The organism is Segeticoccus rhizosphaerae (assembly GCF_005222685.1).
GTDB classification, from domain to species: domain Bacteria; phylum Actinomycetota; class Actinomycetes; order Actinomycetales; family Dermatophilaceae; genus Segeticoccus; species Segeticoccus rhizosphaerae.
Genome location: NZ_SWMA01000003.1, coordinates 1 through 115343 on the forward strand (window position 1 = coordinate 1; position 115343 = coordinate 115343).

Sequence of the window (115343 nt, forward strand, 5' to 3'; positions counted from 1 at the left end):
CCTGCAATGCCGATGAAGTGGAGGCTGGTCCATGGGCACTCCTGATAGCGCCCCCTCGGCGCCACTCCTGCGGGGCCGTCCGCCGCCGCGCAGACCGGCCGCACCCGCGACCCGGCCGGGGTGGCCCCGCGCCGGGCGGGCTGGCTGGTCGCCCCCTACCTGTACCTGCTGGGGGTGGCACTCGCGGTCCTGCTGGTGCCCCCGTCCCGGGACTGGGTGGACCGTCACCTGGTGCTGGCTCTGGACTTTCCCGGCACGACCACCTCCGTGGGCTGGCACTCACCCGCGGTGGCCGACTACACCCCGCTGCGGCTGCTGTCCCACCCCGGCACCTACCTGCTGCTGGCCTGCGGACTGGGCTACCTGACCTACCGCGTGGTCGGGCTGTGGCATCGCCGGCCGGCCAGGGAACTGGCTCGCGCGTGGTTCGACTCGGTGCAGTCCTCCGCGGTCAGCATCGTGTCACTGGCCTGCGTGACCACCCTGCTGATCGAGGCGGGGATGGTCTCGGTCCTCGCCCGGGGCGTCGTCTCCGCGACCGGCTCGGCCTATCCCGGTCTGTCCGCCCTGATCGGTGGCCTCGGGTCCTTCCTGACCGGCTCCACCACCTCCTCCAACGCCCTGTTCTCGGCGCTGCAGGCCCAGTCGGCCGACCTGCTGCACCTGCCCCAACCCGTGCTCCTGGCCGCACAGACAGCCGGAGCCAACGTGGGCAACAGCGTGGCGCCGGTGATCGTGCTGATCGGCATCGGCGCCGTCGGCGGCGGGGTCCGACCCCCCGAAGTGGTCAAGACCGTCCTACTCGGCTCCTCCGTCCTCCTGGCCACCGTGACAGCCATGACCCTGCTGCTCATCGCCCTCGGCTGAACCGGGCGCCCTCAGACCCGAGCGGACGTGGGTACGAGGTCGCGCAGCAGCGGGGCCTGCAACCTGGCCCAGGGGGAGATGGCGCTGCCCGGGTCGGCGGCCTCGTCTAGGAAGCGGTCCCAGGGCCACCACTGGTGAGCCGCAACCTCGTCGGCGCGCGGACGAGGCTCTCCCGCCAATCGGCAGACGAAGACCGGGCACAGCTCGTTCTCCACGATCCCGGCGTATTCGGCCGTGTAGGAGAAGTCCGGCAGCACGAGGTGCAGGTCGGTCGGGACCAGCGCCAGCTCGTGGTCCAGCCGCCGCCTGACCGCCTCCGCGAGCTCCTCGCCGGGCGCGGGGTGCCCGCAGCACGTGTTGGTCCAGAATCCGGGAAAGGTTCGCTTGTCCAGGGCGCGCTGGGTGACGAGCAGTCGTCCGTCCGCGTCGAATCCGTAACAGGAGAAGGCGAGGTGGCGCGGTGTGTCTGCACCGTGCACGCCGATCTTGTCGGCGGTGCCGACCGGCTGCCCGGCGTCGTCGACCAGCACCACCTGCTCGGCACACTGATCCATGGCCCCACCATGCCACGCACCCGGCGGCCCCGCTCGTGATGCCTGTGGTCGCGCTCCTCGGCGGCGGGTCGCTCCGCTCCATCCTCGCCGCTCGTCGTCGCCGCTCGTGATGCCTGTGGTCGCGCCGCCTGCTCAGGCCGGGCGGAGCACCGCGACGAGGAAGCTGGAGTCGTCGGCCAGCGGCCGCAGGTCCCAGCTCGAGAGCAGGAGGTCGGGGACCAGTCCGGCTCGCTCCGCGTCGGCCAGGAACTCAGTGAAGTCGTAGCCGCGCCCTGCGCCGAACCCGATGACGGCCCGGCCGTCGGCACACAGGTGGGCTCGCATCCGCTCCAGCACGGCGCCGCGGGTGCTCGGTGCGAGGAACGTCATGACGTTGCCTGCCGACACGATCACGTCGAAGGGCTCGTCCACACCGGCCGACGGCAGGTCCAGCTCGGCCAGGTCCCCCACCATCCAGCGAGGCCCTGGGTGGTCCTCCTCCGCGGCAGCGACCAGCACGGGGTCGACGTCGACGCCCACCACGTGGTGACCCGCCCGGGCGAGTGCGCCCCCGACCCGCCCCGGCCCGCACCCCGCGTCCAGGATCCGCGAACCGCGCGTCGCCATCGCGTCCACCAGCCGGGCCTCGCCGTCCAGGTCCTGACCGGCGGCAGCCATGGCGCGGAACCGCTCGACATACCACTTCGAGTGGTTCGGGTCGGCCTCCACCTGCTGCATCCACGCGCTCTTGTCCACCATGGCGGCATTGTCACCCACGAGCCCCCCGCCGAGAGCTGCAGGGCGTGGCCACCACTGCCGCACGTGCCCCTTGCCATGCCGCCCAGGCACGTCAGGCGCGTATGCCGTGCGACGCCACGTTGTCCCCGCGGCGCCGTCACACGGCGTGGGCGACCATCAGCACCGGTGCAAGGAGTCCGGCGGAGGTGGCCTCGATGTTGTGGTGGATGCGGGCCATGAACGCGGCACCGAAGACGGCCTCCGGCCCGATCCGTGGGCCGTCGCCCGCTGGGGGAGGGCCGGAGGCCTGGGCGGTGCGGTCCTGCGTGTCGTCGATGGCGAACCCGGCAGCGGTGAGGTGCTCGGCATACTCCTGCGACGACTCCACGAAGGAGCTGTCCTCCGCGTCGGCCCACGGCATGGGAAACGGGAGCGGTCCGTCGGCCACCCGCATCTGGTCGTAGAGGGCGAACCGGCCGCCGTCCACCAGCACCCGCCTCACCTCCGCGAAGACCGCCCGCTTGTCAGGCACGTTCATGCCCACGTGGATCATCATGGCCCGGTCGAAGGAGCCGTCCGGGAAGGGCAGGCGGTCCGCGGTCGACGTCGTGAACCGCACCAACTCGGACAGCCCCACGAGCTTGGTCAGCTCCGTTGCGGTGCTGACGAACTCCGGGGTGAGGTCCGCGCCCGTGACCTGGCACGCACACGCCACGGCGGCCGCCCGGGCGGGGCCCCCGATGCCGCTGCCGACGTCCAGCAGACGCGACCCCGCGTCGAGGTCGAGCGCGTCGAGCAGGTGCTGGGTCGCGGGGAGGAAACCCGCGTGCAACTGGTCGACGGCCGCGAGGTCGGCGGTCGCGAGGGGATCGACGGTGACCCCCGCCTCCGACAGCGCGCGAAGGATGCTCGAGGTCAGCTCGGCCCGGCCGTAGTGTTCTCTGACGATGTCGCGGACGTCCATGGCGCGCCTCCTGATCCGAAGGTAGCGCCGGCGCGGCACCTGCGCTGCCGCCTTGAACGAAGTGCCTGACCCGATCTCGGGACCAGCCCTCACCGAGCGGAGGCCTCAGCGGCGCCGGCCCGCAGCCGTGGACACGTCAGGCGTGCCCGACGAGGTCGGTCTCCAGGGCCTCTGCATCGTCCGGAGTGGGCGCCGCACGCAGTGCCACTGCCACGAACCCGGCCACCACCATGACGATCCCGACCACCCACAGGCCCAGCTTCTCGCTGCCGGTCAGGTCGGTGAGCCAGCCGGTGATGTAGGGGCCGAGGAAGCCGGCCGTGTTGCCGATCGAGTTGATCAGCGCGATACCCGCGGCTGCCGCGGCGCCGGACAGGAACATCGTCGGCAGCGGCCAGAACGTCGGCAGCGCCGCACAGATACCCATGGTGCAGATCGTCACCGCGATCATGGCGGTGAACGGCGAGCTCAGGTAGAGCGCGACGGGGATCGCGATCCCCCCGACGATGGCGGGTATGGCGACGTGCCAGACGCGTTCGCGGGTGCGGTCACCATGCCGCGACCACAGGACCATCGCCACGCAGCCGAAGGCGTAGGGGATCGCGACGATCAGGCCCTGCTGGAAGACGCTGAAGTCCGTGTGGTAGGTCTCCTTGAACCCGGCGATGATCGTCGGGAGGAAGAAGCCCACGGCATACAGGCCGTAGACGATGCCGAAGTAGACGAAGGCGAGCGCCCAGATGCGTGGCTGGAGCAGCGCCTTCTTGATCGGGTAGTGGTAGCGCCGTGCGGTCGCTTCGTGCTCGGTGTCCATCTCGTGCTGCAGCCAGGCGCGTTCGTCGTGCGCGAGCCACTTCGCGTCCTTGGGACGGTCGGTGAGGTAGAACCAGCAGACGACACCGATGAGGATCGCCGGCACACCCTCGACGAGGAACATGAAGCGCCAGCCGTCGAGACCCCACAGGACCTGGTGTCCAGACGAGATCAGCCACGCGGACAGCGGGGACCCGATGACCGACGACAGCGGCACCGCGACCATGAACAGCGCAACAGCCTTGGCGCGCTGACGTTTCGGGAACCAGAAGGTCAGGTAGAGGATGATGCCGGGGAAGAACCCCGCCTCGGCGATGCCGAGCAGGAACCGCAGCGCATACATCGTGCCGGCGTTGGGCACGAAGGCCATCGCCGACGCCACGATGCCCCAGCTGACCATGATCCTCGCGATCCAGCGCCGAGCGCCGAACTTGTGCAGCGCCAGGTTGCTGGGGACCTCGAGGATCAGGTAGCCGATGAAGAACAGTCCGGACGCGAGACCGAACGCAGCCTTGCTGAAGCCGAGGGCCTCGTTCATGCCGTGCGGCGCAGCGAAGCTGATGTTGGTCCGGTCGAGGTAGTTGATGAAGTAGAGCAGCCCGAGGAACGGCGAGAGGCGCCACGCGACCTTGCGCATCACCCGCCCCCGCATCGCGTCGTCGTGGGCGGCGAGGTCTGGCACGAAAAGCTCCTCTGGTGGTGGCGGGTGGTTGCGGACCGGACGCGGTGGTCCGCTCAGGTGCGGGTGGTCCCCCTGGTGCGGCGACGTCCGGCGGCCGGCGCCCCACATCTCTACGCCCGCACCCTCGGGGATGTCCAGAGTGAGGTCGTCGATTCCTGACATCTGAGACGCCACGTACCATCGGGGCCGTGACGACACCAGAGACCGGCCTCGCCCTGCTGCCCTTCCGCGCCACCCGGTATGCCGGGTCCGACCACCTCGGTGACCGGCTGTCCCCTCCCTACGACGTCATCTCGGAGGCAGACCGGGAGGACCTCGTGGGAGCCAGCGACACCAGCGCCGTGCGGCTGATTCTGCCGGCGGAGGCGGAGGGTGAGCTCGCGGACGGCGACGCCTACGCCGGGGCTCGAGCGCTGATGGACGGGTGGGTCCACGACGGCGTGCTGGCGGTCGATGCCGAGCCGGCGCTCTACGTCTACGAGATGACCGCCGGCGACGCGGTCACCCGGGGTCTGCTCGGCGCGGTGGAGCTGCACGATCCCGAGGACGGGGTGATCCTTCCCCACGAGAACACCATGGCCGGCCCGGTGGCCGACCGGCTCGCGCTGATGGAGGCGACCGAGGCCAACCTCGAGCCGATCTACCTGGTCTACGACGGGGGTGGCGCGGCCTCCGAGCTGGTCGCGTCGGTCGGCGACCAGGTCCCGCTCGCCGAGGCCCAGACCCCCGACGGCACGATCCACCGGCTCTGGGCGGTCACCGACCCCAAGGCGCACGCAGCCGTCGCCGACGACCTGGCCGCCCGCCGGGCGGTCATCGCCGACGGGCACCACCGCTACGCGACCTACCGCAAGCTGCAGGCCGAGCACGACGGCGAGCCGGGCCCGTGGGACCTGGGGTTGACGCTGCTGGTGGACACCACGGCATACGGACCGCAGGTGCACCCCATCCACCGGGTGGTGGCGATCGGCTTCGACGCGGCGGTCGAGGCGGTGCGGGCGCACGCGAAGGTCGGCGAACCGGTGCAGGTCGGGGAGGCTGCGCGGCAGGTGGCCGAGGCCGGCGGCTTCGCCGTGGCGCTGGCGCAGGGCGACCGGGCCGTCGTGGTCTGCGACCTCGACCGGGAGCTCGTGTCGGACACACTCGGTGACGTGGCCGACTCCGCGCTCGGCCGGCTCGACGTGACGGTCGTCCACCGGGTTCTGGTCGAGCGGCTGTGGGGGCTGGCGGACACGGAGGAGTCGGTCGGCTACGCCCACGACGTCCAGGACGCGCTGGAGGCGGCGGGCAGCGACCGCACCGCCGTGCTGTTGCGGCCCACCCCCGTCGAGGACCTCGGCGAGGTTGCTCGCGCGGGGGAGCGGATGCCGCGCAAGTCCACCTTGTTCACGCCGAAACCTGCCTCGGGCATGGTGATCCGCCGCTTCGCCGACCAGGGCTGAGCCGCGACCACCCGCACCGTGTGAGGACTTGTGGTGCGGAACGGTGGCGGGGCCGCAGTCAGGGACCTTGCAGCAGAGGACGTTCGGCGGTAATCGCGTGTCGCTCGCCGGCGACGAAGACCGCTCCGGCAACGACGACGAACGCCACGGCCCACGCCACCGCTCCGGAGGCCATGCTGCGATCCTTCCCGGGGCGGCGATATCAGGCCAACGAATTGTTGCGGGAGGAGGGCGGGTGCCGCGCCGTCTTGGGACCCTTGTCCTCCAACGGTGGCAGGCCAACGGCTCAGCCGTGCGGGGCCGGGTGGGGCGTGCGGGGGAGCCGGACCTCCACGCGCAGGCCCGGGTGGTCCCCGCGTGGTGAGGCCGCGGAACCGGCGTCGGCCAGGGTGACGGTGCCGCCGAGCCGCGCCACGAGCTCCCGCACGATGGCCAGACCGAGCCCGCTACCTCCGGCGTCTCGATCGCGCGCATCGTCGAGCCGGGCGAACCGCTCGAAGACCCGTTCGCGCTGTGCAGGCGGGATGCCCGGCCCGTCGTCCGACACGATGAGGAGCACGCGCCCAGGCTTCGCACCGCATGCCAGCGACACCTGCGAATCGGCATGTCGCACGGCGTTGTCCACGAGGTTGGTGAGCACCCGTCGGAGGTGCTCGGGGTCGGCGGTGACGGTCAGCGGTTCGCCACCGCGCCAGGCCGTGCCGGGAGCACGCCCGGCGCGGTCACCGGCCGGTTCGTCGAACCCCTCCCGACAGGAGACCGCGACCCGGACCCGCGCACCGGCATAACGGCCGACCACCTCGTCCAGCAGCTCTCGCACGTCCACCGGCCAGAGGCGCGCAGGAGCTGCGGTGGGACGTTCGAGGCGGGCGAGCAGCAGCAGGTCCTCCACGAGCCCGGACAACCGACTCACGTCCGCGAGCAGGTCCTCGGGCAGGTCGCCGGCCTCACCGAGGTGCTGGGCGACCTCGAGCTGGGTCCGCATGCTGGCCAGCGGGCTGCGCAGCTCGTGCGCCGCATCCGCGACGAAGTCACGCTGGCGTTCCCGTGCGGCCGAGAGCCGGTCGAGCATGCGGTTGAGCGTGACTGCCAGTGCTGCGATCTCGTCGGTGGAGGCGCCCACCGGCAGACGCTCGTCCCGCCCCTCGCCGCTGATCGACTCGGCCCCGGCCCGCAGCTCCTCGACCGGCCGCAGCGTCCGGCCGATGACCCACCACGAGATGATCCCGAGCGCAGCCAGCAGCACCGGGTACGTCAGCAGCAGCGTCCCACCGAGCACGGCCTGTGCCCGCTCGTAGTCGGCCGCCTGCACGGCGACGATCACGGTCGACTGGTCGGGCGTGCGGTCCGACGGCGCGGTCACGGGCAGCGCCACGACCCGCAGGTGACCGGTGCTGCCGACCCGCCGGCCCGGCACCGTCAGATGACTCCCGTTCCGGGCCTGCGCGAGCTCGTCGGGACGCAACAGCGACGTGAGCCGGTCGGCGCTCGCCGACGCACCGAGCACCCGGTCCTGCCCGTCGACCACCTGCACCAGCTGTGCCCCGGAGACGGGGAGGGGGTCGGGGATGCTGCCACCTCGCACCAGCACCGCGACGTCGTTCGCGGTGTTCGAGGCCCGGTCGTCCAGGGCGCGCTGCCCCGCGAGGTTGAGCACGGCATACAGCGCCAGGCTGCCGATGGCGAGCGCCACCGCGACGCAGGCCACACTGATCAGCAGGAGCCGCCACCGCAGGCTGACCCCCCGCCGCACGGTCGAGGTCACCGTCCCAGCACGTAACCGGCGCCGCGGACCGTGGTGATGACCTGCTTGCCCAGCTTGCGCCGCAGGTAGCCGACGTAGACCTCGACGGTGTTCGGTGCGACGTCCTCCGAGGCCTCCCACCCGTGGTCGAGCAGCTCGGTCTTGCTCACGACCCGGCCCGGGTTGCGCAGGAGGTACTCGAGCAGGGAGTACTCGCGGGGCGTGAGCGCGACCGGTTCGTCGTTGACCCGCACCTCGCGCAGGGCGGGGTCGAGTCGCACGTCGCCGGCCGTGAGGACCGCGGGCCGCGCCGGAGTGCCGCGCCGCAGCAGCGCGCGCAGCCGAGCGAGCAGCACCACGAAGGAGAACGGCTTGGTCAGGTAGTCGTCGGCGCCGTAGTCGAGCCCGTCGGCCTGGTCGTACTCGCCGTCCTTGGCCGACAGCATCAGCACCGGCACCCACACCTCGCGCTCACGCAGCAGCCGGACGACGTCGTAGCCCGACCGTCCCGGCAGCATGATGTCGAGGATCACGGCGTCGTAGTCGCCGTAGAGGGCCTGGTTCAGTCCGGTGTTCCCGTCTCCCGCGACGTCCACCGTGAATCCCTCGGCCACCAGGCCCCGCCGAAGCGCAGCCGCGAGCCGTGCCTCGTCCTCGACCACCAGCACGCGCATGGGGTCAGCCTGCCACGGCGAGGGCTCACAGGTTCTCAGTGATCTCACAGGGCCCACCCGGCACCATGGGGTCATGACGATCTTCACCACGCACCCCACACTGCGTTGGTCCGCACCGGTGGCCGCCGCCGTCCTGCTCGGCGGCGGAGGTATGGCGCTGCGCAGCGCCTCCGCGACCGGCGCCGCGGACCTGCAGCCCCTCACGGCCAAGCAGCTGCTCGTCAAGGTGCAGCAGGCAAGGGTTGAAGGGCTCTCCGGCACGATCGTGGAGAACGCCGACCTGGGACTGCCGGCCCTGCCCATCTCCGGTGGTGGCAGCGGCAGCTCGAAGCTCTCGTCACTGCTCTCGGGCAGCCACACGATGCGGGTCTGGACGGACGGCTCGGAACGGATCCGGTTGTCGCTGCTCGGGACCCTGGGCGAGTCGGACGTCATCCGCAACGGCAACGACGTGTGGCTCTGGTCGAGCGCCGACCACTCGGCCACCCACCTCACCCTTCCCGACCGCGGCGGCGCGCCGGGCGGCGGGCACATGCGCATGCCCGCCCCCTCGGGGATGGCCATGACGCCGCAGCAGCTCGCCACCCACTTCCTGTCCGCGGTGAAGCCGTCGACCAAGGTCACCACCAACAACACCACCACGGTGGCCGGCCGATCGGCATACGAGCTGGTCCTCTCGCCGCGCAGCAGCGGATCGCTGATCAGCTCGGTGCGCATCGCGGTCGACGGCACGACGCACGTGCCGCTGCGGGTGCAGGTCCTCTCGACCAAGGCCACCAAGCCCGCGTTCGAGGTCGCCTTCAGCTCGGTCGACTTCGGCAAGCCGGATGCGGCGCAGTTCCGGTTCAACCCGCCTCCCGGCACCAAGGTCGAGCGACAGAGGTTGTCCGGCCTGACCATGCGCGGTATGCCGGGTGGTCACGCCGCTTCTCACCCCAACCCCATGGCGCAGCTCAAGAAGGGTGCCGTGGGCAAGCACGGCGCCGCGACCATGCCGGGAGCCCGGCCGCAGATCGTGGGGAGCGGCTGGACCTCGGTGGTCAAGGTGCCGATGTCGTCGCAGATGCTGAAGGGCCTCGGTGGCTCGCACGGCGCGAAGGGCCCCGGGCCCGGCGGTGAGTCGATCTCGGCCGCGCAGTTCCTGCGCAACCTGCCGCACGTCAACGGGGCGTGGGGCTCCGGTCGGCTGCTGCAGAGCAACGTCGTCAGCGCCCTGCTGACCGATTCCGGCACCCTCTACGTCGGGGCGGTCACCCCGAAGGTGCTCTACGCCGCGGCAGGGAAGTGACCGACGACCTCGCGGTCGCGACGGCGCGCCTGACCAAACGGTTCGGCTCGCAGACCGCGGTCGACGCGATCGACCTCGCCGTCCCGCGGGGCGCGGTCTACGGCTTCCTCGGACCGAACGGGTCCGGCAAGACGACAACGATCCGGATGCTGCTCGGCCTGGTCACCCCCGACAGCGGCGATCGCCGGCTGCTCGGGGGCAGCATGCCCGGGGCCGCCGGCGAGGTGTTGCCGCGGGTGGGGGCCCTCATCGAGGGCCCGGCGTTCCACCCCTACCTGTCCGGCCGGGCCAATCTGGCGCGCGTCGACGCCGCCGACCGGACCGCGCCGCCGCGGTCGGCCTCGAGCCGGATCGACGCGGCGCTGGACCGGGTCGGGCTGCTGAACGCCGCCGGCAAGCGCTTCCGTGCCTACTCCCTCGGCATGCGGCAACGCCTCGCCATCGCGGCCGCCCTGCTGATGCCCCGTGAGCTGCTGGTGCTGGACGAGCCCACCAACGGCCTGGACCCCCAGGGCACCCGCGAGGTGCGCCACCTGGTGGCGGGGCTCGCGGCCGAGGGGTCCACGGTCCTGGTCTCGAGCCACCTGCTGTCCGAGGTCGACCAGATGTGCACGCACGTCGGTGTCATGCACGTCGGCAAGCTGGTGGCCCAGGGCAGCGTCGACGAGCTGCGCGGCGGCGGGGCCGCCCGCGTGAGGGTGCGCACCTCCCGCCCGGGCCCTGCCGCAGAGGTGCTTGCCGAGCTCGGCCTCGAGGCGGTGCGCACGGAGCGAGACGGGGTCACGGCCGACCTGCTCGGAGTGGACGCCGAGAAGGTCGTGCCGGCGCTGGTCCACGCCGGTGTGCCGGTGCTCGGCTTCGCGGTGGAGACACCGAGCCTGGAGGACTTCTACGTGTCCCTCACGGGGGAGGGCTTCGATGTCAGCGGTTGACCTCCCGGTGCGGGACCGGCCAGGAGCCGCCGCGGCGGACTGGCGGTTCCTGCGCTCCGAGCTGCGCCTCATCTTCGGTCGTCGGCGCAACCAGGCCGGGCTGGTCCTGCTGGCGGCGGTGCCGATCCTGATCGCGATCGCCATCAAGGTGTCCTTCGCCAAGCCCGGACCGGACGCGCCGACCTTCTTCTCCTCGATCGTCTCGAACGGGCTCTTCGTCTCGCTCGCCGCCCTCACCATCGAGATGGGCCTGTTCCTGCCGCTGTCGGTGAGCGTGATCGCCGGCGACTCCGTGGCGGGCGAGGCCAACATCGGCACCCTGCGCTACCTGTTGGCCGTCCCGGTCCACCGGACCAGGCTGCTCGCCGTCAAGTACGTCGCCGTCGTGATCTTCTGTGTCGCCGCAACGGTGCTCGTGGCGGTCGTCGGCGCCTTGATCGGCCTGGTCCTGTTCGGCGGGGGAGACGTGACCCTGCTCAGCGGCACGCAGGTCGGCCTTGGGGCGGGCGTGGGGCGGATGCTGCTCGCAGCGCTCTACCTCGCCCTGTCCCTGGCCGGGCTGGCCGCCATCGGTCTGTTCCTGTCGACCCTCACCGAGCAGCCGATCGGCGCCGCGATCGCCACCTTGTTCACCAGTTTCAGCATGGTCATCCTCGACTCCATCCCGCAGGTGTCGTGGATCCACCCCTACCTGCTGACCCACTACGCCACCAACTTCGGCGACCTCTTCCGCGACCCGATCGGCTGGGGCAACCTGGGCGAGGGCGCATTCGTGGCCGTCGTCTACATCGCGGTGTTCTGGACGGCTGCGTGGGCGCGGTTTGCCGGCAAGGACGTCACCTCCTGACGAGCCCGCATATGCCTCCGCCGACGAGTTGGGATGCAGATCGCGCTTTTCCATTGCCACACTTGACGGGGCCTCCTACGGTGTTGCCATGTCCACGGGCAGACAGCTCGGGGACCACACGGCGCGCCGCGGGCGACGTGCTGGGACGGGTGAGGCGCGATGACCGAGATGGTGCGAACGCAGTCGGTGGAGATGCCCGACGGGCGCGTGGAGACCCAGCTTGGAGCTGACCTCGTCGAGGGCGGCTACCACAACGAGGACCTTGCGCCCGTCCAACTGCCGCAACGCACCTGGTCGACCTACAACTACATGGCGCTGTGGATCGGCATGTCGCACAACCTGGCGACGTGGGCCCTCGCCGCCGGCCTGATCGCGCTCGGCATGAGCTGGGTGCAGGCGATCCTGGTCATCGCGGTCGCCAACCTCGTGGTGCTGGTGCCGATGCTGCTCAACGCGCACGCCGGCACCAAGTACGGCATACCGTTCCCCGTGTTCCTGCGGTCGATCTACGGCGTGCGCGGCGCCAACTTCGGGGCCCTGCTGCGTGCGATCATCGCCTGCGGCTGGTTCGGCATCCAGACCTGGCTCGGCGGCTCGGGCGTCGCGGTGGTGCTGGGCAAGGTCTTCGGCGACTGGTGGAAGAACGCCGGCATGGTGGCCGGTGAGCCGTGGACCATGTGGGTGTCCTTCGCCATCTTCTGGATCCTGCAGATGCTGCTCATCTGGAAGGGCATGGACGCGATCCGCAGGTTCGAGAACTGGGCCGGGCCGGCCGTGCTCGTCGTCGCGGTGCTGATGCTCGTGTGGATGGCCTACAAGGTGGGCGGGTTCGGACCGCTGCTCGACCAGCCGTCCCAGCTCGGCTGGGGCGCCGACTTCTGGAAGGTCTTCTTCCCGAGCCTGATGGGGATGATCGCCTTCTGGGCCACCATGTCGCTGTCGATCCCCGACTTCACCCGCTTCGCCAAGTCGCAGAAGGGACAGATGATCGGCCAGGGCCTCGGGCTGCCGATCACGATGACCTTCTTCTCGGTCCTCGCGGTGCTCATCACCTCCGGAGGCATCGCCCTCTACGGCGAGGCGATCTGGGACCCCAACCAGCTGATCGGCAAGTTCGACAACATCGTCGTCGTCCTCTTCGGCGTCCTCACGGTGCTGGTGGCCACCCTCGCGGTCAACGTCGCGGCCAATGTCGTGTCGCCGTCATACGACTTCGCCAACGTCTTCCCCAAGGTGATCAACCGACGGGTCGGCGGCATCCTGACCGGCATCATCGGCATCGTCATCATGCCGTGGAAGCTGCTGGAGAGCGCCGACACCTACATCTTCGTCTGGCTCGACTTCTACGGCGGCCTGTTCGGCGCCGTCGCGGGCGTGATGATCGCCGACTACTGGGTGATCAAGCGGCGCCGGATCGACGTGTCCGAGCTCTACCGCCGCGGCGGGCGTTACTGGTACACGGGCGGCTGGAACTGGCGCGCCATGGTCGCCACCGTGGTCGGCATGATCATCGGGGTCGGCGGCGCCTACTCCACGGTCGACGCCAAGGGGGTTAAGGCCGGCCCTTTCCCGGCCGACGGCTACATCCCGTTCCTGAAGGTCTTCTGGCACTACAACTGGGTCGCCGGGTTCGCGGTGGCCTTCATCCTCTACCTCATCCTGTGCCGGCTCGCGCCGGACCCGGCGGCCGACGTCGTCGTGCAGCACGACCAGGATCCTGCTTTGCTGACCGACCCGGAGCCCGCGCTGGCCGCGGCCGGCGTCGCCCCCGGCGAGGGGGACACGCTGAGGCGCGACCCTTCCGACCCCGAGACCGAGACAGACATCGACGGACAACGACCAAGGAGCTCGAGATGACGGTGGTACGTGCAGCACTGGTGCAGGCGGAGTGGACCGGTGACAAGGAGTCCATGATCAAGGCGCACGAGCAGTATGCCCGGGACGCCGCCGCGGACGGCGCGCAGGTGATCTGCTTCCAGGAGCTCTTCTACGGGCCCTACTTCTGCCAGGTGCAGGACAAGAAGTTCTACGAGTATGCCGAGTCGATCCCCGGGCCGACCACCGAACGTTTCCAGGCGCTCGCCAAGGAGCTCGGCATGGTGATGGTCCTGCCGATGTACGAGCAGGAGCAGCCCGGGTTCCTCTACAACACGGCGGCCGTCCTCGACGCCGACGGCTCCTACCTCGGCAAGTTCCGCAAGCAGCACCTGCCCCACCTGCCCGGGTTCTGGGAGAAGTTCTACTTCCGTCCCGGCAACGGCGGCTACCCCGTGTTCGACACCGCGGTCGGCAAGGTCGGGGTCTACATCTGCTACGACCGGCACTTCCCGGAGGGGTGGCGAGCCCTGGGGCTCAACGGCGCGCAGATCGTCTTCAACCCGTCGGCCACCTCGCGGAGCCTGTCGCAGTACCTGTGGGAGATCGAGCAACCGGCCGCCGCGGTCGCCAACGAGTACTACGTCGGCGCGATCAACCGGGTCGGCGTGGAGGACCTCGGCGACAACGACTTCTACGGCGAGTCCTACTTCGTGGACCCGAAGGGCAAGTACGTGGGCGAGAAGGGCGACACCCACAAGCCGGAGGTCGTCGTGCGCGACCTCGACATGGACCTGCTCGAGGAGGTCCGCAACACCTGGGCGTTCTACCGCGACCGCCGCCCCGACGCCTACGACGACCTCGTCCGTCCCTGACCGAACCCCTCGCGAACCGCTCGACGGAAGGAGCCCACATGATGCACCCCACGAAGTTCTCCGCTCGCAGACTCGCTCCGATACTTCGCGGGGGCCCCACATGACCACCCTGATCCGGGGAGGCACCGTGGTCAGCACGACCGGACGGACAAAGGCCGACGTCCTCATCGACGGTGAGCGGATCGTCGCGCTGGTGGCGCCCGGCGACACCTCCCTGGGCGCGGACCTGGCCGGGTCCGCCGAGGTGGTGATCGAGGCGGAGGGCAAGTACGTCATCCCCGGCGGGGTGGACGGCCACACCCACATGGAGATGCCGTTCGGCGGCACCCAGGCCAGCGACACCTTCGAGACCGGCACGCGGGCGGCGGCGTGGGGTGGCACGACCACGATCGTGGACTTCGTCGTGCAGAAGACCGGTGAGCGGGTGCAGGACAGTCTGGCGACCTGGCACGACAAGGCCGCGGGCGACTGCGCAATCGACTACGGGTTCCACCAGATCCTCGGTGGGGTCGACGAGGACTCCCTCAAGGCGATGGACGAGCTGGTCGGCGAGGGCATCACCAGCTTCAAGCTGTTCATGGCCTACCCCGGCGTGTTCTACTCCGACGACGGGCAGATCCTGCGGGCCATGCAGCGTGCCTCGGACAACGGGTCGCTGATCATGATGCACGCCGAGAACGGCACCGCCATCGACGTGCTCGTCGCCCAGGCGCTCGCGAGGGGCGAGACCGACCCGATCGACCACGGGCGCACCCGCCCGTGGGAGACCGAGGAGGAGGCCACCCACCGGGCGATCATGTTGGCTCGCATCGCCGGGGCGCCGCTCTACATCGTGCACATGTCGGCCAAGCAGGCCGTGGCCACGTTGGCCGCAGCGCGGGGCGAGGGCCTCAACGTCTTCGGGGAGACCTGCCCGCAGTACCTCTACCTCTCCCTCGAGGAACAGCTCGGCGCACCAGGCTTCGAGGGCGCGAAGTGGGTCTGCTCGACGCCGCTGCGCTCACGGGCCGAGGGTCACCAGGACGAGATCTGGCGACACCTGCGCACCGGCGACCTGTCGGTGGTCAGCACCGACCACTGCCCGTTCTGCATGAAGGAGCAGAAGGAGCTCGGCCTCGGTGACTTCTCCAAGATCCCCAACGGGATCGGCAGCGTCGAGCACCGGCTCGACCTGCTCTACCAGGGTGTCGTCGACGGCAAGATCTCGCTCGAGCGGTGGGTCGAGCTGTGCTCCACCACGCCGGCGCGGATGTTCGGGCTCTACGGTCGCAAGGGGGTCATCGCGCCCGGCGCTGACGCCGACGTCGTGGTCTACGACCCGCACGGTCACACCAGCATCGGTGTGGGCAAGACCCACCACATGAACATGGACTACTCGGCGTGGGAGGGCTTCGAGATCGAGGGCAAGGTCGACACCGTGCTGTCGCGCGGTTCGGTGGTGATCAGCGACGGCGACTACCACGGCACCAAGGGCCACGGGAAGTTCCTGCGTCGCGAGCTCTGCCAGAACCTCATCTGAGCGAATCCGTCGTGTCAGGCGATCTCGCTGACTCCAAAAGGCAAGGGAGACAATGGACTTCGGAGTAGTGCTCCAATGCAACCCACCGGCGGCGCGGGTGGTCGAGCTGACCCGGCAGGCAGAGCTCTACGGCTTCAGCCACGCCTGGACCTTCGACTCACCGCTGTTGTGGGAGGAGCCCTACGTCATCTTCAGCGCGATGCTCGCTGCGACCCGGAGCATCACCGTCGGGCCCATGGTCACGAACCCGGTGACCCGTGACATCACGGTGACCGCGGCGAGCTACGCCACGCTCAACGAGATGTACGGCAACCGCACCGTCTGCGGCATCGGCAGGGGCGACTCCGCGGTGCGGGTCACTGGCGGCCGCCCGTCGACCGTCGCGGAGCTGAGCGCTGCGATCCCGGTCATCCGGGGCCTCGCCGGCGGGCAGGAGGTCGAGTATGGCGGCAGTCACCTCCGGCTGTCCTGGGCCCCGCGGTCGCGGACCCCGGTGTGGGTCGCGGCCTACGGCCCGAAGGTGCTCGCGGTGGCCGGCGAGACGGCGGACGGCTACATCCTCCAGCTCGCGGACCCCACGATCGCGCAGTGGAGCATCGAAGCGGTCCGCAAGGCCGCGGTCGACGCCGGACGTGACGCCGACGACGTGACCATCTGCGTGGCGGCGCCTGCCTACGTCACCGACGGCAGCCCCGAGCAGCAGGCGCACGCCTACGAGCAGTGCCGGTGGTTCGGCGGGATGGTCGGCAACCACGTCGCAGACATCGTGGCGCGCTACGGAGTCGACGGCGTCGCGGTGCCCCGCGCACTCACCGACTACATCAAGGGCCGGGAGGACTACGACTACAACGAGCACGGGCGGGCGGGCAACACGCACACGGCGTTCGTGCCGGACGAGGTGGTCGACCGCTTCTGCCTCATCGGCCCGGTGGAGGAGCAGGTTGCCAGACTGCGGCACCTGCAGGACCTCGGGGTGGACCAGTTTGCGATCTACCTGCAGCACGATGCCCAGGACGAGGTCCTGCGGGCCTACGGGCAGAAGGTCATTCCCGCCATGGCGGAGCGCCCGCTGTCGCGATCGTGACCGCCCGCCGCCCACATCCAGGTGCGGTGTCCCGCCAGGTCACCACTCGTTGACCACCAGGTCGGCCCGGGCCCGCGTGGCAGCGACCAGCCGGCTGTTGGCCTCGTCGGTCCGCTCCACCCAGGAGGCCGCCTCGCGGGGCGACTTGCCGAACGCGACATGCCGGTCGACGAGCCTGCGGACGCGCTCGCGCTCCCCGAGCTCGACGTACCAGACCGCATCGAGCAGCTCGCGGACCGCGGGCCAGTCCCCCTCGGGCAGCAGCAGGTAGTTGCCCTCCGTCAACAGCAGCCGGGTGGACGGCGGGATCGCGATGGCCGCGGCGAGGGGCTGCTCGAGCTCCCGCTCGAACCCGGGGGCGTAGAGCACGCGCGGCTCGTCGGAGACGAAGCGTTGCAGCAGCGACAGGTAGCCACCGGCATCGAAGGTCTCCGGCGCGCCCTTGCGGTCACGCAGCCCAAGTCGCTCCAGCTGGACGTCGGCGAGGTGGAAGCCGTCCATCGGCACGTGCGCCACCCAGTCGCCGCGCCCGTATGCCGTGCCGCCGGCACCCTGCCCGGGCGCCGGCGGCGTGCGCAGCCGGGCCAGCAGCGCCTCGACCAGCGTGGTCTTGCCGACGCCCGGAGGACCCGTGATGCCGAGGACGCGGCGACCCGGACCGGAGCACAGCCGCCGGGCGCGCTCTGTCAGCTCGTCAAGGTCCACCGTGTCCTCCTCACCGGATGGTCGGGTGCAGCGGATCGGCCCGCTGTCCCGCACGATTGCACCAGATGACTGACACCTCGTCCACAGGCCGGCCGCGGCGCGGCGCGTCATTCGCGCAGCAGGCAGGTCGCAGTCGCCTCCCGGACAGGCCAGCGGTGGCATCATCGGCGCCATGACTGTTGCAAACGACGAGAGCATCGCCTACCCGGCCCCGGGCTCGCGCCCGTACGGCAACGGCAAGGAGAAGGTGCCGCCACACGTGGTCGTGCTCTTCGGCGCGACAGGGGACCTGGCCCGCCGCAAGCTCATTCCGGGGCTGGCCCACCTGACTCTGTCGGCCCTGGCACCGGAGGTGCGGGTGATCGGCTCGTCCCTCGAGGAGCTCGACGACGACTCCTTCCGGCAGTTCGCGAAGGCCGCGGTCGGCGAGTTCGGCGGCGACAAGGTGAGCCCGCAGCAGTGGGAGGACTTCGCGGCCCGGTTGCACTACGTGCCGCAGACGGCGGGCCCGGAGGCGCTCGCCAAGGCCGTCCGGCAGTGCGAGGAGGAGCTCGGCGAGGAGGTCATGCGGCTGCACTACCTCAGCGTCCCACCGAAGGCCGCCGAGGCGGTGATCGGGATGATCCGCTCCGCGGACCTGGTGGAGCGGTCACGCGTCGTGATGGAGAAGCCGTTCGGGACCGACCTCCAGAGCGCGATCGCGCTGAACGCGAGGATCCACGAGACCTTCACCGAGTCGCAGATCTTCCGCATCGACCACTTCCTGGGCAAGGAGGCGGCGCAGAACATCCTGGCCTTCAGGTTCGCCAACGGTCTGTTCGAGCCGATCTGGAACCGCAACTTCATCGACCACGTGCAGATCGACATCCCCGAGACGCTGGGCATGGAGGATCGGGCTGAGTTCTACGAGGCCACAGGGGCCTTCAAGGACATGGTGGTCACCCACCTGATGCAGGTCCTCGCGTTCGTGGCGATGGAGCCACCCACCGCGCTGGAGCCCCGGGCCATCATCGAGGAGAAGAACAAGGTCTTCCGTTCGCTGCTGCCGTTCGAGCCGGGGAACGTGGTGCGCGGGCAGTTCGAGGGCTACCGCGACCTCGACGGCGTGGCACCGGACTCCGACACCGAGACCTTCATCGCGCTGCGGTGCGGGTTGGACAACTGGCGCTGGGCGGGGGTGCCGTTCTACCTGAGGACGGGCAAACGGATGGCGGAGGGGCAGCGCATCATCTCGATCGCCTTCCGTGAGGCGCCACGATCGATGTTCCCTGTGGGCTCGGGTGTCGGCGCACAGGGCCCGGACCACCTGACCTTCGACCTCGCCGACGCCTCGAAGATGTCGCTGTCGTTCTACGGGAAGCGCCCCGGCCCGGGGATGCGGCTGGACAAGCTGAGCATGCAGTTCGCGACCACCGAGACCGAGCGCGCCGAGGACGTGCTCGAGGCCTACGAGCGGTTGATCCTGGACGCCATGCGGGACGACCACACCCTGTTCACCATGGCCGAGGGCATCGAGAGCCTCTGGGCACGCTCGGCGCCGTTGCTGGAGAACCCGCCGATCGTCAAGCCCTATCCGCAGGGCAGCTGGGGGCCCAACGCGATCCACCAGCTGATCGCCCCCAACGCCTGGCGACTGCCCTTCGAACGCGGCTGGCGCGAGAAGAGGTAGGCGCCCACCGGCGGGCGCCGGCGACAACGGGTCGTCGATGCGGGACGATGGGTCCACGTCCCCGAAAGGTAGGTAGCCATGAGCTCAGAGGTCCAGATCGACAACCCCGAGGTGCGAGCCACGCGCTGGACGCTGGCCCAGGGGGAGGAGACCGGGCAGCACCGGCACGAGTACGACTACGTCGTCGTGCCTCTCGCCGTGGCCCGGATGCAGGTCCACCACGCGGACGGGACCAAGACCACGAGTGAGCTCGCCACGGGAGAGTCCTACTACAAGCCGGCCGGCGCGGAGCACAACGTCCGCAACGAGGATGCGGAGGTGCTCGACTTCGTCGAGGTGGAGATCGTGCGCCCTCGGCCGCAGGCCTGACCCGCGGCCTCAGTGGCCGAGCAGGCGCCAGAAGGAGGCGGCGGCACGTGAGGGGCGACCCAGCGCGCGTTCGCTCCGGTCGGCGTAGGCGAACAGCGCGGTGCCGGCGTTGACCCCGAGCCACCGCAGCGGCTCGGGCTCCCAGTTGCGGCTCGTGCGGCCCACCCAGGGGAGAGTCGTGAGCTCGTCGTCGTCCCGGTGGATGAGGTGGGCGAGGGTGCGTCCGGCCAACGCCGCGGTCGCGACACCGTCGCCCACGTAGCCGCCGGCGTGCGCGAGCCCTGTCGAGGGATCGTGCGCCACCGAGGGATACCAGTCGCGCGGTATGCCCAGGTTGCCGCCCCAGGCGTGGGTGAACGGGGTGTCGGCCAATGGCGGGAACAGATCGCGCAGGATGTCGCGGAGCATGGCGTGCACCCTCTGGTCGCGGTCGAAGGACGGGGCGATCCTCGAGCCGAAATGGTATGGCGCACCCCGCCCGCCGAACGCGAGCCGGCCGTCCGCCGTGCGCTGGCCGTAGATGCGCAGGTGCCGCTTGTCGGAGAAGGTCGGACGGTCCTCGAGCCCGATCTGGTCCCAGATCGCCTGCGGCAACGGCGCGGTCGCGACCATCAACGAGTACATCGGCACGATCGCCCGGTGCTGGCGGGGAAGGTTCGGGGTGTAACCCTCGGTCGCCCTGACGACGTGCTCGGCCCGGACCGTGCCCCGCTCGGTGACCACCTGTCGTGGCTGGATCCCGGTGGCGCGGGTGCGCTCGTGGATCTTGACGCCCCGGGACTCCACGACCCGGGCGAGGCCACGCACCAGTTTCGCGGGATGGAGCGCCGCGCAGTGCGGCGTGAAGGTGCCACCCCTCGCGTCGCTGATCGCGGCCATCGCGTGGACCTCGTCGGCGCCGAGCAGCCGCATGTGGTTCTCGCCGAATCCCCAGCTGCGCCAGCCGGCCACCTCGTCGCGCGCGCGGGCGAGCTGGGCCTGGTTGCGGGCGGCCGAGACGTAGCCACCGTGCGCGAAGTCGCAGTCGATGCCCTCCCTCGCGGCCACCTCACCGACCAGGGACACGGTGTCGTTCATCGCGCGCTGCATCCGGATCGCGGCCTCCCGGCCCGAGTCCTTCGCGATCCGGCGCAGCGTCGCGGGGAAGATGGCCGAGCACCAGCCGCCGTTGCGCCCGGACGCACCGAAACCGGCCACCTCGCTCTCGACCACCACGATGTCGAGCGACGGGTCGAGCTCGGTGAGCCAGTATGCCGTCCACAGTCCGGTGAACCCGGCGCCGACGATGGCGACGTCCGCCTCGACGTCACCCGGCAGCGGTGATCTCGGTGTCCAGGGGTCCGCGGCCGTGTCGTGCCAGAGGCTCAGGTCCTGGTAGGCCATGGTGCCCTCCATGCTCAGCGGCTCGTCACGTCATACCCGGGCACACGTCATACCAGCGCACCCGGGAAACCTGAGCACGGTCATACCGGCGCCGCGGTCACCTCTTCGCCCAGGATTTGAGCGGGTAGATCATCTTCGAGTTGCTCGCGTCCGGCGGGTCGACCGCGACGACCTTGCCGTCCTGGATCTGCACGAGGATCGGCGACAGCGCCGTGTTGTCGTGGAAGTGGTCGCCGTCCTGGGCGAACTTGACCTGTCCGTAGAAGGTCTTGATGTCGGTCTTGGCCAGGATCCCGTTGAGCTTGACCTTGGCGTCCTCGGACAACGACGGCGCCTCACCGAGCTGCTGGAGGGCCAGCTGCAGCACCTCTCCGGCGGTGCTGCACCCCGCCGCGGTGTAGTCGGGTTCGGAGCCGTAGGCCTTCTTGAACGCCGCGGCATACTCGCTCGCCTTGCCGAAGACCTTGTCCTCGAGCGGCGCGTCCGGCAGCCAGACGCTGATGCCCAGGACACCGTCGGCGTCCTTGCCGAGAGCCTTGGCGAACGAGGCATCGGTGATGCCGTAGTGCTCGATGATCGCCTTGGGCGTGAAGCGGGCTGCCTTGAGGGCCTTGACGACGTCGACCAGCATCACGTCGTGTCCGCCGACCGCGACGATGTCAGGGTTCTTGTCCGCGACCACGCTCGCGATCGGGGCCAGGTCGGCGTTGGCCGGAAAGAGGGAGTAGTGCACCTCCTGGAGCCCGGACTGCTTGACGCCCTGCTGGAAGCCCAAGGCGGTGTCGTCGGAGAAGGGTTCGTTGACGCCGATCACGGCCGCGGTGGTCGGTTTCGAGCTGGCGCTGTCGACGATCGCCTGGACCGCCTTGGCCGCCGTGAGGTCGACCGCCGGGATGATGCCGTAGGTGAACTGTGGCTGGTCCTTCCAGTTCGCCGGGGACTCGGCCGAGCCGGCGATGCAGGGCACCTTGTACTTCGCGCAGATCGGGTTCATCGCGATCTGCACTCCGCTGGTGTAGGACCCGAACATCGCGTCCACGCCCTCCTGGCTGGCGAGGCGCTCGGCGGCTTGGGCGCCGACCGACGGCTGGCTCTGGCAGTCCTGGATCTTGAGCTCGACCTTGTACTTCTTGCCGCCCACCTCGATCCCGCCCGCCTTGTTGACGGTGTCGGCCCACAGCTGGTAGCCGCGCTTGGCGACCTGTCCGCCGGTGGCCGACTCGCCCGACAGCTCGAGGACGGCACCGATCTTGAAGGTGTCGGAGCCACCCCCTCCACCGCTGCCTCCGCCGCAGGCCGAGAGGACGCTCGGTGCGAGCACCGCTCCTCCAGCCAGCGCACCGAATCGAACCATGAACTGTCGGCGAGTCACTGGAGTGCTCATGTCGTGCCTTCCTCTCGTTTGCCTATCCCCAAGTACAGGTGCATCAGCTCGCGGTCGTCGCTGATGTCGGCCGGCGTCCCCTCGAAGCGGTTGCGACCCGCCGCCAGCACGTACATCCGGTCGGCGACCTGCATCGCCTCCCGGATGTTCTGCTCGATCATGACCACCCCCACACCGCGCTCGGCCAGCGCTGCAGCACGCTTGAGGACGTCGCCGACGAGCTTGGGGGACAGGCCTGCCGACGGTTCGTCGAACAGCAGGAACTGGGGGCGCAGCAACAGGGCCCGGGCGATGGCGACCATCATCTGCTCGCCGCCGGACAGTGACCCCGCGTTGACCCCGCGCCGCTCCCGCAGCCGGGGGAACTCGTCCAGCAGCTCCTCGATCCGTTCGTTCAGGTCCTTGCGGGACTTGAGGATGTATCCGCCCATCCGCAGGTTCTCGATCACGGTCAGCTCGGGGAAGATCCCGCCGTTCTGCGGCATCAGGGCGACGCCGCGCCTGAGCGTCTCGTGCGAGGCCAGGCTGGTGATGTCCTCGCCGTCCAGGGTGACCGTGCCGCTCCACGGCCGGATCGCGCCGACCATCGCCTTCAGCAGGGTGGACTTGCCGCAGCCGTTCGGGCCGAAGACGCAGGTCACCTCGCCCGCGGCGGCGCGCAGGGACACGTCGTGCAGGATCTGCACCCGGCCGTAGCCCGCGGCCAGGTCGTGCGCCTCGATGGTGCTCACTCGGCCGGCACCCCCAGGTAGGCCTCCATGACGTGCGGATCGTGGGTGATCTCCTCGAAGCTGCCCTCCGCGACGATCTTGCCGGCGTCCATGACGATCATCCGGTCGCAGATGTCCTGGGTGAGCTCGAGGTCGTGCTCGATGATCAGGAAGGTGGCGTCCCTGGAGCGCAGCTCGCGGATCGCGCCGAGGATGGTCTGTCGCAGCCTCGGGTGGACTCCCGCGGCGACCTCGTCGAGCAGCACGACCCTGGGCTGTTGCATCAACACCCGACCCATCTCGAGCAATCGCTGCTGACCACCGGACAGCGACCCGGCCAGCTCGTCGGACACGTGCGCCAGGTCGAGCAGCTCGAGCACCTCATTGGCCAGCTCGGGCGCGCCGCGCCAGTCACCCTCGACCGCGGCGGTCCACAGGTTCTGCCGGACCGTCATGTTGACGAACAGCGCGGGCAGCTGGAAGGTCCGACTCAACCCGGCGCGGGCGATCTTGTGCGAGGGCGTGCGGGTGATGTCCTGACCGAAGAGCCGGACCTGTCCACGATCCGGCTTGTGCACGCTGGTGAGCAGGTTGAACAACGTGCTCTTGCCGCTGCCGTTGGGCCCGATGATGCCGACGATCTCGGCTTGCTGCACCTCGAAGCTCACCCCGTCGACGGCGGCGATCCCGCCGAACGAACGGCCGAGGTCGGTGACTTCCAGCACGGCGCTCATCGCCCACCTCCGGAGCCGGCAGCGTTCCCCGAGCGGAAGTCGTCAGCCGCACGCCCGAGCAGCTGCCGGACGAGTCTGGTTCTTCGACTTCGTCCCCAGATGCTCACGACACCATCGGGCAGGAACAGCACGACCAACATGACGATCACGCCGACCATCGCGATGTATGACGTGCTGGAGCCGAAGCTGGACAGGAACTGCTCGTTGACCAGGAAGAGCACGGCCGCCCCGAAGGCGGGGCCCCACGCGTGGCCCAGTCCGCCGACGAGCACCATGACGACGAGCTGGTCGGTGATGATCGTGTTGAGCACGCTCTGCGGGTTGATGAAGGTGATCCAGTAGGCGTTGATGCCGCCGAGCACCGCCGGGATGACGGCACTGAGCACGTAGGCCTGGATCTTGACCTTGGTGGCGTCGATGCCCTGGGCCCTTGCGGCCGGCTCGTTGTCGCGCACTGCCTTGACGCGGTAGCCGAAGCGAGACCGCTCGAGCAGCGCGTAGCACAGCACATAGGCGATGGCGGCAGCGATGAGCATGACGTAGTAGAAGTAGTTCGAGCCCGGGCCGACCGGGAGGGTCAGGCCCCCAGCGCCTCCGGTCCAGTCCGCGACCGTGGTGAACTCCCGCACCGCCTCCGCGATCGCCCATGTGGCGATGGCAAAGTAGGCCCCCTTGAGCCGCAGCGCCGGCCAGCCGGTGATCACCGCGAAGACGGCCGCGATGACGATGCCCACCGGCAGCGTCGCGAAGAACGGCCACCCGTGGTCCGGCTGCATCAGGATCGCCGTCGTGTAGGCACCGATGCCGAAGAACCCGACGTGGCCGAAGCTGATGTATCCCGCGTAGCCGCAGATGACGTTCCAGGAGAGCGCCAGCCCCGCCCAGAGCGCCACGCCCGTGGCGATCCGGATCCAGTAGGGCGTGCTCCACAGCGGCAGGGTGAGGGCGATGACCGCGAAGGCGATCAGACCCGCCATACGGATGGTGCGACCGCGCGGCCCCGTGGTGGGTGCCTCCGCTGTCTTGGTCGTCGTGGTGGCGCTGCTCATGCTCGTGGTCGCAGCTCCTCGGCGCTCCGGGCCTCGCTTCGCTCGTTTCCTCACGCTGTCGTCGCTGCTCATGCTCGTGGTCGCAGCTCCTCGGCGCTCCGGGCCTCGCTTCGCTCGTTTCCTCACGCTGTCGTCGCTGCTCATGCTCGTGGTCGCAGCTCCTCGGCGCTCCGGGCCTCGCTTCGCTCGTTTCCTCACGCTGTCGTCGCTGCTCATGTGCGCACCGCCTTGGCGAACTTCGACACGCCCTGTGGCAGGACGAGCAGGATGACGAACAGTACGACGAAGACGGTCATCAGCGTGTAGTCGGCTCCGACGTAGGTGGTGGTGAGGGCCTGCAAGATGCCCAGGAAGAGACCCGCGACCAGCACCCCCAGCACCGAGCCCAGGCCGGCCAGGACGACGACGAAGAAGGCGAAGAGCGTGTAGCGCAGGCCGAGCTCGGGGGTCATCGAGTAGACGGCCCCCATGAGCATCCCGGCCATCGCGGTGAGCCCGGTGTAGATGGCGTAGACCAGCGAGCTGATCCGCTTGACGTCCACGCCCATCAGGCCCGCGCTCTCCTTGTTCTGCGCCACCGCCCGCACCGCGAGGCCGGTCCGGGTGAAGTAGAGGAAGAACAGGAAGGCAGCCACCGCGATCACCGCGAAGAGGAACCCGACGACCCGGATGGCAGGCATCACGATGCCGAAGAGGCTCCAGCTGCCGCTGACGATGTCCGTCTGCACCGTCCGGGGTGTGTAGCCGAACACGGTGAGCATCCCACCGCGGATGAGGGTGGCGACCCCGAAGGTGAAGGCCAGACCCATCAGGGCGGGGAGCGCGTACCGGCTCGTGCGGACGCGGTAGATGAGCGGTCCGAGCAGCCAACCGAAGAGCCCGAACACCACGAACGTGACCGGGAGGAAGATGAACGGGTCGACGCCGAACCAGTCGTGGGCCTTGACGCCCGCGTAGGCCCCGAGCACGACCCACATCCCGACGGCGAGGTCAACCACGTCCAGGACACCGAAGGCCAGCGAGAACCCCACGCTGATCGCCACGTAGAGGCCGCCAATGAGGATGCCGGTGACGAGCGCCTGGGCCAAGCCTTCCATCCAGCCTCCAGTGTCGCGGTGATGTGGCACCGGAGCCTAACCGGCAACGTCGCGCCGGACAATGGTTTGTTCGCATGTTGACAATCTGCGCCCTTGGCAGACGGCGGTCAGAGCAGCTCGGCGAGCATGGCGGCCGCCCGAGCCGCGCCGTCGGACTCGACCGGCCGGTAGTCGACGGCGCGGCCGACCCCCTTGGCGACGACCTCTGCCAACAGGTCCGCGTCGCAGGCGTCCTCCCACGTGAGGTGTTGGCCCGCCCGGTAGCGCTCGAGTCGGTGGCGCACGTGGAAGTTCTGCTCGAAGTGGTGCTGCAGCGGCACGTAGGCGAACGGACGCTGACCGGCCGTCAGCTCCATGCAGGTGGTGAGTCCGCCCTGGACCACGGCGAAGTCGCAGGCCGCGAGGTGCTGGTAGAGGTTCGGCACGTAGCCGCGCAGGCTGACGCCGCGGCGTCTCGGCAGCGACCGGTGGTCGATCCGGGGACCGGCGACCACGACGAAGCGCAGTCCGTCGACGAGCCTGCGAGCGAGCGGTGCCGCGGCCAGGACCCGTCGCAGCAGGGGGCCGCCGACGCCCGAACCTCCGACCGCGACCACCACCAGCTGTTCGTCGGGGCGGTAGCCGAGACCGTCGCGCAGGCGGTCGCGGTCGTTGAGCGGAGTGGGATCGAACCCCGAGACGTAACCGGCGAAGTCGAAGTTGGCCTCGGTCCAGTCCCGGATGCGCGGCAACCCGTCGCCGAGGGAGTCGGGCACGATGTCGTCGGGGCTCCCGATGAAGATCGATCGGTCGCGCAGCCGGGGGAATCGGCGTCGCTGCTCGACCATCTCCGCGTTGTAGTCGGTGGTGAGAGCAGCTTCGCGGCCACCGCCGTCGGGCATCGGTAGCCAGCCGACGAAGTCGGTCATCCAGGCGTAGGAGAACTGCTTCAGCTCGGGGTTCTCGTGCAGGAAGTAGTCGACGTCCCAGGCCTCGTCGCCGATCACCAGGTCGTAGTGCTCGTCCCGGACCACGTCGCGGAACGCCATGAAGTTGGCCACGAGGACCTCATCCATCCGGCGGACGGCCTCGAAGGCGTGCAGGTCGTGGTCGGCGGACTCGTCCTCGAAGTGGCGTGACTCGCTGTAGAGCCAGGCCGAGGCCGGATGGATCCGTTCGTGGGCCGCCTCGAGGACCCGAGTGACCGGATGCTGCGCGAGCCACTCGATCTGCAGGTCGGGGTGCAGGAGACGCAGCTCGCGGGCGATCGCCAGGTCACGGACCGCATGACCCAGTCCGATGGGGGAGGAGAGGTAGAGAGCCCGCTTCGGCCGGCGCAGCGCATGGTGCCAAGCGCGGGGACGAGGGGTGCGATGGACCGTTTCGACGAACTCCCGCAGCAGGCTGTTGACCAGCACCGGTTCCCGGGTGGGCAGCCCGTGCCCACCTCCCTCGACCACCACCAGCGAGCCGTGCGTCAGCTCCGCGAACCGTTCGCCGATGGCGCTCGACCGGACCGCGTCCTCCGCTCCGTGGACCACGAGGACCGGGCAACGCAACTCGAGGCAGAGGGGTTCGAGGGCGGTGCACGTGGCACCGTCGCAGCCCAGTCGTCCGGCGGTCGTGTCGGCCAGGGTCTGCGGCGTGGTCTCGTGGGCCCACCGCGTGATGTCCTCGATCTGCTTGGTCGAGTGCGGTTCGGTGAACATCTTGCGTGCGAAGAAGTCCACGAAGTCGTCGTATCCGCCGCCCAACCAATAGTGCTTGTTGTACTTTGCCCAGCCTCGCGTGGTGTCGAGGAGTCGATCCCAGGGGACGTGGTCCCGCGCTGAGGCGGTCACGGACAGACCGCACGACGGTGCCAGGGCGACGAGTCCCTCGACGCGCTCGGGGTGCTGGGTCGCAAGGTGGACCGACCAGGCCACGCCGCACGAGAACCCGACGACGATCGCGCGGTCGGTTGCTGTTGCGTCCAGCACGGCCGCCGCGTCCGCGGCATACTGCTCGTCCGTGTAGGCGGCTGCTCCCTCGGGCCGGCTGGAGGAGCCGCTGCCGCGACCGTCGAAGGTCACCACCCGAAAGTGTCGCGACAGGTAGGGCACCTGGGCCTTCCAGAAGCGGGAGGGCACGAGGGCCCATGTGGGCAGCAGCAGGACCGTGGGTTCGCCGGTGCCGTGCACGGCATACGCGATGGTCACGCCGTCCCGGGTGACGATGCCTTCGTGATCGGGCTCGCGGGCGCGCCGCGGCTCGGGCGGCACAGTCTGGGCCGTCACGGACCCAGTGTCCTCCACGGCGCACCTCCGCGACGCGTTTTTGCAGGTATGCCGGTGCCGCACCAGGGGCTGGTGCGGCACCGACACGTCAGGCGGGGTCAGGGGCGGACCTCGTAGACGTTGTTGAAGGGCGTCTCGGCGACCTGCCGGAACCTGGTGAAGCCGGCGGTGGTGACCACGTCGCGGATGCGCGCGGGCCCGGCCTGGGTGCCGAGGGCCAACCCCACGTCCTGAGAGAGCGAGGCCGGTGTGCACAGCAGGGTGGAGAAGCCGTAGTAGGCGCGACCCACCGGGTTGAGGTTGTCCTCGACGTGGTCACCGGCGTGGGGTTCGACGATCATCCACGTGCCGTCGGGGGCGATGTGCTGGCGCAGGTACTTCGCCGCGCCGACCGGGTCGCCCATGTCGTGCAGGCAGTCGAACATCGTCACGAGGTCGAACCCCTCCCCGGAGAAGGACTGTGCCGGAGCCACCTCGAACGTGACGCGGTCGGCAAGGCCCGCGGCTTCGGCGCGTTGACGGGCGACCGAGATCGACGCGGGGTGGTAGTCGGAGCCCCTGACCCGTGACTGCGGGTAGGCATGGCCCATCACGATGGACGAAGCGCCGTGGCCGCAACCGATGTCGGCGATCGAGGCGCCGCGCTGCAGCTTCTCGGCCACGCCCTCGAGCGCCGGGATCCACTCCGTGGTCAGGTGCGCGTTGTAGCTGGGCCGGAAGAACCGCTCGCAGCCGACGTGGACGTTGGAGTTGTGCTGGTGCCAGCCGAAGCCGTCGTCCTGCCGGGCTGCTTCGAAGATGCGCGGGGAGTCGATGACCGTGCCGAGGGCGATCTGGAACATGCCGATGACGAAGGCGGGGCTCGACTCGTCGGCCAACGCCACCGCCTGCTCGGGCGGCAGGGTGTAGTGGCCGGACTCGGGGTCGTAGTCGACGTAGCCACCGGCCGCCTGGGCACTCAGCCACTCGCGGGCGTAGTGCTCGGAGGTGTCGGTGTCCTCGGCGAGCCGGGCCGGTGTCGTCGGCTCACCCGAGGCCATCGCGCGGTAGTAACCGAGGCGGTCGCCCATGACGACCAGTGCGGTGTTGAGGGTCGAGCCGACCTCGTCGACCGCCCGGAAGACGAAGCTCATCAGGGTGTCCATGTCCACCGGACGCGGTGTCGCCGGTGTCGCCGGTGTCACCGTGGTCGGCGCGGGGGAGTCGGTGGCGATCGGCCCGGCAGGGGCGGAGGCGCCGGGGTCGGCACCTGTCGTGGCGCCGGCGCTGGTCGTGGAGATGTCGGGGGCTGGTGTGCTCGTGGTCATGGTGCGCTCCTGGTCGTGTGTCGCGATGCGGTGAACGTAGGTCGCAGCGCAGCTGGATCGCACCGGGTGCCCCACCTAGTCCCGCGGGACCGTCTGCGGGCGTGCCTCGGTGCCCCGCCGGTGCCGGCGGGGCTGGGGCGGGGTCGTCAGGGATCGCCTGTGCCGTCGCCGTGGTCGTCGGGCGCGCTGTCGTGGGGGTAGCCGGTGGTGCTGGTGGGTGGGTGGGCGTGTGGGGTCAGGTCCCAGGTGACGGCGAAGGTGGTGACGGTGGCGGTCAGGTTGTCCCGGTGCACGATGGTGTGGTGCCGCGCACACAGCAGCGCGGCGTTCAGGAGGGCGGTCTTGCCGCCGTCGAGCCAGTGGATGACGTGGTGGGCCTGGCACCAGGTGGCGGGCCGGCCGCAGCCGGGGAAGGTGCAGTGCTGGTCGCGGGCGACGACCGCGGCGCGTAGCGGCCCGTCGAACAGGCGTTTGTCGCGCCCCCAGTCCAGGATCGCTGATTCGGTGCCCAGGACGGTGGGGACCAGGTCGGCGTCGCAGGCCAGCCGGCGGGCGGTGCCGGCGTCCAGCAGGTCACCTTCCCTGGTGGTGGCGGTCCCGGTGCCGGCGAGCAGATCGGCCAGGTCGATGGTCACGATCAGCGTGGTGGTGGCGGTCGGCGAGGTGTTCGCGGCTTCGGCGGCGGCGGCCCGCCGGACGATCTCGACCAGCGCGTCGGCGCGGCGGCGGGCCGCGGGCCGCTCATCGCGAACCTGCTCGCCGGTGTCCGGGTCCACGGTGGGCGCCGGGCCGGACAGGGCGGCCAGGGCGGCGTCCAGCACCGCGGCGTGCTCCGGGCACAGGTGCAGCAGGTAGCGGCGCACCCCGTCCGGCAGGGTAGAGGTGTCCAGCGCGTTCAGGCGGTGGGCTCTTTCCCCGTGCCGGTTAGCCTCCTTCGAGCCGAACCGACCGCGTAGCCACGCCGACAGGTCCCGCAGTTGCTTGCCTGTGGCGCCGGCTGCGGCGGCGGCAAGGAACCAGCCCAGCACCTCCTCGGTGTCGGCGTCGACCTCCAGGTCGGGGGCGACCTGCTCCGCCTGGCGCAGTGCGGTATCCGCGACCCGGTAGGTCACTGCTCCGGCGGCCACCAGCCGGGCCGCCAGCTCGTGCCGGGGTTGGTCACCACAGGCGGCCGCGACCCGGCCCAGGGCGGCCGCGGCCGGTGGGTCCAGGCTCTGGGCCTGGCGGGCGACCCACTGGCCGGCCCCGGCGGCCTGGGAGGCGGTCACGGTGCCCCGGTCGATCGCGTCGCGGGTGACCAACACCGACGCGATGTCGGCCCCGGCCCGGACCCGGTCCAGGTCCTGCATCAACCCGGCCAGGTCATCCGAGCCGACCGCCCAGGTCCCCGCCGCCAGGACCCGCAGCGCCTCACTGGCTCGCGCCAGCTCTGCACGGGCGGCGGTGACCTGCCACGCCGCCACCCGCGGCAACCCGCTCGCCGGGTCCACCACGACATCCGCGTCCGCAGCCTCGAGGTGGTCGTCGGCGTCCGCCTGGTCGCGGTCCCTGCGTTCCCTGGCGAGACGGTCGGTCCACGTCCCGACCGCGCGCGCCGCGTCCGAGGCATCCAACGGCCGGTCCGGCCCGGACGGCGGACGATCACTCGCCCACCGACTCCGGGCAGGGTCACCGGCGCCCGCGGACCGGGCGCACCCGGGGTCCTTCCCGAAGGGGAACGGTGGCGGCGACTGCTTCATGACTTCACGATAGGGGCGACCACCGACAACACCGTCAGTCCGAATGACCAGCAGCGGCAACAGGATCCGTTCTCGAGTTGTCCACAACCCCACCCGCGACACCTCACCATCCACAACCAGAGCCAACCCCTGACCGATGGGGAGTCGCACTCCCAGCGCCCGATGTGCTGAGTGGCTGCACCGATGGCGTGAATTGGCCTACGATCGACGGATGTTGACGGGCCGCGAGGCCGAGTGTGCGCTCCTCGAGCGGCTGATCGCCGGGGCGCGCGTCGGCACCAGCGGAGTTCTCGTGATCACGGGTGACGCGGGCATCGGCAAGAGCGCCCTGCTCGACCACGCCACCCAGCTGGCAGCGGGGATGTGCATCCTGAGAGCGGCCGGATCGGCTGTGGAGCACGCGATCTCCTTTGGTGGCCTCCAGCACCTCCTCCGTCCCGTGACCGGCCTGCTCGACCGGATCCCGCGGCGGCAGGCCGAAGCGCTCGGCGCGGCGCTGGCCCTCGGGCCCGGCCACGTCACAGACCGGTTCACCGTCGGAGCGGGCACGCTCAGCCTGATCTGTCGCTCCGCCGAGGAGCGACCCGTGGCGGTGATCGTCGACGACGCGCACTGGCTCGATGTGGCGTCCGCGGAGGCCCTCGCCTTCGCCGCACGGCGGTTGCTTGCCGATCCGGTCGTGGTGGTGGTCGCCGCGCGTGAGGTGCCGGCTACTCGGCCGATCCGCGAAGCGCTGCCGCAGCTGCACCTTTCCGGGCTCGACCGCGCCGCCACGGGAGAGCTGCTCAGTCAACGGCGGATGGCCCCCGTCGCGGAGGGGACGGTCGACCGCCTTCTGGAGGTGACGGCTGGCAACCCACTGGCCATCCTTGAACTCGCAGACCTTCCCGGGGTGGAATCCGACTCACTCACCGTCCCTCTACCCGTGTCCGACTCTCTGGCAGAGGGATTCGCAGGCCGGGCAGCAGAACTCGGCGCCGAGGCACAGTGGGCACTGCTGCTGGCGGCGACCGAGGGAGGTCGTGCCGCGACGGTGCTGCGGGCGCTCCGTGCAAGTGGTGGCGGGGCGTCGGACCTGGTCGAGGCGGAGGCCTCCGGCCTGATCTCCCTCACGCCCGACCGGGTCGTCTTCCGGCACCCCCTCGTGCGGTCCGCGGTCTATTCGCGGGCTGCTCCGGATCAGCGTCGGGCGGCCCACGCCGCGGTTGCTGGCGCGATTGCGTCGCGTGGCGGCGGCGCCGCTGGGGGCGTCGCCCGAGCTGATGGCGGCGAGACCAGGGGTGAGGACGAACGCCGGGTCTGGCACCTGGCGGAGGCAGCAGTGGGGCCTGACTCCAGTGTCGCGGCGATGCTCGAATCGGTCGCCAGGAGAGCGACGACGCTCGGTGCGTATGCCGCGGCCTCCGTTGCGCTCGAACGTGCTGCCCGGCTGAGCGACGCTGAGCCGGAAGCGAACGCGAGGTTCATCGAGGCGGCGGAGGCGGCGCTGCTCGCAGGACGGGAGGACCAGGCGGACAGGCTTCTCGCCGGGGCCGATGACGGTTCCCTTGACCGGCTTCACAAGGTGCGCGTGCTGGCGGTCCGCGGCGCTGTTGCCGCCCGGCAGGGCTCGCTGCTCGAGTCGCTGGATCTGCTGCTGGCGGCGGCGGACCTGGTGGACACCCCCGAGGGCTGTCTGGATCCCGAGCAGTCGATCTCGGTGCTGGTGGACGCGCTGGAGGCCACCTTGTACCTCGCGGACGGAGGCACGGCGGGTGTGCTCGCGCGCCGGCTGGAGCGACTGCTGCCGCTCGTTCGCGACCCGCACGTGCGTGACCTGTGCGTCCTGTCGGCAGGGATCGCCAGGGTGCTGTCGGGCGAGGGCGGCACCGAACAGATCGCCGCAGCGGTCCACTCCCTCACGGCCTCGGGACCGTCGGCTGTCGATCCGTCGCACCTCGGCTGGCTCCTGCTCGGACCGTTGTGGCTGCGCGAAGCAGGGGCGGGGCGAGAGCTGGTACAGCGAGTGGCCACTGAGGTGCGCGACCGCGGAGCCGTGGCCCGGCTGCCCTTCCTGTTGTTCCTGCTGGGCCGGGACGACGCCACGACGGACCGCTGGGACGAGGCGGAGGCCAGCTACACCGAGGGAATCCGGTTGGCCCGCGAAACAGGACGGGTCGTCGACATGGTGACCTCGTTGGCGGGACTGGCCTGGCTCGAGGCGCGCCAGGGTCGCGCCGACCTGTGTCGCGCCCACGCCGCGGAGGTCCTCGAACTCTTCCCACCGCGTCACCTCAACCTGTGTGGAGTGTGGACGCGCTTTGCCCTGGCGGACCTGGAGCTCGGGCTCGGCCGCCCGGCCCTCGCCCTCGAGCACCTGACCGAGCTGCGAGCCATTCTCCGTGCGGGTGGGTTGGCCGATGTGGACCTGTCACCGGTGCCCGAGCTGGCCGAATGTTCGCTGCGGGTGGGTCGTGCCGCAGATCCCGGTGCCGGTGGCGACGACAGCGACGTTGCGGGCCTCGCCGTCGACGCAGCGGAGATGCTGCGCGTCGCCGAGGCCAAGGGTCAGCCGTGGGCCCTGGCTCGTGCGCATCGGGCCGTCGCGCTGCTGGCGGAGGGGACCGCCGTCGAGCAGCACTTCATCCTGGCTGCGCACCACCACGCCCAGACCATGGACATCTTCGAGTCCGCCCGGACCGCTATGTTGTTCGGCTCCTGGCTGCGACGATCTCGTCAGCGGGTGCGGGCCCGACCGGTGCTCCGCGAGGCCCTGGTGGCGTTCGAACGGCTCGGCGCAGATCCTTGGGCCAACGCCGCCGCTGTCGAGTTGGCTGCAACGGGCGAGACCGTCCACCGTCGTGCTGCCGACAGTCTCGACGAGCTGACGCCGCAACAGCTCCAGATCGCAACGCTGCTCGCCTCCGGCCGCACGACCCGGGAAGCCGCCGCAGCCCTGTTCGTCAGCCGCAAGACGATCGAGTACCACCTGCGCAACGTCTACCTCAAGCTCGGCATCTCCTCGCGACAGGAGCTGGCGGAGGCGATGCGCCGCTGATCTCGCCCCACTCGTCCCACCCTGCTCCGAGGTGTCCACGTGCGGCAGCCCAGCACCGAGGTGCCGCGATGCACGTGAGCCATCTGTCAGAGTAGGTGGGTGCAGGTTGCGATCCTCGGCCCGATCGAGGTGCGGGACGGTGATCGGGTGGTGCCGGTCGCCGGCACGCGCCTCCGCAGACTGCTGCTGCGCCTGACGGTTGACGTTGGTCGGGTCGTGTCAGCCCAGGAGCTCGTCGACGCGATCTGGGGTGAAGAGCTCCCGAGCGACGTCACCGGCGCACTGCAGACCCTGGTCTCCCGGCTGCGCCGGACGCTGGGCGATCCCGCGCTGGTCGAGCAGGTCGTGGGTGGCTACCGCCTGACCCTCGACCGTTCCGCCGTGGACGTCCACCAGTTCTCCGCCCTGGCCGGCGAGGGGCAACGGGCCCTTTCGGGCAATGACGCCCAGGGTGCCGCCGCCAACCTCCGCGTCGCTCTGGGCCTGTGGCGCGGCGAGGCCCTGCTCGACGCCGGCGACGCCGAGTATGGCGCGGCCCTCGCCAGTCGTTATGAGGCACAACGGCTCGATGTGGTCTCCGGCCGCATCGAGGCCGATCTCCAGCTCGGAGACGCGACAGGCGTCGTCAGCGAGCTGAGGGAGCTCGTCGCGACCCACCCGTTGCACGAGCGGTCCACCGCCCAGCTCATGCGGGCTCTCGTGGCGACCGGGCGCGCGGCGGAGGCGCTCACGGCATACGAGCAGTTCCGTCGAACCCTCTCCGACCAGCTGGGTACCGACCCGTCCTCGAGCCTGCAGGAGCAGCATCTGCAGATCCTGCGCGGCGCGCAAGCGGCTGAGGCGCCGGTCCGAGCGCGTCGTCAGGCTCACCGGACCAACCTGCGCTCCGCCCTCACCAGCTTCATCGGACGCGACGACGACGCAAAGCGCGTGAGCGGTCTGATCGAGTCGGGGCGGCTGACGACGATCGTCGGGCCCGGTGGTGCGGGCAAGACCAGGCTTGCGGCCGAGGTCGGGAACACCTGGATCGAGCGCCTCGAGGGAGGCGTGTGGTTCGTGCCCCTCGCCCCGGTCACGGACGAGCACGACATCGCGCCGACCATCCTGGCAGCGTTGGGGATGCGCGAGAACAAGCTGCTCGAGCGCCAGCCGGAGCGGATGACACGTGATGCCATGGGACGCCTGCTCGAGGCCCTCGGCGATGCGACCTGCCTGCTGGTGGTCGACAACTGCGAGCACCTGGTCGACGGCGTCGCGGAGGTGGTGGACAAGGTCCTGACCACCTGCCCTCGCGTGCGGGTGCTGGCCACGAGCCGTGAGCCGCTCGGCATCGACGGCGAGTCCCTGTGTGGCCTCACGTCGCTGCCGCTGCCGCCGCAAGGTGTCAATGCGGTCCAGGCCCTCTCCTATCCTTCCGTGCAGCTGCTCGCCGAACGTGCGGCGGCCGCAGACGACGGCTTCGCCGTCGATGACACCATGGTGGGCGCCTGCATCGAGATCGTGCGCCGGCTCGACGGTCTGCCGTTGGCGATCGAGCTGGCCGCAGCGCGGTTGCGTGTGCTGCCGGTCGACGAGATCGCCGCCCGGCTCTCCGACCGGTTCGCACTCCTCACCGGCGGCAAGCGCACCGCACTGCCACGCCACCGCACACTCCGGGCGGTCGTCCAGTGGAGCTGGGACCTGTTGACCGATGAGGAACGCCTGCTGGCCGAACGGCTCTCGGTGTTTCCCGCAGGCGCGTCGGTCGAGAGCGCCCGGGTGGTCTGCGCCGGGGGAGGACTGCCCGCGCGTCGCATCCCCGACCTGCTCAGCGCCCTGGTGGACAAGTCGCTGCTCGAGGTCGCCATGGACGGGGAGCTGCGCTACCGGATGCTCGAGACGATCAGGGAGTTCGGCAGTGAGCAGCTGGTCGGGCGAGAGGAGATGGAGGCGGTGCGCCGCTCCCACGCGCGGCACTTCGCCGGCCTCGTGCACGAGGCCGACCCCCGGCTGCGCACCCGTGAGCAGCTACCGTGGCTCGCCCGGTTGCGGCGGGACCGGGACAACATCCTGGCCGCGCTGCGCTTCCTCGGCGAATGCGGCGATGCCCCTGCGACCTTGGCCATGGCCCTCGAGCTCACGTGGTACTGGACGCTGACCGGCAGCCAGGGCGAGGCAGTGACCTGGCTCGGCTACGCGCTGGCCGTCCCCGGTGACGTCGACCCCGACCAGCGAACCGCCGCCGAGGCGGTGCTGGCGATCAGCAACCTGGCCCACTGGGAGGAGGGCGACGACCCGCCGGCCTCCGCGGAGGACGTCGCCGCGGAGCTTGCGGGGTTGAACGCCCGCCTGGACAAGCTCGACCTCGAGCGGTTCCCCATGGTTGCGGTGATGCGCCCGATGCTCGCCTTCTTCTCCGGCGAGGAAGACCAGGTGCAGGCGTACTTCGACGAGGCCATCGCCGGTGGCGATGCCTGGATCAGGGCGATGGCCCGCATGTTCATGGCCAGTATCGCGGAGAACGAGGGCGACCCGGAGGGGATGCGGGCCAATCTGGCCGAGGCCCTGCACGGCTTTTCGAAGATCGGCGACCGGTGGGGTCTGGCCCAGGCGGTGGGTGTGCGGGCGCGGCTGCGGTTGATGGACGGGGACCTCGATGGCGCGCAGGCCGACTACCAGCGCACCCTGGACTACTCGACCGAGCTCGGGTCGTCGGACGACGTGGAGCTGGTGCGCATACGCATGCTCGACGTGCACGTGCGCAGAGGGGAACTCGACCTGGTGCGCCAGGAGGCGGCGGCCCTGCGGGAGGAGGCGCCGGACCTCGGCAGCGCCGAGCGGCTGCTGCTGTATGTCGTGCTGGCCGGCATAGCGCGCATAGCGGGAGACGACGCCGAGCTTCATCGGCTGCTGCGGGAGTCCGCCCGGTTGCTCGATGACCTCGGCCCGCGGAGCCCGATGAGGGGCCACGCGCACGCGCTCTTCCTGGCGGTGTGCGCAGGGGCGGAACTCGACGATGGCCGCTTGGAGGAGGCGGAGGTGCAGTTGGCGCGCGCCTACGACCTGGCCGTGGCGACTCGTGACAAGCCGATCATCTCCGTCGTCGGCGTGGGCATCGCCGAGCTCCTCATCACCCGGGAGCGACCTGCGGAGGCAGCTGAGGTGCTGGGCGCATCCGCCCAGTTGCGTGGGGGCGACGACCTGACCGACGTGGCGGTCAAGCGGGTGCGCAGGGTCCTGGGTGACGCACTGGGCGACCGGTTCGACCCGGCATACGCCAAGGGACGCATGCTGCCCCGGGACGCCGCACTCGCCCGGCTCGCGCCGGCCCGATGGGCCGACCCGGACCGGGCGAGCTGAGACCGTTGCAGGCTCAGGCCCGTCGGCGGTAGGCGCGCAGCGCCAGCGGGACGAACACGAGCAGCAGGACGGCCATCCACCCGAGCGTCCACAGCAGGTTGGACGCGACTGGTCCCCCGACCATCAGTCCGCGCACCGTGCCCACCAGGTGGGAGATCGGGTTGACGTCGGCCACCTGGGCCAGCCAGCTGGGCATCGTTGCCGTCGGCACGAACGCGTTGCTGACGAACGAGAGCGGCAGGACGAGCAGGAACATGATGCCCTGCACGGCGCCCGAGGTGCGGGCGATCATGCCGACCCAGACCGAGATCCAGCAGAAGCACAGCGCAAAGGCAACAGAGATGCCGAGTGCCGCGAGGACCGCGAGAGGGTTGGTGCCGACGTGGAACCCGACGATCAGGCCGGTGCCGAGGCACATGACGAACAGGATCAGGTAGCGCACCACGTCGGCGAGGACCGCGCCCACCAAGGGGGCCGAACGGGAGATGGGCAGCGACCGGAACCGGTCGAAGACGCCCTTCTCGATGTCGGTGTTGAGGTTGACGCCCAAGGCGATCCCGGCCATCGCGATGGTCTGGCCGAGGACGCCAGGCAACAGGAACTGCAGGTACTCATGCTGTGATCCGCCGGCGATCGCGCCGCCGAAGATGTAGGTGAACATCAGGATGAAGATCACCGGCTGCAGCGTGACGTCGACCAGCGCCTCCGGGGTGCGCCACGTTTTGATCAGGCTGCGCTTCGCCAGGGCGATGGCGTGCCGCAGGGTCGAGCCCTCGTCGGTGAGCTCGCCGGCTCGGCTGGTGGGTTGGGTCGATTCGGTCGGGTGGACGGCGGTGGCAGTCATGCGGCCTCCTTGGTGGTCTCGGTGGGGCGCCCGGTCAGGGACATGAAGACCTCGTCCAGGCTGGGCAGGTGAAACGAAAGCTCGGTGACGGAGATCCCTGACTCGGTCAGGCGGTCGACCGTCGCGGCCAGCGCGCTCTCGTCGTCGACCGGCACGGTCAGCTGGTGGCGGGCCGACTCCTCGGGGGAGGCACCCGCGATCTGGCCCAGGATGGCTCGGACCTCGTCCAGCCTCCCCAGGTCGCTGGGGCGCACCCGGATGCGCTGGCCGCCGATGACCCGCTTGAGGCCGTCCGGGGTGTCGTGGGCGATGACACGGCCGTGATCGATGACGCTGATCTCGTCAGCCAGCGCGTCTGCCTCGTCGAGGTACTGGGTGGTGAGCAACACCGTCGAACCGTCGTCGACGAGCTGACGCACGACGCCCCACATGTCCTCGCGCTTGGCCGGGTCGAGGCCGGTGGTGGGCTCGTCGAGAAACACCACCGCTGGGCGCCCGACCAGGCTGGCAGCGAGGTCGAGCCGGCGGCGCATGCCACCGGAGTAGGTCTTGGCCATCCGGCCGGCGGCGTCGGTCAGGTCGAACCACTCGAGCAGCTCGGCCGCGCGCGCCCTCGCAGCAGCCGAGCGCAGGTTGAGCAGCTGGCCGATGAGCACGAGGTTCTGGGTGCCAGTGAGGTCTTCGTCCACCGAGGCGTACTGCCCGGTGAGCCCGATGCTGCGGCGCACCTTCGCCGCGTCGCGGGTCACGTCATACCCGTTGACCTGCGCCCGGCCGGAGTCGGCCTGCAGCAGGGTGGCGAGGATGCGCACGGCGGTGGTCTTGCCGGCGCCGTTGGGTCCGAGCACGCCGAGGACGGTGCCGTGCTCGGCGGCGAGTTCGATGCTGTCGAGGGCCTGGGTGGTGCCGAAGCGCTTGGTGAGCCCCTCGGCCCGGAAGGCGTAGGTCATGGTTGCTCCTTCGATCACGGAAGTCGATGTCGCTTGCGATCCTGCCGGGCGGCACTGGCACGGCGCCGTCACGACGCTGGCACGGGCGAGCTCGTGCTGTCAGCGCGCTGGTACGTGCCGCACAGGGCGCAGCTGCCAGGTGTCCCACACCTGGCTCGTCCCCGCAGCCGCACGGCGCCTCGCTGACCGAAGGCGTAGAACGGGAGGGTGAAGACCAACGAGCGCCGCTACTTCTGGCTGATGGGCACGTGCATCACGCTCGTCGCGCTCGCGTGGTTCGTCGTGCGGCTCTGGTCGGTCACCGCGGCAATCGTGATGAGCGCCGTGGCCGCCGTGATCCCGCCCACGGCCGTCATCATCGCCAACCGGCCCTGGGAGACGCGGCACGATGACGACGACCGCTGACCTCGCTCGGTCCCGTCCGCGACCCGTGGTTACGCTTCCGGGGTGCTCCTGCCCCTGTCGATCGTGCTGCTGGTCCTGTGTGCCGTGCTCGCGCTTGGGGCGGCCTACTACCTGCTGCGGCACTCGTTGATCGATGACCGTCTGCTGGCCGTGGCCGGGCTGCTCGAGGTCGGGCTCCTGGTGCAGCTGGTCGTCGGCCTCGCGCACGCCGGCGACATCGGCGGCGCGGACGGGGCGACCTTCGTGGCCTACCTGTTCACGGTCGTCATCGTGCCGCCGTTCGTCGTGTTCCTGGCCATCAAGGAGAAGACCGGGTGGGCCATGGGCGTGATCCTCGTCGGTGCCTTCGTCTGCGCCGTGCTCATCGGCCGGCTCGAGCAGGTCTGGGGGATGGCACATGCCTGACCCGCGGGGCCCGGCCAGCCCTGAGGGACCGGAGGGACCCGTGGAGCCGCCGACCGTCGAGGGCGGGGGAGAGGGCGGTCCCACCGTCGGACAGGCCACTGGGTCCGGCCCGGGACGGATCCTGGTCGCCGTCTACGCCCTGCTCGCCCTCGCCGCGACCGGGCGCTCGATCCTGCAGATCTCCGAGTACTTCCACCGCGCGCCGGTCGCCTACCTGCTGTCCGCGCTCGCAGCCGTGATCTACCTCGTGGCGACCGTTGCGCTCGCGAGGGGAGGGCACACGGCCGTGCGCGTCGCCACGGTCTCGTGCTCCATCGAGCTGGTCGGCGTCCTGGTGGTCGGCGTGCTGTCCTATGTCGACACGGCGGCCTTCCCCGACAAGACGGTGTGGTCACACTTCGGCGCCGGTTACGGCTATGTGCCCCTCGTGCTGCCCGTGCTCGGGCTGCTCTGGTTGCGACGCCACCGACAGTCGCGCTGACGCTCGAGAGGACTGCTGGGCCAGCGCCCTCCTGAGCGCAAGCCGAGATCCGTTGCACTCCAACCGTTGACAGAGCGCGTCGGCTGTCTGTATACCTGTCCTGTACTCATCGATATATCGAAGGTATACGACATGACTCCGACGGGCACGACCAAGACCGAGCAGGCGTATGCCGTGCTGCGGCGGGCCATCGTCGAGGGCGAGCTCTCAGAGGACATGCCGCTCGAGGACGGAGTGCTCATCGAGCGCTACGGCTTCGGCCGGACCCCACTGCGCGAGGCGATCAAACGGCTCTCCGACGAGCAGTTCATTAACTACCCACCGCACCGCACGCCCTACGTGCGAGGCATTCGGGTGCTCGAGCTGGCGCGACTGTACGAGGCACGGCACCTGCTCGAAGAGCCGGTCGCCAGGCTGGCCGTGCAGCGTGCTCGCGATGAGCAGATCGAAGAGCTCGGTCGCATCTGCAACCAGATCGAGGAAGCGGTGGACCGCAACGACGTCTACGAGAGCGTCGAGCTGGACCACCGGTTCCACCTGGCGGTGGCCATGGCCACCGACAACAGGTTTCTCAGCGAGGCGGTGGACCGACTCAACTGTGGGTCGCTCCGACTGTGGTACCTCGCGCACGACCGGCTCGGCATGGAGAACGTCAACGACGACCACTGGGCCTTGCAGACAGCCATCAAGGACCGCGACCAGGACGAAGCCGTCCGCGTCGTAGCACGACACATCGACACGTCATACCAGCGACAGATCGAGCACCAACAGCTCGAGATGCGGCTGCTCACCCAGCATCGGCAACAGGAGAAGACCGACTCATGAACAAGAAGCTCTTTGGGACGACCTCGGTGCTCGCGCTCGTCGCGATCGCAGGCTGCGGTGGGGGGACCGACACACAGGACAGCGCGGACGCGGGATCCATCGTGATCCAGGGCTATTCCGGGGTCTTCCAGGACAACTTCCAAAAGGCGGTCATCGACCCCTTCACGAAGAAGTTCCCGGACATCAAGGTCACCTACAACGGCATGGGCAACTCGGCGGACAACCTCGCGTCCCTCCGCAGCGCCAAGAGCGCGCCGGAGGCGGACGTTGCGATCATGGACCTGTCGGTGTCCGACACCGCGAACAAGTCGGACCTCTTTCAACCGCTCGACCCGGCCAAGGTCCCGAACATGAAGGACATCGACAAGCGTGGCCAGGTCGACGGCAACTACGGGCCAGCGGTCACGTTCGACAGCCTGGTGCTCATCTACAACGACAAGGTGAACCCCGCTCCGACCAAGTGGGAGAGCCTGTGGGACCCGAAGTACAAGGGTCGGATCGTGGTGCCCTCTCACCCCGACATCCAGGGAACCGGTCTGATGCTGATCGAGAACGCCAAGGCAGGCGGGGACTACTCGAATTCGGTCGACCCGGGGGTCAAGCGGCTCCAGGACCTGGCTCCGAGCGTCCAGACCTGGGCGCCGCAGCCCGACCAGTACACCTTGGTCCAGTCCGGCACGGCCGATCTCGCGATCGCATGGAACGCGCGGGCCCAGTTCTACGCCGACGAGAGCAAGGGCAAGATGAAGGTCGCCATCCCTGACGACGAGACCATCTTCCAGATCAACACCATCAACCTGGTGAAGAACTCGCCGTCCCCAGAGGCAGCGCAGACCTTCATCAACTATGCGCTCGGCCCGGAGTCCCAGGCGACGTTCACCGACACGATGTACTACGCACCGACCAACACGAAGGCCAAGCCGAGCAACGCGGCCCTTGGCCGCACCGCAGCGGACCCGAAGAAGATCGACAAGGTCCTCGACGTGGACTGGACCGTGGTGGCGCAGAAGCGTGACGACTGGACGCAGATCTGGCGCAGGCAGATCCTCGCCGACTCCTGAGCGAAGGCAACCATGGCATACCTCGAACTGAGCGACATCAGCAAGCAGTACCCCGGCACCGATCGGCCCAGTGTCTCGGACTTCACCATGCAGATCGAGAAGGGTGAGTTCATCTCACTCCTCGGCCCCTCGGGATGTGGCAAGACCACGACGCTGAGGATGATCGCGGGGCTGATCGAGCCGACCGCCGGCCGAATCGACCTCGACGGGAAGGAGCTGACGCACACCCCGGTGCATCAGCGTGGGATGGGGTTGGTCTTCCAGAACTATGCCCTTTTCCCGCATCTCGATGTCGCTGAGAACGTCGCCTTCGGTCTCACCATGCGGGGCCTGTCCAAGAGCGAGGTGAGGACGAAGGTCGCGGGCGCCCTCGACCTGGTGCAGCTGGGACACCTGGGGGAGCGGCGGATCAAGCAGCTCTCCGGGGGCCAGCAGCAACGGGTGGCGTTGGCTCGTGCCCTGGTGATCGAGCCCAAGGTCCTGCTCCTCGATGAACCGCTGTCCAACCTGGACGCCAAGCTGCGGGACACGATGCGCGACGAGATCCGCTCGATCCAGCAGAAGATCGGCATCACCACGGTGTTCGTCACCCACGACCAGGACGAGGCGTTGGCGACTTCGGACCGCATCGTGGTGATGTCCGAGGGCCACATCGAGCAGGTCGGCACGCCCGAGCAGGTGTACGAGCATCCCGCCAACCGGTTCGTGGCCAACTTCATCGGCCGGGCCAACATCTTCGACGGCAAGATCCTGGACACCGCTCAGGGCGTTGCGACCGTCCAGATCGACGGGCTGGGGGCCATGACGGCGGTCGACGACCACCGGCAGCTCGGGCAGGGGAGCCTGATGGTGCGACCGCACCGCATGCGGATCACCGCGTGCCCGTCCGTGGACGCCCACGGCCGGGTGGGGTCGATGGTCTACGTGGGTGACTCGGTGGAGTATTCCGTCCAGGTTGCCGATCGCAGAGTCACCGTGCAGTCGGTGTCGAGCGGTGAGCCGCACCTTCCGCCGGGCACGCCGGTGCAGCTGTCCTGGGGGACCCGTGACGCCGTCGTCCTCAAGGAGGAGGCGACCGTATGACCACCGCCCTCCACGAGCGGCCGACGAAGACGATTCCACCTCCAGCCGAGCCTCCGCGCCGAAAGCTGCGTGGCACCGTCCTTGCGCTCACGGTGCCCGGGTTGCTCGGGATGGTGGTCTCGTTCGTCCTGCCCCTGGTCTACCTGCTGCGGATGAGCCTGAAGACCGGCGACTCCTCGGGGATGATCGAGGACACGGTCTCCTTCCACTCCTATGCCCAGTTCCTGACCGACGGCTACTACTGGAAGATGGCTTGGGACACCTTGCTCCTCGGCCTGGTGGTCACCTTCTTCGCGATCCTCGTCTCCTACCCGATCGCGTTGTTCCTGGTGCGCACCGAGTCGCGGTTCAAGGGTGTCCTCATCGCCCTGGCCATCGCCCCGCTGCTGACCAGCTCCGTGGTCCGCACCTACGGATGGATCGTCCTGCTCGGCAACCAGGGCGTGGTCAACAAGACTCTGCAGGCGACTGGTCTCACCGACCATCCGCTCGCTCTGGTGAACAACAAGGTGGGCGTCTACATCTCGTTGGTCGAGATCATGATGCCCTACATGATTCTTGCGCTGCTCGCTGGATTCGGTCGGTTCAGCACGGATCTCGAGCACGCGGCCGCAAGCCTGGGAGCAAACCGTTGGAAGGTGTTCTGGCGAGTGGTGTGGCCGCTCAGCATGCCGGGCGTCCTCACGGGTGCGCTGCTGGTCTTCGTCCTCACGATCAGCTCCTTCATCACGCCGCGGCTGGTGGGCGGTGGACGGGTGTTCCTGCTCGCGACCGAGATCTACGACCAGGCCACCGCGACGTTGAACTGGCCGTTCGCAGCTGCGATCTCCTTCATCCTGCTGGCTCTGTTCGGCTTCGTGATCGTCATCTACCAGCGCGCCCTGCGGCGCATCGAATCCCAGTAGGAGAAGAGTCCACATGCAGTCCCGTCTCAAGGGGTGGCCCAACCGCGTCCTCATGACCGTGCTCTACCTCTTCCTGCTGGCGCCGATCCTCGTGGTGGTCGGCATCTCCTTCGACAGCGAGTCGTCGATGGCCTTCCCGCCGCAAGGGTTCAGCCTCCAGTGGTACGAGAAGCTCACCCAGAACCAAGACTTCATCACCGGCTTCAAGGTCAGCCTGATCACCGCGGGTGGGGTGGCGCTGCTCGCGCTCCTCATCGGGGTCCCGGTCGCGCTCGCCATCGCACGGTTCGAGTTCCGCGGGAGGGAAGCGCTGTCGGCCTTCTTCCTCTCACCGCTGCTCGTGCCGGCGATCGTCCTCGGCCTCGCGCTCCTGCTGGTGCTCGCCCCGCTGCGCATCACGGGCACCTACGCGGGCCTGATCGTGGCGCACCTGTCGATCACGATTCCCTACGTCATCCGGACGGCGTCGATGAGTCTGCTCACGCTCAACCGTTCCTGCGAGGAGGCGGCGCGAACGCTGGGTGCCTCGGCATGGGTGACCTTCCGAAAGGTGACGTTGCCCCTGATCGCGCCCGGTGTGCTCGCCGGGGGAGTGATCGCGTTCCTCATCTCGTTCGACGAGGCGGTGATCTCGCTCTTCGTCGTCGGCCCGCGTGCGACGACTCTGCCGGTCGAGATCTTCCACTACGTCGAAACTCGCACAGATCCCCAAATTGCAGCGCTGTCGGTCGTGCTCATCGCCATCAGCATCCTCTTCGTCGTCATCATCGAGCGCGTGATGGGTCTCAAACGCGTCCTGCGCTGAGCCGGTCGGCGCTCCTTGCCATCTCGTCCGTCCCACGTCCAGCTCCATCCACTGTCCAACACCGAGCCCAAGAAGATCGGAACTCACATGTTCACCCGCAATCCATCCGCACCATCCATCGACGAGGAGATCGTCCAAGCCTTGTCCCAGGTGTGCACCTCCACTCTCGGTCACCTGCGCGACCACGGCTTCCCGCGGGGGCTGGTGCCGAACATGCGCCCGCTGAAGTTCGTCGGGACCGCCGTGACGGTGCGACTGCCGCACCTTGACTCGACCGCGTTGCACGTTGCTGCCGACGACCTGCGTCCCGGCGACGTCCTCGTGGTGGAACAGAGTGGCGACGAGCAGCGCTCGTGCTTCGGCGGTCTCGTGTCGTTCACGGCGAAGGCGAGGGGAGCTGTCGGCGCCGTGATCGACGGGCAGATCAACGACATCGAGGAGATGAGTGGCTATGGCTTCCCCGCCTATTCCCGGGGCATCGCTGCGCACACCACCCGGATCGCAGGGGTCGAGGGGAGCATCAACGTGCCGGTATCCGTCGGAGGAGTGGTGGTCTTCCCCGGCGACGTCGTGTTTGCCGACTCTGATGGCGTAGCGGTTCTCAAACGCGAGGAGGCGCTCGACGTCGCCCGCCTGCTCAAGGCGAAGGAGGAGGCCGAGGGGCCCTCACGTGAGAGCATCGCAGCAGGAGGCCGGATCTCGGACATCTCCGGCGCCGCCAAGTACTTCGCCGAGTCCGCCGTCGCGGGAAAGTGAGAACCGACATGTCTGTGAAGGTCGCTGTCGCCCAGTTCGGAGCCACCGTGGACAAGGTGGAGAACCGCGCCCAGGTGCAACGGCTCATCGCCGAGGCCTCCGGTCAAGGGGCCTCGCTGGTCGTCCTGCCGGAGAACGCGATGTACGCCAATCCCGACGTCACGGCGGACACCTCCGCCGAGTGGGAGTCGCTGGACGGGCCGTTCGTGTCAGCGGTGGCCGAATCGGCCAAGCAACACGACATCGCCGTCGTCGCGGGGATGACCGAGGTGCTCGAGGGCTCGTCCAAGGCCTCGAACACGGTGGTGGTCGTCCGCTCCGACGGAGAGCTGGAGGACGTCTACCGCAAGGTGCACCTCTACGACGCGTTCGGCTACAAGGAGTCCGACCGCGTCCAGGCTGCGTCGTACCAGCCCCTGGTCTTCAAGCTGGGCGGTCTGGCCTTCGGCGTCATGACGTGCTACGACATGCGCTTCCCGGAGATGGCCCGCGCGCTGGTGGACTCCGGGGCGAACGCGTTGGTCGTCCCGGCCGCATGGGCGGTTGGTCCAGCCAAGGAGGACCACTGGGTGACACTGGCCCGGGCGAGGGCGATCGAGAACACCGTCTACGCCCTGGTGTCGGGACAGTCGGGCCCGCTGTGCACCGGGCAGAGCATGGTGATCGACCCCATGGGGGTCGTCGTGGCCTCCGCCGGAGAGGCACCGGGGGTCGCGGGCACCACCATCTCGGCGGACCGCCTGGAGTCGGTTCGCGTCAAGAACCCGAGCCTCGCAAACCGTCGCTTTCGCATCGACACCTCCCAGGCGTGATCCCCGCGGCGGAGGTCCACCACGTGGTGGGCCTCCGCCGACGCGGCAGTGGGCCGTCCAAGCCACTCCGGTGGAGTCCTTGTCGCCGGAAAAGCCGCGAAGGGTTCCTCAGACCACGGGCTTGACGTCCAGGAGCAGGGCGAGCAGCGGTTCGCGTTCGCCCTTGGGCAGGTAGCCGGCGTAGTAGTCGTAGAGGTTGCGCCGGGAGATGCGTGCCGCTGCGGGCCCGTCGCCAGCGCGGATGGCCTCGAGCACCTCTTCGTGGTGGTGCAGCGACTGGCGCATCAGCGCCTTGCTGTTGCGCGAGCGTGAGATCTTGTCGGAGATCAGCGACAGGACGACGCCACGGACCACCTGGTTGCAGACCTGGATCAGCGAGTTGCGGCTGACCCGGGCGATGGCATCGTGAAAGGCCACGTCGGCCTCGCTGAACTCCTCGTAGCCGAGGTCGATCGTCTCGCGCATCACCTCGATGGTGGCTTCCATCGACGCCAGTTCGTCCTGTGTGCGCAGTCGGGCTGCGAGCATGTTGGCCGAGCCGTCGAGGATCATCCGGAAGGAGATCAGCTCCCCCAAGCCGACCTCGTCGACCTGGGTCAGCCGGGTGATCTGCTTGGTGAGCCCCTGGGTGGAGAAGGGCAGGATCTCCGGGCCGTTCGGGTCGCCGGGACGCGACCGGACGACGCCGTTGCTCTCCAGCACGCGCAGCGCCTCGCGCACCGTCGACCGGCTGGCGCCGAACTGGGTAACCAGCTCCCGTTCGCTCGGCAGCCGCTCCCCGGGCTTGAGCTCGCCCTGGGCAAGCGCGCCCTCGATCTGCTCGACGATCCGTTGGTAGAGGCGCACCGGTCGGACCTGCTCGAACTGCGCGCCCTCACCCATGCTGTTCCTCTCTCGACGTGCTGTTCATGCGAGCTGAGCCGGCTCCTGCAAGGAGGTGTGGTCGGGCCAGCGCGGGACGGCCGGCTCGGGCCGGTGCTGTTCGTACCAGGCGGCCGCGCGCAGCACGCCGAGGTCGTCGAACCGTCGCCCGGACAGCTGTATGCCGATGGGTCGCCCGTCGTGGGTGAAGCCGGCGTTGACGGTGGCGGCGGGCTGGCCGGACATGTTGTAGGGGACGGTGAACCCGATGTGTCGCATGCCCCTGCCGTTGTCGGGGTAGGGCATCGGCTGCTCGGCGGGGAACGCGGAGACGGGTGCGACGGGGGACAGGACCACGTCATACGGCTGCGTGGCGGCCACGGTGGCAGCCTGCATCCGCATGATCTGCTGGTAGCACTCCAGGATCCGAGGTCCGGTCGTGTCTGCGCCGACGCTGCACCAGGTCACGATGTAGGGCAGGATCCGGGCCTGCCGGTCCGCGGGCAGCGCCGCGTAGTCGTTCCAGGAGCGGACCCGCCAGAACAGGTCCAGGTCGTCGAGCAGGTCGGGGGTCATGAACGGCGCGATGGGTTCGACGTGGGCCCCGGCGGCCTCGAAGAGCGCGGCGGCGTCGGTGACCGCCCGGCTGATCTCGGGCTCCACGTCGCCGCCGCAGCCGGCGTCCAGGTGCAGACCGACTCGCAGCCCGCGCACCTGCAGGTCGAGCGCGGCCCAGTCGGTCTGTTCCGGTGGCAGGCTGGTCCAGTCGCGCGGGTCGGGCTGGCTGAGCACGCCCATGAACAGGGCCGCGTCGGCGACGGTGCGGGTCAGCGGGCCGGCGCAACGACCGAGGTAGGGCGCGTCCAGGGGTATGCGCCCGGCGCTGGGCTTGAGCGTGGCCAGCCCGAGCCAGGTGCCGGGCAGGCGGATCGAGCCCCCGATGTCGCTGCCGACGTGCAACGGTCCGTATCCGGCTGCTGCGGCGGCCCCGGCGCCGGAGCTGGAGCCACCGGTCGTCCACTGCGGGTTCCACGGGCTGCGGGTGATGCCGTGCAGGCTGGAGACCCCCGAGGAGAGCATGCCCCAGTCCGGCATCACGGTGGAGCCCAGCACGACACCGCCGGACTCCAGCACCCGGTCGGTGATCGGGGCGTTGGCGGTGGGCACCACCGGCTCGATGCCGGCATTGCCCGACGGCATCGGCACGCCAGCGCGGGCGAGGTTCTCCTTCAACGTGACCGGGACGCCGTCGATCGGCCCGAGGGGTTCGCCTGCAGTCCACCGCTTCTCACTGGCGCGGGCCGCTGCGAGGGACTGCTCGGGGTCGCGCACCCAGAACGCGTTGAGCACGGGCTCGCAGGCCCCGATCACCTCCTGCACCGCCTCATGGACCTCGACCGGGGACACCGAACGGTCCGCGAACGCCGCCACCATCCTCGCCGCCGTCATCGTGGCCAGGCCTGCTGCTTCGGACACATCTGCTCCCTTCGCACGGCCCCGCTCCGTCGTCCTCGACGGAATCCCTTGACAAGAACCGATCCAGTCGTCAGGGTAGCGTCAATCGTCACAAAGTCCACTGGTCAGACCAGTCACCTTCAGGAGGTCAGGATGACCCAGCCCGGGGCCGCCGTGCGCCTCGCAGTGATCCCCGGTGACGGGGTCGGACCGGAGGTCATCGGGGCCACCGTGCCGGTGCTGGCTGCAGCTGTGTCCGCGCAGGGCGGTGAGCTGCAGGTCACCGAGCTTGACTGGGGTGGCGAGCGATTCCTGCGTGAGGGTGCCGCGATGCCGGCCGACGCGGCGGACGTGGCCAAGGAGCACGACGCGGTGCTGTTCGGTGCGGTGGGCCGGCCCGACGTGCCCGACCACGAGCTGGTGTGGGGTCTGATCATCGGGCTGCGCCAGCAGCTGGACCTGGCGGTCAACATCCGGCCGGTGCAGGCCTTCGCGGGGGTGCCGACCAAGGTCCGTGACACCGACGGTGTCGACCTGGTCATCGTGCGGGAGAACACCGAGGGCGAGTACGTCGGAGCCGGGGGAGTGGCCCATGCCGGCAGCGGGCACGACCTGGGGATCGAGGTCGCGGTCCACTCCCGACGGGTCATCGAGCGCGCCGCCCACCACGCGTTCGCCCTGGCGGGCAAGCGGTCCGGGAAGCTGTCGCTGGTCACCAAGTCCAACGCCATGCGGCACGGCTACCCGCTGTGGGACCGGGTCGTGGCCGAGGTCGGTGAGCAGTACCCGGGGGTGGAGCTGGAGACCGTGCTGGTCGACGCGATGGCCGCCCGGATGATCCAGGCGCCGCGGTCGCTGGACGTGCTGCTGGCCGGCAACCTGTTCGGCGACATCCTGTCCGACCTGGCGGCCGTCCTGGCCGGGGGGATGGGGATGGCCCCGTCCGCCAACGTCCTTCCCGGCGGCGACGTCCCGGGTATCTACGAACCCGTGCACGGCTCGGCTCCCGACATCGCCGGCCGTGGCGTGGCCAACCCGGTCGCGTGCCTGCTCTCCGGCGCCCTCCTGCTGGAGGACCTCGGACACACCAAGGCGGCACACGGCATACGGCAGGCTGTTGCGGCGGCCCTGCTGGACCCCCAGAACCACACCCCCGACCTCGGCGGAAGCGCCACGACAGCGGACCTCGCGTCCGCGGTCCTGAACCGGATGGAGACCTAAGGTGAGGCACCACATCAAGAAGACGGCCCTCGTGGTCGCAGCGGCAGCCAGCCTCGTGCTCGCGTCGTGCTCCGCAGGTTCGTCCACCTCGGGTGGAGGCGACGAGAGTCCCGGCGGCGGGGCGACGGGCGGGGCCACCGGCGGCACTGCCGGCGGGCAGGAGGCCAGCAACGCCAGCCTGAGCATCGGACTGGTGGCTGAGCCCGCCAACCTCGACTTCACCAAGACGGACGGCGCCGCGATCCCACAGGTGCTGCTCTACAACGTCTACGAGGGCCTCGTTCAGCTCGACCAGAAGGGTGACATCGCACCGGGACTCGCGACCTCCTGGACGGTGTCGAAGGACCGCAAGACCTACACGTTCAATCTCACCAAGGACGCGAAGTTCACCAACGGCAAGCCGTTCACCGCGGCGGACGCGAAGTTCTCCATCGACCGGGTGAAGAAGGACTGGACGATCTCGCTCAAGTCGGCGATGGACGTGGTCGACCACGCCAAGGTGGTCTCCCCGACCAAGCTCCAGGTGGTCCTCTCCCATCCCAGCAACGACTGGCTCTACCGCATGACGACCCGGGTGGGCGCGATGTTCAGCCGTACCGGCGTCGACCACCTCGCGACCAAGCCGATCGGCACCGGACCCTACAAGCTGGGCAAGTGGACCCGTGGCGACTCGATCTCCTTGCTGCGCAACAACTCCTACTGGGGTGACAAGCCCTACTACAAGACGGTCACCTTCAAGTACTTCAAGGACCCGACCGCCCTCAACAACGCGCTCCTGACCGGCACGATCAATGTCATCGGGACGGTCCAGACGCCGGAGTCGCTGGGGCAGTTCGAGAACAACAACAAGTACCAGGTGATCGAGGGCACGACCAACGGCGAGGTCGTCCTGTCGTTCAACAACGGCAGCGGGCCGATGAAGAACAAGAAGATGCGCCAGGCGGTGCGCTACGCCATCGACCACAAGGCCCTGCTCGACACGTGCTGGGCCGGTCGCGGCACCCTGATCGGCAGCATGGTGCCGCCGACCGACCCGTGGTACGAGGACCTCACCGGGCTGTACCCGCACGACGTCGCCAAGGCCAAGACCCTGCTCAAGGAGTCCGGCGAGGCGAACGAGACGCTGCGGCTGCGGATCCCGACGCTCCCGTATGCCGTGTCGTGCGGGACCGTGGTCAAGAGCCAGCTCGAGCAGGCGGGCTTCAAGGTCAAGCTCGACCAGCTCGAGTTCCCGGCAGCGTGGCTGAGCACGGTCTTCACCAATGCCGACTACGACATGTCGATCATCGCGCACGTCGAGCCTCGCGACATGGGAGCGGTTTTCGGTGACCCGAAGTACTACACCCGCTACACCAACCCGGCCTTCAGCAACCTGCTCAAGCAGGCCGACGAGGGCACCGAGCAGGAGCAGGTCACGGACATGAAGAAGGCGGCGAAGATGCTGTCGCAGGACGCTGCTGCCGACTGGCTGTTCGTCCTGCCCAACATCATCGTGGCCGACAAGGGCATCACCGGGCTGCCCAAGAACGCGATCTCCGAGTCCTTCGACGTGACAGGGCTGGCCGGGTCCTAACGGGTCTGGTTCGATCAGATGGTCCTTCGACTGCTCCAACGCGCCGGGATCCTGCTGGGTAGCCTCGTCGTGAGCTCGGTCATCGTGTTCGCGTTCATGGCTGTGCTGCCCGGCAACCCGGCACGGGTCGCGCTGGGTGTCAATGCCTCCGACGCGGCCGTGCACGAGATGGAGCACGAGTTCGGCCTGGACCGGCCGTTGGTGGTGCAGTACCTCAGCTGGGTGAAGGGCCTGGTCACGTTCGACCCGGGTAACTCCTACGTGTCGGGTACGGCGATCGGTCCGCAGCTGGCGGATCGGCTGCAGGTGACCTTGTGGCTGGTGGTCACGGCGATGGCGTTGGCGGTGGTGGTGGCGATCCCGGTGGGGACGGTGATGGCGGTGCGGCACCGCAAGGTGTCCGGGCTGGCGTTGTCGGCGGTCTCGCAGGTGGGGATGGCGATCCCGGCGTTCCTGGCGGGCATCTTGTTGATTGCGGTGTTCGCGGTGAAGCTGGGCTGGTTGCCGGCCAACGGGTGGACTCCGCCGGCGCAGGATCCGGTGATGTTCGTCAAGCAGCTGGTGCTGCCGGTGTTGTCGTTGGGGTTGGTGCAGGCGGCGGTGTTGACGCGGTATGTGCGCAGCGCGGTGCTGGACGTGTTGCGGGAGGACTACCTGCGCACGGCGCGGGCCAAGGGGTTGCGGCCGATGCGGGCGCTGGTGCGGCACGGGCTGCGCAACGCGTCGGTGCCGGTGGTCACGGTGTTGGGGCTGCAGCTGGCGACGTTGTTGATCGGTGCGGTGGTGGTGGAGCGGGTGTTCGTCATCCCGGGGCTGGGCAGCTTGTTGCTGGACAGCGTCTCCCAGCGTGACCTGATCATGGTGCAGGACGTGGTGATGATCCTGGTGGTGGCGGTGCTGGTCGTGAACTTCGTGGTCGACCTGCTCTACCTGGTGATCGACCCCCGGCTGCGGGCGGGTGCCCGGTGAGCGCGCAGGACGCCCTGGCGGTCCAGCCACCCGGCCCGGACGACCTGGTGGGGTCGGCGCCCGCGCGCCGGCGGGTGAATCCGAGCCTGCTGGTGGGTGGTTTCCTGGTGTGCCTGATCGTGGGGATGGCGCTGGTGTCGTTCGTGTGGACGCCCCACGACCCGACGCTGGTGAATGCCTCGACCCGGTTGCAGAAGCCGTCGGGAGACTACTGGTTCGGCACCGACAAGTTCGGCCGTGACGTGTTCAGCCAGATCCTGGTGGGGTCGCGCACCACGTTGTTCGTCGGGTTCGTCGCGGTGGGGGTGGCCGCGGCGATCGGGGTGCCGCTGGGGATCGTGGCGGGGATGGTGCCACGGTGGTTGGGTGAGCTGGTGATGCGGGGCAATGACCTGTTGTTGGCGTTCCCGGCATTGTTGCTGGCGATCATGTTCGCCGCGGTCTACGGCGCGAGCACGTTGGTGGCGATGATCGCGATCGGGATCGCGACGATCCCCAGCTTTGCCCGGTTGATCCGTAGCGGCACGTTGCAGGTGCTGGGGACGGAGTACGTGCTGGCGGCCCGGGCGGCCGGGCGGGGCCCGTTCGCGATCGGGGTGCGGCACGTGCTGCCGAATGTCAGCAGCCTGGTCACGGTGCAGGCGTCGGTGTCGTTCGCGATCGCGGTGCTGGCCGAGGCGGCGCTGTCGTTCTTGGGGTTCGGCACCCCGCCGCCCACGCCGTCGTGGGGGCGGATGCTGCAGGAGAGCCAGGAGATGTTGTGGTCGGCGCCGCGGCTGGCGGTGTTCCCCGGGGTGGCGATCGCGGTGGCGGTGCTGGGGTTCAACCTGCTCGGCGACGGGTTGCGCGACCGGTTCGACCCGAAGCTGGAGGACCGCCGATGAACGCCACACCGGCCAGCCGCACCACTCCGGGCAGCGCGACCGGCACGGCGGGTCCCGTGGGCCGGACGGCCGGCGAGGACGTGCTGGTCGTGGATCGCCTGGACGTGACGGTGCGGGAGCAGAAGCTGGTCGAGGACGTGTCCTTCACCATCCGGCCCGGGGAGCGGGTCGGGCTGATCGGGGAGTCGGGGTCGGGCAAGTCGCTGACCGCGCTGGCCTTGATGGGTCTGCTGCCCGAGGGCCTGCAGGCGTCCGGGTCGGTGCGGGTGGCTGGGGTGGGGCACGACCTGGTCGGCGCGGACGAGAAGGCGATGTCGCGGGTGCGGGGCCGTGACCTGGCGATGGTGTTCCAGGAGCCGATGACCGCGCTCAACCCGACCATGCGGGTGGGTGACCAGGTCGCCGAGTCGATGCTGATCCACCGGACCCGCCCGAACCGCAAGGCGGCCCGGGCCGCGGCGGTCGAGCTGCTCGACCAGGTCGGCCTGCCCGACCCGGCCGGCACCGCACGCGCCTACCCGCACCAGCTGTCCGGCGGGCAGCGGCAGCGGGTGGTGCTGGCGCTGGCGCTGGCCAACGACCCCGCCCTGCTGGTCTGCGACGAGCCCACCACCGCGCTCGACGTCACCGTGCAGGCGCTGGTGCTCGACCTGATCGTGCGCGGGGTGCTGGACCGGGCCGCCGCGATGCTGTTCATCACCCACGACCTGGCCGTGGTCGCCACCGCCTGCGAGCGGGTCCTGGTGATGTATGGCGGGCGGATCGTCGAAGCAGGCCCGACCCGCCAGGTCTTCACCCGGCCGCGGCACCGCTACACCCAGGGACTGCTCGGTGCGTCCGACCTGGCCGTGGTGGACGAGCGCGGCCGGCTGGCCACCATCCCCGGGTCGGTCCCCGCCGCGGGCCGGTTCCCCGCCGGTTGCGTCTTCCGCAACCGCTGCGAGCACGCCACCGAGCAGTGCCGTGTCCGACCGGACTGGACCGTCACCGGCGAGGACTCCGGGTTCGCCTGCTACCACCCTGCACCCGCCACCACGGCTCGGGCGGAGGGTATCGATGACTGAGCACACCGGCGGCCCGCCCACCGGCACCACGGCGATCAGCGTCCGCGACGTGACCCGCGACTACCGCCGGTCGCGCACCTCGCTGCTGCACGCCAGCGAACCGGTCCGTGCCCTGCGCGGCGTCAGCTTCGACGTGGCGCCCGGCGAACGCTTCGGCATCGTGGGCGAGTCCGGCTGCGGCAAGTCCACCCTGCTGCGGATCCTGTCCGGGCTCGACCGCGCCACCAGCGGCTCGGTCCAGGTGGAGGGCCGCGACATCACCCGGCTGCGCGACCGCCAGCTGCGCTGGCTGCGCCAGCGGCTGCAGCTGGTCTTCCAGGACCCGATGAGCTCACTGGACCCCCGGATGCGGGTGCGCGACATCGTCGCCGAACCCCTGGTCGCCCAGGGCCGCGGCGCCTCCCGGGGCCGGGTCGAGCAGCTGCTGCAGGCCGTCGGGCTGCGGGCCGACGCCGCCGGCCGCTACCCGCACCAGTTCTCCGGCGGCCAAAGGCAACGCATCTCCATCGCCCGGGCCCTGGCCTCCACACCCGCGATCCTGGTCGCCGACGAACCGGTCAGCGCCCTGGACGTCTCGGTCCGCGCGCAGGTCCTCAACCTCATCGCCGACCTGGTCGACGAGCTCGACCTGACCCTGGTGTTCGTCTCCCACGACCTGTCGGTGGTGCGCCACGTCTGCGACCGGGTCGCGGTCATGCACAACGGCCAGATCGTCGAGATGGGCCCCGTCGCCGACGTCTACGACAACCCCCAACACCCGTACACCCGCAAGCTCATCGCCGCCATTCCCACCCTGACCAAGGCCCTGTCCGGGGTCACCGCCGCCGACCTCAACCAGGAGACCCCAGCATGACCCCCCACGAAGTTCTCCGCGGTGCTCCGATACTTCGCGGGGGCCCCGCGTGAATGTCCGGGCCGGCCGGACCAACAGCCTGACCGATGTGGCGGGGCTGCGCGTCGGGCACGCGAGCCGTCGCGGCGACGGCTGGCTCACCGGGACCACCGTGGTCCTGTGCCCGCCCGGTGGCGCGGTGGCCGGGGTGGACGTCCGCGGTGGCGGGCCGGGCACCCGTGACACCGACCTGCTCGACCCCCGCAACATGGTCGAGCGCGTCCACGCGGTCGTCCTGTCGGGCGGGAGCGCCTTCGGGCTCGGCGCGGTCGACGGCGTCATGGGCCGGCTCTTCGACGCCGGTGTCGGCCTGCCGATGGGGGCTCCCGGCGAGGTGGTGCCGATCGTGCCGGGCGCCGTGGTCTTCGACCTCGGTCGGGGCGGCGACTTCGCCACCCATCCGAGCCCCGAGTTCGGGGAGCAGGCCTACGACGCCGCGACTTCCGGCCCCGTCGAGAGTGGCGTCGTCGGGGCCGGGACCGGCAGCAAGGCGGGCGGACTCAAGGGTGCCGTCGGCTCGGGCAGTGTCGTGCTCGAGGACGGCACGACGGTCGCCGCACTGGCCGTGGTCAACGCCCTCGGCTCCTGCGTCGACCCCGCCACCGGTGAGCTGTATGCCGTCCGCTTCGGTCTGCCTGGAGAGTTCCCTCCGCTCTCCAACCCTCTGCCCTCCGAGCTGGCCGCGGCCCGTCAGGCCGCCGACGACCTGGCCAGCCCGGGAGGCGCCAGATATGCCCTGGCCACGACGATCGGCGTCGTGGCGACGGACGCCACCCTGACCAAGGCCCAGTGCGCCAAGGTCTCGGGCATCGCGCACGACGGGATGGCACGCGGCATACGCCCGGTACACACCATGTTCGACGGTGACACGGTCTTCACGCTGGCGACCGGCGACCGAACTCCGCCGGATCCGTTGGGCTTTCACGCGCTCCTCGATGCTGCCGGAGACTGCTTCACCAGGGCGATCGGACACGCGATGCTCAGCGCCGAGACCGTCCGGACCCCGGCCGGCACATGGCGGTCCTACCGGGAAGCCTTTCCCTCGGCCTTCACCACCCCGACGACAGAGAGCGACCACGAACATGACTGACCTGACGCTGGATTTCCCGGACGGCCTGCCGATCGGCGAGGGGTGGGTGTCCGCGCCGTCGAGTGAGGAGGTGTGTTTCCCGTTCGATGGTTCGGTGGTGGCACCCTCGCCGGTGGGGGATGCGGACCTGGCGCGGCGCGCGGTGGAGGCGGCGTTGGCGGTGCGGGAGGTGGTGGGGCGGTTGCCCTCGCACGTGCGGCGTGCCGCGTTGCAGGCGACCCATGACGAGATCGCACGGCGGCGTGAGGATTTCGAGCGGTTGTTGGTGGCTGAGACGGGCAAGCCGTTGGTGGACTGCCGGGTGGAGGTGGCGCGCACCCTGTTGACGTTGCAGACGGCGGCGGAGGAGGTGGCGCGGTTGCACGGGGAGACGGTGCCGTTGGACCTGTTGCCCTCGGGCGAGGGGCTGTTGGGCTTCTGGGTGCGCAAGCCGATCGGCGTGGTGGTGGGGATCGCGGGGTTCAACTACCCGTTGCTGCTGGCGGCGCACAAGATCGCGCCGTCGATCGCGGCGGGCTGCCCGGTGGTGGCCAAGCCGGCGCCGCAGACGCCGTTGGCGACGTTGTGGCTGGTGCACCTGGTGCGTGAGGCGTTGGTGGCTGCGGGTGGCCCGGCGGCCGCGGTGCAGCTGGTGACCGGTGGACCCGAGGTGGGGGTCGCGTTGACCACGGACCGCCGGGTGGGCGCGGTGTCGTTCACCGGTTCGGCGGCGGTCGGGCACCAGATCGCCCGGGACGCCGCGCCGACGAAGGTGTTGCTGGAGCTGGGGTCCAACGCGGCGCTGGTGGTGGCGGCGGATGCCGACCTGGACGCGGCCGCGGACGCGGTGGTGCGCGGGGGCTACTACGCGTCGGGGCAGGCGTGCATCAGTGTGCAGCGGGTGGTGGTGGTCGAGTCGGTGCGCGAGCAGTTCCTGACGCGGTTGTCCGAGCGGATGGGCCAGGTGCAGGTGGGTGACCCGCGCGAGGAGTCGACGCGGGTGTCGGCCCTGATCGACGAGCGGTCGGCCGACCGGGTCGTGGCGTGGGTGGAGGCCGCGGTGGCGGCCGGTGCCCGGTTGGTGGCCGGCGGCACGGCCAGCGGCGGGGTGGTCGAGCCCACCGTGTTGCTGGACGTGCCCGATGGCGTGTCGGCGTGGGACGAGGAGATCTTCGGGCCGGTGGTCGCGGTGCGGTCGGTGCCGGACCTGGACGCGGCGTTCGAGGTGGTCAACCACTCCCGCTACGGGTTGCACGCGAGTGTGTTCACCGCGTCGCTGGAGACGGCGTTCGAGGCGGTGGACCGGATCGAGGCGGGCGGGGTGATCGTCAACGAGGTGCCCGGGTTCCGTTCGGACGTGATGCCCTATGGCGGGGTGAAGGACTCCGGCGCGGGCCGGGAGGGACCGCGGTTCGCGATCGAGGAGCTGACGGTGACCCGGATGGCGGTCATCCGGCCATCCACCAGCACGACGAGCACGAGGAGGGGCTGAGGCGTGGACCAGCAGACGACGAATGAACAGGCGGGGCACCCGGCGACCGACGGCACGACGGTCGAGCAGGCTCCCGGCCGGGTGGACTACAGCAGGCTGTTCCGGCTCGACGGGCGGCGCGCGGTGGTGGTCGGCGCGGGGAGCGGCATCGGTCGGGAGAGCGCGTTGGCGCTTTCCGCGCACGGGGCGCAGGTGGTGTGCGCCGACCGGGACCTGACGGCCGCGAAGGAGACCGTCGCCGCCGGTGGCGGGGACACGGCATATGAGCTGGATGTCCTGGACTCCGAGGCGGTCTCGCGCGCGGCGGACGAGCTCGGCCCGGTCGACGTGCTCGTGTTCACCGCCGCGACCAACGTGCGCAAGCGGCTGCTGGACTACACGGCCGAGGAGTTCGACCGGGTGGTCTCGCTCAACCTGCGCGCGTCGTTCGATCTGGTGCGGGCCTTCGGTGCGGGCATGGCGCAGCGGGGCCGGGGCAGCATCATCGGGTTCAGCTCCATCCGCGCGGTCGCGGTCGAACCGGGTCAGGGCGTCTACGCCGCGACCAAGGCCGGTCTGGTGCAGCTGCTGCGCACCGCGGCCGCCGAGCTCGGCCCGGACGGCGTCCGCCTCAACGCGATCGCCCCGGGCATCGTGGACACGCCACTGACCGCCCAGATCCGGGCCGTGCCGGAGTGGTCCGAGGCCTACGCCAGCAAGAGCGCGCTCGGGCGCTGGTCACACGCCGAGGAACTCGCCGGCGCCGTGGTCTACCTCGCCTCCGACGCCTCGAGCTTCGTCACCGGCAGCCAACTGTTCGTCGACGGCGGCTGGACCGCCATCGACGGCCGCTACACCCCACCCAGCTGACCTCGCGCCGGCGCCGGGTTGGCTCCGGCTGCGCTCGGCGGGTCGGTGCGCGCGTTCCACGCGTGGTTGCGCGGGTCGCCCTCGGGGTAGAGCGGCATGCCCTCGCCGTGACGGTAGAACGGCACCTGCGCGGGCGGCAGCGGCGTCGTCCCGAGGATCAGGTCGGCGGCCTTCTCCGCGACCATCATGACCGGGGCGTAGATGTTGCCGTTGGGCACGTAGGGGAACACCGACGCGTCGACCACCCGCAGGCCCTCGACACCGTGCACGCGCATCGAGCGCGGGTCGACGACGCTGCGTTCATCGGTGCCCATCCGGGCGGTGCACGAGGGGTGCAAGGCGGTCTCGGCGTCCCGGGCGACCCAGTCCAGGATCTCCTGGTCGGTCCGCACCGCGGGGCCGGGTGAGATCTCACCGGCGCTGAAGGCGGAAAAGGCGGGCTGCTCCAGGATGTTGCGCGCTGCCCTGACCATCTCGACCCACTCGCGCCGGTCGTCCTCGGTCGACAGGTAGTTGAACCGCACGGCCGGATGGCTGAACGGGTCGGTGCTCGTGACCTTCACGCTTCCGCGGCAGTCGGAGTACATCGGTCCGATGTGCACCTGGTAGCCGTGCTCGGCGGCCGGCCGCGTCCCGTCATACCGGATGGCGATCGGCAGGAAGTGGAACATCTCGTTGGGGTAGCGGACCCGGTCGTTGCTGCGGATGAACCCTCCGGCCTCGAAGTGGTTGCTCGCACCCACCCCGCGGCGCAGGAGCATCCACTCGGCGCCGACCCGCGCCTTGTGCCGGTGCTTCAGCCACGGAGCGATCGAGACCGGCTGCTTGCTGGCGTGCTGGATGTAGACCTCGAGGTGGTCCTGCAGGCTCTCGCCGACTCCCGGCAGGTCTGCCACCGGCTCGATTCCGAGCGCTCGCAGCTCCTCCGCGTTGCCGATGCCGGCGAGCTGCAGCAGCTGCGGGGAGTTGAACGCGCCGCCGCAGAGGATCACCTCGGCGGCCCGCGCCGTCCGGCGCCACTTGCCGGCCCGGACGTAGTCGACTCCCGTCACCCGGTTGCCCCGGGTGCGTAGCCCCGAGACCTGCGCCAGCGTCTCTATGGAGAGGTTCTTGCGGCCCTGCACGGGGTGCAGGTAGGCGCGGGCCGCGCTGAGGCGACGCCCCCGGTGCACGTTGCGGTCGAACTTGGCGAAACCCTCCTGCCGGTAACCGTTGACGTCGTCGGTGAGGGGGTAGCCAGCCTCCTGGACCGCCTCGAAGAACGCGCCGAACAACGGCGAGTCGGCGGGGCCGCGTTCGAGCACCAGGGGACCGGAGCCGCCCCGCCAGTCGTCGGCACCGGCGAGGCACGTCTCCATGCGCTTGAAGTAGGGGAGACAGTGCGCGTAGTCCCACTGCTCCATGCCCGCGTCGCGTGACCAGCGCTCGAAGTCGAGCGGGTTGCCGCGCTGGAAGATCATCCCGTTGATGCTGCTCGAGCCGCCGAGGACCTTGCCCCGGGCGTGGTAGATCCGCCGACCGCCCATGAAGGGCTCCGGCTCCGACTCGTACCTCCAGTCGTAGAACCGGTTGCCGATCGGGTAGGACAACGCGGCCGGCATGTGGATGAACGGGTCGACGCGGAAGTCACTGCGCCCGGCCTCGAGCACCAGCACGGACGTGCTCGGGTCGGCGCTCAACCGGTTCGCCAGCGCGGACCCCGCCGAGCCGCCCCCGACGATCACGACGTCCCAGGCCCGCTCGGTCATGCGTCCCCCTCCTTCGTGGCTCGGTCCTCGAACCATCCGGCCGGGCCGGGTCTGGTGTTGTGCCAGATGTGCTTGGTCTCGCGATACTCCTCGAGCCCGGCCAGCCCGAGCTCTCGCCCCACCCCGGACTGCTTGAACCCGCCCCACTCGGCCTGGGGCACGTAGGGATGGAAGTCGTTGATCCAGATGGTGCCGTGGCGCAGGCGTCGGGCGACCCGTTCGGCCCGGCCCGCGTTCTCGGTCCAGACCGCGCCGGCGAGGCCGTAGATGGTGTCGTTGGCGATCGCCACCGCGGCGTCCTCGGCCGCGTCCGCGGTGCCGCCGGAGAAGGTCTCGACGGTCAGCACCGGGCCGAAGGACTCGTCCTGGACGCACCGCATCCCGGTGTGGCAGTGGTCGAGGACGGTGGGCAGGAAGTAGCTTCCCTGGGCCAGAGCGGGATCGGCAGGTGGTCCGCCGCCGACGAGCAGCTGCGCGCCCTCGGCCACGGCCGCCTCGACGTACGACTGCACCTTGTCGCGGTGCTCGGCGCTGATCAAAGGGCCGGCCTCGGCGTCCTCGTCGAACGGCCCACCCAGCCGGATGTCGTGCGCCCGCCGGACCAGCTCGGCTACGACCTGGTCGTGCACCGACTCCTCGACGACCAGCCGGGACCCGGCCGAGCACACCTGGCCGGAGTCGAGGAAGACCGCGGTCAGGGCGTTGTCGATCGCGGCGGGCAGGTCGGCGTCGGCGAAGACGATGTTGGGGTTCTTGCCACCGAGCTCGAGCGCCACACGCTTGACGGTGGCTGCCGCTGCCGCCATGATGCGTCGTCCCGTCGCGAGGCCACCGGTGAACGACACGAGGTCGACGCCCGGGTGCTCGGTGAGGGCCGCGCCGACCGTGGCACCCGATCCGAGGACGAGCCCCCCCACGCCCTCCGGCAGCCCGAGCTCCGCGAGGGTGCGCACCAGCCAGATGGCCGTGTGCGGGGTGAGCTCGCTGGGCTTGAGCACGAAGGTGTTGCCTGCGGCGAGGGCCGGGGCGACCTTCCACGACGTCTGCAACAACGGGTAGTTCCACGGTGTGATCAGGGCGCACACGCCGACCGGTTCGTGCACCACCCGGCTGGAGACGGCCGCGACCCCGGTGTCCACCACTCGCCCGGCGTCGACCTGCACCAGGCTCGCGAAGTGGCGGAACACCGCGATGACGTCGTCCATGTCGAGCTGGGCCTCGACGAATCGCTTTCCCGTGTCTAGCGCTTCGAGGCGCGCGACCTCGTCCTTCTCCTGTGCCAGGCGGTCTGCCAGGCGGTGCAGCAGGGCAGCCCGGTCAGGGCCGGGGGTGTCCACCCACGGCCCGGAGTCGAAGGCGGCGCGTGCGGCGGCGACCGCGGCACCTGCATCCTCCGCCGCGGCCTCGTCGACCGTGCCGACGGTGCTGCCGTCTGCAGGGCACACGATGGTGCGTGTGCCCTGGTCGGAGGCGTCACGCCATACCCCGTTGATGAACAGGTCGGACATCAGCACTCCCGTCGATCGTCTGCAGGTGCTGTCGCGTCACCAGTGCCGAGCTGGCGCGACAAGGTCACAATGACATGCCGAATCGGTGTGGAGAGACCTCCAGCCGGCGTCGGCACCCCTAAAGTGTGGCGTGGGCCGTCACGGGACGGCCCACCCGGAGGTCAAAAATGAAGACGTTGTGCACCAGAGCAGTGACGCTGACCGCAACCCTGGCGTTGGCCGCAGTTGCCGCGGCTGCTTGCTCGCCGCCGAGCAAGAACAGCAGCAGCCAGAGCTCCAGCGGCGGCACCGATGCGGCCACGGCCACCTCGGCCAAGGACTTCGGCGGTATGGACGCGCTGGTCAAGGCCGCGAAGGCGGAGGGCACCCTCAACGTCATCGCCCTGCCCCCCGACTGGGCCAACTACGGCAAGATCATCAAGGCCTTCGAGAAGAAGTACGGCATCACGATCAAGTCCGCCCAGCCCGACGGCGCCAGCCAGGACGAGATCAACGCGGCCAAACAGCTCAAGGGCACCGACCGGGCTCCCGACGTCTTCGACCTCGGTCAGTCGGTGGCACTGGTCAACACCGACATGTTCGCGCCCTACACGGTGGCGAACTTCGACACGGTGCCCCAGCAGTTCAAGGACCCGAAGGGCACCTGGGTCAACGACTACGGCGGCATCATCTCGATCGGCTACGACTCCTCCAAGGTGCCCGACGTCACGAGCCTGGCCGACCTGCTCAAGCCGGCCTACAAGGGCAGTGTCGCCCTCAACGGTGACCCCACCCAGGCCGGCGCCGCCTTCAGCGGTGTCGTGATGGCCGCGGTCGCGAACGGCGGCAGCCCCGACGACGTGGCGCCCGGCGTCGACTTCTTCGTCAAGCTCAAGAAGGCGGGCAACTTCCTGCCGCTCGACCCGACGCCCGCGACCATCGAGTCCGGCCAGACCCCGGTCGTCATCGACTGGGACTACACCAACGCCGCCGAGACCGCCAAGCTGCCCAGCTGGAAGGTCATGGTGCCAAAGAACGCCGTCGTCGGCGGCTACTACTACCAGGCCATCAACGCCGACGCGCCGCACCCGGCGGCGGCGCGGCTCTGGGAGGAGTTCCTCTACTCCGACGAGGGGCAGAACCTCTTCCTGGGCGGCGGCGCCCGCCCGGTGCGCGCCGATGACATGGTCAAGAAGGGCACGATCGACAAGGCCGCCTTCAAGAAGCTGCCGCCGGTCCAGGGCAGCCCCGTCGTACCGACCCAGGCCCAGACCGAGAAGGCGGCGAAGTACCTGTCCAAGAACTGGTCGAAGGTCACCAGTTGATCAAAGCCGCGAGGCGAGCCCTGCCGTCGCTGGGGATGGTGCCCTTCCTCGGCTACCTGACGGTGTTCCTGTTCATCCCGACGGTGATCGTCGTGGTCGGCGCGTTCCAGGACGACGGCAGGCCGACACTGGACAACGTCCGCGCCCTCGGGAGCGGCCCGGTCCTGCACGCCCTGCGGCAGAGCCTCGTGGTGTCCGCCAGCACCGCCGTCATCGGGGCCGTCGTCGGGGGCCTCCTGGCGTATGCCGTGGTGACCTGCAAACCGGACGGGGCCGTGCGGCGCGCAGTCACCAGCGCGTGCGGAGTGCTGGCCCAGTTCGGTGGCGTGATGCTCGCGTTCGCGTTCATCGCGACGCTCGGCTTCTCCGGTGCCGTCACCACCTTGGTCAAGGACTCGGTCGGCGTGAACCTCTACGGCAGCGGGTGGCTCTTCGACGTGCCGGGGATCATCCTGGTCTACTCCTACTTCCAGATCCCGCTCATGGTGATCGTGTTCCTGCCCGCGCTGGACGGCATCAAGGTGCAGTGGCGTGAGGCTGCCGAGAACCTCGGGGCCTCGACCTGGCAGTACTGGCGTCAGGTCGCCGGGCCGCTGCTGCTGCCGGCGTTCCTGGGCTCGACCCTGCTGCTGTTCGCCAACGCCTTCGCGTCCTACGCGACGGCGGCGGCCCTGGTCAGCCAGGGCAACCCGATCCTGCCGCTGTTCATCCGCTCGGCCCTGACCAGCGAGATCCTGCTCGGGAGAGCGAATCTCGGCTACGCCCTCGCGCTGGAGATGATCGTGGTCGTGGCGATCGTCATGACCGGCTATGCGCTGCTGGTCCGACGCACCTCGAGGTGGCTGCGGTGACCCTGCCACGCCAGCGCCGTGCCCGCCGGCAGCGCGCCTTCCGGATCGTGACGTTCGTCGTCCTGGGCGCCTTCTTCCTCATCCCCCTCGTCTCGATGGTCGACTTCAGCACGCGTGGGACAGCCGGCAGCGGTCGCACGGGAGAGGCCTGGGGTGCCCTGCTGCACGATCCGGAGCTGACCGCCGCGATCATCACCTCGCTCGAGCTGGCCGCGCTCACCGTCATCGGCATGGTCCTCCTGCTCGTCCCCACCATGGTCTGGGTCCGCTTGCGGGTGCAGTGGGCCGCCCGGATGGTCGAGTTCCTCTGCCTGCTGCCGCTCACCATCCCTGCGCTGGTCATCGTCGTGGGCATCGCGCCCGTCTACGCCTGGGTCACCTACTTCCTCGGCGGCTCCGCGCTCACGCTGACCTTCGCGTATGTCGTGCTGGTCCTGCCCTACGCCTTCCGGTCCCTCGACGCCGGCCTGTCCGCGATCGACCTCACGACGCTGTCGGAGGCGGCTCGAAGCCTTGGTGCCGGGTGGTTCACGGTCATCGCGCGCGTCGTCGTCCCCAACATCGTGTCGGCGCTGCTGTCGGCCGCGTTCATCTCCGTCGCCCTGGTGCTGGGTGAGTTCACCTTCGCCTCCCTGCTGCACTACGACAACCTGCAGGTCGTGATCGCGTTCTTCGGCAAGAGCAACGCGAAGGTCTCGGTGTCGGCGTCACTGGCCGCGCTGATCTTCGGGTTCGTGCTGCTGCTCCTGCTGTCCCTGCTCGGCCGCGGGCGCAAGGGCAGGCGCACCACCGCCATCGAGCCGCTGGCGGTCACCACGCCCGCCGGGAAGGAAGTGAAGGGATGAGCGCGTCCGCCCTCGAGACCCGGGAAGGGGTGGAGGTCCGGCTGGAGGGCCTGCACCGGGAGTTCTCCGGAGTGCGTGCCCTCGACGGGCTGGACCTGACCCTGCGCCCCGGTGAGCTGGTCGCCCTGCTCGGTCCGTCCGGTTGTGGCAAGACGACCGCCCTGCGTCTCGTCGCCGGACTGGACGACCCCGACAGCGGCCGCGTCGTCGTGGGCGACCGGGACGTCACCCATGTGCCTGCCAACCGGCGGGACATGGGCATGGTGTTCCAGGCCTACAGCCTCTTTCCGCACCTCACCGCGCAACAAAACGTCGAGTTCGGCCTGAAGCTGCGCCGCGTCGACCGGTCCAAACGGGCAGGCCGGGCCAGGCAGATGCTCGAGCTGGTGGGCCTCGCCTCGCAGGCCGACCGCTTCGCCAGCCAGCTGTCCGGAGGGCAGCAGCAACGGGTCGCCCTGGCGCGGGCGCTCGCGATCCAGCCGGCGGTGTTGCTGCTGGACGAGCCGTTGTCTGCGCTCGACGCGAAGGTGCGAGCCCAGCTGCGCGACGAGATCCGGCGCGTCCAGCTCGAGGTGGGCACGACCACCCTCTTCGTCACCCACGACCAGGAGGAGGCCCTGTCCATCTCCGACCGGGTCGGGGTGATGAACCAGGGCAGGCTCGAGCAGCTCGCCCCGCCCGAGGAGCTCTACACCGCACCCTCGACGGCATTCGTGGCCGCCTTCGTGGGGCTGATGAACCGGATCCCGTGCCGTGTCGAGGCAGGGCGCGCGTCGGTTCTCGGCGCCACGGTCCGCGTGACCGACCGCTCCGTGACCTCCGGTGAGGGAATCGCGATGGTGCGCCCCGAGCAGCTGGTCGTGGAGGCCTCCGACGCCGGGAGCGCGGAGGTGCTGCAGGTGAGCTTCCTGGGCTCGGTGACCCACGTGCGGGTCCGCACGGCCGACGGCCACGAGCTGCTCTCGCAGGCGAACGGGGCCGAGGCGGCCCGGCTGACCGTCCACACCCCGGTGCGGGTCCGCCTCGTCGCGGACCAGCTGCTCGTCTCGTCCGACTGAGCAACCGGGTTCACTCGGGCGCCGGGATGACCACGTTCCACTCGCGCAGCGTGGCGTCTGCCGAGACGCCCTCTCGCGTGTAGGGGTCGGCCGCGAGCACCTCGCGCGCCGCGGACTCGTCGGCCACGTCGAGCACCACCACGGCGCCCCGGGAATCCGCCGTCGGGCCCGCCAGCACGACGGCGCCAGCCTCGTGCAACGAGCCCATGTAGGCGAGGTGCTCGGGGCGCACCCGCGCGCGGGCCTCGGGGTCTGCGTAGCGGTACTCGAGCAGGTAGTAGGTCATGCCGCCATGCTCCCACCTCAGCCGCATCTCGGTGGGTCGAGGATAGGCTGACAAGAGCGAGAACCCATCAGCGAGAGGCCGCCCGAGCACATGCACACGAGCGACTGGATCTTCCTGGTCGTGGCGGTCGTCGCTCTTGCCGGTGCGATGCTCCTGATCAGGGTGATCAGCAGGACGATGATCGAGGCCCACTTCGAGCGCAAGGCCCGTGAGAGGGAGGCGCAGCAGGCCCGTCGCCAGGCGCTGCGCGACAGGCTCCGGGGCGACCAGGAGGGCCGATGACGCCGTCCACGTCGGCAGATCGCCGCGAGATGCGTGCGCACACCAGGCAGGGGCCGTCATCATGGAAGGCATGACGGAGCGCAACGTCCTCGGTGGCGAGCTGCAGGAATGCGGCACCGACCCGATGACCGGCTTCTACCGCGACGGGTGCTGCAGCTCCGGCCCGCAGGACCTGGGCAGCCACACGGTCTGCGCGGTCGTGACCACCGAGTTCCTGGTGCAGCAGATGCAGGTCGGCAACGACCTGTCGACGCCGCGGGTGGAGCTGGGCTTCCCCGGCCTGCAGCCGGGGGACCGGTGGTGCGTGGTCGCGGTGCGCTGGCTCGAAGCGTTCCAGGACGGGGTGGCTCCACCGGTGGTGCTGGCCTCGACGCACGAACGCGCCCTGGACGTCATACCACTGGAGGCCCTGCAGGCCAACGCGGTCGACGTGCCCGACGACCCGCGTTCGCTGATCTCGTGAGCGTCCGTGGGGACGGCTGTCTCTTCTGCGAGATCGTGGCCGGTGAGGTGGCGGCGCAGGTCGTGCTGGACAGCGAGCACGTCGTCGGCTTCCTCGACAAGCGGCCGGTCTTCAAGGGGCACACCCTGGTGGTGCCGCGCGACCACGTGGTGACGCTGCCGCAGCTGCCGGCGGAGCTGATGGCCCCGCTGATGCACGATGTGCAACGGGTGGCGGCCGCGATGGTCGGGACGCTCGGCGCCCAGGGGTCGTTCGTCGCCGTCAACAACGTGGTGAGCCAGAGCGTCCCGCACCTCCACGTCCACGTGGTGCCGCGCACCAAGGGTGACGGGCTGCGCGGGTTCTTCTGGCCTCGAACGAAGTACGCCGATGACGTGGAAGCCAAGGAGTATGGCGACCGGTTGCGGGCGGTGTTGGACTGAGGCCCGTGGGTATGGTGGCGAGAAGGGTTCCGATCACCGCTGCACCTTGGGAGGCACACCGTGTCGATGAACGTGGCTCAGAAGCTGATCTGCGACCACCTGGTCTCGGGGGAGATGAATCCTGGGGACGAGATCGGACTGCGGATCGACCAGACCCTCACCCAGGACGCCACCGGCACCATGGTGATGCTCGAGCTCGAGGCGATGGACCTGGTCCGCGCCCAGACCGACGTGTCGGTGCAGTACGTCGACCACAACCTGCTGCAGGCCGACGCACGCAACCCCGACGACCACCTGTTCCTCCGCTCGGCGGCGCAGCGCTTCGGCCTGTGGTACTCCAAGCCGGGCAACGGCGTCTCCCACCCGACGCACCAGCAACGGTTCGGCAGGCCGGGCGCCACGATGGCCGGGTCGGACTCACACACCTGCGCAGCCGGCGCCATCGGCATGCTGTCGATCGGGGTCGGTGGGCTCGAGGTCGCCATGGCGATCGCCGGTGAGCCGCTCTACCTGCGGATGCCCGAGATCTGGGGCGTGCGGCTGACCGGTGAGCTGCCGGCGTGGGTCTCGGCCAAGGACGTGATCCTCGAGATGCTGCGCCGGCACGGAGTCAAGGGCGGCGTCGGCCGGATCATCGAATACCACGGGCCGGGACTCGCAGGTCTGTCCGCGATGGACCGCCACGTCATCGCCAACATGGGCGCCGAGCTGGGCGCGACCACCTCCGTCTTCCCCTCGGACGACGCCGTGCGCACCTTCCTGCGTGGCGAGGGCCGCGAGGAGGACTGGACCGAGATCCTCGCCGACGAGGACGCGACCTACGACGTCGAGGACGAGATCGAGCTGTCCACGCTCGTGCCCCTCATCGCCAAGCCGTCCTCGCCGGGCAACGTGGTGCCGGTGAGCGAGGTTGCCGGAGAACCGGTTTCGCAGGTCGTGCTCGGCTCCTCGGCCAACCCGGGGCTGCGCGACTTCGCGATCGTCGCCGAGATCGTCCGCGACCACCAGTCCGAGGCCGAGCTCTCCTTCGACGTCAACCCGAGCTCGCGCCAGATCCTCGAGGACCTCACGAAGGGTGGGTGGCTGTTCGACCTGATCAAGGCTGGTGCGCGGATCCACCAGTCCGGGTGCATGGGCTGCATCGGCATGGGCCAGGCGCCGGCGACCGGCCGCAACAGCCTGCGCACCATGCCGCGCAACTTCCCGGGCCGGTCGGGCACCAGGGAGGACGCGGTGTGGCTGTGCTCACCCGAGACGCTTGCCGCGGCGGCCCTGACCGGCAAGATCACCGATCCGCGTGAGCTGCCCGACCTGCTCGACATCGACTACCCGAAGCTGCAGCTGCCCGACTCCTCGAGCGTCAACACGGCAATGCTCGAGTCGCCGCTGCCGGAGGACGAGGCGCAACGCGTCGAGCTCGTCAAGGGCCCGAACATCTCCGGCCTGCCCGAGCTCGACGAGCTGCCCGACCACATCGAGGCGCCGGTCGGCCTCAAGGTCGGCGACAACGTCTCGACCGACGAGATCCTGCCGGCCGGAGCACGAGTCCTGCCCTACCGCAGCAACATCGAGAAGATCTCGGAGTTCACCTTCGCTCAGGTGGACGAGGAGTATGCCGAGCGCGTCGCCGCGCTCAAGGACGGCACCGGCCACCTCGTGGTCGGGGGCGAGAACTACGGCCAGGGCTCGTCCCGTGAGCACGCGGTCATCGCGCCCCGCTACCTCGGCCTGCGCGTCGTGATCGCCAAGTCGTTCGCCCGCATCCACTGGCAGAACCTCGCCAACTTCGGCATCCTCGCGCTGGAGTTCACCGAGGCCGGCGACTACGACGACGTCGAGCAGGGTGACACCCTGGCGCTGGACGGGGTCCGCGACGCCGTGGCGCAGGGCGACCGGATGCAGGCCAAGAACGAACGCAGCGGCAAGACCTACGAGCTGCGGCACCGGCTGTCGCCTCGGCAGGTCGCGATGGTCCTGGCGGGAGGTCAGATCCCCCTGCTGCGGGACGCCTGACCCCCCGCTGGGCTGAGGGGTCCGGTGTCGGGGTTGGGGGGTGGGCGGTCAGCGCGCGGCGTAGAGCCAGTCGAGGTGCTGGTAGTCGTCCACCTCGCGCGACCGCAGGACCTCGTTGCGGGCCTCGCGCTCGGCGCCGTCACGGTGCCAGAAGCTGCCCCACCAGCGGGCGGTCGTCTGGACCTCGGCAGTGCGCGGCCGGCGCAGCTCGACGTAGGAGCCCAGTGCGGCGTCCCAGTCGGGACCGGAGCCGGGGCCGGAGCGTGCGTGCTCGCCGGAGACCAGCCCGGCCAGCACGCCGGCGTCCTCGATCGCCTGGCAGGCACCCTGTGCGAGGTACTGCAGCATCGGGTGCGCGGCGTCCCCGGTCAGCACCAGGCTGCCTCGGCGCCAGTTCGTGATCGGCTCCCGGTCGTACATCCGCCACCAGCGGTCCCGCCAGAGCCGGGGCAGCGCGGACAGCACTGCCGGGCAGGATCCGGCGAAGGCGGCGTCGAGCTCGTCCGGGGTGCCCCAGTCCTCCTCGCCGCGCAGGGCCTTGGGCGACTCGAAGACCGCCACCTGGTTGAAGATCTCGCCGTGCCGCAACGGGTACTGCACGAGGTGGCGGCGCGGTCCGATGTAGACCACGACGTCGGTCATCGCGATACCCTGCTGCTCGGCGACCTCCTCGACCGGCACGGCGCCGCGGTAGGCGACGTAGGCCGAGCTGACCTGCTCGTCGTTGCTGAGCTGGGAGCGCAGCAACGAGCCGAGACCGTCGGCGCCCAGCGCCACGCGAGCGTGGTCGGTGCGACCCGGGCTGTGCACCTCCACCCCGCCGTCGACGTCGACGACGTCCTTGACCCCGCAGCTGGTGACCAGGTCGACGCCGGCCGCCCGGCAGGCATCGAGCAGGATGCGGTGCAGGTCGCTGCGGTGGATGACCACGTAGGGCGCGCCGTAGCGCTCCTGGGTGCGCTGGAGGTCCAGCCGGGTCAGCTCGCTGCCGTCGAGGGCGTCACGCATGACCAGGTGCTTTGGCAGCACGCCCTCGGCGATCACCTGGTCGAGGACGCCCCAGTCCCGCAGGATGCGAGTGGCGTTGGGTGCCATCTGCAGGCCGGCACCCACCTCGCCGAACTCGTCGGCGCGCTCGAGCACGCGCACCCGTTGCCCGGCCCGGGTCAGTGCCAGGGCGTTGCCGAGTCCTCCGATTCCTCCTCCGACGACGACGACGTCGACGGCGGTGGGGGCGGTGTCATTGGTCATCTTTCGATCCGTTCGCAGAGTGGTTCGTGGTGGTGGTCACAGCCACGGGGGCAGTTGCGGCAGCCCTGTGGCCTTGATCGAGTGAGGTCGCCCCGACAGCCAGGCCGCCAGCTCGGGCAGCGGCGCTGTCACCTCGACCGGCTGACCACTGCCGCTCACGGTCCACTGCAGGGTGGCGCCGTCCGTCCGGAGGATCAGCGCGGGGCCGGTGCCGGCCTTCGAGCGCTTGGCCGTCACGTCGTCCAGCAGGGCGACGAGGAAGTCCTGCGGCAGGTCGGCGAAGGTCAGGCCCGCGCCCAGGTCGACGCCGTGCACCAGGACCTCGCGGGCCCGCATCCAGGGGATCTCGGTCGCCGGCACGGTGCGGCCCTGGGCGGTGACCACCTCGGCCTGCCAGGCCTCTTGGCCGAGCGAATCGAGGTCTGCAGCCAGGCCGTGCGCTGAGGACCGCACCCACTCGCGCAGGCTGGCCGCCGGACGCTGGCTGCCCGACTCGATGTCCTTGTTGCGCTGCTCGCTCGAGGCGTACATCCGTGACTCCACGCCGGTGGCGGCCCAGGATGCAAGGCGTTGCAACGCCTCGGCATTGGAGGCCAGGTGGGCCAACAGGTGTCGCCGGGTCCAGCCTGGCAGCGCTGTCGCGTCGTCGAGCTCGCTGTCGGAGAGCTCGTGGACGGCGGACAGCAGGTTCACGGTGCCCGAGCTGACCCAGGAGGAGGCAAGCCGCCGGTGGTGTTCGCTCGTCACGCCGCGCCCTCTGCCACGGCGGTGTTCTCCAACCGGCCGATCGACTCGATCTCGGTGACCAGGGACGCGCCCGGCGAGAGGTATCGGGCGGGCTTGCGCGCGTGACCGACGCCCCCGGGCGTGCCGGACGCGATGACGTCGCCAGGCTGCAGGGTGAGGATCGTGGAGACGTACTGCACGAGGGTGACCGGGTCGAAGACCAGGTCGGACGTGTTGGCGTGCTGGACCTTCTCGCCGTCCACGAGTCCGCTGATGTCCAGAGCGGGGCGTGTGCCCCCGGGCAGCTCGTCGGGGGTGACCAGCACCGGGCCGAAGGGAGTGCTGCCCTCGAACGTCTTGCCCTGCAGCCACATCTTGGTGCGGTACTGCCAGTCGCGCATCGTCACGTCGTTGAGCACGCTGAACCCGGCAATCGCCTCCTTTGCCTCGTCCTCCGACGCGCGCCGCACCGGGCGGCCGATGACGATCGCGAGTTCGGCCTCCCAGTCGACCTGGTCGGACTCGGGTGCAAGCTGGATGTCGTCGGCGGCCCCGATCAGCGCTTCGGGGTACTTCGCGAACAGCGTGGGGTGCTCGGGGAGCTCGCGACCCATCTCCAGGATGTGGTTGCGGTAGTTCAGGCCGACGCAGACGATCTTGCCCGGGCGAGGGACGACCGGCGCGAAGTCGGCGCCCTCGAGGGGGTGGCTCGTGCCGTCTCCGTCACCGGAAGCCAGCTGCTCCCAGTCGGGCCGGGCGAGCAGGGCGCCGACGTCGGGCACGCCGAGGCCGACGCAGCGGTCGTTGTCGACGCGGACCGCCAGGTTGCCGTCGGTGGTGCGGATCGTGGCGAGCTTCATCAGGATCGTCCTTCCACCTGCAGATTGTGCAGGGGTTTGTGGGTGGTGCGGGCGGGCTGGTTGCGGGGCCGCGGTCCGGTCGCCCGGCGCTGACCGATCCGGCCGGCCAGGTCACCTGGTGTGCGGGGGCTCATGGAGCACCACATTAGGCGCGGTTCTGTCTTGTGGGATATACAATTCTGTTGTGAGGAACAAGCCGCAGTATGCCGTCGCGTCCGTCGACCACGCCCTGCGCCTTGCAGTGCTGCTCCAGCAGGAAGGACCCCTGGGCGTCTCCGAGGTGGCGGCGCGGCTCGGCATCGCACGCTCGACCGCGCACCGGTTGCTCGCCATGCTGGTCTATCGCTCGTTCGCCGTGCAGCTCCCGGACAAGCGCTACGCGGTAGGGCCGGTCATGGGCGACGCGCCGTCGGCGAGCGTCGATGTCGGGCGGCTGCGCAACGTGGCACTGCCGCACCTGCGTGAGCTCGTCGAGCAGGCAAGGGAGACCGCGAACCTCATCGTGTTGGCCGGCGTCCAGGCGCGGTTCGCGGCGACCGTGGAGTGCTCCCAGATCCTTCGGGTGGGCGACCGGGAGGGGCGCTCCCTGCCGGCCCACCTGGTGTCCGGCGGCAAGGTCCTGCTCGCCACGCTGGGCGACGACGAGGTGCGCAGCCGGTTGGGGGAGGCCTCCGGGGACCACACGCAGGCACCGCTTCGCCCCGGTGAGGTCGAGGCCTTGCTCACCGAGCTCGCACACATCCGCCGCCAGTCCTTCGCGATCAACGACCAGCAGACCGAGCAGGGGGTCACCGCCGTGAGCAGGTTGGTGCGTGGTCCGGAGGGCGAGGCGCTCGCCTCTGTCGGGCTGGCCGTTCCCACAGCACGATTCGGGCCGGAGCAGCTGCCTCGGTGGGTCGGCGCACTCACCGTCGCCGCTGGCCGCATCGAACGGGACCTCGCGGCCGACTGACCGGCGTCCTGCCGGGCCGGGCAGGATCGTCGTATGACGCTCACGGCCGAGGCCACGGACACGACCCGTCGCCGCGGGCTCCGACGGATGCGACTGCTGGCGCTGTCGCTGCTCGTCATCGCCGCGGTGGTTTTCCTGCTCACACGCGGGCGCGGTGGAGGCTGGGGGTTCGTCGCCGCCGCCGCCGAGGCCGCGATGGTGGGCGCCATCGCGGACTGGTTCGCGGTGACCGCCCTCTTCCGGCACCCTCTGGGGCTGCCGGTCCCGCACACCGCGATCATCCCGGAGCGCAAGGCCGCGCTGGGAGCGAGTCTCGAGGCCTTCGTCACCGAGAACTTCCTCACCGAGGAGAACGCCAGGAGCCGACTGGGTTCGGCTGACGTGACCCGCCGGATCGGCCGCTGGCTCTCCAGGGAGCCGAATGCCCAGCGGGTGGTGGCCGAGGCAGCGCCCCCGCTGGGCCGGGCGCTGCGGTCGGTGCGCGACGAGGAGGTGCGCTCCTTCCTGGACGAGGCGCTCCTGCCGCGGCTGGGGGAGGAACAGCTCAGCCCGGTCGCCGGGCACCTGCTCGAGTCCGTGGTGGTGGACGGGGCCCACCACGGACTGGTCGACCTGGCTCTGGTCGAGGGTCACCAGTGGCTGCGCGCCAACTACGACACGGTGGCTGCCGTCGTTGCCGCCAGGGCACCGTGGTGGTCTCCGCAGTGGCTGGACGACAAGGTCGTCGAACGCGTCCACCACGAGGCAGTGGCGTGGGTCGCGGACGTGCGCGACGACCCCGCCCATCCGGCCCGGCACGCGCTGGACGCCCTGCTGGCCCAGCTGGGCGACGACCTGCAGCACGACGACGCGACGCGTCGGCGTGCGGAGCGGTTCAAGGAGCGGATGCTGGCCCACCCGGGAGTGGCGGACGGGCTCGTGGCCGTGTGGGACGCCATACGCACCGTCGTGGTGGACGCCCTGGACACGCCGGACAGCATCCTGCGGCGGCGCGCGTCCGGCGCGGTGGTGTCGCTGGGGGAGCGGCTCGTCTCCGACGACCGGCTGCGCACTCGCGTGGACGCGCACCTCGCCGACGCGGTCGGGCACCTCGTCACGACCTACGGCGGCGAGATCGCCACGGTGATCTCGCAGACCGTCGACCGCTGGGACGGCAAGGAGGCCGCCGAGCGGATCGAGCTGCACGTTGGCAAGGACCTGCAGTTCATCCGGATCAACGGCACCGTGGTCGGCGCGCTCGTGGGCCTGGCCATCCAGGCGGTGGACGTGCTGCTGTGACCCTGTGCCTGTCTACACTCACGCCATGAGCGCACCCGACGGGGCGGACGACCCGGTGCTGAAGGCCTTCGGTCAGTTCGTCAAGACGCAGCGGCAACTGGCCCGCGTCTCGCAACGGCACCTGGCCAGGCTGTCGGGCGTCTCCGACTCCTACCTCAGCCAGCTCGAGCGAGGACGCTACCGTCCTTCGGCACAGGTCGTCACGGCGCTCGCGGACGCGTTCGGGCTCGCGCCCAAGGCGCTCTACGCCAAGCTCGGGCTGCTGCCGGAGGACGACGACGCGACTCGGCCGGGGGTCGAGGAGGCGATCATCGACGACCCCCGTCTCGGGCAACCGCAGAAGGAGGCGCTGATCCGCGTCTACCGCTCCTACCTCGGGGACGACTGAGCTGGGCTCCATCGTCGCGGCGCGGTCCCTCGGGCAGACGACTCAGGCGGTCGTCTCGACGCGGTGCAGACCGAGCTTCTCGAAGACCGGGGCGTCGCTGAACCGGAACAGGTCGAGGGCGCCGGAGTCGGAGTCGGACCCTCCTGCCTCGGACTTCACCGACAGGCTGTGCCAGGACGGCACGACGAAGAGGTCACCGCGCGTGACGCTCCACGAGCTGTCTCCCACGGACACGACACCGGACCCGTCGAAGACCTGGTAGACCGACGAGCCGACCTCGCGCGTGGGCGTGGTCTGCGTGCCGCGCGCGACCCGGTGCATCTCGGTGCGGATCGTGGGCAGCACGTCACCGGCGTCGGACGGGTTCGTGTAGCGGACCGCGGCGTGGCCGGGCTCCACCACGCCGGGGAATCCCTCGTGGTCCAGCTCGAGCTGGTCGGTCAGCGCGGCGTCGGTGTCGGCCCACCGGTAGGCGAGCAGCGGACTGCCCTGTCGCGGACCGGGCTGTGACACCGGGCGCAGCCCCGGGTGTCCCCAGAGGCGTTGCGAGCGGGACCGCTGCGGCGTGGTCTTCTCCGCGTCGCTGATCGCGTCGCGGCCGAACTCGAAGAACTGGCTCTCGTTCGCGTACTGGAACGGGATGTCCAGTCCGTCGATCCACGCCATCGGCCGGTCGGTCGCGTTGTGGTGCGCGTGCCAGTTCCAGCCCGCCTGGGGCAGGAAGTCGCCGCGGTTCATGGGGACCGGGTCGCGCCCGACGACCGTCCAGACGCCCTCACCCTCGACGACGAACCGGAAGGCGTTCTGGGTGTGCCGGTGCTCGGGGGCGTCCTCCCCGGGCATGAGGTACTGGATGGCGGCCCAGAGGGTCGGCGTGGCGTAGGGCTTGCCGCCGAGGCCCGGGTTCGCCAGCGCGATCGCCCGACGCTCGCCTCCGCGTCCGACCGGCACGAGCTGTCCGGCCCGGTCCGCCAGCTCGAGCAGGTGCCGCCACCGCCACAGGTGCGGGCGTGCCTTGGACTGGGGGTGCAGCGGCATGAGGTCACCGATCTCGGTCCACAACGGCACGAGCAGCTCGCGCTCGAAACCGCGGTAGAGCTCCTCGAGCTCCGGTGTCGGCACCGGCTGGCCCGGGCCTTCCTCGGCGCGCAGCTGTACGGGCGAGGTGACGTTGCTGATGGACATGCCGGAGACCTCCTGGGTGGCGCCGACGCCGCCGACGGCAGCGGGGCGTGTCCCTCCACGGTAGGTCGGCCCCGAGAAATGGGATCGCAGTCTTCCGCAGAGAGGAAAGGACCGCGCTCAGTGGTACTTCGGGTCCGCCGCCTCGAGCATCTCGCCGAGCAGGGCGGCCAGCTCCTGACGCTGCTCGGCCCCGAGGTGGCGCAATAGGGTGTCCATCGTCGTGTCCGCCAACGGACGGGCCTGTCGCAACAGCCGGCGTCCCGCGGAGGTGATCGCGATGATCCGCGTGCGGCGATCGCCGGGATCCTGCACCCGCTCCACGAGGTCTCGCCGCTCGAGGTCGTCCACGAGCACGACGACGGCGCTCGGGTCCAGGCCGAGATCGTCCACGACCCTGCGCTGGGGCACTCCGTCCCCCTCGGCGGCGAGCTTGAGGAGGACGTAGTGCCGGGAGCGCAGGCCGGTGTCGCGGAGGGCGTCGTTGGTGGCCCTCAGCGCGGTCGCCGAGGCACGAGCGAGCAGGAATCCGAGGTCGTCGGCCAGTGCCGCCGGCACGACAGAGAGGGCGGGTGAGGACATCGGCGCTCCTAGGTTGTTGACTTCATCAATGATAGTGAATTATAACGAGTGCACCATTGCAAGAGCAGACATCGACGCGAGGAGAATCCGATGGACCTGACCGGCAAGGTGGCGATCGTCACCGGGAGCGGCCGTGGCCTGGGCCTGGCCTACGCCAGGAGGCTGGCCGGATCCGGCGCGGCCGTCGTGGTCAACGACGTCGACGCCGAGGTGGCAGAGGCGGCCGTGGAGGCCATCCGACGGGACGGCGGCAAGGCCTCGGCGGTCACTGCGGCGGTGGGGGACTCCGAGGTCGCGCAGGCCCTGGTGGACCACGCCGTGGATACGTTCGGCCGGCTGGACGTGCTGGTGTCGAACGCAGGGGTCCTGCGGGACAAGGTGCTCTGGAAGATGACCGACGAGGACTTCGACCTGGTGACCCGCGTGCACCTGCGCGGCACCTTCACCTGTGCCCGCGCCGCCGTCGTGCAGATGAAGGAGCAGGGGGAGGGCGGCCGGATCATCCTCATCGGCTCGCCGGCCGGGCAGTACGGCAACTTCGGTCAGACCAACTACTCGGCGGCCAAGGCCGGGATCGTCGGCTTCGCCCGCACCTGGGCCATGGAGCTCGCGCGTGACCGGATCACCGCCAACGCGGTCGTCCCGGTCGCCGCGACCGCCATGACGGCGACCGTTCCCTTCCTCAAGCCGTATGTCGAGGCGCTGGCAGCCGGCGAGCCGTTGCCACCGTTCGCGCGCCGGGAACTGGCCTTCGGCTCACCGGAGGACGTCGCCGGGCTGGTCGCCTTCCTGGCCTCCGACGACGCGGCGGACGTGACCGGGCAGGCCGTCGGCATCGGCGGCGACCGGTTGTCGCTCTACTCCCACCCCGAACAGATCGTGCAGGAGTACCACGCCGGCGGTTGGGACGCCGACGACATCGCGAAGGTGTGGCCGGGCGCGTTCGCCCCGCACCTGCAGACCGTCGGCGAGCAGCTGCCCGAAGACCCCGCGCAGAAGGAGGGCTGACCACATGAGCCTCGACCTGGAGAACCTCGTCGCGATCGACACGCACGTCCACGTCGAGATCGATGACCACGGGCACACGGCGCTGCCCCAGCCGTTCCTGGACGCCTCGGCCAAGTACTTCAAGGCGGGGGAGCGGACGCCGACGATCGACCAGATCGCCGAGAAGTACCGCGAGCGCCGGATCGCCGCGGTGATCTTCACGGTCGACGCCGAGAAGGCACTGGGACACGGCCGGATCTCCAACGAGGAGGTCGCCGCCGGCGCGGCCCGGCACCCCGACGTGCTGATCCCGTTCGGCAGCATCGACCCGGCCAAGGGCGCCGACGGCGTCGCCGAGCTGGAGCGGCTGGTGGCCGACCACGGTGTCCGCGGACTCAAGTTCCACCCGAGTCTGCAGGAGTTCGCGCCCAACGACGGCACGGCATACCCGCTGTTCGAGGCCCTGGCTGCCCGTGGACTGCCGGCCATCTTCCACACGGGCCAGACCGGCATCGGCGCCGGCATGCCCGGCGGCGGAGGCATCAAACTGCGCTTCTCCGACCCGATGCTGCTCGATGATGTCGCCGCCGACTTCCCGGAGCTGACCATCATCATGGCGCACCCGTCGGTGCCGTGGCAGAGCGAGGCGATCTCGGTCGCGACGCACAAGCCCAACGTGGCCATCGACCTGTCCGGGTGGTCGCCCAAGTACTTTCCCCAGGAGCTGGTCCGTGCCATCAACGGGCCGCTGCGCAGCAAGGTCCTCTTCGGCTCCGACTATCCCGTGATCGACCCCGACCGCTGGCTGGCCGACTTCGACAAGCTCGAGATCAAGCCCGAGGTCAAGCCGAAGGTCCTCAAGGAGAACGCGATCCGCGTCCTGCGCCTGTCCTGACGGCCTCCCCCCTGCTGCACCCACGATGAGAGGTACTGCCATGCCCACGAACACGCAGTTCGCCGACCTGACCGACCTCGTCGGATCGGATCTTGGCGTCACGGAGTGGATGGAGGTCACTCAGGACCGCGTCAACACCTTCGCCGACGCCACCGACGACCCGCAGTGGATCCACGTCGATCCCGAGCGGGCCCGGAGCGGCCCCTTCGGTACCACGATCGCGCACGGCTACCTCACGCTGGCCCTGGTGATCCCGCTGTTCACCGAGCTGCTCGAGGTCGAGGGCGTCGGCACGAAGCTCAACTACGGACTGAACAAGGTGCGCTTCCCGGCTCCGGTGAAGGTCGGGTCGAGGATCCGCCTGGGCGCAGTCGTGCGCGAGGTCACCGAGGTGGGCGGTGGCGGCCGGCAGCTGACCTTCGACGCCACCGTGGAGATCGAGGGCTCCGAGAAGCCGGCCTGTGTGGCACAGCCGGTCTTCCGCTTCTACGCCTGACGGCGCCGTGCCGGGCTGGAGCTCCCGCTCCAGCTCCCATGACCAACCGACCAGGAGTGATCGTGACGCACTATCGCACCGACCGGAACCACAGCGAGTTTCTCCTCTTCGACGTGCTGGGGGTTGCGGACGCCTACGGCCGGGCGCCCTTCGAGGACGTGGACGTCGACGCCGCCAGGGACGTCCTCGAGCAGGCCGAGCGCTTCGCGACCGAGCGGCTGGCGCCGAGCTTCGTCGTCGGCGATCGATGCCCACCGGTGCTCGACCCCGTCACCCATGAGATCGCGCTCCCGGGCGAGGTGGCGACTGCTCTGCGCGAGCACCTCGCGTCCGACTGGCTCGGGCTGGACCTTCCCCCGGGCAGGTGTGAGGTGCGGGTGCCCGCCTCCCTCCGCTGGGCCGCCACGGAGTTCGCGATGGGTGCCAACCCGGCCGTCGGCATGTGCACCCAGCTGGTCCCGCAGGTGGTCCGCCTCCTCGACACCGCTGGTACGCCAGCCCAGCGCCGGCTCGCCGAGCTGATCCTCAAACGGCAGTGGACGGTCACCATGGTCCTGACCGAACCGGACGCCGGTTCGGACGTGGGCGCGGCCCGGACCCGGGCGTTCCCACAACCCGACGGCACCTGGCACGTCGAGGGCACCAAGCACTTCATCACATGGGGCGAGCACGACGCGACCGACAACATCGTCCACCTCGTCCTGGCCCGGCCCGTCGGCGTCGAGGGCGCGGGCGGTCCGGGCAGCAGGGGCCTGTCGCTGTTTGTCGTGCCCTCGCACCACTACGACCCGGACACCGGTGAGGTCGGACGGCGCAATGGCGTCATGGCCACGGGGCTCGAGCACAAGATGGGGGTGCGGGCCACACCGACGGTCGAACTCACCTTCGGCGACGGGGAACCAGCGGTGGGCACGCTCCTCGGTGACGAGCACCGTGGGCTGCGGCAGATGTTCGAGATCATCACCTACGTCCGTCTCCTGGTCGGCCTCAAGTCCGCCGCCGCGCTGTCCACCGGTTACCTGGGCGCGCTCGAGCAGGCGCGCACGCGCGTGCAGGGCCGGCCGCTGATCACCTTCGATTCGGCGGGCCCGGAGCCGGTCCCGATCGTCGAGCATCCGGACGTGCGTCGATCGCTGATGTCCCAACGGGCCTTCGCGGAGGGCGCCCGCGCGCTGGTGCTGTACACCGCAACCCTCATCGACCGGATGGAGGTCGCCGAGGCGTCGGGTGTCCCGGACGATGTCGCCGTCGTGCGCCACCGCCTGCTGCTGCCCGTGGTCAAGACGTGGTGTGCGGAGACCGCCTGGCAGGTGCTCGGGTCGGAGTGCCTGCAAGTGTTCGGGGGCTCCGGGTTCCTCGAGGACCACCCGCTCGAGCAATACGTCCGTGACACGAAGATCGACAGCATCTACGAGGGGACGAGCGGCATCCAGTCCATGGACCTGCTGCAGCGGCGGGTGGCCGCCGACCGGGGCAAGGCGCTGGGCGAGCTGCTCGCCGAGGTCACCGCCCTCGCCGACTCGCTCGCCGACAGCGGGGCCCTCCAGGTGGAGGCCGGGTTGCTGCGGGACAGCGCCGACGACGTCACGCGGATGGCCGGGTTGAGCCTGGACCGTGCGCACTCGGATCCGCAGGTGGCCGCACTGGGCGCCCGGGCGCTGCTGCTGGCGGTGGGGGACGTCGTGGTGGGCTGGCTGTTGCTGCGCTCTGCCGTGGTCGCGGACGAAAGGTGCGCCGCCGCAGGAGAGCCCGCCGACGGGGATCTCGCGGGTCGCGCCGCCGCCGCCCGGTGGTATGCCCGTCAGGTGCTCCCGAGGACGTCCGCCGCGCTGCGCTCGCTGCGACTCCTGGACAGTGAGGTGATGGACCTCCCTGCCGGGAGGCGGTGAGACCACCTGCCTCGGCGCAGGCACGGTGCCGGTCCCGGATCGCCCTCCCACAACCGTTCTCGGTGTGTCATCATCCCGGAAGGTGAGTTCCCCAGAGCGGAACGGAGGCCCCGAGGTGGCATACCTGGAGTCGGTGGACAACGCCTTGCGGTTGCTGGTGCTCCTGGCCCGGCAGGGCGACGTCGGTGTCACGGCGGCCGCCTCCGAGCTGGGCGTCGCACCGTCGACCGCACACCGGTTGTTGTCCACCCTGCGCTACCGGGGTTTCGCGGTGCAGGCGAGCGGCCGTGGATACCAGCCTGGTCCTGCGTTCGCGTCGCTGTCGGTCGGTGAGTCACGAGGGGGAGGCCTCGAGGCCGTGGTCCTGCCCCACCTCGAGCGCATCCGGGAACAGCTGGACGAGACCTGTCACCTCATGGTCTGTTCCGGGCGGGAGGCGCGGATCCTCGCCACGGTCGAGGCCCGGCAACCCCTCCGCGTCGGGTCCCGCACCGGCGCCGTCTTTCCGGCGCACCTGGTCTCCGGTGGGGTTGTCGTGCTGGCGGGCTTGGGTGCGGCGGAGTTGGACGAGCTCTACCCGCCGGAAGGAGTGCCCGAGCTCGACCTCGATGCCGCCGGAGTCAAGCGACTGCACCGCGAGCTGCGGACGATCCAGCAGCGCGGCTACGGGCTGAATGTCGGCCGCACGGAGCGTGGGATCGCGGGGATCGCGACGGCCCTGCGGGGCGCAGACGGTCGGGTCGTTGCCGCGATGTCCGTCTCGGTCCCCACCATCCGCTACTCGGCGGCGCGGGTCCGGGAGATCGTGCGGGTGCTGCACCTCGCCAGAGACGCCGCCAACGCCGAGCTCCGGTGAGCACCTGTCGAAGTCAGGACTGGCTCGGGTGGGTGGCCCGCAGGCGCCCCTGCTCGACCAGTTCGTCGTGCGCGGCCACAAGGAGGTCGAGCACCTCCCAGGGGTCCGGGATCAGGGCCGGGCACGTCACGACTCCCACGTGCAGGCGTCCACGGTATCCCTGGATGGTGATGTTCAGGCCGAGCCCGTCGCTGAGGGCCGGAAGGGGGTAGAGGCCCTCGATGGGCTGTCCGTGCAGGTGCAGCACCTCGCGCGTGCCGGGCACGTTGGACACCAGGACGTTGAACGGTAGGCGCACCCGGTCGGCGAGGCGGGCCGCCGCGACGACGCGCACGGCTCGTGTCGCCAGGGCCGGTGGCGCGAAGGAAGCGACGTCCTGCAGGGTGTCGGCGCCGATCGCGCGGTGTGCCTTGGCCACCGCGGTGGTTTCGCGCACGCTGGTGAGCCGCACGAGCGGGTCGGCCACGTCGGTCGGCAGGGGGCAGGTCATCAGGTCGATCTTGTTGCCGGTGACCTTGTCCTCGTCCGTGCGCACCGAGATCGGCACGAGCGCCCGGAGCGGCTCCTCGGGCAGGGCTTCGGCCCGCAGGAGCCATTCGCGCAGGGCCCCTGCGACCGTGCTGAGCAGAACGTCGTTGACCGTGGCACCCGCGGCCGTGCGCACGGCCTTGGAGTCGTCCAGCGACAACTCACCGAAGGCCCACGCTCGTTCGCGCGTGATGGCCTTGTTGAACGGGGTCCTCGGTGCGCTGATGCGTGGACGAGTGCGCACCGGCACGGCATCGCCGGCGGTCCCTGTGAGCCACTCGACCGTGCCGCTGGAAACGCGTGCGGCCGAGGTGATCGCGAGGGTGGGCACCTGTGGCAGCCGACCCATCAGAGCGGCCTCGAGCCGCAGCGCCGTGCCTGCGAGGTCGGCGACCCCGAGCACCCCCCGGGCGAGCATCTCGCCGGTGCCGGGCAGGGACGCAGGATGCCATGCGCCGTCGGACGACGGGTCGGTCTCCGGCGGCCGGTCGTCGAGCAGGGTGGTGAGCAGGTCCCTCCCGGCAATGCCGTCCACTGCGGCGTGGTGGATCTTGGTGATCACGGCGGTCTGGTCCGATGCGGAGCCCTGCACGAGGTGGATCTCCCAGAGCGGGCGAGACCGGTCCAGCGGTTGCTCCGCGATCTGAGCCACCGTCCGGGCGAGCTCACGACGCCACTCGTCGCCGATGACGACCGACCCGAAGAGGTGCTGGGTGAGGTCGAAGTCCGGGTCGTCGACCCACCAGGGCCGGTCGATGCCGAGCGGGACGTTGCGCAGCCGACGCCGCAGGATGGGGGCGAAGGGCAGTCGCGCCTCGACCAGGTCACGCAGCTCGTCGAGATCGAGCCGTCCGGCGACGAGGGCGGTGAGGCAGATGTGCCCGGCACCGTGGGGGCCGTCGAGGGCGAGGAACGATGCGTCGAGGCTGCTCAGTCGTTGCATCCTCACCGCGAGCGAGCCCCCGTGGCCGGCCCCGGCGCGTGACACCACGATCGAGCAGGACTTCGGCCTCGAACAGGCGCACAGGAGCTCATGGGGCCCATCCTCCCAAGGCCGGGCCGGACATGCCACGACGCGGGCCCACCGATCGGGTGGACCCACGTCGTGGCTGGTGCCGCCCGCTGCCCGGGTGGGGCAGGACGCGTCGTGTCGCGGGGCTCAAGCCTTCGCGCTGCGGCTCCCCTTGGAGCTCGACTTCTGCGACTTCTGTGTCGTGTTCGACGTGGAGGCCGCTGGAGCGGGCGTGAAGAGATCGAGCAGACCGCTCTGGAAGGACTCGCGGGCCTGCGTCCAGTCCTTGCTGCTCGCGGTGGCGTAGCGCACGTAGTCGGACGGGCTGCCGACGAGCGAGGCAAGGGGCTTCAGGCCGGTCTGGACGCGCTCCGGCGGTCTGGGGGCCTTGTCCAGGATCTCCGAGGCGCGACCGAGCAGGCCGAGGACGGCGTGCTGGCCCTTGTTCGCGGCCTCGACCTGACGCTCGTGGACCTTGGTGACGAGAGCGATGACGGTGGACATGTTTCCTCCTGTGACGGTGATTCCGTGCCGTGCTGGCTTTGAATCGCTTGTCATCATTGAACATTCAAGATGCGTAGTTTGTCAAGCATTTGCGTAGTCAAGTGACGTGGTTCACGCTTCGGCGCAGCGCACACGGTGAATTCCGCAGACCGGAACGTTGAGAACATGAACGGTCTCGGTCGCGCGGGAATCAATACCATGGCTTCAGAAGTGCTGCTTCATCGGGTCCGCCACCGCGCTGTTCGACGAAGAGCTCTCGGAACTGCGCCCCACCGTGCGCCGCTCCACCCTTACGCACCCGCCCTCCGGCGCGGGCCGTCGCATCCCGACGCTCGTCACCGGCACGAACGACAGGACCACACATGCAGCAGCTCACCGCGATGGACGGGATGTTCTTCAGCGTCGACACCGCGACCTCGACCGGCGTGATGGGCGGGCTGATGATCTACGACGCCTTCGACGACCCGGCGGCGGGCCGAGCGGAGCGCATGATCGAGCGGATCACCGAACGGCTCGACCAGATCCCGCCGTTCCGCCGGGTGCGCGCCAAGGTGCCGCTCGGGCTCGACAAGGAGTACTGGGCCGAGACCGAGGTCGACGTCGCTGCGCACGTCCGGACGATCACCCTGGCCGAAGGCGGGACCGACCAGGACCTCGCGGCAGAGATCTCCCGCATCATGAGCATCCGCCTCGACCCCCACCGGCCCCTCTGGGAGCTGTGGATCATCGAGGGCCTGCACGGCGGCCGTCTCGCACACCTGCTGCGGGTGCACCATGGCGCGGTCGACGGCGGAACCATCCCCACGATCCTCGATCTCCTGTCGGACCACCCGACGACGCCCGCCGACCCGGCCAGCGCGGCCCCGGGCCGGCGCGAGCCCTGGGGAGGGCCGGTCGAGATGCTGGCGCGGGGGGTCGTGGGGAGGGCCCTCAAGCCCGTCCAGTTCGTCGGACTGCAGGCGCAGACGGTCAAGTACCTCGTGGGACGACGTTCCGAGGATGGCGTGATGGCCCTGCCAGCCTTCATCGCGCGGATGATCCCGGGCAAGGTGGGGGCACCGGTCCGGGGCGTCGTCAACCGGCGACAGCGTGCCAAGGGGCAGCCAGAGGTGCTCCCGGTGCTCCCGCAGGTCACGAAACCAGCCACCCCCTTCAACAGGACGATCACCGACGCCCGGACCTACGCCTTCTCGGACCTGTCGCTCGCCGACTTCAAGCGGGTCGGCAAGGCCTTCGACGGCACCATGAACGACGCCGTCGTCGCCGTCGTGGCGGGAGCTCTTCGGCGATGGATGGAGGAGCGGGGCGGCGCCCCTGAGGAGCCGCTGGTCGTGTGCATCCCCTACTCGTTGCGCACCGGGGAGGAGAAGGACCGGTGGGCCAACCACATCAGCATGTTCTTCGCGCCGCTCCCGACCCACCTCGCCGACCCGGTCGAGCGACTCAAGGCGGTCCACGGCGACCTCAAGGCGGCCAGGAGCAACTTCGACGCCCTGCCCACCGGACTGCTCCGTTCCGCAAGCCGTTTCATCCCGCAGTCGCTCTTCTGGGTCCACCAGCAGCTGCTGAGCCGCGCGCCCGACTGGGTGTCGGGCTCGATGTGGAACGTCGTGGTCTCCAACGTCCGCGGCCCGTCGCAGGTCGTGGAGGTCACCGGGGCCCGTATGGCGGGCTACTGGCCGGCCGCGTTCCTCACCACCGGCGTCGGACTCAACATCACGCTGCAGAGCTACCTCGACCGGGTGGACTTCGGTTTCATGGGAGCCGGCGACCTCACCGGTGACCTCTGGGAGCTGCCCGGGCACATGAAGGACGCGCTCGAGGAGCTGATGGAGGCCGCCGACCGCGCCGAGTCCGCGGCGAAGTCCCCGGCCCCGAGAAAGTTGGCCGCAAAGAAGTCGCCGGCCCCGAGAAAGTCGGCGGCAAAGAAGTCGCCGGCCCCGAGAAAGTCGGCGGCAAAGAAGTCCCCGGCCCCGGGAAAGTCGGCCGCCAGGAAGTCCCCGGCAGCGAAGAAGTCGGCTGCCAAACCCACCCCCACTGACGACTGACCCGTCAGGGGGTCGGTCCCAGCCAGAACGTAGGAGAACCCGTGTCGTTCAACCTCTCAGTCATCGTTCGCGAGTCGGCGCAGTCCGGCCCCGACCGCCCGGCCATCATCCACCGTGGTGGCACCATCTCCCACCGTCAGCTCGACGAGTGGAGCGACCGCGTCGCGAGGGGGCTCGTGCGACTGGGGGTCACGCCGGGAGACAGCGTCGGGGTCCAGCTGCCCAACGTTCCCGAGTTCGCGGCGGTCTTCTACGGCGTCCTCAAGGCCGGGGCTGTCGCCATCCCGATGAACGTCCTCAACAAGGGCCCGGAGATCGCCTACTTCCTGAAGAACTCTCAGGCAAATCTGTTGATCTCGGCGGCGGGTGTCGCGAGCGAGGCTGCCCGGGGCGTGAACGAAGCCGGCGCGGAACACCTGTTCATCGTCGGCGACGCCCAGCTGCCTGCCTGTGCGCGGCGCTTCGAGGAGCTCACCGCCGGTGGTCAGGAGATCCCCGCGCCATTCGTCCAGCGACAGCCCTCTGACACGGCCGTCCTGCTCTACACGTCGGGCACCACCGGTCACCCCAAGGGGGTCCAGCTGACCCACTTCCAGCTCCTGATGAACGCCCAGGCACACGTCGAGGCCTTCGAGATGGACCGCGACAGCGTCACCATCGCGGTCATGCCGCTGTTCCACGCTCTCGGCCTGTCGGGCCTGCTCAACGCCACTCTGCGCGCTGGCGGCGCAGTGGTGCTCCTGGAGAAGTTCAAGCCGCTCGACGTCCTGCAGGCGATCCAGGACCACCACGCCACGATCTTGCACGGCGTCCCGACGATGTACCACGCGATCGAGCACCAGCCGGAGCGGTCCGACTACGACGTCTCCTCGCTGCGCTACTGCGGTTCCGCGGGCGCGCCCATCGCCGCAGAGCTGCTGGACACCTTCGAGCGCGAGATGGGTGTGCAGATCCTCGAGATGTACGGACTGACCGAGAGCGGCCCACTGGCCAGCTACAACCGACCGGACCACCGCAAGCCGTACAGCATCGGCACGCCCATCTGGGGCACCGAGATGCAGGTTTGGGACGACGAGAACACCGAGCTGCCGGCGGGCCGCGACCACGTCGGCGAGCTGGTGATCCGCGGACACAACACCATGGGCGGCTACCTGGACAACCCGGAGGCGACCGACCAGGCCTTCGCCGGCGGCTGGCTGCACAGTGGCGACCTGGGTTACCGCGACGAGGACGGCTTCTTCTTCATCGTGGACCGCAAGAAGGAGATGATCATCCGGGGCGGCTACAACGTCTACCCGCGGGAGGTCGAGGAGGTGCTCTACCAGCACCCCGCGATCTTCGAGGCGGCGGTCGTCGGCCTGCCCGACGACCGGCTCGGCGAGGAGGTCGGAGCCTTCGTGTCGCTCAAGATCGGCGCCTCGGCCGAGACCGAGGAGATCATCGACTTCGTCAAGGACCGCGTGGCCGCCTACAAGTACCCGAGGACGGTCGAGATCCTTACCGACCTGCCCAAGAGCCCCACCGGCAAGATCCTCAAGCGCCAGCTGGTGCCTGGGCACAAGGCCTGAAGGGCGGCCCGAACCGCCGCAAAAGCCTCATCGGCACTCGACAACCCTCTGCCACAACAGAACACGCGTCACTTCACCACAGCTCGACACCCCCCACCCACGCCAACGGACGGCACCGCGCCGATCCGGCAGCACCCTCACCCTTTGGAGTCCTCATGTCACAGGTCATCTCTGCCGAGCGTCGGCGCAAGGAGGTGCGCAAGGTCATCCTCTCGAGCTACTTCGGGACGACCATCGAGTACTACGACTTCCTTCTCTACACCTCGGCCGCCAGCCTGGTCTTCGCCCACGTCTTCTTCAGCAACCTCTCTGCGGCGACAGGCACCATCCTGTCGTTCGTGACCCTGTTGGCCGGCTACCTGGCGCGGCCGATCGGCGGCATCATCTTCGGCCACTTCGGCGACCGGCTCGGCCGTCGCAAGATGCTGCTCATCACGATGGGGCTCATGGGGGCGGCCAGCTTCCTGATCGGGTGCGTCCCGTCATACGGCACCTGGGGCGAGTGGGCACCCGCCACCCTCGTGCTGCTGCGCATCGTGCAGGGGATCGCGGTCGGCGGTGACTGGGGCGGCTCCGCCACCATCAGCGTCGAGGCGGCCGAGGACGGCAAACGTGGCCTGACGGCCGCGTTCGTCAACATGGGGGCGCCGAGCGGTGCCGTGCTCGGCTCCCTGGTGCTCGCTCTGTTCGCCATGATGGACAACTCCGCCTTCCTGCACTGGGGCTGGCGGATTCCCTTCCTGCTCAGCGGTGTCCTGGTCCTCATCGGTCTGTGGATCCGGTGGAGGATGAGCGAGTCCCCGCTCTTCGAGGAGATGCAGGCCAAGGCGGATGAGCAGGAGAAGAAGGAGACTCCGCTCGTCGCCGTCGTCAAGAACCAGGGGAAAGCGATCATCCTCGCCGCACTCGGCACGGTGAGCTGCTTTGCGCTGCAGGGGCTCCTTGCCTCTTACGCTCTCACCCTCGGCACCACCGAGGGCGGCCACAGCCGCACCGCGGTGCTCGTGGCCTTCTCGGTCGCCTCCGTGCTGCAAGTGGGTGCCCTGGCCTTCTACGCCAACCTGTCCGACCGGTTCGGCCGGCGTCCGGTGATGATCTTCGGCTCTGTCGCCGGCATCGTCCTGGCCTACCCCATCTTCTGGATGATCCAGGATGGCTCGACGTTCCTGCTCTACCTCGGCATGATCCTCGGTATGCCGGTCGTGCAGGCCGCCGTGTACGGCCCGTCGGCAGCCTTCATCTCCGAGATGTTCCACACCCAGTACCGTTACACCGGAGCGTCACTCGGCTACCAGATCGCATCCACTCTCGGTGGCGGCGTGTCCCCGCTGGTCGCGGCCAGCCTCGCCGCAGTCGGTGGATTCACCCCGGTCGCTCTCTACGTCGCGGCACTGTTCCTCGTGGGTGTGTTCATCGTCAAGATCACCCAGGAGGGCACCAAGCTCGACCTGGGCGCCGCAGAGCAGTCGCCGGCGACCAAGACGTCGGACGGGAAGCCCGACCTGCAGACCGCCTGAGTGCTGCACACACCGGGTCAGGCGCTCCTGGCCGGGTCGGGGTGCTGCCCCCGCTCCGGCCGGGAGAACGGTTGCCGATAGGCGTGCCAGATGTGGGGTGCCTGCCCCAGCCGGTCGGCGACCACGTGCAGTGCGGCCGGGTGGACTCCCATGCCGAGGTGGCTCGAGATGATCTCGACGTTCTCGGCGCGGGGGCCTCGGGGCTGCAGGCAGCGGTGCCAGTCGAAGACCCCGTCGCTGCGCGAGTAGACGGCGGTGACGGGGACGGGCAACGGTCTCATCGCGGCGGCCCACCGGGTGGCGTACCACGCGCCGTCGAGCGGGGCGCCGAGCGTGACCAGCAGGCGCACCCGGTCGGGGCGGGCCAGAGCGACCTGGCGGGCGAACGCACCGCCCACGCTCCAGCCGACGAGCCCCACCGGGCCCTCCTCGTGGGAGATCTGGTCGACGCGGTCGATGAGGGTCTGGACCACCGTCGCGGGCTTTCCCAGCATCGTGCCCCGGTGCATGCGGTGCGGGGAGTGGCCCAGGGCCCGCAGGTGCGAGCGCATGGCCAGCGTCCACCCGTTGCCGCCGCACAGGCCGGGAACGGCCAGAACCGGCTGGCCATGGGCCCGCGTGGCCCCCAGGAGGAAGGGAGCCATGAACGGCACCGACGCCAGCTCGATGCTCGCCCGGTAAGGCTCGAACGGAGCCAGCAGCCACGGGTGCGAGAGCACGCGCTGCATCGAGGGGGCGGTGGGCACGGCGGCCCTCCCATCTGCGGAGAGGGTCCTCAACCTACCTGCATCGTGGGCTCGGCCGGCGGACGCCCTGCAGCCGATCTGCCGGACATGAGACAGGACAGCACGAGATCGACGGCACGAACTCGACAACACGGCCGCCCGGCGGCGGAGGACAAGGAGACACAACCATGGGTGAGGACGGCGTCAACTTCCCCGGCGGCCGGCACGGTCGGAGCAGCACGGAGACCGGGAAGCGGGTCCTGCGGGCGGCGGTGACCCCGGTCGACGACTCGCTCGCCGACCGATTCGCGAGCGAGGAGAACTGGCGCCGCGGGTACCCCCGCCACTTCGAGGCCCTCACCGTCCTCGAGGCGGGCTCCGCGGAGACGGCGATGACCGTGGCGCGGGCCGGTCTCGCCGAGGCCGCGCAGAGCTTCGTCCACGTGACCGGCGAGCAGGAGCACCCACTCGGCCACGCGGTGTCGGTCCGCGAGCCGCGCCTGTCCACGGTGGAGGTGGCGGGAGAGGGAACCCGACGTCCCGTCCTCGAGGTGCCCTATCGCGGCGAGCTGCTCACCGGCCACAGGTTGCTCCGCCAGCTGGACGACTGGGTCGGGCGCGGCATCACCGAGCCGTCCTTCCGAGAGGCGGTGGGATCGGTCGTGCGCCACCCGGAGTGGCTTGATCTGTCCGATCGCACCTTCGCTCTGGTGGGCGCCGGATCCGCCATGGGGCCGTTGTCCGACCTGCTGGCGTGGGGTGCGCACGTCGCCGCGATCGACCTGCCTCGTCCGCGGGTCTGGGAGCGGATCGTCCGCACCGCACGCGCCTCGGCCGGGCGGCTGTCGGTTCCGGTGCGCGGGGGCGGCGCCCCGTCAGGCGACGCCCTCGTCGAGCGTGCGGGAGCCGACCTGCTGACCGAGGCCGGGGCGGTGGTCGACTGGCTGACGGGGTTGCCGGGCCCGTTGACGGTGGGCAACTACGGGTATGCCGACGGGGCGCTCTTCGTGCGCCTCACCATGGCCTTCGACACGGTCCTGACGGAGTTGGCGGCGCGGCGCGACGATCTGTCGCTCGCCTACCTCGCGACCCCGTCGGACGTCTTTCTCGTGCCGTTGGCCGCGGTGCAGGAGTCGCAGCGCCGCCACCGGGCGCTGCGGCCGTCCCCCTTGGCGGCGCGGGCGGTGCACAGGGCTTCCGGGGGACGGGTGCTGCGACCCAACTTCACCAGCGAAGCCGTCCTGGAGACCGCGGCCGGCCGATACGGGCTGGTCAACGCCATGATCACCGACCAGGGACAGAACTACGCGCTGGCCAAGCGGTTGCAGCGCTGGCGGCTGATGCTGGCTCGGGCCGACGGGATGCTGACGTCGGTGCACGTGGCCCCGCCGACCCGCACGGCGTCCGTGCACTCGAACCCTGTCATGGAGCAGCGCCAGCGGCTGACCGCTCGGCTCGGCATCGAGACCTTCGACGCCGACACCTCCCGCGCACTGGCCGCAGCCGTCCTCGTGCACGACCTGCGCAACCCCGCCTCAGCGGCCAACCCCGCCGTCCCGCTCGCGCACCCGCACGAGAGCTTCATGGCTGCGGCGAACCCGGGCGGCCGCTGGCGGGTCCCGCTCGAGCCCGGCAGCGCGCTGCCCGTCCTGGAGTGGCTCTCCAGGATTCCCGGGATGCATCGGTAGGCTGCCTCCTTCGAGGACCAGACCGAGCAAGGTGGCGCCATGACCGACGTGCCGAACCGACCCCCCGACCCGCCGGATGAGCCGGCAGCGGGTGACCCGTACTCCCAGGGCTACCCGCCGGCCCAGGGCCACCCGCCCGGTCCGGCCTACCCAACGGCCCAGGGCTACCCGCCCCCGCCGCCCGGCTACGGCGCGGCGCCGGTCATGCCCTCGGGCTACGCGGCGCCGTCCGGCCAGGTGGGACACGTGCGAGGCACCGGCCTGTGCATCCTGCTGTGCTTCGTCACCCTCGGCATCTACAGCCTCTACTGGTTCTACGTCACCCACGAGGAGATGAAGCGGCACAGCGGCCAGGGCCTCGGCGGCCCGCTCGCCCTCGTCATTGCGTTCTTCATCGGCATCGTGATGCCCTACCTCACCTCCAACCAGGTCGGCGAGCTCTACACCCGCCGCGGGCAGCACCCGCCGGTGAGCGGTTTGACCGGCCTCTGGTATTTCCCCGGTGTGTTCCTCGTGATCGGTCCGATCGTCTGGTTCGTCAAGACCAACAAGGCCCTCAACGGCTACTGGCGATCGCTGGGGGCCGTCGGCTGAGCCCCGGCCCGACGTTCCGCCGCACTGTGACGCGCCGACACCCCCGTATGATCGGCGCAGCCCCCGGTAGCGCCTCGTGTTGTTTGTCGGTGGGTGACGCCGCGAATCCGACGCCGCTCGGCCACGACGAACACGAGGAGTCGAGATGATCACGCTCCTCGTCGCCCACGTCGTCCTCGCCGCGGCGGCACCGGCTCTCGTCCGCTGGTGGGGGAGCCGGGCGTTCATCGTCCTGGCGGCGCCGCCTGCCGCAGCCGCAGTATGGGTGCTCACCCAGACGTCGACCGTGCTGGCCGGACGCCCACCGACCTTCCGTGCCGACTGGGTGCCATCGCTCGGCATGCAGCTGTCCTTCCGGCTGGACACCCTCTCCTGGCTGCTCACCCTCGTGGTCGGCGCGATCGGGGCGCTCGTCCTGCTCTACTGCGCGCACTACTTCGAGGACGACGAGCCGGGCCTCGGCGGCTTCGCGGCATCGCTGACCGGTTTCGCCGGGGCCATGCTCGGGCTGGTGACCAGCGACGACCTGCTGGTGCTGTACCTGTTCTGGGAGCTGACCACGGTCCTGTCCTACCTGCTGATCGGGCACCGGGCCGGCAGCTCGGTCAGCAGGTCGGCGGCCACCCAGGCCCTCGTCGTCACGACCGCCGGTGGGCTCGCCATGCTCGTCGGCATCGTGCTGCTCGGCCAGGATGCCGGCACCTACCGGATCTCCGAGCTGGTCGCCGACCCGCCCACCGGACCGCTGGCGACCGCCGCGGTGGTCCTGCTGCTCCTCGGCGCGGTGAGCAAGTCCGCGCTGGTGCCGTTCCACTTCTGGCTGCCCGGTGCGATGGCCGCACCGACTCCCGTGAGCGCCTACCTGCACGCCGCCGCGATGGTCAAGGCCGGGGTCTACCTCGTGGCACGCCTGGCCCCGGCCTTCAGCGACCTGCCGCTCTGGCGACTGGTGGTGCTCGTGCTCGGCGGTGCCACCATGCTGGTCGGCGGCTGGCGGTCGCTGCGCCAGCACGACCTCAAGCTGCTGCTCGCCTACGGCACCGTCAGCCAGCTGGGCTACCTGACCATCCTGGCCGGCTACGGCACCCGGGCGGCCGCGCTGGCGGCGCTGACCGTCCTGGTGGGCCACGCGCTGTTCAAGTCATGCCTGTTCCTGGTCGTCGGCACGATCGACCACAGTGCGCACACCCGCGACGTGCGGGAGCTGTCGGGGCTCGGGCGCCGTATGCCGTGGCTCGCCGGGACCGCGGTGGTCGCTGCCGCGTCCATGGTCGGGTTGCCCCCGATGATCGGCTTCGTGGGCAAGGAGACCGCGTACACCTCCTTGCTGCCCGGGCACGGCGCCGGACCGGATGGCGACTGGCCGGTCCTCGTGGTCCTGGTGGCGGGGTCCGTGCTCACCTTCGCCTACGGCGCGCGATTTTGCTGGGGCGCCTTCCGGTCGGTGCGCGGCCGGGCGCCGACGCCGCTGCACCGGCCGGCCGGGCTCCTGGTGGGAGTGCCGGTGCTGCTCGCGGCCGCCGGTGTGGTGGCCGGCGCCCTGTCCGGGCTCGGCGAACGCTACCTGCACGCCTACACCGAGGCGTGGCCGCAGGCCCGGCACACGGTGCACCTGGGCCTGTGGCACGGTCTGTCGACGCAGCTGCTGCTGTCCGCCGCCACCGTCGCGCTCGGGGCTGCGCTGTTCTGGCAGCGGTCGCGCGTCGAGGTGCTGCAACGGACCGCGCCTGCGGTTCCCAGCGCGGACGCCGCCTACCGCGGTCTGATGCGTGGACTCGACCGGGCCTCACTCGAGGTCACCGGGGCGTTCCAGCGCGGCTCGCTCCCGCTCTCTCTCGGCCTGATCCTGCTGGTGCTGGTCGTCCTTCCGGCCGTGGGCCTGGCCGGCGCCGCCTGGCCCGACCAGGTCCGCTGGGCGGACAGCCCGGTGCAGGTGGCTGTGGCGGTCGTCATCGCGGCGGCCGCCTTCTTCACCACCCGGGCCCGGCGCCGGCTGCGCGCGGTCTTCCTCGTGAGCGTGACCGGCTACGGCACCGCGATGCTGTTCCTGCTGCACGGCGCCCCGGACCTCGCGCTCACCCAGGTGCTCGTCGAGACCGTGTCCATCGTGGTCTTCGTCCTGGTGCTCCGGCGACTGTCGGGCAAGTTCAACGACGACCCCAGCCTGCGGACCCGGCGGCTGCGGGGCCTGCTCGGGATCGGCGTCGGCGTGGTCACGACCTGCATGGCTCTCGTCGCAGTGGCGGCGCGCACCGCCGAGCCCATGACGGCCGAGTTTGCCAAGGGCGCAGTGGAGTTCGGCGGTGGCAACAACATCGTCAACGTGACCCTCGTGGACATCCGGGCCTGGGACACCATGGGTGAGCTGTCCGTGGTCCTGGTCGCCGCGACCGGGGTGGCAAGCCTGATCTTCCTGCGCGAGGACGCCCTCTCGGTGAGCCGTCGCCTCGTTGCCAACGCCCGGTCCCTGCGTCGCACGCACGCCTCGCTCGGCGGCAACGAGGGCAGCCCCTGGCTGGCCGAGGGTTCGGCGATGCCTCCGGAACGGCGCTCGGTGCTCTTCGAGGTGGTCACCCGGCTGATCTTCCACACCATCATCCTGTGGTCCCTCTACCTGCTCTTCTCCGGCCACAACCACCCCGGCGGCGGTTTCGCGGCCGGGCTGGTCGCCGGTCTCGCGCTCGCCGTCCGCTACCTGGCCGGCGAGCGCGACGAGCTGCGTGCCGCCGCGCCGATCATGCCCGGCCTGCTGCTGGGGGCAGGGTTGTTCCTGTCCGCCGGCACCGGCCTGGCCTCGCTCGCGTTCGGGGGCGACGTCCTGCAGAGCTGGATCTTCGACCTCCACCTGCCGCCCATCGGTGACGTCCACCTGGTGACCTCGGTCTTCTTCGACATCGGCGTCTACCTCGTCGTCATCGGGCTCATCCTGGACATCCTGCGCAGTCTCGGGTCGGGCCTCGACCAGCTCATCGAGGCCGGCGACGACCCCTCCGTGCCACCGCCCTCCGCCCATCTGCTGAGGGGGCCGCGATGATGGTGCCCAACCTCGTGCTCTGCCTTCTGGTCGGCGTGCTGTTCGCCTCGGGTGTCTACCTGCTGCTGGCCCGAAGCATCGTCCGGGCGCTGATGGGCCTGCTGCTGTTGGGCAACGGGGCCAACATCCTCTTCCTGGTCGCGAGCGGGCCGGCGGGAAGGGCACCGATCGTCGGTGCGTCCGACGTGACCGACATGAGTGACCCGCTGCCGCAGGCCATGGTGCTGACCGCCATCGTGATCAGTCTGGGCATGACGGCGTTCATGCTCGCCCTGGCACACCGTTCGTGGCAGCTGACGCACCACGACGTGATGGAGGACGACCCGGAGGACTACCGGATCACCGTCAAGGCCGAGCGCAACGACATGTCCGACAGCGACTTCTCGCAGGCCGAACCACGGTCGGAGCCGACCGACTTCGAGGGCGACCCCGGGAGCACCGGGTGAACGCGCCGCACGACGGGCTGCTGAGCGCCCTGGTGCCGCTGCCGGTGGTCCTGCCTCTCATCGGCGCGGGGATCACCATCGCCGTGGCCCGTCGCACGCACATCCAACGCGTCGTCACCGTCACCGTGCTGTCCGCTGTCCTGGTGGTCTCCGGGGTCCTGCTGTGGGCCGCCGACACCCACGGGACCCAGGTGGTCGAGGTCGGGGGCTGGGCGCCACCACTCGGCATCGTGCTGGTCGTCGACCGGCTCGCGGCGCTGATGCTCGTCGTGTCGTCGCTCGTCTCCCTGGCCGTGCTGCTCTACTCGATCGGCCAGGGCCGTTCCTCGTTCGACGACGAGAGCGACGGCGAGGCACCCCTGCCGATCTTCCACCCGACGATGCTCGTGCTGTCGGCCGGCGTCTCGACGACGTTCATCTCCGGCGACCTCTTCCACATCTACGTCGGCTTCGAGATGCTGCTGGCCGCCAGCTTCGTGCTGCTCACCCTGGGCGGGACCCCGCCACGGGTCCGGGCGGGCATCACCTACGTGATCGTCAGCATGCTCTCCTCGCTGGTGTTCCTCGTGGCCATCGCCCTGATCTACGCCGCGACCGGCACGGTCAACCTGGCCCAGCTCGCCGGCCGTCTCGACGAGCTCCCGGACGGCACCAGGCTGCTGCTGCAGATCATGCTGCTGCTGGGGTTCTGCATCAAGGCCGCGGTGTTCCCGATGTCGGGGTGGCTGCCCGATTCCTATCCCACGGCTCCGGCCCCGGTCACGGCGGTCTTCGCGGGACTGCTCACCAAGGTCGGTGTCTACGCGATCATCCGCACCCAGACCCTGCTGTTCCCGGATGGGCGGCTCACCGACGTCCTGCTCTGGGCCTCGCTGCTCACCATGCTCGTGGGCATCCTCGGGGCGGTGGCCCAGGACGACATCAAACGGCTGTTGTCCTTCACGCTGGTCAGCCACATCGGCTACATGACCTTCGGCATCGCGCTCGGCTCGGTCGCGGGCTTCTCCTCAGCCGTGTTCTACGTCGCCCACCACATCACCATCCAGACCACCCTGTTCCTGGTCGCCGGTCTGATCGAACGCCGCGGCGGCAGCACCTCGCTGAAGGAGCTCGGTGGGCTGGCCCGGTCCGCGCCGCTGCTCGGCGTGCTCTTCTTCATCCCGGCGATGAACCTCGCAGGCATCCCGCCGTTCTCCGGGTTCCTCGGCAAGGTGGGACTGATGGAGGCCGGCGCCGACGCCGGCACCCCACTGGCCTACGTGCTCATCGCCGGTTCGGTGGTCACCAGCCTGCTGACGCTGTATGCCGTGAGCCGGGTCTGGGGCCGTGCCTTCTGGCGCGCGCCCCCGGTGCCGGAGACGACCGTCACGGCGCGGGTGCGCACCGACGCCCTGGGCGCCGGCGTCGTCGCGCCGACCGCTGCGCTGGTCGTCGTCGGCGTCGCGATCAGCGTGGTGGCCGGCCCGCTGTTCGGCATCACGGACCGGGCGGCAAGCGATCTCGTCGCGCGCACGCCATACATCCAGTCGGTCTATCCGGGAGGTGCGCCGTGAGGCCCCGACGGATCCAGCCGGTCCCGCTGGTCTGGCTCACCGTGATCTGGGTGGCGCTGCAGGGCAGCATCACCTGGGGCAACGTGCTGGCCGGGGTGGCGCTGGGCGGGTTGGTGCTGCTGGTCTTCCCGTTGCCCCGGCTGATCACCGGGGTGCGGTTGCGGCCCTGGGCCTTCCTGGTGCTCATGGTGCGCTTCCAGGTCGACCTGATCTTCTCCAGCTGCCGGGTGGCGTGGCAGGCGGTGCGGCCCGGTCCGGTCGTCGACGGCGTCGTGATGGACGTGTGGCTGCGAGGGCGGGCGACCCTGTTCCAGACCATCGTGGCCGAGATGACGGCCCTGGTGCCCGGCACGGTGGTCATCGACCTGGTGTCGGAGACCGGACAGCTCACCCTGCACGCGCTCGACGTGCACACCCCGGACGAGATCGCCCAGATCCGGCGCGACGTGTTGGCCCTGGAGCGGCGGGTGGTGCGCGCCCTCGCCGCAGACACCCGGCTGCCCGGAGCGCCGGCGGAGGTGGCCTCATGACCCTGGTCGCGGTGATCGCCGGAGCGCTGCTCGCGGTCTCGTCCGCGATCGCCCTGGTCCGTATCGTGCGCGGTCCGAGCGTGCTGGACCGGGCGGTTGCCTCGGAGGTGATCGTGTCCATCGTGGTGTGTGCGATCGGGCTGGAGGCGGCGACCACCCGGCACGCGGCCGTCCTGCCCATCCTGGTATCGCTGTCGTTGGTGGGATTCATCGGCTCGGTGAGCGTGGCCCGGTTCGTCGCCCGGGACCGGGACGACCCGCCACCGCAGGATCCCGGCCGGCCGCCCGGCGGAAGGGGGCAGCGGTGACCTGGGCCGGGCTCGCCGACGTGGCCGGTGCGGTCGCGCTCGTGTCCGGCGCCCTGCTGTGCCTCGCTGCCGCGATCGGGCTGCTGCGCTTCCGCGACATCCTCAGCCGGATGCACGCGGCCACCAAGCCGCAGGTGCTGGGCGTCCTGCTGGTGCTGCTCGGTGTGGGTCTCCGGCTGCGGGACCCCGTGGACATCGGCATGCTGGTGCTCATCGGCCTGTTCCAGCTGCTCACCGTGCCGGTCTCCGGGCACATGCTCAGCCGGGCCTCCCACCGCACCGGGCTGGTGGACCATGTCGACGGTGTCACCAGCCCCGCCCCCGGCGACCTCGAGGCGATCGAGGCGCTCGAGCGGGACGACGGCCGCCCGGACGGCGGCACGCCCCCCGAGAGTTGACCGCGCAGCCACCTCGGCACCGGTGAAGGCAGGCCGGATCGAGCAGCCGCTCAGCGAGTGACTGCGAAGATCCCGTGGGCGCCGCGCTCGGCATCGATCATGGCGTGCGAGACGAACGGGTAGTGGCCGGGCTGCGGGAAGGTCAGCTCGACGAAGCCGCCCTGCGCCGGACCGAGGTCGAGCACCTGGCTGCCCCCACGGGTCGCGTTGCCCGGCTGCAGCAGGTAGGCGCCCTCCTTGAAGACCGTGTCGAACTGGCCGCCGACGACGTGGAAGGCAGTGCCCCGGTCGGGGCCGGCCGCCAGCACCCAGATCCGGACGCGCTCACCGACCCTGGCTCGCAACGGCCGGAAGTCGTACTGGTCGGCGTAGCCGTTCCAGGTGACGAGGTCGGGGTTGCCGGTCGCGAGCCGTGTCAGGTCGACGGTGCCGTGCTGCGGTCCGAGGTAGTACTCCGACTGGACGAGCACGTAGCTGCGGTCGACCTTGGGCAGCCCCGGCGGGTCGATGATGACCGCACCGAACATGCCGTTCGCGATGTGCGCCGACATCGGCATGGTGCTGCAGTGGTAGAGCCAGATGCCGGAGCGGGTGGCGGTGAACCGGTAGGTGAGCGACTGCCCGGGCGCGATGGTGCGCATCGGCCGGTCCGGCGCCAGGGTGCCGGCATGGAAGTCGATCGAGTGCCCCATGGTGCCCTCGTTGTGCAGCGTCACCACGAACCGGTCGCCCACCCTGCCGTGCAGGACCGGGCCGGGCGCCCGCCCGTCGTAGGGCCACAGGGTCTGCCACACGCCCGGCGCGACCTCCATGTCGCGGTCGCGCACCGTCAGCGACACCCGGTGCACGCGGCCGTCCGGCACCGGCGGGAGCGCCGCGTCCCGCGCCCGGAAGTCCTTGCCCGGCTTTCGAGTGAAGTCGAGGTCTGCCGCCGCACTCGGGCCCGAGGCATCTGACGGCGCGCTCGAGCCCGACATGTCGTGACCGGCCATGCCACCCTGGTCGGAGGAGGCAGGAGCGGTCGCCTGGGCCTCCCGGGCCGACTGCCCACCGACCACGTCGACCCGGAACACCATGCCCATCTGCCGGTGCCCGATCACGGTGCACCACCCGTCGAGACTACGACCGACGACGCCGGCGTCGAGCACCGCGCTGCCGCCGGGCGCCAGCCGCCGCGTGTGCTGTCCGGTCTCCAAGGCGAGGTCGTGCACCTGGCTCTGGTCGGTGTTCGTCAGCCTGATGACCAGCCGGTTGCCCGCGGGCACCTGCACCGACGCCGGGTGGAAGCGCATGTCCTTGGCGGTCACGTGCACCGTCGTCGTGCGTCCCGTGGGGGCCACACCAGCGGCGGTGCTCGCGCCGTCGCCGGCGCTGACCGCGAGGGGGGACACCGCGACGGAACCGGCCACCGCCAGGGCGAGGACCGCGAGCCCGGCCACGAGCATCCCGGTGTGCGGGCTGCTGACCCGGCGGCCGCCGGCGGCGATCCGGGCTGCCTCGGCCTCGCGTTCGGCCTTGACCGGGCCGGGCTCCTGCGTGTCTCCCCGCCGAGCCGACCTCCTGGCCAGCCAGAGCAGCACGAGGAACGAGCCGAGGCCGGCGAGGACGAGCACCGACATGAGCACCCGGACGACGCTCGGCGTCGGGAGGCAGGCGATGAGCAGCGCGCCGTTGACGACGACCAGCCGGAACGTCCCGAACCGCTCGATCACCACGCCCGTTCGACGGACCACTGCCGGCCGGCCGCCGAGGACCACCGGGGCGAGGTAGGTCAGTGCGCCGATCACGACCTGCGCGGCGAACCCCGCCACCAGGGGAGCGGTCACGACGTCGATGCCCTCGCCGACCGCGCGCCAGGTGGGGCCCCGACCCACGAGGACGGCCAGGGTGACCAGGGACCCCGTCAACCAGAGGGCGGCGAGCAGCACCGAGAGGGTGGCAAACGTCCGCGGTGGCCGCTGCCGGGCCTCGGCGACCAGCGGCACGGCCGCCATGCCGAGGCCGCCGAGGTAGACGAGCACGCCCAGCAGGGCCAGCAGCCGCAGGTCCGCCACGCACCCGGCGACCGCCACGACGATGCCCGCCACGAGCACCACGAGGGCGAGCCGGGCGGTGCGCTCCGCGCCGTCGACGATCCGGGTGCGCAGCATGGTCGCCCACAGCGTGACCAGCGTCCCGGTGACGGTGAGGCCGACGAAGCCGAGCAGGTTGAGCGCGGCGTGCGCCAGCACCAGTCGCTCGTGCCAGGAGCCGGGCAGCCCGTGCGCGAGCGCAGCACCGAGGGCGGCGCCGAACGGCAGCATCAGCGCACCGGCGACGTAGTAGTGGACCGTCCCGCCGAACCGGGAGGGCAGGGCCTGCCGCAGCTGCAGCACGAGCACGATCGCGTGCGCCGCCACCGCCGCGGCCACCACGACCGCACCGGCGAGGGTCAGCGGCCAGACCGACGCCACCATGCCCGCGACCACGATCGCGACGCCCGCGTTGAGGGTGACCAGACGGCATACCTGCCCTCGGTGGGAGTCGGCCTGGCGGCGCAGCAGCGCGTCGGTGAAGTGCGCGCTCCAGACGAGGATCGCGTTGGTGACGGCGCCGAGCAGCACGAGGTGCACGAGCAGCCACCCGGACGCGGGGACCCAGCGGTGTGCCACCCCCACCGCGAGGAGGGCCAGCAGCCAGAAGACGACCCCAGACCCTGCGCGCACGTGCCAGCGGCTGCGGTCGGTGAACGGATTGTTGACCCCGCGGTCCCGCGAGGCCGGCGGCGTCGGGATCACGAGGACACCACGCGTGACTCGAGCCGCGACGCCGACCGGGCATGGTCGCGCCGGGAGGCCGCCACGACCGCCCAGGCCGAGACAACCACGAAGCCGAGCAGCGCGACCACACCCAGCACACCGCCGACCTGCGCGGCGACGGTGACACCCCACCCGTCGCCGACGAGCAGCCGCAGCAGCAGCCCGGCGTGCAGCAGCGCCGGGGGAGCGATCATCACGGGGTGGTAGGGGAGCCGGACGCGCAGCACGGCCGGCAGGATCACGGGCGCGTGCGCCATGATCATCGAGATGGTGAACCCGAGGAAGAAGGCATGGACGACGGCGTCGTATGCCGGTCCCTCGCCGACGTGCCCGTGGACCAGCCAGATCAGGGCCGCCACGACGAGCCAGGCATACCCGAGAAGCAGGCAGCCAGCCATGAACCTGGTGAGCCCCGTGGCCCGGATGGTGCGGGTGGCGACGTCGTGCACCAGTAGCCAGGCGACGAGGGCGAGGTAGGCCAGCGCCGTGAGCGGATAGCCGGCCACCGGCCAGAGCAGGCTTGCGACGGTGCCCGCGACGATGGCGCCCGAGACGGCGACCAGCCGCCCGGTGGCGGTGGCGTCGAGGACCACGACGCGGGCCAGCTCGAGCCGTTCACCGGCGATGGTGAGCACCACGAAGCCGGCCAGCCACGGGATGAGGTCGGAGGCGGGCACGCCGCGCAGCCACAACAACGCGGCCCCCGTGGCGAGGACCGCGCCGAGCAGCTGCACCAGCACCGAGTCGTCGCGCTGGCGCTGCCACAACGGCACGTAGAGGGCGACCATGGCCGCACACCCGAGGGTCAGGGACAGCTGGCCGGCCCAGATCGGCGCGGGCGAGAAGAGCAGGACACCGCCGATGCCCAGCAGCACCGGGGACGCGAATCCGCCGGGTCGGCGCAGCGCCACTGCCCGCTCGAGGGCGATGACCGTGCCAACGAACCCCAGGACCAGCAGGAACCCGTGGGCGTCCGGCAGCCGGTCGGTGGTGACCGGGGCCCTCACCCCGAGCAGGAGGAGTGCGGCGTCGAGGCCGGCCAGTAGGGAGAGGCCGGCCGGGACCAGGAACGCCAGCCGGCGCGTCATCGACGCGAGCGGCCGGACCGGTCGGTGAGCTCCAGGCGGCACGCGCCCGGTTCGGCGAAGGGCAGCAGCGCCGTGCCCTCCGGGGGTCCGCCGATCTGCTCGAGCACCCCCTGCACGATGCCCAGGTGCACACCGCACACGATGTCGGGGTGCCGGTAGGCCGCCTCCAGCAGCGGGCAGCGCCGCAGCTTGACGACCATGGCGCGGGGGTCGGGGTCGGGGGAGAAGCCGAGCTCGTCGAGGACTGCCACGACCTCGCGCCTGGCCTCGGTGGGGTTCCGCGCGGGCTCGTGGGCACGGGCGAGCTCGCGCCCCCAGGTCCGGCCCGCCTCGACCGCGTCGCCGGCCGGGTCGTCACTGGTGCGGGCGAGCTGGGCCGCGAGGGCCGACGCCAGCCCGGCATACTCCCGCGCGCCGGGGTTGTCCTCGCCCTCGACGGCGGCGTAGAGCCACGCGGGCCGTCCGCGGCCGGTGCTGCGGGACCTGGTGCGTTCGACCAGGCCGGACTCGACCAGACCGTCCAGGTGCTCGCGAACCGTGTTGGGGTGCTGGTGGATCAGGCGTGCGAGGGCCGCGACGGTGCACGGCTCGGGCTGGGCCACGAGCAGGTCGAAGACGGCCGCTCGCGGGGCCGACAACAACGAGGCCGGCGAGCGGTGGTGCACCGCCGGACGGGGTCCGTAGTCCGACTCGGGGGAGACGACGCCAGGTCCATTTTTTTTCACGGGACACAGTGTAATAAACTTTGCGCAGCCCCGCCAGCCGGGGACCTGGCATGGCTGCGTCCGTGCCCCCGCAACCGAAGGACCTGACATGGACACCCTCGTCGTCGCAACGACAGCCGCCGACTCGGCCGCGGTGGAGGCCGTCAAGAACCACCACACCGAGCTGGCCGCCGCCCTGCGTGCCCATGTGGCCGCCGTCGTCTCGGCGGCGACGGACGGCAACGCCGACGCGGCCGGCGCCTCCCGGCACGGGCTGGTGACCTGGTGCGAGCGTGAGCTGTTGCCCCATGCCATGGCAGAGGAGAAGACGTTGTATGCCGCGGCCCACGACGACCCCCGGGCGCGGCTGCTCGTGGACGCGATGCTGATCGAGCACCAGGTGCTCGGCGCGCAGGTGGAGGCGGTCCGCGGAGCGGATTCACCGGTGCGGGCCGCCACCGAGGCGGTGGCGCTGCGCGTCCTGTTCGACAGCCACCTGGGCAAGGAGAACGAGCAGATCCTGCCGCTGCTCGCCTCGTCGTCGACGGTCTCGCTGCACGAGATCCTCGGCGGGATGCACGAGCTGCTCGGGGGACACGAGGCCCACGAGCACGGCGCTCCGGCCGCCGGCAGCCACGACGGCCACGCCTGTGGCTGCGGCGAGAGCGACCCGGTCGGCGAGCTGCCCGAGCTGGACGCGCGGGTGGTGCCGCACAAGATCCGGCACGCGACCGTGTTCGGCGCGCTGGCTGCGGTCCAGCCCGGAGGTGGGCTGGTGCTGGTCGCCCCGCACGACCCGCTGCCGCTGCTGCAGCAGATCGAGGGTCGCTACCCCGGGGTGTTCTCCGTCGACTACCTCGAACGGGGACCGGAGGCCTGGCGTCTCCGTTTCCTGCGCGACTGACCGACGGGCCGACGGGCCGAGGGGATCGGTCCGGCATGCGGACGGACGGTTCACAGGCTGGAAGGGCGCCCGTAGTCTCGGGGCATGGACCTGGACCGCAGCGCCTTCCTCGTGACTCGTCGTCACGTGGACCTGCTGCGCACCAGCAGCAACCTCATGTGTCGGGCCGCCTGAGCCGCGCCTGACCCTGCGGGACCTGCGTCCCGCCCCCCTCCGGGCGCGCGTCGCCCGGTTCCGCGTCCCCTTGGCCCTGCCCGGGGTCTTCCTGCCGTCGGCGGCTCGCGTCCTCCCCCTTCCGTGAGGACCCACCATGACCACTTTGTCAGCCTCCGTGCAGGACCGCGCGGACCCGCCGGACCAGCAGCCCGCACGACCCTCCCGACCTCGTCGCTGCCACGGCCAGTGGGCCGTCGACGGCACCGAGCCGCTCAACGCAGGCGAGGTGTTCAAGGCCGAGGGCAACGTGCTCGACGTCCGAGGCCGCGTCGAGAACGTCTACGCCACAGAGGGATTCGACTCGATCGACCCGGATGACCTGCGTGGTCGGTTCCGGTGGCTCGGCCTCTACACCCAGCGCAAGCCGGGCATCGACGGTGGCCGCACCGCGCAGCTGGAGCCGCACGAGCTCGAGGACCGTCACTTCATGATGCGGATCCGCATCGACGGGGGAGCGCTGTCCACCGAGCAGCTGCGGGTGGTCGCCGGCATCTCCACCGAGTTCGCCCGCGACACGGCCGACATCACCGACCGGCAGAACATCCAGCTGCACTGGGTGCGGATCGAGGACGTGCCCGAGATCTGGCGCCGGCTCGAGGCGGTCGGGCTGCAGACCACCGAGGCCTGCGGCGACTGCACCCGTGTGATCCTGGGCAGTCCCGTGGCGGGGATCGCCCGGGACGAGATCATCGACCCCACGCCGGTCATCGACGAGATCAGCCGGCGCTACGTCGGCGACCCCGAGCTGGCCAACCTGCCCCGCAAGTTCAAGAGCGCCATCACCGGCCACCCCAGCCAGGACGTCGTGCACGAGATCAACGACATCTCCCTGGTCGGTGTGGTGCACCCGCAGCTCGGTCCGGGGTACGACCTCTGGGTCGGTGGCGGGTTGTCCACCAACGCGCGGCTGGCCGAGCGGCTCGGGACGTTCGTGCGCCCCGAGGACGCCGTCGAGGTCTGGGTGTCGGTGGTGCGGCTCTTCCGGGACTACGGCTACCGCCGGCTCCGCAACAAGGCCCGGATGAAGTTCCTCCTCGCCGACTGGGGAGCCCCGCGGTTCCGCGAGGTGCTCGAGACCGAATACCTCGGCCGGCCACTGCCCGACGGCCCGGCGCCCGCCCGCGCGACCCGCCCCGGAGACCACGTCGGCGTGCACGAGCAACGCGACGGGCGGCACTACGTCGGCGCCACCCCACTGGTCGGCCGGGTCAACGGGACGCTGCTGCGGCGGCTCGCCGATCTCGTGGAGCGCGTGGGGAGCCGGCGGGTGCGGCTCACACCGCACCAGAAGGTGCTCGTGCTCGACGTCGGCGCGGACCGGCTCGCCGAGCTCACCACGGGCCTCGAGCAGCTCGGCCTCTCGGTGCGGCCGAGCCCCTTCCGGCGTTCGACCATCGCCTGCACGGGCATCGAGTACTGCAAGCTCGCGATCGTCGACACGAAGGGCACCGCGGCCGACACGGTCGCCGAGCTCGAGCGCCGGCTCGCCGGCGTCACCGTGGAGCCGCCGATCAGCCTGCACGTCAACGGCTGCCCCAACTCCTGCGCGCGGATCCAGACGGCCGACATCGGACTCAAGGGCCAGCTGGTCACCTCGCAGGACGGCACCCAGGAGGCGGGCTTCCAGGTGCACCTCGGCGGTGGACTGGCCTCCACGGACCGGGACGAGGCCGGGCTGGGTCGCACCGTGCGCGGCCTCAAGGTCACGGCGGCGCAGCTCCCGGACTACGTGGAGCGGCTGGTCCGCCGGTTCGTGGGGGAGCAGCGCGGTGACGAGACGTTCGCGCAGTGGGCCCACCGGGTCTCCGAGGAGACCCTGCGATGACCGACCTGGGCACGCGGGAGCGGACCGCGCGTCGGCCGGCCACCCAGCTCGAGGAGCTGGCCCGGGCGGGTTCCCGGCTGCTTCGCACCTCGCCCGCGGAGGACGTGGTGGCCTGGGCTGCGGGCCAGTTCGGGGAGTCGCTCGCGGTCGCGAGCAGCATGTCCAACGGTGTGCTCGCACACCTGGTCTCGCGGTTCGTGCCCGGCGTCGACGTACTGTTCCTGGACACCGGCTACCACTTCGTCGAGACCCTCGGCACGAGGGACGTCGCCGAGGCACTGCTGCCGATCACGGTGGTCGACGTGCGGGCCGAGCTCTCCGTGGCCGAGCAGGACGTCGTCCACGGCGCGCGGCTGTATGACCACGACCCCGAGGCATGCTGCCGGATGCGCAAGGTCGAGCCGCTCGCCCGGGAGCTTGCGGGTTACGAGGCGTGGGTCAGCGGCATTCGCCGCGACGAGGCCCCGACCCGGCTGGGCAGCCCGAAGGTGGCCTGGGACGCCCGGCACGGCCTGGTCAAGGTCAACCCGCTCGCGGCGTGGACGTTCGACGACCTCCTCGACTACGCCGACGAGCACGGCGTGCCGATGAACCCCCTGCTGGCAGAGGGCTACCCGTCGATCGGCTGCGCGCCGTGCACCATCCGCGTGGAGCCCGGCGAGGACCCGCGGTCGGGCCGCTGGGCCGGTCTGGCCAAGACCGAGTGCGGGATCCACCGGTGAACGCCGACGACGCACGGGGTGCCCGCCCGACCGGCGGCTGGGTGGCGCTCGTGGGCGGCGGCCCCGGTGACGACGGATTGATCACGGCCCGTGGTGTCGAGCTGCTGCAGCGTGCCGACGTCGTCGTGGTCGACCGGCTCGCGCCCCGTGGCGTGCTGGACGGCCTCGGTGCCGACGTCGAGATCGTCGACGTGGGCAAGACGCCCGGGCACCACCCCTTCTCGCAGGAGGCGATCAACGCGGTGCTGCTCGACCGGGCGTCGGCCGGCAGGGGAGTCGTCCGCCTCAAGGGCGGCGACCCCTACGTGCTCGGCCGTGGCGTCGAGGAGCGTATGGCGTGTGAGCAGGAGGGCGTCCCCGTCGAGGTCGTCCCAGGGATCACCAGTGCCCTGGCCGTTCCCGCCTCCGTCGGCATCCCGGTCACCCATCGCGGCCTGGCGCGGGCCTTCACCGTCGTGACCGGGCACGAGGACGTCCCCGACCTGCCGACGGGGCGTGACCACACGATTCTCGTGCTCATGGGGGTGTCGACCCTGCGGCGCAACGCGGCCCTGATGATGGCTGCCGGCCGCGACCCGGCCTGCCCGGTCGCGGTGGTCGAGGACGCCTTCGGCCCGCGCCACCGGGTCACGACGGGCACGCTGGACTCGATCGCCGACGTGGCGGCGCTCGCCCGGGTGCGCTCGCCCGCCGTCGTGGTGGTGGGGGATGTCGTGACGCTCAGCCCGCACTGGTCCGGGGCCGCCGTGCAAGCGGGCGTCACCTCATGAACACCATTGCTCGGCACAGTCGACACGGACCGGCGGCACGGGAGCTGCTCCTGGTGGCGCACGGCACCCGGGACGCGCAGGGGCAGGAGGTCCTCGAGCGGGTGCGGCAGCGGGTGGGCCACCGGCTGCCCGGCGTCGCCGTCCGGCTGTCCTACATCGACGTGATTCGTCCCCACCTCTCCGACGCGCTGGCGAAGACGCCGGAGTGCGTCGTGGTGCCGATCTTCCTCAGTGCGGGTCACCACGTGCGGGTGGACGTGCCCCGCGCGGTGGCGGCGACCGGCGGCCTGGCCACGGTGACGCCCTGCCTGGGACCGGCCGACGCGGTGCTGCAGGCCGTGGCCGATCGGCTCGCGGCTGCGGGGCCGGTGCCCCGAGCGACGGTGCTCGCGGCGGCCGGCTCGACCGATCCCCGGGCCCGCGACGAGGTGCACCACGCGGCCGACCGCCTGCGCCGCCTCCTCGGCACGCCCGTGGCGGTCGGTTTCGCCGCCTCCGCCGCGCCGACCGTGGCCGACGCCGTCACGGCCCTGCGGGGCCGGGGAGCGGCGACGGTGGGCGTCGCGTCATACCTGCTCGCACCCGGGGTGTTCCAAGCGCGACTGGACGGCAGCGGCGCCGACCTGATCGGCGAGCCGATCGGCGCCCACCCGCTGCTGGTGGACCTGGTGGTGCGCCGCTTCCGGTCGGCCGCGCCGCCAGCACTCACCCGCCGGCCGGCCCACGCCGGCGACCGGGCGGCATACCTCGCAGGTGTCCGATGAGTGAGACGCGCCATCCAGCCCGTGGACGCGCCGCTATCCTGACGACAGGTCATGAGTGTCAGCGCAACGGCCCCGGCTCGCTGACCGGCAACCCTCCACCGCGGTGGGGTGCCCCGGGTGAGGACCTGGCACGGCGTCGCCCGACGTCGTGCAAGCGCGGGAGACCAGTTCGCTGCCACCCCGCACCGCACGTGGCGCGCCACCGGCGCGGGCGCGTGCGTTCCCTGGACGACAACGCACGAAAGGCAAGGCCACAGCGATGACTGACACCACCCCCAACTGGTCCTTCGAGACGCGCCAGATCCACGCCGGCCAGGAGATCGACGAGGACACCCGGTCACGGGCCCTCCCGATCTACCAGACCACCTCCTACGTCTTCCGGGACACCCAGGAGGCAGCCGACCTGTTCGCCCTGAAGGAGCTCGGCAACATCTACACCCGGCTGCAGAACCCGACGAGCGACGTCGTCGAGAAGCGCATCGCCAGCCTCGAGGGCGGCGTGGGTGCCCTGCTGCTGTCGTCCGGCCAGGCCGCCTCCACCTTCGCGGTACTCAACATCGCCGAGGCGGGCGACCACGTGGTGGCCAGCCCCAACCTCTACGGCGGGACCTACAACCTGCTGAAGTACAGCCTGGCCAAGCTTGGTGTGGAGACCACCTTCGTGGAGGACTCCACCGACCCGGAGTCGTGGCGCGCGGCGGTGCGGCCCAACACCAAGCTCTTCTTCGGCGAGACCATCGCCAACCCCAAGGGCGAGGTCCTCGACATCGAGAACATCGCAGCGGTCGCCCACGAGGTCGGCGTGCCGCTGGTGGTCGACAACACGATCGCCACCCCCTACCTGCTGCGACCGCTGGAGTGGGGTGCCGACATCGTCGTCCACTCCGTGACGAAGTACCTGTCCGGGCACGGGACGGTGATCGCCGGCGCCATCGTGGACGGCGGCACCTTCGACTTCGCCCAGGACCCGGAGCGGTTCCCGAACTACAACCAGCCGGACGAGAGCTACCACGGCCTCGTCTACGCCCGCGACCTCGGTGTCGGCAGCCAGTTCGGCGCCAACCTCGCCTTCATCCTCAAGGCCCGCGTGCAGCTGCTGCGCGACCTCGGCTCGGCGCCGGCCCCGTTCAACGCGTTCCTCATCGCCCAGGGGCTGGAGACGTTGAGCCTGCGGATCGAGCGGCACGTCGAGAACGCCCAGAAGGTCGCGCAGTTCCTCGCCCAGCACCCGCAGGTGGAGTCGGTGCGCTACGCGTCGCTGCCGGACAACGAGTTCCACGCGGCGGCGCAGAAGTACACGCCGAAGGGCGCCGGCGCGGTGCTCGCCTTCGAGATCGCGGGTGGCCTGGAGGCCGGCCGGGCGTTCGTCGAGGGGCTGACCCTGCACAGCCACGTCGCCAACCTGGGGGATGTGCGCTCGCTGGTCATCCACCCCGCCTCGACCACCCACTCCCAGGGCGATGACAAGGACCGTCTCGCGGCAGGCGTGACGCCGGGCCTGGTGCGCCTCGCCGTGGGCATCGAGCACATCGACGACATCCTGGCCGACCTCGAGCAGGGCTTCGCCGCGGCCAAGACCTCCTGACCGCACCTTGCCCTCCCGCTCGTTGCGGCGAGAGCGCGACGTCGAGTGCGCGCTCTCGCCGCAACAACGGCGGTGACTCCACCGGACCGCGCGCATATCGGGGTGAGCGCAGCGGGACGGGGCACCTATCCTTGCCACCATGTCCTCCGAGCGCACGCGGTCGTCCTCGCGTGCCCGGAACCCCGGGCGGCGCCGCTCGCACGGCGGTCGTGCGCAGCACGATGGAGGCGGTCGCCGACCGCGGGAGACCTCAGACCAGCGAGCGGCCCGGATCGAGCGGCGCGCGGCTGCGCTGGCGGCCCTTGCCCCCCTGCGCTACCCCGAGGACCTGCCGGTCGTCGCCCGCAAGGACGACATCGCGACGGCCATCCGTGACCACCAGGTGGTGGTCATCGCCGGCGAGACGGGGTCGGGCAAGACGACGCAGATCCCCAAGATCTGCCTCGAGCTCGGCCGCGGGGTCGAGGGCCTGATCGGCCACACCCAGCCGCGCCGGATCGCCGCCCGGTCGGTGGCGGAGCGGATCGCCGAGGAGACCCGCACCGACCTCGGCACGGCGGTGGGCTACCAGGTCCGCTTCACCGACCACTCCCAGCGCGACACCCTGGTCAAGGTGATGACCGACGGCATCCTGCTGTCGGAGATGCAGCGCGACCGCGAGCTGCGCCGCTACGACACGATCATCATCGACGAGGCGCACGAACGCAGCCTCAACATCGACTTCATCCTCGGCTACCTCCGGCAGCTGCTGCCGCGCCGGCCGGACCTCAAGGTGATCATCACCTCGGCCACCATCGACCCGCAGCGCTTCGCCGAGCACTTCGCAGTCGACGGCAGACCTGCACCGATCATCGAGGTCTCCGGGCGCACCTACCCGGTCGAGGTCCGCTACCGACCCCTCGTCCGTGAACAGGGCGACACCCTCGTCGACGTCGACCAGGTCACCGGCATCTGCGAGGCGGTCGAGGAGCTGTGGACCGAGGGCACCGGAGACATCCTGGTCTTCCTGTCGGGGGAGCGAGAGATCCGTGACGCCGCCGACGCGCTCACCGGGATGTCGCTGCCGCAGACCGAGATCCTGCCGCTCTACGGGCGGCTCTCGGCCGCCGAGCAGCACCGGGTCTTCAGCTCGCACAGCGGCCGTCGCGTCGTGCTGGCCACCAACGTGGCGGAGACCTCGCTCACGGTGCCCGGCATCCGGTATGTCGTCGACGCCGGCACCGCGCGGATCTCGCGCTACAGCCAGCGCACCAAGGTTCAACGCCTGCCGATCGAGCCGATCTCGCAGGCGAGCGCCGCCCAGCGCTCGGGCCGGTGCGGCCGCGTCGCCGACGGCATCGCGATCCGGCTCTACTCCCGCGAGGACTTCGACGCCCGACCGGCCTACACCGACCCCGAGATCCTGCGCACCAACCTCGCGTCGGTCATCCTGCAGATGACCGCCCTGGGCCTCGGTGACATCGTCAGGTTTCCCTTCGTCGACCCGCCGGACTCGAGGCAGGTCGCCGACGGCGTCCGGTTGCTGGAGGAGCTCGGCTGCATCGACGGGTCGGTGAGCGACCCACGCAAGCGGCTCACGGCATACGGCAGGAAGGTGGCCCGGCTGCCGGTCGACCCACGACTGGCCCGGATGCTGCTCGAGGCCGAGACCAACGGAGCCCTGCGCGAGGTGCTCGTCATCGTCGCGGCCCTGTCCATCCAGGATCCGCGCGAGCGGCCCGCCGACAAGAAGGCGCAGGCCGACCAGAGCCACGCCCGCTTCAAGGACGAGCACAGCGACTTCATGGCGCTGCTCAACCTCTGGCGCTACCTGAAGGAGCAGCGTCGGGAGCTGTCGGGCAGTGCGTTCCGGCGGATGTGCAAGCGGGAATACCTGCACTACCTGCGAATTCGTGAGTGGCAGGACCTGCACAGCCAGCTCAAGCAGGCCTGCAAACAGCTCGAGCTGACGCTCAACTCCGACGAGGCCGACGCCGACCGGATCCACCAGGCGCTCCTGGCCGGGCTGCTGTCGCACATCGGCCTGCGCGACCCCGACAAGCGTGACTACCTCGGGGCCCGTGGGGCACGGTTCGGCATCTCGCCCGGCTCCGCGCTCTTCCGCAAGCAGCCGCAGTGGGTCATGTCGGCCGAGCTCGTCGAGACGTCGCGGCTGTGGGCGCGGGTCAACGCCCGCACCGACCCCGCGTGGATCGAGAAGCAGGCGCAGCACCTGGTCAAGCGCAGCTACTCCGAGCCGCACTGGTCCAAGAAGCGCGCCAGCGCCGTCGCGAAGGAACGGGTGACGCTGTATGGCGTGCCGCTGGTCGTCGGGCGCACCGTCGGCTATGCGCGGGTGAACCCCGAGGAGTCGCGCGACCTCTTCATCCGGCAGGGGCTCGTCGAGGGGGAGTGGGACACCCACCACGAGTTCTTCCACGCCAACCGCGAACTGGTTCGCCGGCTGGGCGAACTCGAGGAGCGCGCCCGCCGTCGCGACCTGCTCGTCGACGACGAGACGCTGGTCGACTTCTACGACGAGCGGCTGCCGGCAGACGTCGTCTCGGGACGGCACTTCGACTCGTGGTGGAAGAAGGCTCGGCGCGAGAACCCCGATCTGCTGACGTTCACCGAGGACCTGCTCGTCAGCGACGAAGCCGACGAGATCGATGCCGACGCCTACCCGCAGGAGTGGCATCAGGGCGACCTCACCTTTGCGGTCTCCTACCAGTTCGAGCCCGGCACCCAGGCCGACGGCGTCACCGTGCACATCCCGGTCGAGGTGCTCAACCAGGTCCAGGACGCCGGGTTCGACTGGCAGGTGCCGGGACTGCGCGAGGACCTCGCCATCGCCCTGCTCAAGTCGCTGCCCAAGGCGCTCCGGCGCAACTTCGTCCCCACTCCCGACCACGCGAGGGCGGCGCTCGCCGCTGCCGACCCCCGGGCCGGCTCGATCACCGAGGAGCTCGGCCGAGCGCTGCGCGAGCGCACCGGCGTCGCCGTCGCCCCGGACGCGTGGGACTGGGACCGCGTGCCCGACCACCTGCGCGTCACCTTCCGGATCGAGGGCGACCGCGGTCGCCCGCTCGGTGAGGGCAAGGACCTCGAGGCGCTCCAGTCCCGCCTCCGGCCGGAGGTGCGCCGCACGATGCAGCGGATCGGCCGGGCGGTCGAACGGGAAGGCTTGCAGCAGTGGGACTTCGGCCGGCTGCAGGAGCGCTTCGAACGGCGCCAGGGCGACCGCGTGGTGCACGGCTTCCCCGCGGTCGTCGACCAGGGCGGCAGCGTGGCCGTCCGCGTGCTGCCGACGGAGGCCGAGCGCGATGCCGCGACGCGGCTCGGCGTGCGCCGGCTCCTGCTGCTCAACACCACGGCCCCGTGGAAGCGCGTCCTCGGGCTGCTCACCAACGCGCAGAAGCTGGCCCTGGGTCACAACCCGCACGGGAGCGTGCCGGCCCTGCTCGACGACTGCCTCGCCGCCGCGGTCGACTCGATCGTCGCGGAGCGACCCGGTGCGACCGTGCGCGACGAGGCCGAGTTCGACGAGGCGCTCGCGACGGTCAAGCGCGAGGTCGTGCCGCGCGTCATCGCCGTCGTCGAGGCGGTCGGCCCGGTCCTCGACCGGGCGCGAGAGGTGGAGCTCGCCCTCGCCGCCTTCGGCAGCCCCCGCGTCGCGGCGGTGCGGACCGATCTCCAGAAGCAGCTGGCGGGCCTCGTCTTCCCCGGCTTCGTGGCCGCGACGGGCTACCCGCAGGTCAAACAGCTCGAGCGCTACCTGCGCGGCATGCTCCTGCGCGCGGAACACGCACCCACCGATCTGGCACGGGACGCCGACCGGATGACGGTGGTGCAGCAGTGCACGCACGAGTACGACGAGCTCCTGGCCTGGCTGCCGCCGGCCCGCCGGCAGGCAGCCGATGTGCGCCACCTGCGCTGGATGCTGGAGGAGCTGCGGGTCAGCCTGTTCGCGCAGAGCCTCGGCACGGCATACCCGGTCTCGGAGAAGCGGATCTACAAGGCCATGGACGCGCTCCCGGACTGACCGGGCACGATCCGCGGAACCGTGGAAAACGCACGCTCCGGGCCCCCTCGAGCGGGCACCATTCGCGGAACCGTGGAAAAGGCACGCCGTGGCGTCGCCTCGACCCGGGTGAGGGCGGAATCCTCCCGGTGGATCCGGTGTTGAGACCATAGAGTGCCACCTACGACCACGAGAGGCTTACGGTGCGAGACCCACACGAGCTCTATCAGCTCGAGACCGATACTGACCCGACCGAGCTGCGTGCGTCGGTGCTGGTCGTGTCCCTGGGCGGCTTCATCGACGCCGGACACACCCAGCGGCTGCTCACCAGCCACCTCCTGGAGAGCCTGGAGCACACGGTCGTGGCGTCCTTCGACGTCGACCAGCTGCTCGACTACCGCGGCCGACGTCCCGCGATGACCTTCGACAAGGACCGCTGGAGCACGTATGCCGATCCGTCGCTGCTGCTCTACCGCGTCACCGACGCCGACGGTGACCCCTTCTTCCTGCTGACCGGACCCGAGCCCGACTACCAGTGGGAGCGCGTCATCGAGGCGATCCACCAGCTGATCCGGCTGCTCGGCATCAAGCTGACGGTGAGCGCGAACGGCATCCCGATGGCCGTCCCGCACACCCGACCGGTGGGGCTGACGGCGCACGCCACCGACCCGCGGCTCATCGCCGACCACTCGGCCGTCTTCGGCACGGTCCAGGTGCCCGGCAGCATCGACGCCCTGCTGCACCTGCGGCTCGGCGAGTCGGGCGAGGACGCCGTCGGTTTCGCGGTGCACGTGCCGCACTACCTCGCCCAGGCCGAGTACCCGGATGCGGCCCTGACCGGACTCGAGGCGATCGGTGGTGTCAGCGGACTGCAGCTGCCGACGACCGGCCTGGCCGCGATGGCAGGGTTGAACCGTCAGGAGATCGCACGCGAGGTCGCGTCGTCCAGTGAGGTGGCCGAGGTCGTGGCCGATCTGGAGCGGCAGTACGACACCTTCATGGAGGGGCGTCAGCACCCGAGCCTGCTGGCCACCGATGTCAGCGAGTTGCCGTCGGCGGACGAGATCGGGGCCGAGTTCGAGCAGTTCCTGCGCGAGAACAGCCGTCCGGACGACGGTGGAGAGTCCGGCCCGCAGG

General features: G+C 70.4%; 101 protein-coding genes, 1 pseudogene and 1 riboswitch (2 of these 103 only partly in view). Of the genes and pseudogenes, 67 read left to right on the forward strand and 35 right to left on the reverse strand.

What is annotated here, in order from left to right; all coding sequences use genetic code 11:
* Positions 1-120 precede the first annotated feature (120 nt).
* Positions 121-867, forward strand: a complete 747-nt coding sequence (locus tag FCN22_RS02890) for an L-lactate permease (protein WP_137120045.1) — start codon at positions 121-123, stop codon at positions 865-867.
* Between the two features lie 11 nt (positions 868-878).
* Here FCN22_RS02890 and idi read toward each other — a convergent pair whose 3' ends face one another.
* From idi to FCN22_RS02910, 4 genes are all read right to left on the reverse strand, one after another.
* Positions 879-1421, reverse strand: coding sequence for an isopentenyl-diphosphate Delta-isomerase (gene idi, locus FCN22_RS02895; protein WP_137120046.1), 543 nt, complete (start codon positions 1419-1421; stop codon positions 879-881).
* A 132-nt stretch (positions 1422-1553) separates the two neighbouring features.
* A complete protein-coding gene (locus FCN22_RS02900; RefSeq protein WP_137120047.1) occupies positions 1554-2159 on the reverse strand; it encodes a class I SAM-dependent methyltransferase in 606 nt (201 codons plus the stop codon).
* Between the two features lie 136 nt (positions 2160-2295).
* Positions 2296-3102 (reverse strand): class I SAM-dependent methyltransferase, encoded by an 807-nt coding sequence (locus FCN22_RS02905; RefSeq protein WP_137120048.1) that lies wholly within the window; start codon positions 3100-3102, stop codon positions 2296-2298.
* A 136-nt stretch (positions 3103-3238) separates the two neighbouring features.
* Positions 3239-4597, reverse strand: a complete 1359-nt coding sequence (locus FCN22_RS02910; protein WP_238384478.1) for an MFS transporter — start codon at positions 4595-4597, stop codon at positions 3239-3241.
* Positions 4598-4785: 188 nt separating this feature from the next.
* On the opposite strand from FCN22_RS02910, the gene FCN22_RS02915 reads away from it, so the two are divergent.
* Positions 4786-6039, forward strand: a complete 1254-nt coding sequence (locus tag FCN22_RS02915; protein ID WP_202911363.1) for a DUF1015 family protein — start codon at positions 4786-4788, stop codon at positions 6037-6039.
* Positions 6040-6325: 286 nt separating this feature from the next.
* On the opposite strand, the gene FCN22_RS02920 is transcribed toward FCN22_RS02915, so the two are convergent.
* The gene (locus FCN22_RS02920) at positions 6326-7804 is read right to left on the reverse strand and encodes a sensor histidine kinase (protein WP_202911364.1); all 1479 of its coding nucleotides are present in this window, start codon (positions 7802-7804) and stop codon (positions 6326-6328) included.
* Positions 7801-8457 (reverse strand): response regulator transcription factor, encoded by a 657-nt coding sequence (locus tag FCN22_RS02925; RefSeq protein ID WP_137120050.1) that lies wholly within the window; start codon positions 8455-8457, stop codon positions 7801-7803. The genes FCN22_RS02920 and FCN22_RS02925 overlap by 4 nt, the downstream gene beginning before the upstream one ends.
* A 73-nt stretch (positions 8458-8530) precedes the next feature.
* Here FCN22_RS02925 and FCN22_RS02930 point away from each other — a divergent pair, with 73 nt between their 5' ends.
* The 7 genes from FCN22_RS02930 (at position 8531) to FCN22_RS02960 (ending at position 16817) form a co-directional block, all read left to right on the forward strand.
* Positions 8531-9745, forward strand: coding sequence for a LolA family protein (locus tag FCN22_RS02930; protein ID WP_137120051.1), 1215 nt, complete (start codon positions 8531-8533; stop codon positions 9743-9745).
* Positions 9742-10677: an ABC transporter ATP-binding protein gene (locus FCN22_RS02935; RefSeq protein WP_137120052.1), complete on the forward strand. Its 936-nt coding sequence runs from the start codon at positions 9742-9744 to the stop codon at positions 10675-10677. The genes FCN22_RS02930 and FCN22_RS02935 overlap by 4 nt, the downstream gene beginning before the upstream one ends.
* Positions 10664-11524: an ABC transporter permease gene (locus FCN22_RS02940; protein WP_137120053.1), complete on the forward strand. Its 861-nt coding sequence runs from the start codon at positions 10664-10666 to the stop codon at positions 11522-11524. Before FCN22_RS02935 ends, FCN22_RS02940 begins: the two co-directional genes overlap by 14 nt.
* Before the next feature lie 159 nt (positions 11525-11683).
* On the forward strand, positions 11684-13381 hold the full coding sequence (locus FCN22_RS02945; protein ID WP_202911365.1) for an NCS1 family nucleobase:cation symporter-1: 1698 nt from the start codon (positions 11684-11686) through the stop codon (positions 13379-13381).
* Positions 13378-14214: a nitrilase-related carbon-nitrogen hydrolase gene (locus FCN22_RS02950; protein WP_137120054.1), complete on the forward strand. Its 837-nt coding sequence runs from the start codon at positions 13378-13380 to the stop codon at positions 14212-14214. Before FCN22_RS02945 ends, FCN22_RS02950 begins: the two co-directional genes overlap by 4 nt.
* A gap of 100 nt (positions 14215-14314) precedes the next feature.
* The gene (gene hydA, locus FCN22_RS02955) at positions 14315-15733 is read left to right on the forward strand and encodes a dihydropyrimidinase (RefSeq protein ID WP_137120055.1); all 1419 of its coding nucleotides are present in this window, start codon (positions 14315-14317) and stop codon (positions 15731-15733) included.
* Between the two features lie 52 nt (positions 15734-15785).
* Positions 15786-16817, forward strand: a complete 1032-nt coding sequence (locus FCN22_RS02960; RefSeq protein ID WP_137120056.1) for a TIGR03842 family LLM class F420-dependent oxidoreductase — start codon at positions 15786-15788, stop codon at positions 16815-16817.
* A gap of 39 nt (positions 16818-16856) precedes the next feature.
* On the opposite strand, the gene FCN22_RS02965 is transcribed toward FCN22_RS02960, so the two are convergent.
* Positions 16857-17522, reverse strand: a complete 666-nt coding sequence (locus FCN22_RS02965; RefSeq protein ID WP_137120057.1) for a nucleoside/nucleotide kinase family protein — start codon at positions 17520-17522, stop codon at positions 16857-16859.
* Between the two features lie 172 nt (positions 17523-17694).
* On the opposite strand from FCN22_RS02965, the gene zwf reads away from it, so the two are divergent.
* Together zwf and FCN22_RS02975 are read left to right on the forward strand one after the other, a co-directional pair.
* Positions 17695-19191, forward strand: coding sequence for a glucose-6-phosphate dehydrogenase (gene zwf, locus FCN22_RS02970; protein WP_137120058.1), 1497 nt, complete (start codon positions 17695-17697; stop codon positions 19189-19191).
* Between the two features lie 78 nt (positions 19192-19269).
* Positions 19270-19560, forward strand: a complete 291-nt coding sequence (locus tag FCN22_RS02975) for a cupin domain-containing protein (protein WP_137120059.1) — start codon at positions 19270-19272, stop codon at positions 19558-19560.
* A 9-nt stretch (positions 19561-19569) separates the two neighbouring features.
* On the opposite strand, the gene FCN22_RS02980 is transcribed toward FCN22_RS02975, so the two are convergent.
* From FCN22_RS02980 to FCN22_RS03025, 9 genes are all read right to left on the reverse strand, one after another.
* A complete protein-coding gene (locus tag FCN22_RS02980) occupies positions 19570-20943 on the reverse strand; it encodes an NAD(P)/FAD-dependent oxidoreductase (protein ID WP_137120060.1) in 1374 nt (457 codons plus the stop codon).
* Positions 20944-21040: 97 nt separating this feature from the next.
* Complete coding sequence (locus tag FCN22_RS02985; protein WP_137120061.1) at positions 21041-22327, reverse strand: amino acid ABC transporter substrate-binding protein; 1287 nt, start codon at positions 22325-22327, stop codon at positions 21041-21043.
* Positions 22324-23058, reverse strand: a complete 735-nt coding sequence (locus FCN22_RS02990; RefSeq protein ID WP_137120062.1) for an ABC transporter ATP-binding protein — start codon at positions 23056-23058, stop codon at positions 22324-22326. Before FCN22_RS02990 ends, FCN22_RS02985 begins: the two co-directional genes overlap by 4 nt.
* Positions 23055-23771, reverse strand: a complete 717-nt coding sequence (locus tag FCN22_RS02995) for an ABC transporter ATP-binding protein (RefSeq protein ID WP_137120063.1) — start codon at positions 23769-23771, stop codon at positions 23055-23057. The genes FCN22_RS02990 and FCN22_RS02995 overlap by 4 nt, the downstream gene beginning before the upstream one ends.
* Complete coding sequence (locus tag FCN22_RS03000; protein ID WP_202911367.1) at positions 23768-24820, reverse strand: branched-chain amino acid ABC transporter permease; 1053 nt, start codon at positions 24818-24820, stop codon at positions 23768-23770. Before FCN22_RS03000 ends, FCN22_RS02995 begins: the two co-directional genes overlap by 4 nt.
* 212 nt (positions 24821-25032) lie before the next feature.
* Positions 25033-25917: a branched-chain amino acid ABC transporter permease gene (locus FCN22_RS03005; RefSeq protein WP_137120064.1), complete on the reverse strand. Its 885-nt coding sequence runs from the start codon at positions 25915-25917 to the stop codon at positions 25033-25035.
* 107 nt (positions 25918-26024) lie between these two features.
* Positions 26025-28172, reverse strand: a complete 2148-nt coding sequence (locus FCN22_RS03010) for an alpha/beta hydrolase (protein WP_202911368.1) — start codon at positions 28170-28172, stop codon at positions 26025-26027.
* A gap of 98 nt (positions 28173-28270) precedes the next feature.
* A complete protein-coding gene (locus FCN22_RS03015) occupies positions 28271-29479 on the reverse strand; it encodes a class I SAM-dependent methyltransferase (protein WP_238384479.1) in 1209 nt (402 codons plus the stop codon).
* Between the two features lie 146 nt (positions 29480-29625).
* A complete protein-coding gene (locus FCN22_RS03025) occupies positions 29626-31218 on the reverse strand; it encodes an HNH endonuclease signature motif containing protein (RefSeq protein WP_137120065.1) in 1593 nt (530 codons plus the stop codon).
* A gap of 211 nt (positions 31219-31429) precedes the next feature.
* Here FCN22_RS03025 and FCN22_RS03030 point away from each other — a divergent pair, with 211 nt between their 5' ends.
* Together FCN22_RS03030 and FCN22_RS03035 are read left to right on the forward strand one after the other, a co-directional pair.
* A complete protein-coding gene (locus FCN22_RS03030) occupies positions 31430-34255 on the forward strand; it encodes a helix-turn-helix transcriptional regulator (protein ID WP_137120066.1) in 2826 nt (941 codons plus the stop codon).
* A 99-nt stretch (positions 34256-34354) separates the two neighbouring features.
* On the forward strand, positions 34355-37594 hold the full coding sequence (locus FCN22_RS03035; RefSeq protein ID WP_137120067.1) for an AfsR/SARP family transcriptional regulator: 3240 nt from the start codon (positions 34355-34357) through the stop codon (positions 37592-37594).
* A 13-nt stretch (positions 37595-37607) separates the two neighbouring features.
* On the opposite strand, the gene FCN22_RS03040 is transcribed toward FCN22_RS03035, so the two are convergent.
* A complete protein-coding gene (locus FCN22_RS03040) occupies positions 37608-38438 on the reverse strand; it encodes an ABC transporter permease (RefSeq protein ID WP_137120068.1) in 831 nt (276 codons plus the stop codon).
* Positions 38435-39388 carry an ATP-binding cassette domain-containing protein gene (locus FCN22_RS03045; RefSeq protein WP_137120069.1) on the reverse strand — a complete coding sequence of 318 codons (954 nt, stop codon included), beginning with the start codon at positions 39386-39388 and terminating at the stop codon, positions 38435-38437. Before FCN22_RS03045 ends, FCN22_RS03040 begins: the two co-directional genes overlap by 4 nt.
* Positions 39389-39595: 207 nt before the next feature.
* Between FCN22_RS03045 and FCN22_RS03050 the strand changes: the two genes are divergently transcribed.
* The 10 genes from FCN22_RS03050 (at position 39596) to FCN22_RS03095 (ending at position 46926) form a co-directional block, all read left to right on the forward strand.
* Entirely contained in the window at positions 39596-39793 is a 198-nt protein-coding gene (locus FCN22_RS03050; RefSeq protein WP_202911369.1) for a DUF3099 domain-containing protein, read from the forward strand.
* Positions 39794-39835: 42 nt separating this feature from the next.
* Complete coding sequence (locus FCN22_RS03055; RefSeq protein ID WP_137120070.1) at positions 39836-40198, forward strand: hypothetical protein; 363 nt, start codon at positions 39836-39838, stop codon at positions 40196-40198.
* On the forward strand, positions 40191-40679 hold the full coding sequence (locus tag FCN22_RS03060) for a hypothetical protein (protein ID WP_238384480.1): 489 nt from the start codon (positions 40191-40193) through the stop codon (positions 40677-40679). The genes FCN22_RS03055 and FCN22_RS03060 overlap by 8 nt, the downstream gene beginning before the upstream one ends.
* Positions 40680-40811: 132 nt before the next feature.
* Positions 40812-41504, forward strand: a complete 693-nt coding sequence (locus tag FCN22_RS03065; protein ID WP_137120071.1) for a GntR family transcriptional regulator — start codon at positions 40812-40814, stop codon at positions 41502-41504.
* Positions 41501-42565 (forward strand): ABC transporter substrate-binding protein, encoded by a 1065-nt coding sequence (locus tag FCN22_RS03070; RefSeq protein WP_137120072.1) that lies wholly within the window; start codon positions 41501-41503, stop codon positions 42563-42565. Before FCN22_RS03065 ends, FCN22_RS03070 begins: the two co-directional genes overlap by 4 nt.
* A gap of 12 nt (positions 42566-42577) precedes the next feature.
* Complete coding sequence (locus FCN22_RS03075) at positions 42578-43648, forward strand: ABC transporter ATP-binding protein (RefSeq protein WP_137120073.1); 1071 nt, start codon at positions 42578-42580, stop codon at positions 43646-43648.
* Positions 43645-44553: an ABC transporter permease gene (locus FCN22_RS03080; protein ID WP_137120074.1), complete on the forward strand. Its 909-nt coding sequence runs from the start codon at positions 43645-43647 to the stop codon at positions 44551-44553. The genes FCN22_RS03075 and FCN22_RS03080 overlap by 4 nt, the downstream gene beginning before the upstream one ends.
* Before the next feature lie 13 nt (positions 44554-44566).
* Positions 44567-45358 carry an ABC transporter permease gene (locus FCN22_RS03085; RefSeq protein WP_137120075.1) on the forward strand — a complete coding sequence of 264 codons (792 nt, stop codon included), beginning with the start codon at positions 44567-44569 and terminating at the stop codon, positions 45356-45358.
* Positions 45359-45445: 87 nt separating this feature from the next.
* Positions 45446-46114 carry an RraA family protein gene (locus FCN22_RS03090; RefSeq protein WP_137120076.1) on the forward strand — a complete coding sequence of 223 codons (669 nt, stop codon included), beginning with the start codon at positions 45446-45448 and terminating at the stop codon, positions 46112-46114.
* 8 nt (positions 46115-46122) lie between these two features.
* Positions 46123-46926, forward strand: a complete 804-nt coding sequence (locus FCN22_RS03095; RefSeq protein ID WP_137120077.1) for a carbon-nitrogen hydrolase family protein — start codon at positions 46123-46125, stop codon at positions 46924-46926.
* Positions 46927-47034: 108 nt separating this feature from the next.
* Here FCN22_RS03095 and FCN22_RS03100 read toward each other — a convergent pair whose 3' ends face one another.
* Together FCN22_RS03100 and FCN22_RS03105 are read right to left on the reverse strand one after the other, a co-directional pair.
* Positions 47035-47808, reverse strand: coding sequence for a FadR/GntR family transcriptional regulator (locus tag FCN22_RS03100; RefSeq protein WP_137120078.1), 774 nt, complete (start codon positions 47806-47808; stop codon positions 47035-47037).
* Between the two features lie 24 nt (positions 47809-47832).
* Positions 47833-49236, reverse strand: a complete 1404-nt coding sequence (locus tag FCN22_RS03105) for an amidase (protein WP_137120259.1) — start codon at positions 49234-49236, stop codon at positions 47833-47835.
* A gap of 159 nt (positions 49237-49395) precedes the next feature.
* Between FCN22_RS03105 and FCN22_RS03110 the strand changes: the two genes are divergently transcribed.
* The 9 genes from FCN22_RS03110 (at position 49396) to FCN22_RS03150 (ending at position 59255) form a co-directional block, all read left to right on the forward strand.
* A complete protein-coding gene (locus tag FCN22_RS03110) occupies positions 49396-50463 on the forward strand; it encodes an isocitrate/isopropylmalate dehydrogenase family protein (protein WP_137120079.1) in 1068 nt (355 codons plus the stop codon).
* A 1-nt stretch (position 50464) separates the two neighbouring features.
* On the forward strand, positions 50465-52036 hold the full coding sequence (locus FCN22_RS03115; RefSeq protein WP_137120080.1) for an ABC transporter substrate-binding protein: 1572 nt from the start codon (positions 50465-50467) through the stop codon (positions 52034-52036).
* Between the two features lie 18 nt (positions 52037-52054).
* On the forward strand, positions 52055-53005 hold the full coding sequence (locus FCN22_RS03120; RefSeq protein WP_137120081.1) for an ABC transporter permease: 951 nt from the start codon (positions 52055-52057) through the stop codon (positions 53003-53005).
* Positions 53006-53049: 44 nt separating this feature from the next.
* Positions 53050-53889 (forward strand): ABC transporter permease, encoded by an 840-nt coding sequence (locus FCN22_RS03125; RefSeq protein WP_238384504.1) that lies wholly within the window; start codon positions 53050-53052, stop codon positions 53887-53889.
* Positions 53886-54953, forward strand: a complete 1068-nt coding sequence (locus tag FCN22_RS03130) for an oligopeptide/dipeptide ABC transporter ATP-binding protein (RefSeq protein WP_137120082.1) — start codon at positions 53886-53888, stop codon at positions 54951-54953. The genes FCN22_RS03125 and FCN22_RS03130 overlap by 4 nt, the downstream gene beginning before the upstream one ends.
* Complete coding sequence (locus FCN22_RS03135; protein WP_137120083.1) at positions 54946-55806, forward strand: ATP-binding cassette domain-containing protein; 861 nt, start codon at positions 54946-54948, stop codon at positions 55804-55806. The genes FCN22_RS03130 and FCN22_RS03135 overlap by 8 nt, the downstream gene beginning before the upstream one ends.
* 49 nt (positions 55807-55855) lie before the next feature.
* Positions 55856-56935: a P1 family peptidase gene (locus tag FCN22_RS03140; RefSeq protein WP_137120084.1), complete on the forward strand. Its 1080-nt coding sequence runs from the start codon at positions 55856-55858 to the stop codon at positions 56933-56935.
* Positions 56928-58406: an aldehyde dehydrogenase family protein gene (locus tag FCN22_RS03145; RefSeq protein WP_202911370.1), complete on the forward strand. Its 1479-nt coding sequence runs from the start codon at positions 56928-56930 to the stop codon at positions 58404-58406. Before FCN22_RS03140 ends, FCN22_RS03145 begins: the two co-directional genes overlap by 8 nt.
* Before the next feature lie 81 nt (positions 58407-58487).
* On the forward strand, positions 58488-59255 hold the full coding sequence (locus tag FCN22_RS03150) for an SDR family NAD(P)-dependent oxidoreductase (protein ID WP_137120262.1): 768 nt from the start codon (positions 58488-58490) through the stop codon (positions 59253-59255).
* On the opposite strand, the gene betA is transcribed toward FCN22_RS03150, so the two are convergent.
* Both betA and FCN22_RS03160 read right to left on the reverse strand, forming a co-directional pair.
* Complete coding sequence (gene betA, locus FCN22_RS03155) at positions 59237-61003, reverse strand: choline dehydrogenase (RefSeq protein WP_137120085.1); 1767 nt, start codon at positions 61001-61003, stop codon at positions 59237-59239. The genes FCN22_RS03150 and betA overlap by 19 nt on opposite strands.
* Positions 61000-62511: an aldehyde dehydrogenase family protein gene (locus tag FCN22_RS03160; protein WP_137120086.1), complete on the reverse strand. Its 1512-nt coding sequence runs from the start codon at positions 62509-62511 to the stop codon at positions 61000-61002. Before FCN22_RS03160 ends, betA begins: the two co-directional genes overlap by 4 nt.
* A gap of 167 nt (positions 62512-62678) precedes the next feature.
* Here FCN22_RS03160 and FCN22_RS03165 point away from each other — a divergent pair, with 167 nt between their 5' ends.
* The 4 genes from FCN22_RS03165 to FCN22_RS03180 are packed head-to-tail and all read left to right on the forward strand — an operon-like array spanning position 62679 to position 66569.
* Positions 62679-63815: an ABC transporter substrate-binding protein gene (locus tag FCN22_RS03165; protein ID WP_137120087.1), complete on the forward strand. Its 1137-nt coding sequence runs from the start codon at positions 62679-62681 to the stop codon at positions 63813-63815.
* The gene (locus FCN22_RS03170; RefSeq protein WP_238384482.1) at positions 63812-64666 is read left to right on the forward strand and encodes an ABC transporter permease; all 855 of its coding nucleotides are present in this window, start codon (positions 63812-63814) and stop codon (positions 64664-64666) included. The genes FCN22_RS03165 and FCN22_RS03170 overlap by 4 nt, the downstream gene beginning before the upstream one ends.
* Complete coding sequence (locus FCN22_RS03175; RefSeq protein WP_238384483.1) at positions 64663-65511, forward strand: ABC transporter permease; 849 nt, start codon at positions 64663-64665, stop codon at positions 65509-65511. Before FCN22_RS03170 ends, FCN22_RS03175 begins: the two co-directional genes overlap by 4 nt.
* On the forward strand, positions 65508-66569 hold the full coding sequence (locus tag FCN22_RS03180; protein ID WP_137120088.1) for an ABC transporter ATP-binding protein: 1062 nt from the start codon (positions 65508-65510) through the stop codon (positions 66567-66569). Before FCN22_RS03175 ends, FCN22_RS03180 begins: the two co-directional genes overlap by 4 nt.
* A gap of 10 nt (positions 66570-66579) precedes the next feature.
* On the opposite strand, the gene FCN22_RS21545 is transcribed toward FCN22_RS03180, so the two are convergent.
* Complete coding sequence (locus FCN22_RS21545) at positions 66580-66855, reverse strand: YciI family protein (protein ID WP_162308117.1); 276 nt, start codon at positions 66853-66855, stop codon at positions 66580-66582.
* A 90-nt stretch (positions 66856-66945) separates the two neighbouring features.
* Between FCN22_RS21545 and FCN22_RS21550 the strand changes: the two genes are divergently transcribed.
* From FCN22_RS21550 to FCN22_RS03200, 4 genes are all read left to right on the forward strand, one after another.
* On the forward strand, positions 66946-67137 hold the full coding sequence (locus tag FCN22_RS21550; protein WP_162308118.1) for a hypothetical protein: 192 nt from the start codon (positions 66946-66948) through the stop codon (positions 67135-67137).
* 70 nt (positions 67138-67207) lie between these two features.
* Complete coding sequence (locus tag FCN22_RS03190) at positions 67208-67600, forward strand: DUF2237 family protein (protein ID WP_137120090.1); 393 nt, start codon at positions 67208-67210, stop codon at positions 67598-67600.
* On the forward strand, positions 67597-68022 hold the full coding sequence (locus FCN22_RS03195; protein ID WP_137120091.1) for an HIT family protein: 426 nt from the start codon (positions 67597-67599) through the stop codon (positions 68020-68022). Before FCN22_RS03190 ends, FCN22_RS03195 begins: the two co-directional genes overlap by 4 nt.
* A 60-nt stretch (positions 68023-68082) precedes the next feature.
* Entirely contained in the window at positions 68083-70035 is a 1953-nt protein-coding gene (locus tag FCN22_RS03200; protein WP_137120092.1) for an aconitate hydratase, read from the forward strand.
* Between the two features lie 48 nt (positions 70036-70083).
* Here the strand turns inward: FCN22_RS03200 and FCN22_RS03205 are convergent, their stop codons facing one another.
* The 3 genes from FCN22_RS03205 to FCN22_RS03215 are packed head-to-tail and all read right to left on the reverse strand — an operon-like array spanning position 70084 to position 72872.
* Positions 70084-71286, reverse strand: coding sequence for an FAD-dependent monooxygenase (locus tag FCN22_RS03205; protein WP_137120093.1), 1203 nt, complete (start codon positions 71284-71286; stop codon positions 70084-70086).
* A 36-nt stretch (positions 71287-71322) separates the two neighbouring features.
* Complete coding sequence (locus tag FCN22_RS03210) at positions 71323-72033, reverse strand: maleylpyruvate isomerase family mycothiol-dependent enzyme (RefSeq protein WP_137120094.1); 711 nt, start codon at positions 72031-72033, stop codon at positions 71323-71325.
* A complete protein-coding gene (locus tag FCN22_RS03215; RefSeq protein WP_137120095.1) occupies positions 72030-72872 on the reverse strand; it encodes a fumarylacetoacetate hydrolase family protein in 843 nt (280 codons plus the stop codon). The genes FCN22_RS03210 and FCN22_RS03215 overlap by 4 nt, the downstream gene beginning before the upstream one ends.
* A 184-nt stretch (positions 72873-73056) precedes the next feature.
* Here FCN22_RS03215 and FCN22_RS03220 point away from each other — a divergent pair, with 184 nt between their 5' ends.
* The 3 genes from FCN22_RS03220 to FCN22_RS03230 are packed head-to-tail and all read left to right on the forward strand — an operon-like array spanning position 73057 to position 75490.
* The gene (locus FCN22_RS03220; RefSeq protein ID WP_137120096.1) at positions 73057-73824 is read left to right on the forward strand and encodes an IclR family transcriptional regulator; all 768 of its coding nucleotides are present in this window, start codon (positions 73057-73059) and stop codon (positions 73822-73824) included.
* Between the two features lie 33 nt (positions 73825-73857).
* Entirely contained in the window at positions 73858-75102 is a 1245-nt protein-coding gene (locus tag FCN22_RS03225; protein ID WP_238384484.1) for a DUF445 domain-containing protein, read from the forward strand.
* Between the two features lie 25 nt (positions 75103-75127).
* Positions 75128-75490, forward strand: a complete 363-nt coding sequence (locus tag FCN22_RS03230) for a helix-turn-helix domain-containing protein (RefSeq protein ID WP_137120097.1) — start codon at positions 75128-75130, stop codon at positions 75488-75490.
* 42 nt (positions 75491-75532) lie between these two features.
* Here FCN22_RS03230 and FCN22_RS03235 read toward each other — a convergent pair whose 3' ends face one another.
* Positions 75533-76675, reverse strand: a complete 1143-nt coding sequence (locus tag FCN22_RS03235; RefSeq protein WP_137120098.1) for a cupin domain-containing protein — start codon at positions 76673-76675, stop codon at positions 75533-75535.
* 117 nt (positions 76676-76792) lie between these two features.
* The gene (locus tag FCN22_RS03240; RefSeq protein WP_202911371.1) at positions 76793-77254 is read right to left on the reverse strand and encodes a MarR family winged helix-turn-helix transcriptional regulator; all 462 of its coding nucleotides are present in this window, start codon (positions 77252-77254) and stop codon (positions 76793-76795) included.
* Between the two features lie 90 nt (positions 77255-77344).
* Between FCN22_RS03240 and FCN22_RS03245 the strand changes: the two genes are divergently transcribed.
* The 5 genes from FCN22_RS03245 to FCN22_RS03265 all read left to right on the forward strand — a co-directional run bounded on the left by FCN22_RS03245 (position 77345) and on the right by FCN22_RS03265 (position 82377).
* Positions 77345-78262, forward strand: a complete 918-nt coding sequence (locus tag FCN22_RS03245; protein WP_137120099.1) for an SDR family NAD(P)-dependent oxidoreductase — start codon at positions 77345-77347, stop codon at positions 78260-78262.
* Between the two features lie 4 nt (positions 78263-78266).
* Complete coding sequence (locus tag FCN22_RS03250; RefSeq protein ID WP_137120100.1) at positions 78267-79136, forward strand: amidohydrolase family protein; 870 nt, start codon at positions 78267-78269, stop codon at positions 79134-79136.
* 40 nt (positions 79137-79176) lie between these two features.
* Positions 79177-79632 carry a MaoC family dehydratase gene (locus FCN22_RS03255; protein ID WP_137120101.1) on the forward strand — a complete coding sequence of 152 codons (456 nt, stop codon included), beginning with the start codon at positions 79177-79179 and terminating at the stop codon, positions 79630-79632.
* Between the two features lie 62 nt (positions 79633-79694).
* Positions 79695-81521 carry an acyl-CoA dehydrogenase family protein gene (locus FCN22_RS03260; RefSeq protein WP_137120102.1) on the forward strand — a complete coding sequence of 609 codons (1827 nt, stop codon included), beginning with the start codon at positions 79695-79697 and terminating at the stop codon, positions 81519-81521.
* Positions 81522-81603: 82 nt separating this feature from the next.
* Positions 81604-82377: an IclR family transcriptional regulator gene (locus tag FCN22_RS03265; RefSeq protein WP_137120103.1), complete on the forward strand. Its 774-nt coding sequence runs from the start codon at positions 81604-81606 to the stop codon at positions 82375-82377.
* Between the two features lie 13 nt (positions 82378-82390).
* On the opposite strand, the gene FCN22_RS03270 is transcribed toward FCN22_RS03265, so the two are convergent.
* Positions 82391-83848 carry a WS/DGAT/MGAT family O-acyltransferase gene (locus tag FCN22_RS03270; protein ID WP_137120104.1) on the reverse strand — a complete coding sequence of 486 codons (1458 nt, stop codon included), beginning with the start codon at positions 83846-83848 and terminating at the stop codon, positions 82391-82393.
* Between the two features lie 216 nt (positions 83849-84064).
* On the reverse strand, positions 84065-84421 hold the full coding sequence (locus tag FCN22_RS03275) for a hypothetical protein (RefSeq protein ID WP_137120105.1): 357 nt from the start codon (positions 84419-84421) through the stop codon (positions 84065-84067).
* 362 nt (positions 84422-84783) lie between these two features.
* Between FCN22_RS03275 and FCN22_RS03280 the strand changes: the two genes are divergently transcribed.
* The 3 genes from FCN22_RS03280 (at position 84784) to FCN22_RS03290 (ending at position 89554) form a co-directional block, all read left to right on the forward strand.
* A complete protein-coding gene (locus FCN22_RS03280) occupies positions 84784-86469 on the forward strand; it encodes a wax ester/triacylglycerol synthase family O-acyltransferase (protein ID WP_137120106.1) in 1686 nt (561 codons plus the stop codon).
* A gap of 41 nt (positions 86470-86510) precedes the next feature.
* Positions 86511-88037, forward strand: a complete 1527-nt coding sequence (locus tag FCN22_RS03285) for a long-chain-fatty-acid--CoA ligase (RefSeq protein ID WP_137120107.1) — start codon at positions 86511-86513, stop codon at positions 88035-88037.
* A 155-nt stretch (positions 88038-88192) separates the two neighbouring features.
* Positions 88193-89554 carry an MFS transporter gene (locus tag FCN22_RS03290; protein ID WP_137120108.1) on the forward strand — a complete coding sequence of 454 codons (1362 nt, stop codon included), beginning with the start codon at positions 88193-88195 and terminating at the stop codon, positions 89552-89554.
* A gap of 17 nt (positions 89555-89571) precedes the next feature.
* Here FCN22_RS03290 and FCN22_RS03295 read toward each other — a convergent pair whose 3' ends face one another.
* Positions 89572-90300 (reverse strand): esterase/lipase family protein, encoded by a 729-nt coding sequence (locus FCN22_RS03295; RefSeq protein WP_137120109.1) that lies wholly within the window; start codon positions 90298-90300, stop codon positions 89572-89574.
* A 167-nt stretch (positions 90301-90467) separates the two neighbouring features.
* Here FCN22_RS03295 and FCN22_RS03300 point away from each other — a divergent pair, with 167 nt between their 5' ends.
* The 8 genes from FCN22_RS03300 (at position 90468) to mnhG (ending at position 98830) form a co-directional block, all read left to right on the forward strand.
* Entirely contained in the window at positions 90468-91967 is a 1500-nt protein-coding gene (locus FCN22_RS03300; RefSeq protein WP_137120110.1) for a hypothetical protein, read from the forward strand.
* 39 nt (positions 91968-92006) lie between these two features.
* Positions 92007-92561 (forward strand): DUF4234 domain-containing protein, encoded by a 555-nt coding sequence (locus FCN22_RS03305; RefSeq protein WP_202911372.1) that lies wholly within the window; start codon positions 92007-92009, stop codon positions 92559-92561.
* Positions 92562-92706: 145 nt separating this feature from the next.
* A complete protein-coding gene (locus FCN22_RS03310; RefSeq protein WP_137120111.1) occupies positions 92707-95595 on the forward strand; it encodes a Na+/H+ antiporter subunit A in 2889 nt (962 codons plus the stop codon).
* Complete coding sequence (locus tag FCN22_RS03315; RefSeq protein ID WP_338016629.1) at positions 95592-96041, forward strand: Na(+)/H(+) antiporter subunit C; 450 nt, start codon at positions 95592-95594, stop codon at positions 96039-96041. Before FCN22_RS03310 ends, FCN22_RS03315 begins: the two co-directional genes overlap by 4 nt.
* Entirely contained in the window at positions 96038-97594 is a 1557-nt protein-coding gene (locus FCN22_RS03320; RefSeq protein WP_238384485.1) for a Na+/H+ antiporter subunit D, read from the forward strand. The genes FCN22_RS03315 and FCN22_RS03320 overlap by 4 nt, the downstream gene beginning before the upstream one ends.
* A complete protein-coding gene (locus tag FCN22_RS03325) occupies positions 97591-98124 on the forward strand; it encodes a Na+/H+ antiporter subunit E (protein ID WP_162308119.1) in 534 nt (177 codons plus the stop codon). The genes FCN22_RS03320 and FCN22_RS03325 overlap by 4 nt, the downstream gene beginning before the upstream one ends.
* Positions 98121-98432, forward strand: coding sequence for a monovalent cation/H+ antiporter complex subunit F (locus FCN22_RS03330; RefSeq protein ID WP_137120112.1), 312 nt, complete (start codon positions 98121-98123; stop codon positions 98430-98432). Before FCN22_RS03325 ends, FCN22_RS03330 begins: the two co-directional genes overlap by 4 nt.
* Complete coding sequence (gene mnhG, locus FCN22_RS03335; RefSeq protein ID WP_137120113.1) at positions 98429-98830, forward strand: monovalent cation/H(+) antiporter subunit G; 402 nt, start codon at positions 98429-98431, stop codon at positions 98828-98830. The genes FCN22_RS03330 and mnhG overlap by 4 nt, the downstream gene beginning before the upstream one ends.
* 50 nt (positions 98831-98880) lie before the next feature.
* Here the strand turns inward: mnhG and FCN22_RS03340 are convergent, their stop codons facing one another.
* The 3 genes from FCN22_RS03340 to FCN22_RS03350 are packed head-to-tail and all read right to left on the reverse strand — an operon-like array spanning position 98881 to position 103441.
* Entirely contained in the window at positions 98881-101607 is a 2727-nt protein-coding gene (locus tag FCN22_RS03340) for a multicopper oxidase domain-containing protein (protein WP_238384486.1), read from the reverse strand.
* Positions 101604-102716 (reverse strand): DUF8744 domain-containing protein, encoded by a 1113-nt coding sequence (locus tag FCN22_RS03345; protein WP_137120114.1) that lies wholly within the window; start codon positions 102714-102716, stop codon positions 101604-101606. The genes FCN22_RS03340 and FCN22_RS03345 overlap by 4 nt, the downstream gene beginning before the upstream one ends.
* Complete coding sequence (locus FCN22_RS03350) at positions 102713-103441, reverse strand: helix-turn-helix transcriptional regulator (protein ID WP_202911373.1); 729 nt, start codon at positions 103439-103441, stop codon at positions 102713-102715. The genes FCN22_RS03345 and FCN22_RS03350 overlap by 4 nt, the downstream gene beginning before the upstream one ends.
* An 88-nt stretch (positions 103442-103529) precedes the next feature.
* Here FCN22_RS03350 and FCN22_RS22650 point away from each other — a divergent pair, with 88 nt between their 5' ends.
* The 8 genes from FCN22_RS22650 to FCN22_RS03390 form a co-directional block, all read left to right on the forward strand.
* Positions 103530-104324 carry a DUF2249 domain-containing protein gene (locus tag FCN22_RS22650; protein ID WP_137120116.1) on the forward strand — a complete coding sequence of 265 codons (795 nt, stop codon included), beginning with the start codon at positions 103530-103532 and terminating at the stop codon, positions 104322-104324.
* 310 nt (positions 104325-104634) lie between these two features.
* Positions 104635-106365: a nitrite/sulfite reductase gene (locus FCN22_RS03360; protein ID WP_137120117.1), complete on the forward strand. Its 1731-nt coding sequence runs from the start codon at positions 104635-104637 to the stop codon at positions 106363-106365.
* On the forward strand, positions 106362-107087 hold the full coding sequence (locus tag FCN22_RS03365; protein WP_137120118.1) for a phosphoadenylyl-sulfate reductase: 726 nt from the start codon (positions 106362-106364) through the stop codon (positions 107085-107087). The genes FCN22_RS03360 and FCN22_RS03365 overlap by 4 nt, the downstream gene beginning before the upstream one ends.
* The gene (cobA, locus tag FCN22_RS03370; protein WP_338016630.1) at positions 107084-107857 is read left to right on the forward strand and encodes a uroporphyrinogen-III C-methyltransferase; all 774 of its coding nucleotides are present in this window, start codon (positions 107084-107086) and stop codon (positions 107855-107857) included. The genes FCN22_RS03365 and cobA overlap by 4 nt, the downstream gene beginning before the upstream one ends.
* Complete coding sequence (locus FCN22_RS03375) at positions 107854-108621, forward strand: sirohydrochlorin chelatase (protein WP_137120119.1); 768 nt, start codon at positions 107854-107856, stop codon at positions 108619-108621. The genes cobA and FCN22_RS03375 overlap by 4 nt, the downstream gene beginning before the upstream one ends.
* 47 nt (positions 108622-108668) lie before the next feature.
* Positions 108669-108784, forward strand: a riboswitch (SAM riboswitch).
* Between the two features lie 96 nt (positions 108785-108880).
* The gene (locus FCN22_RS03380; protein WP_137120120.1) at positions 108881-110206 is read left to right on the forward strand and encodes a bifunctional o-acetylhomoserine/o-acetylserine sulfhydrylase; all 1326 of its coding nucleotides are present in this window, start codon (positions 108881-108883) and stop codon (positions 110204-110206) included.
* Positions 110207-110345: 139 nt separating this feature from the next.
* Positions 110346-114227 carry an ATP-dependent RNA helicase HrpA gene (hrpA, locus tag FCN22_RS03385; protein ID WP_137120121.1) on the forward strand — a complete coding sequence of 1294 codons (3882 nt, stop codon included), beginning with the start codon at positions 110346-110348 and terminating at the stop codon, positions 114225-114227.
* 182 nt (positions 114228-114409) lie between these two features.
* On the forward strand, positions 114410-115343 hold the 5' portion of the coding sequence (locus FCN22_RS03390; protein WP_137120122.1) for a proteasome assembly chaperone family protein. The gene runs 5 nt beyond the window's last position; 934 of the gene's 939 nt are visible here — the first part of the coding sequence; the start codon lies at positions 114410-114412; its stop codon lies off the right edge, out of view.
* Positions 115245-115343: pseudogene (locus tag FCN22_RS03395) on the reverse strand (maleylpyruvate isomerase N-terminal domain-containing protein) (its annotated part continues 372 nt past the right edge of the window); the annotation flags it as partial. The gene FCN22_RS03390 and the pseudogene FCN22_RS03395 overlap by 104 nt on opposite strands.

Excerpts from the sequence above, each read along its gene's own strand:
- idi (WP_137120046.1), bottom strand. The coding sequence starts at position 1,421 with ATGGATCAGTGTGCCGAGCAGGTGGTGCTGGTCGACGACGCCGGGCAG.
- FCN22_RS02900 (WP_137120047.1), bottom strand. The coding sequence starts at position 2,159 with ATGGTGGACAAGAGCGCGTGGATGCAGCAGGTGGAGGCCGACCCGAAC.
- FCN22_RS02905 (WP_137120048.1), bottom strand. The coding sequence starts at position 3,102 with ATGGACGTCCGCGACATCGTCAGAGAACACTACGGCCGGGCCGAGCTG.
- FCN22_RS02925 (WP_137120050.1), bottom strand. The coding sequence starts at position 8,457 with ATGCGCGTGCTGGTGGTCGAGGACGAGGCACGGCTCGCGGCTGCGCTT.
- FCN22_RS02930 (WP_137120051.1), top strand. The coding sequence starts at position 8,531 with ATGACGATCTTCACCACGCACCCCACACTGCGTTGGTCCGCACCGGTG.
- FCN22_RS02940 (WP_137120053.1), top strand. The coding sequence starts at position 10,664 with ATGTCAGCGGTTGACCTCCCGGTGCGGGACCGGCCAGGAGCCGCCGCG.
- FCN22_RS02945 (WP_202911365.1), top strand. The coding sequence starts at position 11,684 with ATGACCGAGATGGTGCGAACGCAGTCGGTGGAGATGCCCGACGGGCGC.
- FCN22_RS02950 (WP_137120054.1), top strand. The coding sequence starts at position 13,378 with ATGACGGTGGTACGTGCAGCACTGGTGCAGGCGGAGTGGACCGGTGAC.
- hydA (WP_137120055.1), top strand. The coding sequence starts at position 14,315 with ATGACCACCCTGATCCGGGGAGGCACCGTGGTCAGCACGACCGGACGG.
- FCN22_RS02960 (WP_137120056.1), top strand. The coding sequence starts at position 15,786 with ATGGACTTCGGAGTAGTGCTCCAATGCAACCCACCGGCGGCGCGGGTG.
- zwf (WP_137120058.1), top strand. The coding sequence starts at position 17,695 with ATGACTGTTGCAAACGACGAGAGCATCGCCTACCCGGCCCCGGGCTCG.
- FCN22_RS02975 (WP_137120059.1), top strand. The coding sequence starts at position 19,270 with ATGAGCTCAGAGGTCCAGATCGACAACCCCGAGGTGCGAGCCACGCGC.
- FCN22_RS02980 (WP_137120060.1), bottom strand. The coding sequence starts at position 20,943 with ATGGCCTACCAGGACCTGAGCCTCTGGCACGACACGGCCGCGGACCCC.
- FCN22_RS02985 (WP_137120061.1), bottom strand. The coding sequence starts at position 22,327 with ATGAGCACTCCAGTGACTCGCCGACAGTTCATGGTTCGATTCGGTGCG.
- FCN22_RS02995 (WP_137120063.1), bottom strand. The coding sequence starts at position 23,771 with ATGAGCGCCGTGCTGGAAGTCACCGACCTCGGCCGTTCGTTCGGCGGG.
- FCN22_RS03000 (WP_202911367.1), bottom strand. The coding sequence starts at position 24,820 with ATGAGCAGCGCCACCACGACGACCAAGACAGCGGAGGCACCCACCACG.
- FCN22_RS03005 (WP_137120064.1), bottom strand. The coding sequence starts at position 25,917 with ATGGAAGGCTTGGCCCAGGCGCTCGTCACCGGCATCCTCATTGGCGGC.
- FCN22_RS03015 (WP_238384479.1), bottom strand. The coding sequence starts at position 29,479 with ATGACCACGAGCACACCAGCCCCCGACATCTCCACGACCAGCGCCGGC.
- FCN22_RS03025 (WP_137120065.1), bottom strand. The coding sequence starts at position 31,218 with ATGAAGCAGTCGCCGCCACCGTTCCCCTTCGGGAAGGACCCCGGGTGC.
- FCN22_RS03030 (WP_137120066.1), top strand. The coding sequence starts at position 31,430 with ATGTTGACGGGCCGCGAGGCCGAGTGTGCGCTCCTCGAGCGGCTGATC.
- FCN22_RS03040 (WP_137120068.1), bottom strand. The coding sequence starts at position 38,438 with ATGACTGCCACCGCCGTCCACCCGACCGAATCGACCCAACCCACCAGC.
- FCN22_RS03045 (WP_137120069.1), bottom strand. The coding sequence starts at position 39,388 with ATGACCTACGCCTTCCGGGCCGAGGGGCTCACCAAGCGCTTCGGCACC.
- FCN22_RS03060 (WP_238384480.1), top strand. The coding sequence starts at position 40,191 with ATGCCTGACCCGCGGGGCCCGGCCAGCCCTGAGGGACCGGAGGGACCC.
- FCN22_RS03065 (WP_137120071.1), top strand. The coding sequence starts at position 40,812 with ATGACTCCGACGGGCACGACCAAGACCGAGCAGGCGTATGCCGTGCTG.
- FCN22_RS03070 (WP_137120072.1), top strand. The coding sequence starts at position 41,501 with ATGAACAAGAAGCTCTTTGGGACGACCTCGGTGCTCGCGCTCGTCGCG.
- FCN22_RS03075 (WP_137120073.1), top strand. The coding sequence starts at position 42,578 with ATGGCATACCTCGAACTGAGCGACATCAGCAAGCAGTACCCCGGCACC.
- FCN22_RS03080 (WP_137120074.1), top strand. The coding sequence starts at position 43,645 with ATGACCACCGCCCTCCACGAGCGGCCGACGAAGACGATTCCACCTCCA.
- FCN22_RS03085 (WP_137120075.1), top strand. The coding sequence starts at position 44,567 with ATGCAGTCCCGTCTCAAGGGGTGGCCCAACCGCGTCCTCATGACCGTG.
- FCN22_RS03090 (WP_137120076.1), top strand. The coding sequence starts at position 45,446 with ATGTTCACCCGCAATCCATCCGCACCATCCATCGACGAGGAGATCGTC.
- FCN22_RS03095 (WP_137120077.1), top strand. The coding sequence starts at position 46,123 with ATGTCTGTGAAGGTCGCTGTCGCCCAGTTCGGAGCCACCGTGGACAAG.
- FCN22_RS03100 (WP_137120078.1), bottom strand. The coding sequence starts at position 47,808 with ATGGGTGAGGGCGCGCAGTTCGAGCAGGTCCGACCGGTGCGCCTCTAC.
- FCN22_RS03105 (WP_137120259.1), bottom strand. The coding sequence starts at position 49,236 with ATGACGGCGGCGAGGATGGTGGCGGCGTTCGCGGACCGTTCGGTGTCC.
- FCN22_RS03110 (WP_137120079.1), top strand. The coding sequence starts at position 49,396 with ATGACCCAGCCCGGGGCCGCCGTGCGCCTCGCAGTGATCCCCGGTGAC.
- FCN22_RS03120 (WP_137120081.1), top strand. The coding sequence starts at position 52,055 with ATGGTCCTTCGACTGCTCCAACGCGCCGGGATCCTGCTGGGTAGCCTC.
- FCN22_RS03130 (WP_137120082.1), top strand. The coding sequence starts at position 53,886 with ATGAACGCCACACCGGCCAGCCGCACCACTCCGGGCAGCGCGACCGGC.
- FCN22_RS03135 (WP_137120083.1), top strand. The coding sequence starts at position 54,946 with ATGACTGAGCACACCGGCGGCCCGCCCACCGGCACCACGGCGATCAGC.
- FCN22_RS03145 (WP_202911370.1), top strand. The coding sequence starts at position 56,928 with ATGACTGACCTGACGCTGGATTTCCCGGACGGCCTGCCGATCGGCGAG.
- betA (WP_137120085.1), bottom strand. The coding sequence starts at position 61,003 with ATGACCGAGCGGGCCTGGGACGTCGTGATCGTCGGGGGCGGCTCGGCG.
- FCN22_RS03160 (WP_137120086.1), bottom strand. The coding sequence starts at position 62,511 with ATGTCCGACCTGTTCATCAACGGGGTATGGCGTGACGCCTCCGACCAG.
- FCN22_RS03165 (WP_137120087.1), top strand. The coding sequence starts at position 62,679 with ATGAAGACGTTGTGCACCAGAGCAGTGACGCTGACCGCAACCCTGGCG.
- FCN22_RS03180 (WP_137120088.1), top strand. The coding sequence starts at position 65,508 with ATGAGCGCGTCCGCCCTCGAGACCCGGGAAGGGGTGGAGGTCCGGCTG.
- FCN22_RS21545 (WP_162308117.1), bottom strand. The coding sequence starts at position 66,855 with ATGACCTACTACCTGCTCGAGTACCGCTACGCAGACCCCGAGGCCCGC.
- FCN22_RS21550 (WP_162308118.1), top strand. The coding sequence starts at position 66,946 with ATGCACACGAGCGACTGGATCTTCCTGGTCGTGGCGGTCGTCGCTCTT.
- FCN22_RS03190 (WP_137120090.1), top strand. The coding sequence starts at position 67,208 with ATGACGGAGCGCAACGTCCTCGGTGGCGAGCTGCAGGAATGCGGCACC.
- FCN22_RS03205 (WP_137120093.1), bottom strand. The coding sequence starts at position 71,286 with ATGACCAATGACACCGCCCCCACCGCCGTCGACGTCGTCGTCGTCGGA.
- FCN22_RS03215 (WP_137120095.1), bottom strand. The coding sequence starts at position 72,872 with ATGAAGCTCGCCACGATCCGCACCACCGACGGCAACCTGGCGGTCCGC.
- FCN22_RS03225 (WP_238384484.1), top strand. The coding sequence starts at position 73,858 with ATGACGCTCACGGCCGAGGCCACGGACACGACCCGTCGCCGCGGGCTC.
- FCN22_RS03230 (WP_137120097.1), top strand. The coding sequence starts at position 75,128 with ATGAGCGCACCCGACGGGGCGGACGACCCGGTGCTGAAGGCCTTCGGT.
- FCN22_RS03235 (WP_137120098.1), bottom strand. The coding sequence starts at position 76,675 with ATGTCCATCAGCAACGTCACCTCGCCCGTACAGCTGCGCGCCGAGGAA.
- FCN22_RS03240 (WP_202911371.1), bottom strand. The coding sequence starts at position 77,254 with ATGTCCTCACCCGCCCTCTCTGTCGTGCCGGCGGCACTGGCCGACGAC.
- FCN22_RS03245 (WP_137120099.1), top strand. The coding sequence starts at position 77,345 with ATGGACCTGACCGGCAAGGTGGCGATCGTCACCGGGAGCGGCCGTGGC.
- FCN22_RS03250 (WP_137120100.1), top strand. The coding sequence starts at position 78,267 with ATGAGCCTCGACCTGGAGAACCTCGTCGCGATCGACACGCACGTCCAC.
- FCN22_RS03255 (WP_137120101.1), top strand. The coding sequence starts at position 79,177 with ATGCCCACGAACACGCAGTTCGCCGACCTGACCGACCTCGTCGGATCG.
- FCN22_RS03270 (WP_137120104.1), bottom strand. The coding sequence starts at position 83,848 with ATGCAACGACTGAGCAGCCTCGACGCATCGTTCCTCGCCCTCGACGGC.
- FCN22_RS03275 (WP_137120105.1), bottom strand. The coding sequence starts at position 84,421 with ATGTCCACCGTCATCGCTCTCGTCACCAAGGTCCACGAGCGTCAGGTC.
- FCN22_RS03280 (WP_137120106.1), top strand. The coding sequence starts at position 84,784 with ATGCAGCAGCTCACCGCGATGGACGGGATGTTCTTCAGCGTCGACACC.
- FCN22_RS03290 (WP_137120108.1), top strand. The coding sequence starts at position 88,193 with ATGTCACAGGTCATCTCTGCCGAGCGTCGGCGCAAGGAGGTGCGCAAG.
- FCN22_RS03300 (WP_137120110.1), top strand. The coding sequence starts at position 90,468 with ATGGGTGAGGACGGCGTCAACTTCCCCGGCGGCCGGCACGGTCGGAGC.
- FCN22_RS03305 (WP_202911372.1), top strand. The coding sequence starts at position 92,007 with ATGACCGACGTGCCGAACCGACCCCCCGACCCGCCGGATGAGCCGGCA.
- FCN22_RS03310 (WP_137120111.1), top strand. The coding sequence starts at position 92,707 with ATGATCACGCTCCTCGTCGCCCACGTCGTCCTCGCCGCGGCGGCACCG.
- FCN22_RS03315 (WP_338016629.1), top strand. The coding sequence starts at position 95,592 with ATGATGGTGCCCAACCTCGTGCTCTGCCTTCTGGTCGGCGTGCTGTTC.
- FCN22_RS03330 (WP_137120112.1), top strand. The coding sequence starts at position 98,121 with ATGACCCTGGTCGCGGTGATCGCCGGAGCGCTGCTCGCGGTCTCGTCC.
- FCN22_RS03345 (WP_137120114.1), bottom strand. The coding sequence starts at position 102,716 with ATGACGCGCCGGCTGGCGTTCCTGGTCCCGGCCGGCCTCTCCCTACTG.
- FCN22_RS22650 (WP_137120116.1), top strand. The coding sequence starts at position 103,530 with ATGGACACCCTCGTCGTCGCAACGACAGCCGCCGACTCGGCCGCGGTG.
- FCN22_RS03360 (WP_137120117.1), top strand. The coding sequence starts at position 104,635 with ATGACCACTTTGTCAGCCTCCGTGCAGGACCGCGCGGACCCGCCGGAC.
- FCN22_RS03365 (WP_137120118.1), top strand. The coding sequence starts at position 106,362 with ATGACCGACCTGGGCACGCGGGAGCGGACCGCGCGTCGGCCGGCCACC.
- FCN22_RS03375 (WP_137120119.1), top strand. The coding sequence starts at position 107,854 with ATGAACACCATTGCTCGGCACAGTCGACACGGACCGGCGGCACGGGAG.
- FCN22_RS03380 (WP_137120120.1), top strand. The coding sequence starts at position 108,881 with ATGACTGACACCACCCCCAACTGGTCCTTCGAGACGCGCCAGATCCAC.
- hrpA (WP_137120121.1), top strand. The coding sequence starts at position 110,346 with ATGTCCTCCGAGCGCACGCGGTCGTCCTCGCGTGCCCGGAACCCCGGG.